A 115,343-nucleotide genomic window follows, 5' to 3' on the forward strand; every position below is an offset into this window, starting at 1 on the left:
TATCAGGTGCTCAACAACACCTCCTTGGTACATCGATACCGTCGGGGGGCGTCCACCCCATCTGTTTCCCGCGATTTTTAATTTTCGCCGCTGTTATGTAGGGTTTTGTCGTCAATTTCCCCAAGCTTTATCAAGATTTTATCGGCAATCCCGCTGTTATTGAAGAACAGCGGGATAACAGCGGGGAACAGCGACGATAACAGCGGCGGAACAGCGGGGATCAGCGGGGAGCAGCGGACCGGTTCGAACGGCGGCGCCGCCCTTTTGAAAAAACGGCCATGTCAAAGAGCGCAGGCGGAACCGGGACAGCGTCCCGCCCGCTCGCGGTCCTGCCGCAATCTTGTCCACTATTGAATCGAACCATTCCCGATCGCTGGATCAGGGTGCACGCATGCCGCTCTAATGGCCTCCCGTGCAGCCCTGGTGGCTACCGGAAAACCGGGTCTTCATGATCGTGGCGAATGCCGCCTGCGCAGGATCTGTTCCGTTCCGCGAGGCAGAGATCAGCTGAGTCCATTGCTCGTCATTCGCGCGGTCCACGAATTCGGCGATCGCGGCGCGAACGAGCTTTGCCGGTTCGACGCCGCTGCCCGATGACTCCTCGAGCAGGTAACGGAATACATCCGGATCGGCAGCCGCGAGCCAGGGCAGTAGCCGCTCGGCCGCGGCCCCGTCCCCGATGAAGTCGCCGAGGCAGCCTGATCCGTCGCGTATGCCGCCTTCCTCGTCCAGCGTGGCGACGACGCCTTTCCCCTGCGTATCCTCGGCCAGCGCGACGACATAGCGCGCCGCAGCGACACTCCAGGCACGGCTTTCGAGGTGGAGGCGGATTCGTTCGGCGGCGATCTCGAACGGCAGGTCGCGACCCTCGATCAGGCGCTCGAGCTTGAGCAGGTGCCAGCCGAATCGCGAGCGGACCGGCTCGGCGGCGACCTGTCCCGGCGCCAGGGCAAGCAGGGCATCCTCGACCTCCGCGACCAGATCGCCGCGCTGCAACTGGCCAAGCGAGCCCCCGGTCGCGGCAGATGGACAATCGGAGTGATCGCGCGCCAGCTCGGCAAAAGTTCGGACACCCTCGGTGAGCATATGCGACAGCCGGTCGGCGGTGGCGCGCGCAAGCGCGACATCCTCGTCGGCGTCGGAGCGCGGCTCGATCAGAATATGCGCGGCCTCATAGAGCGCTGGACTGCGGAATCTGGCGCGCTGCCCGTCATAGACCCGGCGGCATTCGGCATCGGTCGGCGGCGCGACTTGGATTTCCGCCTCGAGCACCGCGCGCACCAAGGCGGCTTCCGCGGTTTCCTCGCGGCCGTCTTCGTCGAGCTCGGGTTCCGCCACCAGGCCAATCTCGCCTGCGCGGCGCAACAGCAGCGCCTTGGTCGCCAGCGCGTGCCCGGCGGCCTTGCGCGATGCCGCGATCGAGGCGCCGGGATGGTTCTGCGCTTCCTGGGCAATCAGGCTTTCCGGAATCTCCACGCCGTGGACGACAATCGCGCGCATCATCTTGCTCCAGTCTCGGGACGAACAGGGCTTGCATTGGTCCGCATGACCGCCGGGTAAACCGGGGCCGCCGCCAGCGGACGCGGCGGGATCGTCCGCCTGGTCCGCACGACCTGCCAGCCGCGGCGGCCGAGATACCAGAGGGGCGCCGAGAGCATGTGAACGAGACGGGTGAACGGAAAGACGAGCAGGATGGTCATGCCGAGCACAAGGTGCATCTTGAAGATCGGATTCACGTCGGCGACCAGGTCGGCGATGCCGGGCTGGAAGGTGAAGACGCCCTGCGCCCAGGTCATGAACTTCAGCATCTCATGGCCGTCGAGATGCTGGGCGGACACGGGAATGGTGGCGAGGCCGAGGCTGAGCTGGAGCATCAACAGGACCAGGATGGCGATGTCGCTGAAGCTCGAGGTCTTGCGGATGCGCGCATCGAACAGGCGCCGGTGCAGCAGCAGCAACCCGCCCGCGAGGCACAACAGGCCGGCGATGCCGCCCGCGCTCATCGCGAGGATCTGCTTGGCGCCGTGCGGTACGCCGAGTGCGTCGAAGACCCAGATCGGGGTCAGCAGCCCGACGAAATGGCCAGCGAAGATGGTCAGCACACCGAGATGGAACATGACCGAGCCGGCGACGAGCTGCTTGCGGCGCAGCAGCTGCGACGAGCCCGACCGCCAGCTATATTGTTCCCGGTCGAAGCGGATGACCGATCCCACCACGAGTACCGTCAACGCGATATAGGGATAGACGCCGAACAGGATCTGATTGATGTCCATGGTGGTTCTCCTCAGGCGGCTGCGCCGGCACCGCGCCGCGCCGGGGTTGGAGGGATGGCCATCGCGCCGACCAGCGCGTCCGCCTTCGGGCACCCGACATCGGCGGGTCCGAAAGTGACCGCGGTCTCGGCCCACAGCCGGTCCATCGCCTCGAGATCGCCCGGATCGTCGTCCGGCTCCTGCATCAGCGCCGCGAGCGCATCGGCATCAGCCGGGTCGCCCGCGAGCGCGCTCAGCGCGCCGAAGATCGCCCGATAGGGGCTGTCGCGCTTGTGCAGGCGCTGGCCGAGCGCGGCGAGCACGTGCGAGGCTTCACCGAGCAGCGACGCCGCTTCGGCGTCGGGCAGGGTCGAGAGGAATTCGAGGAACACCGGCAGATGATCGGGCAGCTCGCTCGCGGAAAGTTCGAGGCCCCTGGCGCGGTATAGTTCGAGCAGCGCGACCATCGCCGGCCCGCGCTCGCGGCTCTCGCCATGGACATGCTCGTACAGGTTGAGCGACAGCGAGCGGGTCCGATCGAACAGCCAGACATAGCGCTCCTGGACGTCGAACAGGTCTCCCGCCGCGAGATCAGCCGCGAAGTGGGCGAGCGCGCGCCGGATCGGCGGCGGCACTAGCGCCTCGGTCTCGATCGCCGCGACGGCGGCGTCGGCAAGCTCCTGCACTTCCCGGGTCGGATAGCGCAGCAACACCGCCAGCGCGCGATAGGTCATGGCCATGATCAGAGCTCCATCGGGGTTTTGGCGTGGACCAGCTTGCCCGGGCGCTTGTTGGGGCCGAACATGCCGACCTTGGTGTGGCCGTCCGAGCACCCGTTGCCGAAGGTGAAGCCGCAGGCGCCGCGCAGGCCATAGGCGTCCTCGGCATTCTCGCGGTGAGTCGTCGGGATGACGAAGCGATCCTCGTAATTGGCGATCGCCATATAGCGGTACATGTCCTCGATCTGCGCCGCGGTCAGCCCGACCTTCTCGGCGATCGGGTGGTCGATCCGCCCGTCAACGGTCTTGGCGCGCATGAAGCTGCGCATCGCCAACATCCGTTCGAGCGCGAGCACCACCGGCGGTTCGTTCCCCGCGGTCAGGAGATTGGCGAGATACCGCACCGGAATCCGCAGCGATTTGACGTCGGGCATGTCGCCATCGACTTCCAGCGCGCCCGACGCCGCCGCATTCTGGATCGGCGACAGCGGCGGGACGTACCAGACCATCGGCAGGGTGCGATATTCGGGGTGGAGCGGGAAGGCGACCTTCCAGTCGATCGCCATCTTGTAGACCGGGCTTCGCCGCGCGGCCTCGAGCCACGCCTCGGGCACGCCATCAGCCCGCGCCTGGGCGATCACCGCCGGATCGAAGGGGTCGAGGAAGACGTCGAGCTGGGCCTGGTACAGATCCTTTTCGTCGGGAGTCGAGGCTGCCGCCTCGATCCGGTCGGCATCGTAGAGCAACACGCCGAGATAGCGGATGCGGCCGACACAGGTTTCCGAACAGACCGTCGGCTGGCCCACCTCGATGCGCGGGAAGCAGAAGGTGCACTTCTCCGACTTTCCCGAACTCCAGTTGTAATAGATCTTCTTGTACGGGCAGGCCGACACGCACATCCGCCAGCCGCGGCACTTGTCCTGGTCGATCAGGACGATGCCGTCCTCCTCGCGCTTGTAGATCGCGCCCGACGGGCAGGCCGCCACGCAGGTCGGGTTGAGGCAATGCTCGCACAGCCTCGGGAGATACATCATGAAGGTGTTCTCGAACTGGCCGTAGATCTCCTTCTCGATGCCTTCGAAATTCTGGTCGGCCGAGCGCTTGGCGAACTCGCCGCCGAGAATCTCGTCCCAGTTCGGGCCCCGCTCGATCTTCTCCATCCGCTCGCCGGTGATCTTGGATCGCGGCCGTGCGGTCGGGAACGCCTTCATCTCGGGCGCGGTCTGCAGGATGCCATAGTCGAAGTCGAACGGCTCGTAATAGTCATCGATCTCGGGCAGGTCGGGATTGGCGAAGATCTTCGACAGGATCCGCCATTTGGCGCCCATGCGCGGCTCGATCTTGCCATTGGCCTTGCGCCGCCAGCCACCGTTCCAGCGCTTCTGATTCTCCCAGTCGCGTGGGAAGCCGGTGCCGGGCTTGGTTTCGACATTGTTGAACCAGGCGTATTCGACGCCTTCGCGATTGGTCCACACGTTCTTGCACGTCACCGAGCAGGTGTGGCAGCCGATGCACTTGTCGAGGTTGAGCACCATGCCGATCTGGGCGCGGATCTTCATTTCGCGAACTCCTTGTCGGCGCGGGTTTCTTCAAGCCAGTCGACCGTCTTCATCTTGCGGACGATGACGAACTCGTCGCGGTTGGAACCGACGGTGCCGTAATAGTTGAAGCCATAGGCAAGCTGGGCATAGCCGCCGATCATGTGGGTCGGCTTGAGGACGGTACGGGTGCAGGAGTTGTGGATCCCGCCCCGCCGGCCGGTGATCTCCGATCCCGGCGTGTTCACCGTCTTTTCCTGGGCATGGTACATGAAGGTGCTGCCTTCGCGGATGCGCTGCGACACCACGGCCCGGGCGGTCAGCGCGCCGTTGACGTTGAACACCTCGATCCAGTCATTGTCGACGATCCCGGCCTTGCGGGCGTCGACCTCGGACAGCCAGACGACAGGCCCGCCGCGGTTGAGCGTCAGCATCAGCAGATTGTCCGAATAGGTCGAATGGATGCCCCATTTCTGGTGCGGGGTGATGAAGTTGAGGACGATCTCGGTCTCGCCATTGGGCTTGCCGCCCTGGATGAAAGTGGTCTTGAGATCGATCGGCGGCCGATAGACGCACAGTGCCTCGCCGAACGCCCGCATCCACAGATGGTCCTGATAGAGCTGCTGGCGCCCGGTGAGCGTCCGCCACGGGATCAGTTCATGGACGTTGGTGTAGCCCGCCGTGTAGCAGACATGCTCGCTCTCGATCCCCGACCAGGTCGGCGAGGTGATGATCTTGCGCGGTTGGGCAACGAGATCGCGGAACCGGATCTTCTCGTCTTCCTTCGGCAAAGCGAGATGCGCGTGCTCGCGGCCGGTCTGCTTCTCGAGCGCGTGCCAGGCCTTGACCGCGACCTCGCCATTGGTTTCCGGCGCGAGCATCAGGATCGTCTCGCAGGCGTCGATATCGGTATCGATCTTCGCCATCCCCTGGGTCTGGCCGGGCTCGAGCACTTCGCCGTTGAGCGCCTTCAGCAGGTCGACCTCCTGCCCCGTCTCCCAGCCGATGCCCTTGCCGCCATTGCCGGCCTTGGCGAGCAGCGGCCCGAGCGCGGTGAAGCGTTTGTAGGTGTTGGGATAGTCGCGCTCGACCACACTGATCTGCGGCATGGTCTTGCCGGGAATCGCCTCGCATTCGCCAAGCGACCAGTCGCGCACGTCGAACGGCTGCGCCAGCTCGGCCGCGCTGTCATGCTGGATCGGGGTCAGGACGACGTCCTGCTCGACGCCGAGCACTTCGGGCGAAACCTCGGAAAAGGCCTTGGCGATCGCCTTGAAGATCTCCCAGTCCGACTTCGCCTCCCAGGCCGGGTCAACCGCGGCCCCCAGCGGGTGGATGAAGGGGTGCATGTCCGACGTGTTGAGGTCGTTCTTCTCGTACCAGGTGGCGGTCGGCAGGACGATGTCCGAATAGACCGCCGTCGTCGACATGCGGAAGTCGAGCGTCACCAGCAGGTCGAGCTTGCCCTCCGCCGCCTCGTCGCGCCAGACGACGTCCTTCGGCTTCTGGCCGCCGGTCTCGCCGAGATCCTTGCCCTGAAGACCGTGGCTTGCGCCAAGCAGGTGCTTGAGGAAATATTCATGGCCCTTGCCCGACGAACCGAGCAGGTTCGAGCGCCAGACGAACATGTTGCGTGGCCAGTTCGCGGGATCGTCCGGGTCCATGCACGACATCTTGACCGCGCCGCTCTTCAGGCCTTCCAGCGTGTGCGCCTTGGGATCGACGCCCGCCGCGGCGGCTTCGCGCGCGAGGTCGAGCGGGTTGCACTGCAGGGCGGGCGCGGAGGGCAGCCATCCCATGCGTTCGGCCTTGGCATTGAAGTCGATCATCGACCCGTCCCACACGCCCGCGGGCGCGGTGGGGGAGAGGATCTCGCTCATCGCGACGGTCTCGTAACGCCATTGGTCGCTATGGGCGTAGAAATAGGAGGTCGCATTCTGCTGCCGCGGCGGGCGGCTCCAGTCGGTGGCGAAGGCAAGCGGCGCCCAGCCGGTCTGCGGCCGCAATTTCTCCTGCCCGACATAATGCGACCAGCCGCCCCCCGACTGGCCGACACAGCCGCACATCACCAGCATGTTGATCGCGGCGCGGTAGTTCATGTCCATATGATACCAGTGGTTCATCGCCGCCCCGATGATCACCATCGACTTGCCATTGGTCTTCTCGGCATTGCCGGCAAAGCCCCGCGCGACCGCGATGATCTGCTCGCGTGGGACCGAGGTGATCGCCTCCGCCCAGGCCGGCGAATAGGGCTCCACCTCGTCATAGGTCGCGGGCATGTGATCGCCGCCAAAGCCCTGGTCGACGCCGTAATTGGCGAGGAACAGGTCGTAGACGCAGGCGACCAGGGTCTCGCCCTCCGGCAGCATCATCCGCTTGACCGGCACGTTGCGGACCAGCACGTCGGGATGGTCGGTCATCGCAAAGCCGTTGGTCGCCGCGCCGCCGAAATAGGGGAAGCGGACGCCGACGACACCGTCATGGACGCCCTTCAGCCCGAGGCGGAGTACCACCTCGCGACCGCTGGATTCCCGCTCCTCCAGGTTCCATTTGCCGTCCTCGCCCCAGCGGAAGCCGATCGACCCGTTTGGCACCACGACCGCGCCGGTCGTGTCGTCGAGTGCGACGGTCTTCCATTCGGGATTGTTGGTCTCGCCGAGCGCTGCCTCGAATTCGGATGCGCGCAACAGCCGCTCTGGCACATAGCCGCCGTCCTGCTTCACCAGCCGGACCAGCATCGGCAGGTCGCTGTATTTGCGCAGATAGTCCCGGAAATAGGGGACCTCGCGGTCGACATGGAATTCCTTGAGGATGACATGGCCGAAAGCGAGCCCGAGGGCCGCATCGGTGCCTTGCTTGACCGCCAGCCACAGGTCCGAGAATTTCGAGGCCTCGGAATAATCGGGGCAGATCACCACCGACTTGGCGCCGCGATAGCGGGCTTCGGTGTAGAAATGCGCGTCGGGGGTGCGGGTCTGCGGAACGTTCGAGCCCCACAGGATCAGGAAGCCCGAATTGAACCAGTCAGCGCTCTCGGCGACGTCGGTCTGCTCGCCCCAGGTCTGGGGTGATGCCGGCGGCAGGTCGCAATACCAGTCGTAGAAGGAGCCGCACACGCCGCCGATCAGCTGCAGGTACCGCGCGCCGGCGGCATAGGAAACCATCGACATGGCCGGGATCGGGGAGAAGCCGAAGATGCGGTCCGGGCCCCAGGCCTTGATCGTATGGGCATTGGCCGCGGCAATGATCTCGGTAACTTCGTCCCAGGTCGCGCGGACGAGTCCGCCCGAGCCGCGCATGCTCGTATAGGAGGCGCGCTGCTCCGGGTTGGCCTGGATCGAGGCCCAGGCGGCGACGGGGGCCATGGTCGCCCGCGCCGCGCGCCATGCCCGGAGCAGGCGGGCGCGGATCAGCGGGTATTTCACGCGGTTGGCGGAATAGAGATACCAGGAATAGCTGGCGCCGCGGGCGCAGCCGCGCGGCTCGTGATTGGGAAGCTCGGGACGGGTGCGCGGATAGTCGGTCTGCTGGGTTTCCCAGGTGACGATGCCGCCCTTCACGTAGATCTTCCAGGAGCACGACCCGGTGCAGTTCACGCCGTGCGTGGAGCGGACGATCTTGTCGTGCTGCCAACGGTCCCGATAGGCCTGTTCCCAGGTCCGGTCGTCATTGTTCATCACGCCGTGGCCATCCGAGAATGTCTCGGTCTTCCGGGTGAAGAAGGTGAGGCGGTCGAGAGTGTTGCTCATCCGGAGATCCTGAATTGCGCAACGTCGGTGCAGCGATGCGAACAGTCAGGGGAGTTAGCTTTGATCCTGATCAAAGCCTCTACGTGATTCTCACAAGAGTAATGCGTGATTCAGATCACTTATGATGACGGCGCCCAGCGTCCGTCCCGAGGAACGACATCAATGCATGAAACCGGCCTGACTCCTGCCCCGACGGTGCCGCCGGCGACCGCGATGGAGGCACTGCGGTCGATTCCCTGGCTCGGCGCCGTCGCCTCGGCGACGATGGAGCGCCTGGCCGGGCACGCGATGGTGATCCGACTGCCCAGGGGCGCGCAGATCTTCGATCAGGCCGAAATCCCGACCTTCGCGCAGTTCCTGCTGGGGGGTTCGATCGAACTGCTCGCCGTGCGCGGCGAGGAGGAGACGCTGGTCGAACTGGTGCGGCCGGTCGATGCCCTGCTGCCTGCCGCGGTGCTCGGTGCGTTACCTTATCTGGTGCGCGCGCGCGTGCGCGAAGACGCCGTGCTGCTGCTGGTGCAGGCCGAGGCTTTTCGCGCCGCTGTCGCCGCTGACCAGGCGCTGTGCCTTGCCATGCTCGCCTGCCAGTCGACCCAGTTCCGGCGCCAGATGAAGCTCGCCAAGGCGATAAGACTGCGCTCGGCGGAGGAGAGGGTCGGCGGTTTCCTGCTGGCGCTCGCTGAGGCTCAGCCTGGAACCGGCGAAATCCGGCTGCCGCTCGAAAAGCGCCAGATTGCGTCGCAGCTGGGCATGACGCGCGAGACCTTGTCGAGAACCCTTCCCGCAATGCCCGACCGCGGGCTGCGCGTTGTGGGCGACAAGCTCTTCGTTGACGACATCGCCACCGCCCGCGCTGCCTTTCCCTATGACCCGCTCATCGACGGGCGGGATCCGATTTCGCCGCTTTCCAGCTCGGGGGATTCGCAATGAGCACCCAGACCGCCCCGACCACGGCGCGTGCGCTCGTCGTGCTGCTCGTCTCCACCCTGGCGTTCGCCATTTCCTTTGCCGCCTGGATGATGTTCGGCGTGACCGGCATTCCGATCCGGCACGAGCTTGGCCTGAACGCCTCGGAGTTCGGCCTGCTGACCGCGACGCCGATCCTGACCGGGGCGCTGCTTCGGCTACCCTTCGGCATCTGGACCGACCGGTTCGGGGGCAGGATCGTCATGGCGCTTCTGCTCGCCGGCAGCGCCGTCCCGCTCTGGCTTTCCTCCTATGCGACCAAGCTCTGGCAATTCCTGGCGATCGGCCTCGCGCTCGGCATGGTGGGGGCGGTCTTCGCGGTCGGCACGCCTTATGTCGCGCGCTTCTTCCCGCGGAATCGGGGTTTTGCGATGGGCGTGTTCGGCGCGGGCGTCAGCGGCGCCGCGATCAACATGTTCGTTGCGCCGCAGCTGGTGAACCATTTCGGCTGGCAGAGCGTGCCGAGGGTCTATGCGATCAGCCTGCTGGTCGTCGCCGGCCTGTTCTGGCTGCTCGCGCTCCCCGATCCCGGCAAGAACGCGAGTGCGCCGTCGATGCGCGCCCAACTCGGTGTCCTGCGCGATCCGCGCGTCTGGAAATATTGCCAATATTACTCGATCGTGTTTGGCGGCTTCACCGCGCTGTCGATCTGGATGCCGCAATATTTCCTCAATCAATATCATTTCCCGATTGCTCAGGCGGGGCTCATGGCCGCCTGTTTCTCGCTGCCCGGCGGCGTGCTCCGCGCGGTCGGCGGCTGGCTGTCAGACCGGTTCGGCGCGCACAGGGTCACTTGGTGGGTGCTGTGGGTCGCGTGGATCTGCCTGTTCCTGCTATCCTATCCGCAGACTGACCTGATCGTTCAGACCGTGCGCGGACCGCTCGCCTTCCATATCGGCCTGCCGGCCTGGGGCTTCGCGGCGCTGCTGTTCATCCTGGGCGTGTGCTTCGCCTGCGGCATGGCGTCGACCTTCAAATATATCGGCGACGACTTCCCCACCAACATGGGCGCCGTCTCCGGGATCGTCGGCATGGCCGGCGGACTCGGCGGCTTCCTGCTGCCGATCATGTTCGGTGCGCTGCTTGATGTCCTTGGCGTGCCGTCGAGCTGCTTCATGCTGCTCTACGGCATCGTCTGGGTGTCGCTGATCCTCTCCTATCTGACCGAGGTGCGCCACTTCGCGGTGATCGGCACGTCGGATAGCGACGAGACGGCCAACCCGCCTTCGGGGTCGCTACGCGCGGCCCGGGGAGGCTGAGGCGAGCGCCATGGCATCGACACAGCCTTCCCTCCCTCGTGACCCTCGGTGTCTCGTCGCGGGCACGCCGCCGTCGGGTGATTGTCCATCCGACCGAACGATGGTGTCGGTCGATCGCGCGCTCCAGCTGCTTCTTGCCGAAGGCGCGACACGCGCACCCGAGCATATCGCCCTGGATCGCGCGGGCGGGCGGATCCTCGCGGCGCCGATTGTGGCACGGCGCGCGGCGCCGGCGCGTGATGCGTCGGCCATGGACGGCTATGCCGTGCGGGATGCCGATCTCGTGGCTGACTGGAACGCGCTGACGGTGATCGGCGAGTCGGTCGCCGGCCATGGCCATACCGGGTCGCTCAAGACCGGGAGCGCGGTACGGATCTTCACCGGCGCGCCGGTCCCCGATGGTGCCGACCGGGTGATCCTCCAGGAGCAGGTGCGACGGATGGGGAGCCAGGTCCTCGTACCGCACCCTTGCGCGCAGAAGCGCCATATCAGGCAGGCGGGCTCGGATTTCATCGCGGGGGACCTGCTGGTGGATGCCGGCGTGCCGCTGACGCCCGCGCGCCTCGTCGCCGCCGCAGCCGCCGATATCGCCGAGGTCGCCGTGTTCGGGCGGCCAAAGGTCATGGTCATCGCGACCGGTGATGAACTGCGCACGCCAGGCTTCGATATGGCAAGGCCGGATTCGATTCCGGAAAGCGTTTCGTTCGGAGTAGCCGAGCTGGCGCGACATTTCGGCGCCGAGGTGGCCATCCACCCGCGCCTGCCCGACGATCTCGACCGGCTTCAGGGCGCGGCGGCGGAGATGCTCGACAAGGCCGACATCTTGGTCGTCATCGGTGGCGCATCGGTCGGCGACCGCGACTTCTCGCGGCGCATGTTCGAGCGGGCCGGGCTGCGCCTCCATTTCTCGAAGGTCCTGATGCGGCCCGGCAAGCCGGTCTGGTTCGGCAAGGCGGGAGGGACGTGCATCCTCGGCCTGCCGGGCAATCCTACCGCGGCAATGATCACGGCGCGGCTGTTCCTTGCTCCGCTCGTCGCGGCGATGGCGGGCCGCGAGGCGCGTACCGCGCTCGACTGGCGCGCCCGCCCGCTGGCCGACGGTCTCGAGGTCAATGGCGACTATGAATGCTTTCTCGGCGCGGGAACGCGCGCGGGCGGAGTCAGCGCGTCCGCCAATCGCGATTCGAGCGCGCAGCGGGCACTTGCCGCGACCGAGGTGCTGATCCGGCGACGTCCGCATGCACCGGCCGCCGCGGCGGGGGATTTTGTCGAGACACTTGAATTCTGAACCGGGGCGCGTGCCCATTTCGAGGTAGTTTTTCCATGACTGGTATCGACGAGTCCCTCCGCTTCCTGCCGCTCCGCATCGCGGTGCTGACGGTGTCGGACACGCGCGACGCGGCGACTGACAGCTCCGGCGCGCTGCTGATCGAGCGCCTGACGGCGGCGGGACACGATCTTGCCGGCCGTGCGATCGTTCGCGACGAGGTCGAGGCGATCCGCGATCGGGTCCTGGCCTGGGTGGCGGATCCGGGCGTCGACATCATCCTCACCACGGGCGGAACGGGATTCACCCGGCGCGACGTGACTCCCGAGGCGGTGCGGCCACTGCTCCGGCGGGAAATGGACGGATTTTCAGTCGTCTTCCATGGTGTCAGCCAGGCAAACGTCGGCGTCTCAACGCTGCAGTCGCGCGCGCTCGCCGGGCAGATCGACGAGACCTTCATCTTCTGCATCCCCGGATCGACCGGCGCCTGCCGGGATGCCTGGGATGGCATCCTCTCGCTCGAACTCGACAGCCGCTACAAGCCCTGCTCACTTGCCGGCCAGGTGCCGCGGCTCGCCGGCCTGTGCGCATGAACGCAATCCAGGCCTTTTCCCAACGCCACGATCCCGGGAGGGCGGTCGACCCGTCCCAGGTCGAACCGCGAACGGGGCGCCTCGTCGACGGGTTCGGGCGCCGCTTCCACTATCTCAGGCTTTCGGTCACCGAAGTCTGCAATTTTCGCTGCGCCTATTGCCTGCCGGACGGCTTCCGCAAGACCGCGCCGCATTCGTTCCTCGGCGTCGAGGAGATCGCGCGGCTGGCCAATGCCTTTGCGCGCCTCGGCGTCGCCAAGATACGCCTGACCGGCGGCGAACCGACGGTGCGCGGTGATATCGGCGAGATCATCGCCCGCGTCGCCGCGACGCCCGGAATCGACAAGGTGGCGATGACCACCAATGGCTGGAACCTCCACCGGCACGTCGCCGCGTGGCATGCGGCGGGGCTCACCAATCTCAATATCAGCATCGACGATCTCGATGCGGCCGGGTTTGCCGCGATCACCGGCCATGATCGACTCGATCAGGTCGTTGCCGGGCTCGATGCAGCGCTCGCGCTCGGCATGCGGGCGGTCAAGATCAACGCGGTCCTGCTCAAGGCATCGGCTCCCGAAAGCTTCGACCGCTTCGCCGCGTTCGTGAAGGCGCGGCCGATCGCGGTTCGTTTCATCGAGCTGATGCGGACGGGCGACAATGCCGACTATTTCGCAGCCAACCATGTGTCCGGTGCGGTTCTGGCAGCCTGGCTTGAAGCGCGGGGCTGGTCGGCGCGCCCCCGCGGCTTCGATGATGGTCCCGCCATGGAATATGAACACCCCGATTATCTCGGCCGGATCGGCCTGATCGCGCCCTATGGCGCCGGCTTCTGCGACAGCTGCAACCGCCTGCGCGTCACCGCGCGCGGCAAGCTTCGACTCTGCCTGTTCGGGGAGGGTGGCGTGGATCTTCGCGATCTGCTCGCCGACGACCGGCCCGACGCGGTCGCGGAGCGCGTGACGGCGGCGCTCGCCGGGAAATCGGCGGGGCACCGCCTGCACGAAGGGCGTCCGGGTGACACGCGTCACCTGGCGCAGCTGGGCGGATAGGCATGGGCGTGATCGAGGGAATATCGGCGATGGAATTCGAGACGGCGCTAGCCCGCGAGATCTGGACCGCCAAATACCGGCATCCCGACGACCGGAGCTATGCCGATACGATCGCCCGGGTCGCGTCGGCCGTGGCTGAAGCCGAACCGCCCGGCGAGCGCCCGCATTGGGAGCGAAAATTTGCCGAGGCGCTCGCCGATTTCAGGCTGATTCCTGCCGGAAGGATCCTGGCCGGGGCAGGGACGGGTCGCAGCGTCACGCTGTTCAACTGCTTCGTCATGGATACGATCGAGGACAGCCTGTCGGACATCTTCGCCCAGTTGCGCGAAGCGGCGCTGACGATGCAGCAGGGCGGCGGCGTGGGCATGGATTTTTCCACCATCCGGCCGAGCGGCAGCCCCGTCAGGGGAGTCGCGGCGGATGCGTCGGGGCCGCTCTCCTTCATGGATTGCTGGGATGCCATGTGCCGCACCATCCTGTCCGCCGGGCAGCGGCGCGGCGCGATGATGGGATGCCTGCGCATCGACCACCCCGATATCGAGGCGTTCATCGATGCGAAGCGCGATCCGCTGCGCTTCCGCAATTTCAACCTGTCGGTGCTGGTGACCGATCCGTTCATGGCGGCACTCGAGGCGGATGCGGAATGGCCGCTGACGTTCGGCGGAAAGCTGGTCCGCAGCGTATCGGCGCGGGCGCTCTGGGAGCGCCTGATGCGCGCCACCTATGATTGTGCCGAACCCGGCGTGATCTTCATCGACCGCGCGAACGCGCGCAACAATCTGGCGCATTGCGAGTGGATCGCGGCGAGCAATCCGTGCGGCGAGCAGATGCTGCCGCCCTACGGAGCATGCCTGCTCGGATCGATCAACCTCGCGCGGCTGGTGCAGCATCCCTTCGAAGAGGGTGCTGCGCTGGATGAGGAGGCGCTTGCCGACCTGACGCGAACGGCGGTCCGGCTGCTCGACGACGTGATCGACATTTCCCGCTATCCGCTTGCCGACCAGGAGGCCGAGGCGAAAGCCAAGCGGCGAATCGGCCTCGGTGTCACGGGCCTCGCTGACGCCCTTCTCTTCTGCGGTGCCGCCTATGGCGGCGCGCGGGCGATCGAGCTGATGCGGGGCTGGCTGGGGATCATCAAGCGCGAAGCCTATCGCGCCTCTGCCGCGCTCGCCGCCGAGAAGGGCCGCTTTCCGCTCTATGACTCGGTCATGCTCGACACCCCGAACCTGCTCGACCTCGACGACGAGACGCGCGCCATGATCGCCGAGCACGGCCTGCGCAACGGCTGCCTGACCTCGATTGCCCCGACCGGAACCACGTCGCTGCTCGCCGGCAATGTTTCGTCGGGGATCGAACCGGTATTCGCCTATTCCTATACGCGGCGGATTCGCGAGCCCGACGGCAGCACGCGCGAGGAAGCCGTGGAGGATTATGCCTTCCGGCTGTGGAAGCAGCTGCGCGGTGACGAGCCTCCGCCACCCGAGCTGTTCGTCAGCGCCCAGACGCTCGGCCCGGCCGATCACCTCGCGATGCAGGCCGCGGCGCAGGCACTGATCGACAGCTCGATCTCGAAGACGATCAACGTTCCCGAGGATATTCCGTTCGAGCGCTTCGCCGACATCTATGCCGAAGGATACCGGCTCGGCTGCAAGGGCATGACGACCTACCGGCCGAATTCGATCACCGGCTCGATCCTTTCGGTGGACGTGGCGAGCGCGTTGCCGGAGCCGCAGGGCGTGACGCTCGATGAAAGCCTGCTGGCGCCACGTGCCGAGGCGCTGCCGGGCACGACCTACAAGCTCAAATGGCCCGACAGCGCCCATGCGATCTATGTGACGATCAACGACATCGAGACCGGCGGCATCCGCCGCCCGTTCGAGATCTTCATCAACTCAAAGAACACCGAGCATTATGCGTGGAGCGTCGGGCTCACGCGGATGATCTCGGCGGTGTTCCGGCGCTCCGTCGACGTTTCGTTCGTCGCGGAGGAACTCAAGGCAGTGTTCGATCCGCGTGGCGGCGCCTGGATGCAGGGGCGTTACGTTCCCTCGCTTCACGCGGCGATCGGCGACATCATCGAGCGCCATATCGGTGCGCGCGAGGCCGAGCTGCCGATCGACCTGCCCGACGCCCCGGCGCTGCAGCGGCCGCCGCGCTGCTGCCCGCGCTGTGGCGCGGCGGCCATGATGCGGTCGGAAGGGTGCGAGACCTGCCTCGAATGCGGATATTCGAAATGCGGATAACCCGCGCGATCCATCAGGAGCCATCATGACCGACGGAGCATCCATTCGCCGCGCCCGCCTCGCCGCCAGTCCGGCGCTGTTCCGCGGCAGCTTCAGGCCCTTTTTCCTCGGCGGCGCGCTCTGGGCGCTCGTGGTGCTCGTGCTTTTCATCTGCGCGCTGAGCGCCACGATCACGCTGCCCACGGCGTTCGACACCATTGCCTGGCATCGCCACGAGATGCTGTTCGGCTATCTCGGCGCGGTCATTGCCGGGTTCCTGCTGACCGCGATCCCCAACTGGACCGGCCGCCTGCCGATCGCCGGCGCGCCGCTCGCTGCATTGGCCGGACTCTGGCTTGCGGGACGAATCGCCATATTGTGCTCGGCGCTGGTCGGCGCGCCCATCGCGGCGGTGCTCGATGTCGGGTTCCTGCTCACGCTGGCGTTCGTCGCCGGCCGCGAAGTGCTGGCCGCGCACAACCGTAACCTCCCCGTCGTCGGCATGGTGTTGCTCCTGGCCGTCGCGAGCGGGCTTGATCACGCCGAGGCGATGGGCGCCCCCCTCCCGCCGGGACTCGGCTATCGCTTTGCGGTCGGCCTGATCGTGATGATGATCGGGTTGATCGGCGGCCGGATCATTCCCTCGTTCACGCGCAACTGGCTGGCCAAGCAAGGCGCCGCCGGCTCGCTGCCCGGCCAGCCGGGGCGGTTCGACGTGGCGGCGCTGGCCATGACCGCGCTGGCGTTGATCGGCTGGGTCGTGATGCCCGACGCTACGACCAGCGGCTATGCGCTGCTCGTCGCCGGGGCCGTGCAGATCGTGCGGCTGGCGCTCTGGCAGGGCGTCCGCACGGTGCGAGAGCCGATCGTGCTGATCCTGCACATCGCCTATCTCTGGATTCCGATCGGCCTGGTGCTGCTTGGCCTGAGCATCGTGAGCGGGGCCTTTCAGGCTTCGGCCGCGCTGCACGCGCTCACGGCCGGTGCCATGGCGGGGATGACGCTGGCGGTCATGACCCGGGCGACCCGCGGCCATACCGGCCGCGATCTTGTCGCCGGTCCCATGACAATCGCCGTCTATATACTCATTACGCTCGCCGCGGCGATTCGGGTCGCGGCACCCATTCTGCCGATCAGCTATATGGCTGCGATTCATCTCGCGGCCACCGCCTGGATCGGAGCGTTCGTGCTGTTCGTCATTGCCTATGGACCGATGCTGGCCATGGCTCGGCCCGACGGCAAGCCCTGAGCGCTCGAACCGGATATTCGTCGGACGCGATCCGTACGACTATGGATCGCTATGGAAGGGCAATGGTGCCCAGGGACGGGATCGAACCGCCGACACTGCGATTTTCAATCGCATGCTCTACCAACTGAGCTACCTGGGCATATCCGGCGCCACAGGATGGAGCGCGGGAAAGGCGGCCTCTTAATCGGGGTCGTTGGCGCTGTCCAGCCCGGGCGGCGGACTGTTTTCCTCGTCATGCTCCGCCGGGCCCGCCGGGATGCGATAGCCTTCGCCAAGCCATTGCAGCAGATCGCGGTCGCGGCAGCCCTGGCTGCAAAAAGGCGTGTGCACCGGGCTGACGGGTTTGCCGCAGATCGGGCAACTGTCTTTCTTCGCCATCTCATATCACCTCGAATAAGGGCTCGACGCCGGTACGCCGCGCCAGCTCGGCGATCAGCGCGGGGCGGGCGGCGAACCACGCATGAACGCGCCGCGAGACGCGGTGGTGCCGCGGCGCGGGCGGGGGCGACCGTTCGATCATCCGCAACAGCGCGCGCGCCTCGCTACCAGCGGGATCGGCACGAAGCATCTCGGGCAGGGAGGGGCGCAATCGGCGACGGACGATCTGCAGGAAGCCAAATCCGTTCATCGCCGTGCGCTCGAAGGGCAAGGGCAGGACGGCATCGATCGCCGCCGCCACCGCCTGCCGCGCCGCCTTGCCCTCGAGCGTCGGAAAATCGATGCCGACCGAGCCGGTGACGTCATGACGCAGCATCGCCTTCGCGACCGCGCCGGCGGCGGCGATGGAGAGGGCCTCGAGCGGCGGCTGGCCGTCGACGTCGAACAGGGTCATCGCGGGCGTGGGGGTCATGCGCAGCGCGCCGCCGGTGAAGCTGATCTCGCCGCTCACCGCTTCGTCGAGCACTTCGGACCAGCCCGCGGCTTCGAGAAGATCGGCCTCATGCGCGCGGATTTGGCGAACCGGAAATCCGGTCGCGCCGATTCGGGCGAGGAGATCGGCGCCGGGCGCTGGCGCTGCGCCGGGCTCGGCCGGAATGGCCCTGGGCAGCTTGGCGCGGCCGGGTTCCGGAATTGCCTCGCGCGTGATCTCGATCGCCAGCGCCGCGCCCTGGGTGATGCCGGCCGGCAGCATCGTCAGCAGCGCCTCGCCACCATTCCATGCCACGCGACCCTCGCGGCCGCGGACAGTGATTTCCACCAGCCGCGCAGGCAGGATCGCACCGACCCGAGGCAATCCATCGTCGCGTTCGATTCGCGCTTCGAGAATGGCGCCATCCTCGACCAGCGCGGCGCGCGCCTCGCCGATCCCGGCCTCATAGAGCCACTCAGCCAAGCGGGATTCCCGCCGCCGCCAGCAGCGCGCGCGTCTCGAACAGCGGCAGGCCGATCACGCCTGAATGGCTGCCCGAGAGAAAGCGCACGAACGCCTCGGCCCTGCCCTGGATCGCATAGCCGCCTGCCTTGCCCAGCCCTTCGCCGCACGCGACATAAGCGTCGATCTCGGCCGCGCTGAGCGCCTTGAACGCGACGATCGTGTCCGACAGCCGGGTCCTGGCCTTGCCGCTCGCATCGATCACGCACACGGCGGTAAGGCAATGATGGCGGCGGCCCGAAAGCAGGCCAAGCAGGTGTCGCTGAATCTCTGGAGTTTCGGCAGGGGGCAGAATCCTCCGGCCGACCGCGATCGCGGTATCGCCGGCGAGCACCACTTCGTCGGAAGCGCGGTCCACCGCCCGCGCCTTGGCCTCGGCGAGACGCAGCGCATAGGCGCGCGGCAGCTCGCGCGGCAGCGGTGCCTCATCGATATCGGGCGCGGCGACGCGGACCGGCACCACGCCGAGTCGCGCGAGCAGGTCGCGGCGGCGTGGGCTGGTCGAGGCGAGGACGAGCCGCACTGGCGGCTCCATTCAGCCTGGATTCCGGCCTTCGCCGGCATGACGCGCGGTGCGCGTCACTTGAAGCGGTAAGTGATGCGACCCTTGGTCAGGTCGTACGGGGTGATCTCGACGAGCACTTCGTCGCCCACCAGCACGCGGATGCGGTTCTTGCGCATCTTGCCGGCGGTATGCCCGAGAACTTCATGGTCGTTCTCGAGCTTCACGCGGAACATGGCATTGGGGAGAAGCTCCACCACCATGCCGCGCATTTCGAGCTGTTCTTCCTTGGCCAAACAAACCTCTAGCGATGTTGGGAAAATTATGAGGGCGCCCCTTAGCTCAGGAGACGCGAAAAGGGAAGCGGGAGCGCGCCCGATCCGGAAGGTTGGTGAATCCCGGCGCCTAAGCCGGGTTGTACTGCGTCAGGAACGCCTCGAGCTCCTTCAGGAACTGGACCCGGTTCGTTTCTTCCGAGAAATGATGGTCGCCGGTGGGTTGCTCGACATAGCGATAGGTCTTGCCCGCCGCTTTGAGCCTCTCGGCCATCTCGCGCGACTGCTTGACCGGAACGCGCTTGTCGACCTTGCCGTGCATGAGCAGTACCGGAATCGAGAAGTCGGCCGCGAAGTTGATCGGCGACACGGCCTTCAGGTCATCGGCTTGGGAACGCCAATAGTCCTTGGTGCGCCCGCCATTCAGGAAGCCGGAATCATAATGGAGGATTCCCGTCATGTCCGACACGCCGGCATAGGAGACAGCGCAGCGATAGACGCCCTTGTCGCGCTGCGCTGCGCGGAGCGCCGCATAGCCGCCATAGGAGCCGCCGACGATGCAGACGCGCTTGTCATCCGCAATGCCCTGGGCTGCCGCCCATTTCACCGCGTCGATCAGATCGTCCTGCATCGCAAGGCCCCATTGGCCCTTGCCCTTGTTGCCGAACTCGGTGCCGAAGCCCGATGAGCCGCGGTAATTGGGCTGGAGCACCGCATAGCCGCGATCGGCGAGGAATTGCGCCTGCCAATCCCAGCTCTCGTCGTCGCGCGCGAATGGGCCGCCATGCGGCATCATGATCAACGGCAGCTTGGTCGCCGACTTGTTGCGCGGCAGCGTCAGCACCGCAGAGATATCGAGCCCGTCGCGCGCCTTGTAGTGGATCGTCTTGACCGGCGCATAATGCGCCGCGACGAGCGTCGAGCTGACATGGGCGAGGAAGCGCATCCGGCCATCGGCCTGGTTGAAGACATAATAGTCGCCGGGCCGGTCCGCGCCGCCGACCCAGACGATCATCACGCCGAAATCGCGACTCCAGGAAACGATATTGGCCCGGCGTTCCCCGACGCTCTTGTCGATCGCGGTCTGGATCTCGGCGAGCGCCGGATCGAACCAATGGGTACGCCGACGGGTATCGGTATATTCAACGCCGATCAGCCGGGTCCCGTCATCGGCAGTGATGAGATCGTCGAGATCATAGCCCGGTACGCCGAACAGCTTGTCGCCGGTTTTGAGCGTGGCGAGATCGAGATTGTACAGCGCGTTGAATCCGTCGTCATCGTCATAGGCGATCGCCTTGCCGGGCTCGGGCAGGAACATCGCCGGGACATTGCCGAGCGAGGATCCGCGGCCACGCGCCCGCGCGATCGTGTGGAATGTCGCGCCCTGCTTGTCACGGTAGAGCAGGCTGGAGCTGCGGCTGTCGTCATTATAGGCGATGCCGGCGCGGACGATGCCGGCGCCGTCGGCATACCAGTCCATCACATTCGGGACCGGGCCCGCGACGCGCTTGCTCCGGCCGTTCGAAACGTCGAAATCGCGGACTTCAGGCCAGAAGCCTTCCTCGTTCGAATAGATCGACGTCTGCAGCGACAACAGGATATGCGGGGTGCCGTCGGAGGCCTTCCAGAGGATCTCGCCAGCGTCCTGCGCCGCCATGTCCTTGCCCAGTATCTGGGATTTCTTGCCATCGGCGCTGATCGCAACGGCGCGGCTCAGAATCCAGGAATCGCCCTCGACGTCACGGGTCGCGGCCACCACCGCGACCAGCCAGTCATTGTTGACCCAGGACCAGCTCCGGAGGTCAACGTCGCCCGGATCAATCAATGCGACATGCGAGGTATCGGCGAGTTCGATGATCGCGAAACGCTGCTTGCCCTTGATCGCGATCTCGCCGGCGACCTTCTTCCCGTCAGGCGACAGGCTCGGTGCTTCGAAGAAGGGCAGCTGAGCGAAATTCTCGAGCGGGATCGGGCCGGCAGTGGCGGGAGCCGGGGTCGCCGCGGGCGCCTGCGCTGCGGCTTGTGCCTGCGCCTGGGGCGCCGCGCTGCTCGGTGCGAAGGGTATGGCGCTCGCGGCGACCAACCCCAGCGACACGGCTGCAATACGCAATATCATTGAAATCCCCCCGGTTTTTCCTCACGCCCAGTATCGCGCCCGTGTCTTCCTCAAGCAATGGCCCTCACGGGACTTTTTCCGCAAAAAAGAACCGCGCCGGAATCACTTCCGACACGGCTCTCGCGTTTCCGATCGGGAATTGTCCCCAATCCGGATCTAAGGGCTTGGACTCCAGCCGACGACCCCGCATGCGCCGCCAGCGCGGTGATCCGCGGCAGGGCGATATGACGGTGCTGAGATCGACTGGGCAGCGAAACGGCTGGTCCCTTCTAGGCAGGATTATGCTGATCCAGAAACTTCTTCGCCTCCTTCAACACTTGAACACGATCGGCCTCGCGCAGCAGATTATGCGTGTTGAGGGGCTGCTCGATATAGACGAAATCCTTGCCCTCGATCTTGCCCGCGTGCTTCAGCCGGGCGACGAGATCGCGAGACTGGGCTGGCGGCACGCGCTTGTCGCGTGCGCCTTGAATGATCAGGATCGGCGTCGAATATTTCTCGGGATGAAGGCCGGGCGAGGCGTCGACAAGGTCGACGCTCGCAGAACCCATTCCGGTCTTTGCCCCATAGCGTCCCAGATAATTCTTGTCGTAGCGGATCATCGCGGTCAGGTCATGGACGCCGGCGCCGCTGATTGCGCAGCGATATTTGTCGCCGTCGCGCTCGGCCGCGCGGCTGGCGGCGTAGCCACCATAGGACCAGCCCATCATGCACACGCGCTTCGGATCGACGGTGCCGCTTCCGGCAAGATAGGTGATCGCATCATTGAGATCGTCCTGCATCCGATAGCCCCACGCCTTTTCCGAGGCTTTCTCCCAGTCTCTCCCATAGCCGGTCGATCCCCGATAATTGGGCTGGATCACGACATAGCCATATTCGGCGAGCGCCTGCGCCCAGCCATACGCGTCCCAATCGGCGCTGTCGCGAGCCCAGGGCCCGCCATGGGGCAATATGACGAGCGGTAGTTTCTTCTCGCCGATGCGGTGCCGCGGCATCGTCAGGACTGCCTCGATCTGCTTGCCGTCGCTTGCCGCATAACGCACGATCGAGACGGGATTGAGCATCGCGTCCTTCAACGTATCATTCGCATAGGCTATCCTCCCAATCCCGCCTTTGAGCGTATCGAAGACATACCAGCTTTCCGCCTGACCCATCGCCGCGACACGAAACACGATGGTCTCGCGCGCTGCGTCGGCAGTGGCGATATAAACATTGCCCTTGCCGTAGCTCTCCTCGAGCAGGCTTTCGATCTCCTTCAGTCGCGGATCGAAATAATGATGGCTGGTTCGCCCTTCGGTTACCGTAACCGATTCGAGCGCCTTGCGATCCGGGGTGAGAGAGGCGTCGTCAATGTCGTACCCGTTGACGCCGAAGACCTTCTTGCCGACCGCCATGGCGGCGAGGTCATATTCATACAGCGCCGCGAAGCCGTCTGCCCGGCTGAAGGTATAGGCCTTGTTCCCGCCGCTGACGAACAGGCTCGGCAGCGCCACGCCGGTATAGCGGTCAGGTACCTGGTTTACGATCGTGTGCATTGGCGTCGACGCATCGGGCCGGTAGAGGATCTGGACCTTGCCGGTTTCGGAATCGCGCATTTCTCCCAGGCGAACGACGCCGTCCGAATCGGCCGTCCAACGGGAAACATTGGGATTCGGCCGCATCACCGTCTTGTATTTGCCGGTATCGAGATCGACATCGATCACTTCGGGATTGCCCGACAGCTCGGTGCCGTAGTCGAGGTTCTGCCGCTGGAGCAGTATATGCGGCATCCCGCTTGACGACGTCCAGAGCGCGGTTGTTTGAGCGAACGCCTTGTCCCAGCCGAGCGGGACGACCTTTTTCGTAACCCGATTATAGGCGGCGTAGCGGATATTATCGAACCACTCGCCCGCGAAATTATCGCGCGAATCGATCCTGATCAGCAAATGATCGCTGTCGACCCACTCATATCCGATAATCTGCTGGTCACCCTGTTTGTCTGTGCTGAAATCGTCGTCGCGGGCGATGATCATCGGCGCGACATTGGCCTGCCGCACTGCGAGAAGGGCGAGAACCTGCGCGCCATTGGCGCGAATCTTGGTGGCGATCCATTTGCCGTCGGGAGTGATCTCGGGATCGGCGATCATCGGAAACTGCGCGAACGTCTCGAGCGGCACGGTCTTGCCCGCCCATTCGGTGCCTGGTTTGGTCTCCGCCAACGCTGCGCCACTGAGTGAGAGTGTGACGATAATCGCAGCCAAGCCAACGAAATTACTCGGTTTCATTGCTCTACGGTGCCCCCGCGTTTTTCTGTTGCCAGCGTAGCATGGATGGATTCGTGGGCAAGGCCGCTTCCGGTGGTGATCAGCGCGGCTTAAAAAAAGGCCCCGTTCAGTTGAACGGGGCCCTTTCGCAAATCTCAACTGTCGAGACGTCCTAGCCGACGACCCCCGCATGCGCCGCCAGTGCGGCGAGCAGCAGCAGGGCGACGATGTTGGTGATCTTGATCATCGGGTTCACCGCCGGGCCGGCTGTGTCCTTGTACGGATCGCCGACGGTGTCGCCGGTGACGGCTGCCTTATGGGCTTCGCTGCCCTTGCCGCCATGATGGCCGTCCTCGATATATTTCTTGGCATTGTCCCAGGCGCCGCCGCCCGAGGTCATCGAGATGGCGACGAACAGGCCGGAGACGATCACGCCGAGCAGCAGCGCGCCGAGCGCGGCGAAGCCGCTTGCCTGGTCGGCGACCGCGGTGATCACGAAATACACCACGATCGGCGCGAGCACCGGCAGCAGCGACGGGATGATCATCTCCTTGATCGCCGCCTTGGTGACGAGATCGACGGTGCGGGCATAGTTTGGGCGAACCGTGCCCTCCATGATGCCGGGGTTGTCGCGGAACTGCGCCCGGACATCCTCGACGACCGAGCCGGCCGCCCGGCCGACCGCTGTCATGCCGAATGCGCCGAAGCTGAACGGCAGCAGCGCGCCGAGCAGCAGGCCGACGATGACGTATGGATTGGAGAGCGTGAAATCGACGTGCAGATCAGGGAAGTAGATGCCCAGATCAGTCGTATAGGCGCCGAACAGCACCAAAGCCGCGAGCGCGGCCGAACCGATCGCATAGCCCTTGGTGACCGCCTTGGTGGTGTTGCCGACTGCGTCCAGCGCATCGGTGCGGTGGCGTACGTCGTCGGGCAGGCCGGCCATTTCGGCAATGCCGCCGGCATTGTCGGTCACCGGGCCATAGGCGTCGAGCGCAACGACCATGCCGGCCAGCGCAAGCATCGCGGTCGCGCCGAAGGCGATGCCGATGATGCCCGCGAGCTGGAAGCAGCCGATCACTGCGATCGAGATGACCAGCGTCGGCAGGGCCGGGCTTTCCAGGCTGACCGCGAGGCCCTGGATGACGTTGGTGCCGTGGCCGGTTTCGGAGGCCTTGGCGATCGAGCGGACCGGGCGGAAGTTGGTGCCGGTATAATATTCAGTGATCCACACCAGCGCGCCGGTAAGCGCGAGGCCGATCATCATGCAGATGAACAGCTTCATGCCGGTAAAGGTCACTGCGCCGGCGCCGGCAACCGCTTCCGGGGTCAGCGAGCCGGCCACGTCGCCGAGCGCGCTCGAGCCGCCGATCGCTGCGTGCATGTCGCCGAGCACATATTGGGTCGCGAAATAGATCGCCGGGATCGACAGGATGACGGTGGTCCAGAAACCCTTGTAGAGCGCGCCCATGATCGAGCCGCTGCCGCCGAGACGGACCATGTAGGTGCCGATGATCGAGGTGATGACGCAGACGCCGCCGACCAGCAGCGGCAGGGTCATCAACTGGAAGAGATGGTCGGCATTGGGCAGGAGCAGCGCGATCGAGGCCATCGTCACGCCGATGGTGACGACATAGGTCTCGAACAGGTCGGCCGCCATGCCGGCGCAATCGCCGACATTGTCGCCGACATTGTCGGCGATGGTGGCAGGATTGCGGGGGTCGTCCTCGGGAATGCCGGCCTCGACCTTGCCGACCAGATCGGCGCCGACATCGGCCGCCTTGGTGAAGATGCCGCCGCCGAGACGCGCGAAGATCGAGATCAGCGAGGCGCCGAATGCAAGGGCGACGAGCGAGTCGACGATGACGCGCCGGTCGGCATGGACCGCGAGATCGAGATGGCGGATCGCGATCATGTACCAGAACAGCAGGGTGATCGCGAGGAGACCGAGGCCAGCCACCAGCATGCCGGTGACGGCGCCCGAGCGGAATGCCATGGTCAGACCGCCCTGCAGCGAGGTGCGTGCTGCTTCGGCTGTGCGGACATTGGCCTTTACCGACACGTTCATGCCGATGAAGCCGGTCACCCCCGACAGGATCGCGCCGACGGCGAAGGCCGCTGCCGAGAGGATGCCGAGGAAATAGCCGACCAGGATGGCGACGACGACGCCGACGATCGCGATGGTACGGTATTGCCGGCCGAGATAGGCTTTGGCGCCTTCCGCAATGGCGGCGGCGATGTCCTGCATCTTCTCGTTGCCCGCGCTGGCCGCGAGAATCTGCCGGCTGGTGATGATTCCATAAAGTACGGCAATCACGCCGCAAATCATGGCCGCATAGACGATCGTCATGTAGCTCTTCCCCTATTATGTCCCGGCGTACTTGGCCAAAGCCTTCGTCGCCAACGGTTTGCGGGGTTGTATAAAGGGGCGTGGCCTGAGCGCAAGCCGCTCAGGCCGTGTGCTCGAAGCCGAGCCGTGCGGGCAGCGGCACTGTCCCGGCCCCATCATGAAGGCTGATCCCGCTACCAGCGGCGAAACTGCCGATCCGGGTGGCGGGCACGGGCGGTTGAAGCCCGGCCGGCGCAGCGAACAGCAGCGCATAGTCGTCGCCCGCGGTTGCCGCGGCGAGGCGGGCGGCGCGGTCCTCGCCGGCATAGGCGCAGTAATCAGTGGAAAGCGGGATGGCGGCGAGGTCGATCGAAACCGCGAGGCCACTGGCCACCGCCATCCGCGCCGCATCGAGCAGCAGCCCGTCGGAGACGTCCATCATCGCATGGGCGATGGGCGCAAGCAGCCGGCCCTCGGCGAGCAGCGGCACTGGCCGGCGATAGGCGGCGAGCAGGCTTGTCGGCCCGAACGCACCTTGCGCGATCGCGAGTCCGGCACCCGCATCGCCGATCATGCCCGCAACCCAGAGCGAGTCGCCGGCCTGCGCGCCGCTCCGCGGCGGCGCGGGGGCATCCTCGCCGATCGCGGTGAGGGTCAGGACATGGGCGCTCCCCGCCGGAAGCGAGAAGGTGTCGCCACCGATCAGCGGGCAGCCGAAGCGCGTCAGGATTTCGCCCAGCCCTTCGATGAAGGCGCGATCCCAGGCATCATCACCCAGCGGATAATTGAGCATCACCCCGACCGGGACTGCGCCCTTGGCGGCCAGATCAGAAAGATTCACCGCGACCAGCTTCCAGGCGACGTCTTCCGCCGGGTCGGTTGCGACATAGTGGACGCCCTCGACCACCGTATCGGTGGTGAGGACGAGCGGGCCGGCGGGAGAGAGCAGGGCGACATCGTCGCGAAGGCCGCGGGCGGCGGCGTGGAGCGGCAGGGTGCGAAGCGCTGCGAGAAAGTCGGATTCGGTCATTCTTCTCCCCTTCCCTTCAGGGGAGGGGCTTTTCGTGACTTAACCCCGAACATCCTTCGCGATCGCATCGAGCAGCCCGTTGACGAACCCGGCCTCGCGCTTGTCGAAAAAGGCGTGCGCGACGTCGACATATTCAGTGATCACCGTTGCCGCGGGCACATCGGCGCGCGCGAGCAGTTCATAGGTGCCGGCGCGCAGGATCGCCCGCATCGAGCGATCGAGCCGCTCGAGCGCCCAGCCCGCGGCGAGCTTGCCGCTGATGGCCGTGTCGATCTCGGCCTGCCGTGCCACCGTGCCCCGCACAATATCGTCGAAGAAGTCGACCTCGGCCTCGGCATATTCGGCATCCTCGATCGTCGCGCCGAGCCGATGCTGGTGGAATTCGTGCAGCAGCGGCGCCACGGCGGTCGCCTTCATTTCGTGCTGATACAGCGCCTGTGTGGCGGCAAGCCGGGCGGCGGCGCGCGCCTTTGAGCGGGCGGAGATCTTGGTCATAACAATGTTTCCGTCTGGTCGCCGGCAAGGCGCGATGCCACCGACTTTGCATGGGCGGGCAGCCCTTCAGCCTCGGCCAGCGCAATCGCCGCCGGGCCGATCGCTGCGAGCGCGCCCTGGTCGAGCTGCAAGAAGCTCGTCCGCTTCATGAAATCGAGCACCGACAGCCCAGACGCGAAACGCGCCCGCCGGCCGGTCGGCAGCACGTGGTTGGGTCCGGCGACATAATCGCCGATCGCCTCGGGCGTGAGCCGCCCCAGAAATACCGAGCCCGCATGCCGCACCCGGTCAAACAGCGGCTGCGGGTCATCGCAGGCGAGCTCGAGATGCTCGGGCGCAAGCCGGTCGACCAGCGGCATCGCTTCCATCAGGTTGGCGGTGACGATGATCGCCCCGTTCGCGTCCCAGCTCGCCCGGGCCACCTGCGCCGTCGCGAGCGTCCCGATCTGCAGGTCGACCGCGTCGGCCACCGCTTTCGCAAAGCCCGCATCGTCAGTGAACAGGATCGACTGGCTGGTCGGGTCGTGCTCGGCCTGGCTGAGCAGGTCGGCGGCGATCCATTCCGGGTCGTTCCTGCCATCAGCGACGACGACGATCTCGCTTGGCCCAGCGACCATGTCGATGCCGACCACGCCGTAGAGCTGGCGCTTGGCCTCGGCGACCCAGGCGTTGCCCGGGCCGGTGATCACGTCGACAGCGCCGATCCGCCCGGTGCCATAAGCCAGCGCCGCGATCGCCTGCGCCCCGCCGATCCGCCAGATCTCGTCGACCCCGGCGATGTGCGCGGCGGCGAGGACAAGCGGGTTGACCTCGCCATTGGGGGTCGGCGTGACCATTACCAGCCGTTCGACGCCGGCAACCTTGGCCGGAATTGCGTTCATCAGCACCGAGGAGGGATAGGCAGCGCGTCCGCCGGGAATATAGATCCCCGCATTCTGGATTGCGTTCCAGCGCGCGCCGAGGCGGACGCCCGCCGAATCCACCGTGTCGCTGTCCTCGGGCTTCTGCTTGAGATGATAGGTCGCGATGCGCTCGGCAGCGAGCTCGAGCGCGTCGCGCAGCTCGGCAGAGAGCGACTGGTGCGCGGCGAGCCACTCGGCCTTCTCGATCCGCCAGCCGGTCTGGTTGAGATCATGATGGTCGAATTTCTTCGTGAATGCCTGCAGCGCGGCATCGCCCTCGTCACGCACGCTCGCGACAATGGTGCGCACGTCGCGCGCGACATCAGCATCGGCCTCGCGGCGCGCGTTGACCAGCGCGGTGAATTCCCGCTCGAAGCCGGGATCGGAGGTGGAAAGGCGAATCACCTTCTTACTCCCCTCCCGCCTGCGGGAGGGGCTGGGGGAGGGCATGTCGAGAAGGTGGCCCGGGATGACAGGCCCTCCCCCGACCCCTCCCGCGAGCGGGAGGGGAGAAGTAGCCCGCTCACGCTGCCTTCTCCATCGCAACCGCCCGCCGGAACGCCTCGACCAGCGGTACCACCTCGGGCCGGGTCTTGAACGCGGCCCGGTTGACGATCAGCCGCGAGGTCACCTCGGCGATCACCTCGACCTCGACCAGGCCATTCTCCTTGAGCGTCTTTCCCGACGACACCAGGTCGACGATCCGCGGCGCAAGCCCCAGGGTCGGCGCCAGCTCCATCGCTCCGTTCAGCTTCACGCATTCCGCCTGTACGCCGCGCGCCTCGAAATGCATCCGCGTCACATGCGGATATTTGGTCGCGATCCGCACATGGCTCCAGCCGCGCGGATCGTCGCTCTCGGCCATGTCGGCCGGTTCGGCGACCGACAACCGGCAATGCCCGATCCCCAGATCGACCGGGGCATAAAGCTCGGAATAATCGAATTCGGCCAGCACGTCGGATCCCACGATCCCCAATTGCGCAGCGCCGTGCGCCACGAAGGTCGCGACGTCGAAGGCGCGGACCCGGATCAGGTCGATTCCGGGGTTGCTGGTCGAGAAGCGCAGCGCGCGGCTTTCCTCGTCGCCAAAGGCCGCTTCGGGGGTGATGCCGGCACGTTCGAGCAGCGGCACGGCCTCGGCGAGGATGCGCCCCTTGGGGACGGCAATGATGATCGGATCGGTCATGAGTGAGCGGGGCTTTACTTGGGGGTGTTCGCGGGCGCAACAGACGCAGCGATCAGCGGGAAGGCGGGCATGTCCAGCGAAGAGAATAATCGCGGCGCATTCATGATCCAGGAATATTATTGCCGGAACATGGACGCGCCTGCCTATGCGCGACTCTGCACCGCGCTCGCCAAAGGCCTCAATCGCGACAGCGCGGTCGGCGCCCGCGTCGTCGACTGGCCGGGCGAGCCGACTCGCGACGCACTGCCGCTTCGCCTCATCGGCGGCCTGCATGCGCTGGTGCTCGCCGGGCGCGATCCGGATTTGTCAGCGGTGTTCGAGGGCAGGGTGACTGATCCGGACGCGATCGAAGCCGTGCTGGCGCGAACCCTGATCGCGCACGATGCCGAACTGATGCCCTGGCTCGACGGGCCACCCCAGACCAACGAGCCGGGCCGCTCGGCCGCGCTGATGACCGGGCTGCTCGAGGTCGCGCGCCGCCATGGCCCGCGCATCGAGATTCTCGAGATCGGCTCGAGCGCCGGGCTGAACCTGATGATCGACCGCTACCGGTTCGACCTCGGTGGTACGCTGGTCGGACCGGCAGACGCGCCGATTCTGATCAGGCCCGAATGGCGCGGCCCGCCCGCGCCTGTCGTCCCGATCGAGATCGTCGCGGTGCGCGGCTGCGACATCCAGCCGATCGATGCGACTGACCCCGTCGCCGAGGCACGGCTCACCGCTTATGTCTGGGCCGAGAAGCCCGATCGGATCGCGCGGCTGAAAACCGCGATCGCCATGTTGCGTGAACGCCCCGTTCAGCTCGACCGCGCGGATGCGGCCGATTGGGTCGAGGCCCGCCTCGCCGAGCCGCAGGCTGACGGCGTCACCCGCGTGCTGATGCATTCGGTCGTCTGGCAATATCTGCCCGAGGCGGTGGCCGAACGGATCAGGGCCGCGATGAAGGCGGCGGGCGAGCGCGCCACACCGGAGCGTCCGCTCGGCTGGGTGATGATGGAGCCCGATCGCGCCCTCGCGCACCAGGTCGTTCGTGTCCGCACCTGGCCGGGCGACGGCGTCGCGCAGATCGTGGCGACTGCCCATGCCCATGCCGCCTGGATCAAGGCCGGCCCGCCGGAGCCGGACGCAACAGGCATCGATCTGCCCGCCGGCGCGACCCTGTCGATCTAGCGGGTCGACCCTAAAATCCGACCCGTATCGAAGGGCAGGCCGCCGGGCAACCAACTGCGGGGCGCGCGGATGACGACATGGGCCCTGAATGCTGTCCAACGATGAGAATGAGCCGCGCCGCCTCGTGACCTCGCCGGTTTATGGCGGTTGGGCGCGATGTTGAATCGGGATGGCGCGCAGCTGTGCGTGTTGGGAATGTCATGAGGGTTGCTGACATTTCCAACGGGGCGAGATTTTCCCGCCGCGGCGGGCGCTCAGCATGACGCATCGCGCCCGGGCGTTGAATCGCGATGCGATCCCGCGCGCTCTTCAAGCCGCCCGTACCTGCCCTGCGCGCCCGTCGTCGCCAGGGTTCGCGCGCTCGTTCCGCTGTGCCTTGACGGCATAGAGCGCTGCGTCGGCGGTTTCGAACAACTCCCGCGATGTCGCGCCGTCGCCCGGCCAGGTGGCGACGCCGATGCTGGCGCCCACCCGGATGACGCGGCCTTCGATCTGATAGGGCGGCACCAGCGCGGCGAGCATATGGTCGGCGACGGCGGCGAGAGCGATCGCTGATCCGCCAGGCACGAGGATCGCGAATTCGTCGCCGCCGAGTCGGGCCGGCAGCGCGTGGATCCCACAGGCCTTGCGCAGGCGGTCGGCCACTTCGCAGAGCAGCAGGTCGCCGCACGCATGGCCATATTGGTCGTTGACCGGCTTGAATCCGTCGAGATCGAGCAAGGCCAGCGCGAAACTGGAGCCGTGACGGGCGAACTGGATCTCCAGTTCGAGCCGCTCGGCGAGCACGCGCCGGTTGGGCAGGCCGGTCAGCGGATCGGTATCGGCGAGCTCGCGCATCTGGCGCTGCAGCAGCAGCAGGTCGACCAGTTGCTCATGCTGCTGGAAGATCATGCGCAGCAGGAAAGCGCTGGCCACCACCAGGCTGGTGCCCGCCGCCAGGTCCATCCGGCTGCCCGAGAAGAGCAGGAGCAGCGAGATCGGCAGCAGGCCGATCAGCAGGTTGATGATCGTCGCGCCGCGGATCGTGGAGAGGCAATAGGCAGTGGCGAGCGACCCCATGGCCATGATCATCGGGTAATAGATGCGAAGCTCGGGGGCGGCGGTGAGAAAGCTCATCACGCACCAGGTGCTGCAGATCACGCCGAGCGTCCCGGAAACCCAGGTCGCGCCGTTGATCATCCGCGCGGCGCCCTGCACGTCGAGCGTCTGCTTGCGCTTCTTCATCCAGGCAATGAAACGAAGCAGGCACGCAGTCCCCATCACCGCCGGCATGCCGACCCGTACCCAGGCCGGCGCGCCCTGGCTCGACCCGTAGATGGTGGTCGGGATGGTCAGCAACAGGGTCAGGTACAGCAACGGGATCTGGCTTTGCAGCCGGGCGGCCCGCAACAGCTTGAAGTCTCCCAGAATCACGTCGGGAATGGGCGGGAACACCGTCCGCCACAGGGTCTGGACCATTATCATGGGTCAAGGGCGTAACGATCAAGAATTACCCGCCGGTTAAGTACATCTCCGGAGCCGCCTGCTCGCGTCACGCGTGGCGGAATGAACCGAAATGGCGCGAATGTAAGGTTTTCTTCACGATCCTGGTTAATATCGCCGTTACCACGCCACCCGCCTTGCAGGAGCAGCGAATGTCGCGCGCAGCCGTCCAGCCCACGCTTCCCCAGAATGACACGCCCGCCGAACAGGCGAAGCGCATCGCCCAGATCGCCGCCGCGCGGGTCACCTATGAATGGACCACCAGCGTGCCCACACTGCCCGGCGTGCCGCTCTCCGCCACGGTGCCGTTGAACGATGAGCCGACGCTCGCCTGGTTCCTCCTGCTGATCGAGGTGGGGCTGAAGATCGTTTTCAACCGGCTCGCCCTTGATCTCTCGAAGCATGGCTCCGGCCTCGACGCCACCGACGTCACCCATGACGTGTCCGACCCGCGCGATCTGTCGGGCCATCTGCATCAGGCGCCGCCCACCGCGCCGCCGCATGCGGCCGCCCGGGTGCGCTGTCACCAGATTGCTGAATCGGTCGCCGGCATCCGCGCTCATTACGCCCGCCAGGCGGGCGGCGGCCTGCTCGGGCGGGTCGGCGCTGAAGTGGAGACCGGGGTCGATTATCTCGAGCATGATGCGCATCGCGCGCTGCTCAGGAGCCATGCCCGCGAAGTGCGCGATATCGTCGCGTCGATCGACCCGACGGGGTCGGTCGGCAACCCGGGAGCAGCGGCGTCGCTCGAGGCCTATATGGCGCTGTTCGACAGCCTGCGCGTGCCCGGCATCGCCTATGGTTTCCAGGAAGACGATGTCTTCGCGCGGCTGCGCGTCGCCGGGCCGAATTCAGTCCTGATCAAGAATATCGATGCGCTGCCCGCGAACTTCCCGCTGACCGAGGCGCAATATGCGGCGGTGGTCGCCGGCGATACCCTGGCCGCGGCGCTCGCCGACGGACGCCTCTATCTGTGCGACTATGTCGAGCTGTCGGCGCTGGTCCCCGGCATGTGGGATGGCCTGCAGAAATATGTCTATCAGCCAATGGCCCTGTTCGCCGTGCCGCCGGGCGGCGCCGCGCTCGTGCCCGTGGCGATCCAGTGCGGGCAGGACAGCAGCGCCAACCCCATCTTCACCCCCTCGGTGATCGCGGCCGAGCAATGGGGCTGGGAAATGGCCAAGCTGGTCGTGCAGGTCGCCGACGGCAATTATCACGAGCTCGTCGCGCATCTGGCGCACACCCATCTGGTGATCGAGGCCTTTGCCGTCGCAACCCGACGCAACCTCGCGACCGTCCATCCGCTCTGGGGGCTGCTGGTACCGCATTTCGAGGGGCTGCTCTTCATCAACAACCAGGCGGCGACCTCGCTGATCGCGGCCAATGGCCCGATCGACCATATCTTCGGCGGCACCATCAGCTCGAGCCAGCTGACCGCTTCGGCCGCGCGGCTGTCGTTCGATTTCTACGCGAAGATGCTGCCCGATGATCTCGCCGCGCGCGGCGTGGCGGACGCGACGAAACTGCCCGATTACCCCTATCGCGACGATGCCCTGCTGGTGTGGCAGGCGATCCACGACTGGGCGACTCAATATGTCGATATCTATTATGTCGACGATGCCGCGGTGACCGGCGACACCGAGCTCGCCGCCTGGACCGCCTCGCTCATGGCCGAGGGCGCGGTCAAGGGCTTCAAGCCGATCACCACGCGCGCGCAGCTTGCGCTGGTCTGCACCATGGTGATGTTCACCGCCAGCGCGCAGCATGCGGCGGTGAACTTCCCGCAAAAGCCGATCATGTCCTTTGCCCCGGCCGTCACCGGCGCCGGCTGGACCGCAGCGCCGACCGTACAGACGGGGCAGAACCGGCAGGAATGGCTTGGCTATATGCCGCCGCTGCCGCTCGCGATCGAACAGCTCGACGTGCTGTACCTGCTCGGATCGGTCTATTATCGCCCGCTCGGCACCTATCTCAGCAACGATTTCCCCTATCCCGCCTGGTTCCGCGATCCAGCGATCATCGGCGCCGATTGCGCACTGCCGCGCTTCCAGGCGGTGTTGCAGCAGGTCGAGGCCAGGATCGTCGCGCGCAACGCCGAACGCCGCAGTGCTTACACCTTCCTCCAGCCGAGCCTGATCCCGACGAGCATCAATATCTAAAGGTTGTGGATCGAGCGCGGCGGCAACGCTCGTCTGGCTTGACTCACTCGCCAGGGACTGAGTCGATCGCGATTGGGTCGATCGCGATCGGGTCGCTCGCGGGAAAGCTCAGCTCGAGCGCTTCGTCGAGCTTTTCGTCAAGCCGCGCCGCTTCGGATCGCCGCATCCTGCGCCCCTCGGCCAGCCATAGCGCGAGATTGGCCACATAGTGCCCGGTTGAGCGTAGCGCCTCGGCATTCTCGATCAGCGTGCGCCCCGGCGCTTCGGTGACGAAGCTCGGCGCGCCGGTGCCCGGGTCCCAATTATAGTCGGCGAAATGGTGGAAGGTCGATTGCGCCACCGCCGGCCCGGCGCCGCCCGGCTGCGGCTCGAACGCCACCGCGATCGCGAAACGCGTCCCGGTCACCTTGCTGGTGCCGGTCGCGATCACCCGTGCGCTCGGGTCGTCGGCGGGCGCCGAGACATCGCCTTCATGGGGATGGGCCGGAAGAAAGCGCAGCACGCCGCCGGGCGCGTCGGGGTCGGCGAGGAGCGGGTGAACAGCGCCGACAGGGGCGATCTCCTGATAATCGCCATTCGCGCCGGAATGGAAATTCGGCCAGAGAATCGCCGTGGTAAAGGGATCGTCGATCGCGCGCCGCGCCGGGTCTGGATCCAGATTGTGCGAATGGAAATGATGCGCCCGCCCGACGCCGCCAAGATCGCAGACCGACGATCCGAGATCCATGTGATCGCGCGTGACCAGCAGCCCGCCGCCGCCATCGCGGAACCGCCCGATCGCTGCGCATTCCTCGGCGTTCAGCCCGTTGCCGATGTCCACCGCGAACAGCCACAGTTCGTCGAAATCGCTTTGGTCGATCGTCGCCAGCACTGGATCGGAAATGCCGGGTGGCGCTTCCCGATCGCGCGCCGTCACGCTGTAGAGCGGCGCCCCGTCCTCCCCGCGCAATCCGGCGAGATGGTCGCTGAGCAGAGAGAAACGGGCGATGTTCCAGTCGTCGGCCACGGGCTCGATCGTGGTCTGGAGAAGGATACGGGTCGTCATGACGAATCTCGCCTCTGGTTGACGGGAGCAAGATAGGGGCGACGTAGGGCCAATTACAGGGAGGTTGCCGCGGGCGGGTGCTCCCCGCCGCCCGACCTGTCGCCTCACTCACGTCAGGGATGGCGAAAGCTGGTTACGGAGCGTTGCGAGGCGAGCACCGGAAACGCACGCACTGGCTGGCGCGCGCAGCTGCCTCCAATTAGACCGGAGGTGGAATGGCGGAACCCAAACCTGGCGGAGTCGCGCCTGAGGGCGACGGAGCACGGCCGAATCCCCGGCCGAACCCGACGCGGCGCGGCCGCTTTTCGGGCCTGTCGCGCGATACCTGGCTGCTTGCGCTCGCGAGCCTGTTCGCTGACGTGTCGACCGAAATGCTCTATCCGGTGCTGCCCGTCTTCCTGACGCAAAGCCTTCACGCGAGCGGCGCGGCGGTCGGCCTGATCGAAGGGATCGCCACCGGCGTCCAGAATATCGTCCCCGGCTTCGCGGGATCGCTGTCGGATCGCCTGCGCCGCCGCAAGCCGCTCGCCTTGATCGGCTATGCGCTGGCCGCGATCGCCAAGCCGCTGATCGGCCTTTCGACCGTCTGGACCGGGGTGCTCGGCGCGCGCTTCCTCGACCGGCTGGGCGCCGGCACGCGCTCGGCGCCGCGCGACGCGCTGCTCGCTGCGTCCGCCGACGACGCGCATCGCGGCAGGGCGTTCGGGCTCGAGGGCGCGGGCGACAATGCCGGCGCCTTTCTCGGGCCGGTCCTGACCGTGATCCTGCTGGCGGCCTGGGGGCTCGACCTGCGCTGGATTTTCTACCTCGCCATCGTCCCGGGGTTTCTGGCGCTCGCGATGATATTCTTCGTCAGCGAAAAAAGGCCCGCCGCCGGCCGGGCCAAGGTGACGTTCGAGACCGACGCGCGCGCGCTGCCGCGCCGGTACCGGGCCTATCTCATCGCCACCGCGGTCGCAGGGCTCGGTAATTCGAGCAATGCCTTCCTCATCTTGCGGACCCGCGAGCTCGGCGTGTCGCTTCAAGCGACGATCCTCATCTATGCGGCGTTCAACCTCGTCGCGGCGCTCGTCTCCTATCCGGCGGGCGCGCTGTCGGACCGGATCGGCAGGCGCAACATCCTCCTCCTCGGGCTTGCCGTTTTCGCCGTCAGCTACCTCGGGTTCGCGCTGATCACGAACCTCATCCTCATCGGTCTGCTGTTCGTCCTTTACGGCGCCTATCAGGGCATCTTTCGCGCCGTCGGCAAGGCGTTCGCGAGCGATATGGTGCCCGAGGCCCGCCGCGCCGGCGGAATCGGCTGGTACAGCGCGACGGTCGGCCTGTCCGGGCTCGTCGCAAGCGCGGTCGCCGGCCTGTTGTGGGATCATGTCGGCCACGCGGCCGCATTTGCCTATGGCGCGAGCCTGGCGGCGCTCGGCGGGCTCGCTCTCGCGATGCTGGTGCCGGCCAAGGGTGGCGGAGACTGACCGTCGCGCCGCGATCTCATCGATCGAAAAGACTCGAAAAGACTCGGGAAGACTCGGGGACACTTTACTTAATTGAGGGCAGTCAGATTGTTATAGTGTCCCCGAATCTCGGAATCTCGTGCCCGCCCCCGACCTTGTGTCATATCACTTCTGCGCCGGGCTGGCCGGGTTATCGGTGTCGATCGGCAGCTCGCATCTCCAGTGCGCGGCGATGGCCCGCACGGCGGCGAGGGATGAGGGTTCGCCAGGCACGGCGCCGGCCGACCCGGACAGGCCGACCAGCCGGGTATTGAGCGTGTCCGGAAGCGGGACGAACTGAAAGTCGCCTCCACCTTGATTGGGGTCGCCGGCGGTCACGTCCGTTCCGCGGTTCGACGCAAAGCGAAGATAGCGCAGGGAGGAGGTGCCGTTTACCTCGACGATATCCTCGTCGAGTGCCAGGTCGAGTGTCTGGGGTGTGCCGTCCTGGCCGCAAACCCGGCCTTGGCCCGCCCCGTCGATGTAAAGCTCGAGGCCGTTCTGGTAGGCGGGATTGTTGCCGCCATCGATCGTCCAGAGGGTAATCCCGGTGATCCGTCCCTGCTCGGTCACCTGGGTGAAATTTTGAACCCCGTACCAATAATATCCAACCGGGCCGCTGATGTAGTCCAGAACCGGCGGCTGTACCGGATCGGTTACGGCCGGGTCGAAATGGGGCCAGAGCTGGCTCGTCGCGATGTTTTCATCCAGCTTCAGGGCCAGCTTGTTCAGAATATTTTCGGCATAATAGCGTCTTGAATCGAGCGTGTCCGGCTCGGCCATGCTCGCGCGACTTCCATAATAGAGATCGATCAGAACATCATCGTCCACATAGATCATCTGGTCTCGACGATCCAGGATCCGGGCCCGCGCTTCGCTCAGAAGCTCCTGGTACAGGGCGATTGAGTCGCGGATTTCCAGGGTCAGTCGATCCACCTCCCCGGGAGACGGCTCGCTGCCATAATAATAAGCGTAATGCTGCAGGTTTTCCCGCAGCGTCGCCAGGCGTAGTGTCGCGAAGGGAACCAGGAAGGAGAACCGTTTCTCCGGCGTCTCTTTGTCGACGAAGAACGATTCGGTGTTGTTCACCAGATTATACAGGTTTTCGAAGGCCTGCTTCTTCATCGCATAATCTTCATCGGAGATAGAGACGAAGTCGGTGGCAGCGCTGAACAGCGATTCAAGCGTATCGTTCAGCGCTCCATATGTCATTTGCCAATATACGCCGGCGATCACCTGGTTCAGATAATTCTGGAAGCTTCCCCAGACCTGATCCCTTTGATCCACATCGGGCCACAGGCCGCCGACCAGCGTGCCGATGGCGCCACCGATGACGGGAATGAGGTTCAGTGCCGCCGAAACCGCGGTGCGGAAGAAGTTGTTGACCGTAGCGGCATCGACCGATCCGCCATCCGTTTCGTAGGCGACCGGGTCGCCCGTCGTCGCTTCGTTGAACCAGCTCGGCCGACTGTCGTAAAGTTCGAAGCTGCTGATATTCCCGCCGACACCAAAGGCGTCGAGATCGTCGATCTTCGTGTTGGGCCCGAACATGACCTTCGTGCCCTCGCAATCATCGTCCTTATAGACGGCCAGCCAGGCGCGCGTTCCTGTTTCGAGCGAGTCTGGCTCGTTGCCCTCCTTGCTGCCGTCCGATTGAGTATAGTCGTCCAGGTCGACTATTTTCAGGGTGCCGCTTGTCGCGTCGAAGCGAAGCGTCGCGCCCGCACAATATTTATCGTCCCAGAACTGAACCCAGCACCCGTCGCTCATGTTTCTCTCCCCACTCCATCAGGACGATAGCGGCTTTGCACCCCGCAGAGTCGCGATCACCTTCCGTCTTCCCCGAACACATCTTAAAACCAATCTACGATCGGCTGAGATCTGACTAAAGATTTATTACGCTACAAAAACGATTATGTGAGTGATCCGCTACACATTTGGATCGCGACACCGTATGATCATCTGTCCGTCAACATGTTGTTCATATTACTATAGTGCCGAATCGATTTTCGACTCTTTGGCGGGGAGTATACCCACTTCAAACGCTCTCGGCATTTAGATGAGGCCGTTTTGAGGGCATCTGTTGGAGGTCGACGGCGTCAATCTGCGGATGACCACAGCCGGCCCGATCGATGCGGCCAGTGGCCGGCCTATCGGCTGCCCTTGCCCTCGGGCGAAGTCCTTGTGCTGTCGCCGATGCATCCAGGGCGGCGCGCGTAAACCTGATCCAGCGATCGTGAACGGGCTGGTTCGATTCAATCCTTGGGGAGATTACGGCAGGAGCGCGAGCGGGCTGGATGCTGTCCCGGTTCCGCCCTGCTCTTTGACATGACCGTTTAATTCAACGGGCGGCCGCCATTCCCCAGGCCCGCTGTTCCTCCGCTGTTCCCCGCTGGTCTGCCGCTGTTATCGTCGCTGTTACCCCGCTGTTATCCCGTTGTTCCCGAATAACAGCGGGATGGGCGATAAAGCGTTGATAACGAACGAGGAAATCGAGCACGAAATCCAACATAACAGCGGCGAAAATAAAAAATCGCGGGAAACAGCGGGGAACAGCGGGAAACCGGCGTCGCGGTTGGACGTATTGGCGGGCCCGCTCAGGCCCAGGAGCGGGCGCTGCGTCTCAGTGCTTGCCCAGCCACTCGAGCATCGCCGCCGTCACTGCCTCGGGCGCTTCCCACGGCACGAAATGCCCGGCATCCACCTTCACCAGCGTCATGTCGGGCACCAGCCTGTCCAGCCCGTCGAGCTGGCTCGGCAAGAGCGCCTTGTCCCCCATGCCCCAGATCACCAGGGTCGGCTGGGTGACGGGCGGGAAGGGCGCGTTCAGGAAGGCGGGCCGCTCAGGCGTTTCGTCCATCGCAGGCACGATCAGCGCGCTGGCGCGGTACCAGTTGAGCATCGCGGTCATCGCGCCGGGCTGGCCCCATTCGTCGAGATAGGCTGCCTTCTCGCCCGCGACCGTGTCGAAATCGGTGTGGCGCAAAAAGCTCCCGTCGAAAAAGGCCGACAGGCCGATCGCTTCGATATGCTTTTCGAGATCAGGGTTGCGGAAGGCGCGGATATACTGGCTCGCCTCGCGCTGCGCGAGATCATCGAACATCGTCTTCTGGAAGATGAAGGGGTGCGGCGCGTTGATGATGATCAGCCGCGCGACCCGGTCGGGCCGCTGCAGCGCCGCCATCCAGGCGATCGCGCCGCCCCAGTCATGGCCGACCAGGGTGAAGGTGCCGATGGTGAAATGATCGGCCAGCGCGACCAGGTCGCCGACCATCTTGTCGGGCGTATAGTCGCTGACCTCGGCGGGCTTGGAAGATCGCGCGAAACCGCGCTGATCGGGGGCGAGGACGAAATAGTGTTTCGCCAGCTCAGGGATTTGGTGGCGCCAGGTGCGATGCGATTCGGGAAAGCCGTGCAGCAGGATGATGGCTGGGTTCGCGGGGTCGCCCGCCACCGCGACGTCGAGCGAGACGCCGGTGGGGAGGGGGATCGTCTGCAGGTTGAAGCCGGTCATTCTTTCTCTCCTTAAGCCCCTCCCCTTCAGGGGAGGGGGTGGGGGACTCTTCCACCGCCACGACGTCGCTTGAGGCACTGCCCCACCCCAACCCCTCCCCTTCAGGGGAGGGGCTCAGTCTGTTACGGATAGCTCACAGTCTTCGGGATCGCGGGAATCGGAATAAACTCCTTGTCGTCCCCGGGCACCTTGGGAAACTCCCCCGCGGTCCAGGCACGCTTCGCCTCCTCGATCCGGTCGCGGCTCGACGAAACGAAATTCCACCACACATGGCGCGGCGTCGCGAACGCCTCGCCCCCGCACAGCATCACGCGCCCGCCCCCCTTCGAGGTGAGCGCCGTCGCGATCCCGGGCTTCAGCACATAGAGCGTCATCGGCTCAAGCGGCACGCCGTCAAGGCTCGCCTCGCCGAGCGCCAGATACACGGCCCGCTCATCGGCCCCGGCATCGATCGGCACCGCGCCGCCGGCATCGAGCACGATGTCGGCATAGATGGTCTCGGCATAGGTCGTGGTCGGCGCGCTGACGCCCCAGAGACTCCCCATGATCACCCGCGCCCGCGCGCCCTTCGTCTCCACTGTCGGCAGCGCCGCCTTTTCGACATGCTCGAACGCCGGGTCCATTTCCTCCTTGGCCTCGGGCAACGCGATCCAGGTCTGGATGCCGGACAGTTGCGGCCCCTGCGCGCGTTCGGCCGAAGGGGAGCGCTCGCTATGAACGATGCCGTGGCCCGCGGTCATCAGATTGACCGCGCCCGGCTCGATCGTCGCAAAGGTGCCAAGCGAATCGCGGTGATCGATCGCGCCCTCGAACAGATAGGTCACTGTCGCGAGGTTGATATGCGGATGCGGCCGCACGTCGATCCCGGTGCCGACATCCAGATGCGCCGGCCCCATCTGGTCGAAGAACAGGAACGGCCCGACCATCGTCCGCGGCCGCGAGGGCAGGGTGCGATGCACCTTGAACCCGCCGAGGTCATGAGTCGTCGGCGTGATCGTCTGGAGAATGAAATCGTCAAGCATCGGCGGTCTCCGTCGCGGCCAGGAGGGCAAGCAGGTCTTCGGGAAAGATCCTCTCGGGATGCGCGGCGATCTCGTCGCGCGCGAACCAGCGCCAGCTTTGCATCACCCGCCGTTCGAGCGGGGTATGGCCGGCGGTATCGATTTCCGACCTGTCGGTGCGCACCAGGAAATAGCGTTCGTCAGCGGTCACCGGCACGCCCTCGATAGTCACGAACTCGACGTGGCGCTGCGCCACTTCGGGCCCGCACTCGAGCTCGAGCCCGGTCTCCTCGCGAAGCTCGCGCCGCGCCGCTTCGGCATAGCTTTCACCCGGATCGACCGCGCCGCCCGGGGTGCACCAGAAAGGCGGCCGGTCGCCGGGGTCGAAGCGAAACAACAGGACGCGCCCCTCGCCATCGACCAGCAGGATGCGCGCGGCGGGCCGCTCGGCGCGCACGCTCACGCTGCGTCGAGCTCGGGATAGTGACGGAAAATGCCGTCCGTGTTGAACGGAATCCGGCGGTCGCTCCCGAGATAGGCGCGAACCCCCGGCAGCGCCGCGACCAGATCATGGTTGCCGATCAGATTGGGATAGTCGCCCTCGATCGCCGCCATCCGCTTCGGGAACATATAGCGCAGGCCCTCGACGATCTGGAACAGCGACGTGTCGACACAGGTCCAGCGATGGTCGATCAGCCACGCGCCCTCCTTCGCGGTCAGCGCCGCTTCGAAATAGTCCAGGAATTTGGGGATCCGCTCGGCGCGAAAATGCTTCGCCGCCTGCAGCGCCGCGTCCTTCTGGTCCTCGTAATAGAGCGAGCCGCTGATCGGGTGATGGACATTGTGCACCTCGGCGACGAGGTCGGCGATGGTGAGCTGGAGCTGGTTGAGCCACAGCCGGTCGGCCATGCCGGGCGGCGCCAGCTCGTGCCGCTCGCCGAGAACCATCAGGATATTGGCGACCTGCGCGATCGCCATCGTGTCGAACTCGAGATAGGGCGGCGCGAAGGGCCCGTGCCGTTCGTGGCGCGCCATGTTCGCCATCATCGCCCCGACGCCGTCCTCCCGTGCGCCGTCGCGGTACGCGATCCCTGCCGCTTCGAGCGGCAGCCGGATGAACTCGCCGCGCCCCTGGACCGAGGGCCAGTACCACAGCGTGTAGCTCACGCCGCTTCGCCCGGCGCCCGCGCGCGGATGGCAAGGGCGTGGATCCGGTCGCGCAGCAGATCGGCGAGCGCCGTGTTGACCAGCCGCTGCCGCGCGACCCGCGAGAGACCCTCAAAGGCCGCGCTCTCGACGATCACGGTGAAGTGCGATTCGCCCGTCCCGTCATCGCCCATATGGCCGGCATGCTTGCCGCTGTCGTTGATCACCTCGAGATGCGCCGGATCGAGCGCGGCGGCGAGACGGGACGCGATATCGGACGCGACGGAGCCGGTGGCGAGACTGGTCATCGCGCCTATATAGGCGGCTTTGTCGGATTCGGGGAGCCGCGTGGCGCGGGAAACGGAAAAGAAGGATCGGCCCAACACGCGCTTCCACGGCCGCGTCGAGGGAACGGGCAGGGACTGTGCTGAACCGGGGTGCGATGCGCCCGGGGAATTTCGCGCGCCCCCGGAAGAGGGCATCACCAATGGCCATGAGGGGCCGCGCCCCTATCGCTGGTTTTGCCTCGACCATGTCCGCGAATTCAACGCGCGCTACAATTTCTTCAACGGGATGAGCGCGGACGAGATTCACGACGCGCAGCGCCCCTTTTCCGGCTGGGAACGCGAGACCCGCGCCTTCGCGACCGCGGGCGGCGCTGATCGCCCGCCGAAATGGGCCGACTTCACCGATCCGCTCGATGCGATCGGCGCCCGCTTCCAGCGCCGCGCCGAGCCCGAGCGCAAGGATGGCCGGCCCTTGTCGGAGAACGACCGCAAGTCGCTACGCGTGCTTGGCCTTTCGACCGATGTCGATCGTCGCGGCTTGCGCCAGCGCTATGCCGAGCTGGTGCGCCGCTACCATCCGGACCGCAACGGCGGCGACCGCAGCCACGAAAAGGCGCTGCAGGACGTCATCGTCGCCTATACCCAGCTCAAGGGCGCGCCCGCCTTCGCCTGATCTCAGGCGTCTACCCTGGCCTCGGCCTCGGCAATCGCGGCAAGCTGTTCGGCGACCTTGCCCCAGCCCTCGGTGAAGCCCATCGCTTCATGCCGGGCCTTGGCCTCGGCGGTCCAATGCCGGGCGCCGGCGGTGTAGCGCGTCTTCCCGCCCTCGTCGGCGAACTCGAAAAAGCCGACCATGAACGCGGTCTGCGGAATCCAACCCGCCTTCAGCGCGTCAGTGAAGACGAAGCGCGTGTTCGGCGTCACTTCCAGGACAATGCCCTCGGTTGGATGCTCCTCGCCATTGGGGCCGCGCATGATCATCGCCGTGCGCGCGCCGGGCCGCCATTCATGATCGACGATCTCCGTCGTCCAGGGCTTTGGGCACCACCATTCAGTGAGGCGCTCGGTGGCGATCTTCCATACCAGCTCCACCGGCGCGTCGATCAGCCGGGTGACGGACAGTTCGAGATCGTTGCTCATGCCACCGCCTCCCCGGCCACCGCGCGCTCGATGGCGGCGATGTCGATCTTCCGCATCGTCATCATTGCTTCCATGCCGCGCTTCGCGGCCGCCTTGTCGGGGCTGGACATCGCCTTCATCAGGGCGCGCGGCGTGATCTGCCAGGACAGGCCCCATTTGTCCCTGCACCACCCGCACATGCTTTCCTCGCCGCCATGGCCGACGATCGCGTTCCAGTAGCGGTCGGTCTCTTCCTGGTCGTCGGTATAGACCTGGAACGAAACCGCTTCGTCGAACTTGAACCTCGGCCCGCCATTGAGCCCGAGGAAGCGCATGCCGAGCACGGTGAACTCAACCGTCAGCACGTCGCCCTGATGCCCGTCGGGGAAATCGGTCGGCGCGCGGTGGACCGCCTCGATCCGCGAATCGGGGAAAGTGGCGGCATAGAAGGCAGCGGCTTCCTCAGCGGCACCGTCATACCAGAGACAGGGTGCAATCTTCGTCATGATTCATGCTCCTTGGTTGCCGGGGCCGACCACCCCGAACATCACGCCATGCGGATCGCTGGCGACGATGATTCGATCGCCGCCCGGCACTTCCATCGGGCCGGCATGGACCGTGCCGCCATTTTTCGTCACCTTGGCCGCGGCTTGCTCGATATCGGGCGCACGGAAATAGAAACGCCATGCCGGCGGCGGGCCGTCGCCCGGATGGTTCATCGTCGCGCCGATCACCTGGTCGCCGACATGGACGAAGATATAATCGCCCATCGCGCCCATCGGCATCTTGTCGGGATAGGTCCAGCCGAACACGGTCGCGTAGAAGGCGTTGGCGCCGGCCTGGTCGGGCGTCGAAAGCTCGTTCCAGTTGCATTTGCCCATCCCCATCCGGTCGAAGGCAGTGCTGCTCTCCTCCGACGCGCCGCGCATGATGTAGAAGGGGATGCCCTGCGGATCGGCGACCATCGCGATCCGGCCGATTCCGGGAATGTCCCAGGCCGGCATCAGCACGCTGCCACCCGCCGCCTTGATCTTCTCGACCGAGGCGTCGACGTCATTGACGCCGATATAGAAGAGCCAGGTCGGCTTCGCGCCGCCGGCCTGCATTGCCTCGGTCAGGCGCATCACGCCGCCGACCGAGCCGCCGCCGCTGCCGCTATCGATCATGCGGTAATCCATCTCGCCGGATGGCTGTGCTTCGATCGTCCAGCCGATCACGTCGTCATAGAATGCCTTGGACGCATCCGGATCGGCGGTCATCAGTTCGTACCAGATCGGCGTGCCTTCGGGATTTGCCATCTTCTCTCTCCTGCGATCGTCGGTTTTACTGGTCGAGCATCGGCGCGAAGCCGCCATAGATCATGCGCTTCCCGTCGAACGGCATTTCGCCGTCCGGGTGCATGCGCGTGTCGGCCATCACCTTCGCCATGCCGGCGTCGCGGACTTCCTTCGAAGGCCATTCGATCCAGGAGAAGACGACATTCTCAGCCTCAGTGGCTTTCACGGCGCCCTTGAAATCAGTGACCTTGCCGTCGGGCACATTGTCGCCCCAGCATTCGACGACTCGCGTCGCGCCATATTCGTGGAAGATCGGTGCGGCTTTGGCTGCCATGTCGAGATAGGCCTGCTTGCCGTTCGCAGGCACGGGAATGACGAAACCGTCCACATAGCTCATGATCGCTCTCCTGACGTATCGCCGGCTTCAGCCGTGCGGTTTGAAGTTCGGGTCGACCCACATCACTTCCCAGATATGGCCGTCGGGGTCATCGAAGCTGCGGCCATACATTACCCCGTGATCCTGAGTCGGAGTCGGGTCGAGGCCGCCGCCCGCCTTGCCCGCGCTTCCGACCATCGCATCGACGGCGTCGCGGCTGTCGGCGGAAACGCAGAGCAACACCTGCGATACCTTGTGCGCATCGGGGATGGCGCGCGGGCTGAACTGGCGGAACTTGTCATGGGTCAGCAGCATCACGTTGATGCTATCCGAAAACACCATGCAGGCCGCTGTCTCGTCAGTGAAGGCCGGATTGTTCACCGCGCCGACCGCTTCGTAGAACGCCTTCGACCTGGGCAGGTCGGTCACCGGCAGATTGACGAAGATCATCTTGGGCATCGCAAATCCTTTCCATGTGGGCTTCCGCGAATCGCTGTTTGACCCTGATGCCCGTTTAAGTTATTAAAAGCAACAATGGAGTTAGAAAAAATAACTAATTTAGAAAAAAAGACGGAAAAGCGCTGGTATGACGATGCCTGCGGCACGGCGCTCGCGATGGAGCTGGTCGGCGAACGCTGGTCGCTGCTGATCGTGCGCGAGCTGATGTTCGGGCCGCGCCGCTTCGGCGAACTGCGCAAGGCGCTCACCGGGATCAGCGCCAATGTGCTGACCCAGCGACTCGAAGGCCTCGAGACGGCCGGCATCCTGACTCGCGAGAAATTGCCGCCGCCTGCCTCGGTCCAGGTCTATGCGCTCACCCCCTGGGGCTATCGGAGCGAGGTGGCGATCCAGGAGCTGGGCCGCTGGGCGGTGCAATCGCCGCGCCACGATACGACGCTCCCGCTCAGCGCCGCCTCGCTGATGCTGTCCTTTCGCACGATGATCGATCGCTCGCGATCGGGCGCCGTGAATCGCACGATCGGCTTCCAGCTCGGCGACGAGGGCTTTGTCGCCCGGGTCGATGCGGAAGGAATCGCGATTCGCCGCGGCGATCCGGGCGAGGCCGATTCATGCTTCGTCAGCGATCCGGTAACGATGGCCTCGATCATCTATGGCGGGCGGCCGATCGCGGATGCGGAAAGCTCCGGGATGCTGACGCTGAAGGGCGACAGGGCGCTCGCCACGCACTTCGTGACGCTATTTCCTTTGCCGCCGAAGATCGGTTCGGCTTGACGCGATCGAATTCCGTTCGCAGTGAAACAAGCCAACCTATCGAAGCACCGTTCTTCCTTCTCGACCGTTGAAGAAGGGCAGGGCTTCGGCAACCCCGGATCACGTCCGGGGCCGCACGGAATTTGGAACCTCTCATGACCGATATCCCGAATACCCAGCCCGACAGTCGCGAGACGACGATCATGGATGCGCCCGACAAGGTGCTGAAGGTCCGCGAGGCCTTCGGCATCGATTCGGACATGGAAGTCCCCGCCTTCAGCGAGGCCGACGAGCGCGTGCCCGATCTCGATCCTGCCTATGTGTTCGATGCCGATACCACGCTCGCGATCTGCGCCGGCTTTGCCTATAATCGCCGGGTGATGGTCCAGGGCTATCACGGCACCGGCAAGTCGACTCATATCGAGCAGGTCGCGGCCCGTCTGAAATGGCCGTGCATCCGCATCAATCTCGATGCGCATATCAGTCGGATCGATCTGGTCGGCCGCGACGCGATCGTCCTCAAGGACGGCCAGCAGGTAACCGAGTTCCGCGAGGGCCTCCTGCCCTGGGCGCTCCAGACCCCGACCGCGCTCGTGTTCGACGAATATGATGCCGGCCGTCCGGACGTGATGTTCGTCATCCAGCGCGTGCTCGAGACCGAGGGCAAGCTGACCCTGCTTGACCAGAACCGCGTGATCCGGCCGAATCCCTGGTTCCGCCTGTTCGCGACCGCCAACACGGTCGGCCTCGGCGATACCAGCGGGCTCTATCACGGCACCCAGCAGATCAACCAGGGCCAGATGGACCGCTGGAACATCGTCGTCACGCTCAACTATCTGCCGGCGGCCGTCGAAGCGCAGATCGTGCTCGCCAAGTCCGGCGAATATGACAAGCCCGAGGGCAAGCAGGTCGTCGACAACATGGTCCGCGTCGCCGACCTGACCCGGCGCGGCTTCATGAATGGCGACATCTCGACGGTGATGAGCCCGCGCACAGTGATCACCTGGGCGCAGAACGCGCTGATCTTCGGCGATGTCGGCTTCGCCTTCCGGCTCTCCTTCCTCAACAAATGCGACGAGGCGGAACGGGCGCTGGTCGCCGAATATTATCAGCGCGTGTTCGGCAAGGATCTGCCGGAGAGCGTTGTCGGCAAGGCTTGATCGCCGCCGGCTTGCGCCGACAGGCATAGGCGGTGCCAATATTCTTCTTCCCCGGCCTTCGCCGGGGAAGCATTAGTTATCGCGGGAGGCGATCTTGGCGAGTGTCGTCGGCATCAGAGAGGCGAAGAGCAATCTGTCCCAACTCCTCGACCGCGTGCGAGCAGGCGAAGAAATCACCGTGACGAAAAGAGGGAAGCCACACGCCCGGCTTCTGCCGCTGGATACGTCCAGGCGATGATCTCACGATCTCGCGCCAACCGAATCACGACCAAGTCGGCGAGAATCGCGGCCGTCCTTGTCGCCATGCTCACCCTCACCGCCGCGAAAACAGCCGACTACAAGATCGAGCCCGCCTCGGTACCCTTGCTCGCCGGCCGCACGCTCAGGGGCGAGCAGATCGCCGTGCCCGGTACCGTGATCGCCGAGAGCCCGCTCGGCCGGCCCGAGACGGCGCTGCTGGTCGATCCGATCACGCTCGACCGGCTCGGCCAGAAGCGCACCTTCACTCGCGAGACGGTGCTCGAATCGGCCCGGGTCGCCGGCATACCGGGCGATCCACCAGTGGTGTTCTGCGAGACCGAGCAGGATCCCTCGCTGGCCAAGGCGATGGTCGGCTCCATGGCGTTCGGCCTGGTCGGCATGTTGCGGCCGACCCGATTGGTCACCCGCTATTGCGTGTACGACAGCGACAATGACGAGAAGCTCGACCACGCGATCCTGATCGGCGCGAAGGGCGATTCGGGCCACGCACCTTTCGCGATCACGCCGGCACGCTACGGGCTGATCAGCGGGATGCTGCTCGGCGGGGACAGCGAATTGCGGCTGCGCTATGCCGGCACCGCGGGCGAGAAGGACAGCCTGTCTTTTGATGCCGAACTCGTCCTGTTCGGCATGAACCGCCCGCTGCCGGGCGCACGGCACCAGATATCGATCGCGAGGCTGCCGGCGTACGGCGTGATCGAAGGAGCGGTGGTGACCGTGCTCGAGTTCGATCCCGAAACCAAGATCGCCCGCATCAGGATCGACCGCGATCTTGCGCCCGGGCGTTTGGTGGTGCCAGAGCGGAAGCCATGACCACTGAAACGCCTCTCGATCGCTTCAAGGCAGTACTTGGCGGCGCGGCGCGCGCCATTGCGCACGAGCCCGAGATCGAGCTTGCCTTCACCGCCGACGCGCCGGCCCAGAGCGGCAAGCACATCAAGGTCCCGATGCCAGCGCGGACTCTCCCCGCCGAGCAGGTGGCCGAAGCGCGCGGTTTCGCCGACGGCTTCGCGCTGCGGCTGCGCCATCACGACAGCAAGGTCCATGCCCGGCTCGCTCCGGGCGATGCCGTCGCCCGATCGGTGTTCGACGCCATCGAGGGGGCGCGGGTAGAGGCGCTCGGCGCGCGCGGCTATGCAGGGATCGCCGCCAATCTCGCCACGGCGCTCGACCTCAAGCTGCGCGCCGATCCGATCACCCGCGCCCGCAACCGCGACGAAGTACCGCTTTCGACCGCGCTCTCGCTGATGGTGCGCGAGCGGCTGACCGGAGCCGCGGCGCCGGCGCTCGCCGCGCCGGGCCTTGCGCTGGTCCGTGACTGGATCGAGGAGAAGGCTGGCGGCGATCTGGATGCGCTTGGCCTCGCGATCGACGATCAGCGCGCCTTTGCCAGCCTCGCGACCAAGCTGCTCGAGGATCTCGACCTGATCGAAGGCGACATGATCCCCGATGAGGCGGATGAAGGCGGTTCGGAGGATGAAGGAACTGACGAGCAGGAATCCGACGAAGGCGAGGAAGGCGACAGCGAGGGCGAGCAGGGCCAGGGCGAGATCGAGGCGCGCGGCTCGGATCGCGATGCCGAATCGCAGGACGGCGAGGGCGCCGAGCAGAGCGATGACGATGTCGAGGACATGGACGGCGAGCCCGGCGACGAGGGCGAGGACGGCATGCTCCCGGTCCGGCCCAACCGGCCTTTCTCCGATTTCGCGCCCCAGTTCGAATACAAGGCCTGGACGACACGCTTCGACGAGGTGATCGCGGCGACTGATCTGTGCGATGCCGACGAGCTCGCCAGGCTGCGCTCCTATCTCGACCAGCAGCTCGTCCATCTCCAGGGTGCCGTGACGAAGCTCGCCAACCGGCTGCAGCGCCGGCTGATGGCGCAGCAGAACCGGAGCTGGGATTTCGACCAGGAGGAAGGGCTGCTCGATGCCGCCCGGCTGGCGCGCGTCGTCGTCAACCCGACTCAGTCCTTGAGCTACAAGATCGAGCGCGAGACCGATTTCCGCGACACGGTCGTCACCTTGCTGATCGACAATTCGGGCTCGATGCGCGGCCGGCCGATCTCGATCGCCGCGATCAGCGCCGACATCCTCGCCCGCACGCTCGAACGCTGCGGGGTCAAGACCGAGATCCTCGGCTTCACCACCCGCGCCTGGAAGGGCGGGCAGGCGCGCGAGACCTGGCTCGCCGCCGGCCGGCCTCCCCAGCCCGGGCGGCTCAACGACGTGCGTCACATCGTCTATAAAAAGGCCGACGAGCCGTGGCGGCGTGCCCGCACCTCGCTCGGGCTGATGATGCGCGAGGGGCTGCTCAAGGAGAATATCGACGGCGAGGCACTGCTCTGGGCGCATGCCCGGCTGATCGCCCGGCCGGAGGAGCGCAAGATCCTGATGGTCATCTCGGACGGCGCCCCGGTCGACGATTCGACCCTCAGCGTGAATTCCGGGAGCTATCTCGAACGCCATCTGCGCCAGGTGATCGGCTGGATCGAAACCAAGTCGCCGGTCGAGCTGGCGGCGATCGGCATCGGTCACGACGTGACGCGCTATTATGCCCGCGCGGTGACGATCATGGATGCCGACCAGCTTGGCGGCACGATCATCGAGCAGCTCGCGGCGCTGTTCGACACGGAGTGATGGCAGTTCCGCCAGCGGAACCGAGCGAATGATGGCGACGCCGTTGGAGCGCCGGGCGTGATCGCGTCGCCGCCCGGCGGCTTTCACGGCCCGGTCAAGAGATCGGTGACGATTGCCGGGCATCAGACCTCAATCAGCCTCGAGCCCCTGTTCTGGCGCGCGCTCGAGGAATCGGCAGACGCGCTCGGATTACCGCTGAATGCGCTGATCGCTGAAGTGGATGCGGTACGGATTCTCGCTGATGATCCGCCCAACCTAGCGAGTGCGCTCAGAACGTGGCTCCTGCACCATCGCCAGGCTGATGAGAATTATTCGCAATAGCGTTGACAATGCGAGTGACTCGCAATAGCCGGTTCCCAACGAGAAGGGGAACCAGAACTTGCGTACCACCAATGTCGCTCGTGCCGCCGCGGCACCAGCCTTCCTTGCCCTGTCCTGTGTCGGCGCCTTCGCCACCGCCCCGGCCTTTGCCAAGGATGGCCCCGAGCCCGTGCCCGCCAATGACGATGACAGCCAGCACCGCGACGATGTCATCGTCACCGGCCTCAAGGATGCGCCGAAGAGCCCCAAGGAGGTCGCTCCGCTGGTCAACACGCCAAAGTCGATCGTCGTGCTCGACAAGGGTGTGATCGAGCGAACCGGCTCGAACAGCCTGCAGGATGCGCTGCGCACCGTCCCCGGCATCACCTTCGGCGCGGCCGAGGGCGGCAACCCGATCGGCGACCGCCCTTTCATCCGCGGCTTCGACAGCCAGGGGAGCATCTATGTCGATGGCGTGCGCGATCTCGCCTCGCAGAACCGCGAGGTCTTCGCGGTGGATTCAGTGCAGATCGTGCGCGGCTCGGATTCGACGCTGGGCGGTCGCGGCAGTGCCGGCGGCACGATCAACATCCTCTCCAAGCTGCCGGTGGCGGACACTTTCGTGTCTGCCAACGCCAGCTACGGCAATGGCGATTACAAGCGCATCACCGGCGATGTGAACACCAAGATCACCGACACCATCGCGGTGCGGATCGAGGGTCTGTGGCACGATCAGTCAGTGGTCGATCGCGATGCGATCTGGTCGAAGCGCTGGGGCTTCGCGCCGAGCGTCACCATCGGCCTCGGCACGCCGACCCGGCTGACCGCCAGCTATTACCAGATGGTGAGCCATGAGCTGCCGGATAGCGGCATACCTTATCTCTATGTCTGCTCGGCAACGATCTGCAACGCGCCGGCCGGCAATGTCTTCACGACCCCGGCGCAGGGCAATATCACCCTGTACAATGGCACCACCGGCTATGTGGCGCGCTCGACCTTTTACGGGCTGAAGGATCGCGACTTCCGCGATACCAAAACCCAGCAGGCAATGATCCGGGTCGAGCATGATTTCGGCCATGTCACGCTGCGCAACACAGCGCGCTATTCCTACAGCAACCAGGCTTACAGCTTCCTGCTGCCCGACGATTCGAACGGCGATGTGTTCGGCTTTGCGCTGACCGGTCCCGCGATCAACCCGGTGACCGGCGGGACCAAGCTGACTGGCGGCGGCTATGTCTGGCGCCGCGCCAACACCCGCTACAGCTATGATCAAAGCCTGATCGACCAGACCGATCTCGGCGGCACCTTCGAAACCGGCAGCATCAAGCACAGCTTCGCGATCGGCACTGAATTCTCCTGGGAGAAGTCGCGGCGTGGCGCCTTCGTGCTGGCGACCGGTTCGACGATCAGCCCGCGCTGCGACACCGTCACCCTCGCACGCTATTATTGCACCAGCCTGTTCAATCCGAACCCCAATGATCCCTGGACCAATTACGCCAGCGACACCTCGACGGTGCAGACGCCGATCGTGAAGGGCGCACCGAACACCGAAACGCAGAATGATGCCGATACCCAGGCTGCCTATGCCTTCGACTCGATCACGCTGACGCCGTCGCTGATCCTGAACCTCGGTCTGCGCTACGACCGCTTCCATCAGGTGGTGACGCCGCCTTTCGTCGCCGGCGGCACCTCGATCCAGCTGTCGCGCACCGACAGCCTGTTCAACTGGCAGGCCGGCCTCGTCTTCAAGCCGACCAAGGAGACCAGCCTCTATGCAAGCTATGCGACCGCGGCGACGCCGCCGAACAGCCTGCTCGGCGAAGGCCGAGAGGACAATGCGGTCCCGGTGCTCCTCACCAATACCCAGGCAATCAACCAGGCGCTGCTCGATGCACTGAAGGTGCAAAAGACAAAGACCTATGAGGTCGGCGCCAAAGCCAGTCTGTTCCACGAAAAGCTGGCGCTCGGCCTGGCGCTATTCCAGACCGACATCGACAATGCCCGGGTGACCAGCGACCAGAACACGGTCAGCTTTATCGGTCAGACCCGCATCCGCGGTGTCGAATTCACCGCGAGCGGCCAGATCACGGACAAATGGTCGGTCTTTGGCGGCTATACCTTCCTCGACGCAAAGATCGTCAATGGTGGCTCCACGGCGCTCGCCGTGGCCGCCAATGGCGCTGCCGCAGCGACCACCGTGCAGGTGGTTTCGGTCACGACCGGCAAGCAGGTGCCGCAGACCGCGCGCAACAGCTTCACCGCCACGAGCAATTACCAGCTTACGAAACGCTTCTCGTTCGGCGGCAGCGCGATCTTCATGGACCGCCAGATCGGCGGCTATGCCGACAACCGCAAGGCGTCACAGACCAGCGCGGGCGTCATCACCGTCACCCCGGCGACCACCGTACTGACCCGCGGCGTGCCGAGCTATTGGCGCTTCGATGCCCAGGCCAAGTATCAGATCACGGACAATGTCTCGCTCGGCATCAACGCGCAGAACCTGACCAACAAGATCTATTACTCCCAGGCCTATGCCTCGCATTACGCAACGATCGCGCCCGGCCGTACCGTGTTCGGCACGCTCGGCGTGAAGTTCTGATCACGACGATGGCAACACTGGAGCTTGACGAGCTCAATGCCCTTTCGCCGGACGATATCGCCGCGCGCCTTTCGGGTTCCCCCGAAGAGCGCGCGGCGTTCGTTCGCGCCGCCGCCGAGGCCGGCGTGGCCGAGGCGCAGGCGGCGTTCGGGCAGATGCTGCTCGATGGCGCCGGGGTGGCGCAGGACGAAGCGGCAGCACTCGACTGGTTCGTCCGGGCGGCGGCGCAGCATCATCTGATGGCGATCAACATGGTCGGGCGCTGTTACGATCTGGGCTGGGGCACCGCCCCCGACAAGGCGCGGGCAGCCGAATGCTATCGGATCGCTGCCGAGCGCGGGCTCGACTGGGGCATGTACAATTACGCGACCCTGCTCGCGCTGGGCGACGGAGTCGCGGAGGACAAGGTCGCGGCGCTCGACTGGTTCGGCAAGGCGGCGAAGCTCGGCAATGCCAAGGCGATCAACTTCGTCGGCAGCTTCCACGAAGATGGCTGGGTGGTGGCGCGCGACATGAAGAAGGCGGCGCGCCTCTACGCCCGCGCGGCCGAGGGCGGCGATTTCCGCGGCGCCTTCAACCATGCCCGGATGCTCGGCGCGGCGGGCAGGGTCGAAGAGGCGATCGGCTGGCTGAAACGCGCCGGCGCGACCGCGACTCCGGCCTTTGTCGACAGGGCAAGCGCGTGGCTGGAAGCGGCCGATCTGCCCGCCTTCCGCGTGCGCGGCGTGCAGGCATTGAAGATGGGGGCGGGACGATGCTGATCGCGATCCCCGATCTCCTCTCGTCCGACCAGCTCGGCGAGGTGCGCGGCATCATCGACGCCGCCGACTGGATCGACGGCAACGCCACCTCGGGCGCGCAATCGGCGCTCGCCAAGCGCAACGAGCAATTGCCCGAAACATCGGACGCGGCACAGCGCGCGGGGAGCATCGTCCTCGATGCGCTTGCCGCCTCGCCCCTGTTCGTCGCGGCGGCGCTGCCGCTCAAGGTCTTCCCGCCCTTGTTCAACCGCTATGGGGAGGGGCAGGGGTTCGGCACTCATGTCGACAATGCGATCCGCATCCGCCGTGGCAGCGATTTCCGGATCAGGAGCGACCTGTCAGCGACGCTCTTCCTTGCAGACCCCGACAGCTATGACGGCGGCGACTTGGTGATCGAGGGGCAATTCGGCGAACAGCAAGTGAAGCTGCCGGCCGGCCATATGATCCTGTACCCCGCCTCGAGCCTCCACCATGTAACGCCCGTCACGCGCGGCACGCGGGTCGCGTCCTTCTTCTGGATCCAGTCGATGGTCCGCGACGATGGCGCGCGGCGAATCCTGTTCGATCTCGATTCAGCCGTGCAATCGGTCGCGGGCGACCGGGGGCAGGGGGATGCTGCGGTCGTGCAGCTCACCGGGGTCTATCACAATCTGCTCCGCCGCTGGGCGGATGCCTGACCAACAAGGAAAGATATGAGCAAGCTGGCGTGGCGGCGCACCTGGTTCCAGGTGCACAAATGGATTGGCCTGATCCTCGCGATCCTGATCATCCCGCTCTCGCTGACCGGCTCGGCCTTGGTGTGGGATGAGGCGCTCGACCACGGCCTCAACCCGCAGCGCTACCAGGTGAGCGGTGGGATGCTGATCGACCCCGATCGCTATGTCGCCGCTGCCCGCGGCGCGCTGAAGCCAGAGGATGCAATCGTCTCGATCGCCCTGCCGGCCGGCGACGGGCCAGTCATCGTCACCGCGAGCAGCCCGGGCAAGTCGATCAGCGGCCCGCCGCGGACGATGGTCTATCTCGATCCGCCGACAGCGCGCGTGCTCGATATCGCGAGCAACCGCGCCGGCGTGTTGCGCGTCTTCCACATGATCCATGGCAGCCTCATGCTGCCGGGCGTGGGCAGGGCGATCGTCGGCTGGATCGGCGTCGCGATGATGCTTTCCTGCTTCACCGGGCTTTGGCTGTGGTGGCCGACGATCGGCACATGGGTGCGGGGCCTGCGCTGGCGCCGGCACAATAATCTCGACACCAATCTCCATCATCTGCTTGGCTTCTGGATCGCCCTGCCGCTGTTCGTCCTGTCGCTGACGGGGACGTGGATCGCCTTCCCGCAATTCTTCGGCATGGTCACGGGTGGCGCCCCGCAACGCGGCGGCGGCATGGACCGGGCGGCGATGGCGCGGGCCAGGCCGCTCGCGGCGCCGCATCTCTCGATCGACGCCGCAATCGCTGGCGCGCGGGCGAAGCTGCCGGGCGACCTGCGCCAGGTGACCTGGCCGACTGACCTCAAGCCCGAATGGAAGATCGCGCTTGCCGGCGATCCGCAGCCATTGGTGACGGTCGACGACGCGACCGGCGTCGCCAAGGCCGGGCGCATCATGCCGGAGGACACGGCGCGACTGGTGCGCCGCATCCATGACGGCACGCGGATGGGGCTGTTGTGGCAGGTCATCATCTTCATCGGCGGCATCCTGCCTGCGGTGCTGGCGGTGACCGGGGTCATCATGTGGTGGCGCGCCCGCAAATGGCGCGGCGAGCTGAAGGCACGCCGAGCGTAGCGCCTCTTCGATCACGCTCCGGGAGGATTGAAGCGCTACCGCCCGAGCAACACCCGCGCCTGCCCCGCGATCTGCGCCAGCATCGCCGCGTTGGGCGCCGGCGCCAGCCGGGCGCGATCGACCACTGCCTTGAACTGCGCGACCCGTCCCGCATTGGCTTCAAGCCACGCCTCGACCTGCTGCTGCGGATCGCCGCCGCCACGGCCGAGGAACTCGAGCCGTAGCTGCTGGAAATCGCGCGCGAGGCCCGCGATCAGCAGCCGCTCCCACGGGTCGCTCGAGACGATCCGCGCCGCGTTCGCCTGCGCCCAGTCGAGCCCGAGCGCCTGGCCGAGATGGGTGAAGGCGCGGGTCAGCACCGCCTCGTCGATGCCGAGCCGCTCGCCGAGATCGGCAAGGCCGACCGCGCCGTCGAGCTCGAACAGCCGCACCACCTTCTGGACCAGCTTCTTCGGCGCGCCTTCGGCCTCGAGCGTCGCCGCGATCCGGGCGCTCTGCGCGCTCGCTTCCTCGAGGAGCAGCGCCTTGGTCTGCTTGTCGAGCTGCGCGACGCCGCGCCCCAGCCGCGCCAGCGCGGCGCCCGGGCCGGCGCCCGATCGGGTGACGCGCAGCAGGTCGGCGATCTGCGAGCGGGTCGCGACCGAGACTTCGTCGAACAGCGCGATCCGCGCGGCCTCGGGCATCGCCGCCGTCTCGATCTCGGCCCAGAGTGCGGGCAGGTCGAACAGCCGCTCGACGACGACGAACATCGCCGCGATGTCGGTCATCGCGGCGCCTTCCTCCTCGGCGAGTTCGAAGGGGTGGAGCACGCCCAGCCGGTTGATGATCCGGTTGGCGAGCTTGGTCGCGACGATCTCGCCGCGCAGCCGATGCTGGTCGATCGCGGCGGCGAACTTCTTGCGCATCGCCGGCGGGAAGGCGGCGCGCAGGTCAGGCGCCAGATCGGGATCGAGCCCGAGGCCGCCATGTTCGATCGCTGCCTGCAGCGCGAGCTTGGCGGTCGCGAGCAGCACCGCGAGCTCGGGCCGGGTGAGGCCATGCCCTTCCTGCGCGCGGCGCAGCAGATCGTCGTTCGAGGCAAGGCCCTCGACCGCGCGATCGAGATTGCCCGACGCCTCGAAAATCTCGATCAGCCGGACGTAACTCGGCACCGCCGCGGCGCCGTCCTTCTCCATGATCGACAGGCCGAGCGTCTGCAGCCGGTTGTCCTCGAGCACGAGATGCGCGACGTCGTCGGTCATGCTCGCGAGGAAGGCGTTGCGCTTCTCGTACGCGAGGCGCCCCTCGATCATCTCGCGGTTGAGCGCGATCTTGATGTTGACCTCATTGTCCGAACAATCGACGCCCGCCGAATTGTCGATGAAGTCGGTGTTGATCCGCCCGCCGCGCGCGGCAAAAGCGATCCGCCCCGCCTGGGTGACGCCGAGATTGGCGCCCTCGCCGATCGCGGTCGCGCGGATATCCTCGGCGTCGACGCGCAGCCGGTCGTTGGCCGGATCGCCGACCTGGATGTTGTTCTCCGCCGCCGCCTTCACATAGGTGCCGATGCCGCCGAACCAGATCAGGTCGACCGGGCTTTTCAGGATCGCCGAGATCAGCGCGCCGGGCTCCATCTCGCTCGCCTCGATGCCGAGCGCCTTCGCCACCTGCTTGGAGATCCTGATCTTCTTGTCGGTGCGCGGATAGACGCCGCCGCCCTTCGAGATCAGCGACGGGTTGTAATCGGCCCAACTCGAGCGCGGCAGCGCGAACATCCGCGCGCGCTCCTCCCAACTCGCAGCGGGGTCGGGATCGGGATCGAGGAAGATATGGCGATGGTCGAACGCGGCCACGATCTTCAGTGCCTTCGACAGCAGCATGCCGTTGCCGAACACATCGCCCGACATGTCGCCGCAGCCGACCACCCGGATCGGCTGGCTCTGCACGTCCACCCCGCGCTCGGCGAAATGGCGCTGGACCGAGACCCAGGCGCCGCGCGCGGTGATCGCCATCGCCTTGTGGTCATAGCCGACCGAGCCGCCGCTGGCGAAGGCATCGCCGAGCCAGAAGCGGTTCTCGAGCGCGATCGCATTGGCGACGTCCGAGAAGGTCGCGGTGCCCTTGTCGGCGGCGACGACGAAATAGGGGTCGTCGCCGTCATGGACGACCACGCCAGCGGGGTGCACCACCGCGCCCTCGACGATATTGTCGGTGACCGATAGCAGCGCGCGGATGAAGATGCGGTAACTCTCGGTGCCTTCGGCCAGCCACGCGTCGCGGTTCGAGACCGGCGGCAGCTGCTTGGGATAGAATCCGCCCTTGGCGCCGGTCGGGACGATGACGGCGTTCTTCACACGCTGCGCCTTCATCAGGCCGAGGATCTCGGTGCGGAAGTCGTCGCGCCGGTCCGACCAGCGCAGGCCGCCGCGCGCGACCGGGCCGGCGCGGAGATGGATGCCCTCGATCCGCGGCGAATAGACCCAGATCTCGCGCCACGGCACCGGCGCGGGGAGGCCGGGGATCAGGTGGCTGTCCAGTTTGAACGCGAGCGCCGCAGCGCCCGCCGGGGCGAAGGCATTGGTGCGGAGTGTCGCTGCGATCACGTTGCGCAGCGCGCGCAGGATGCGGTCGTCGTCGATCGCCGACACCGCGTCGAGCCCGAGGTCGATCGCCGCGTCAGCCGTGGCCGTGATGGCGCCGTTCTTCGCCTTGCGCGACGGATCATGCGCCGCCGCGAACCGCTCGATCAGCGCCGCCGCCACTTTCGGCGCGCGCCGCAGTGCATCGACCACGGTCACCAGCGAATAGGGCAGCCCCGCCTGGCGCAGATAGCGGAACCAGGCGCGGAACAGCACCACTGACGCCGGCGCCAACCCGGCATCGACGATCAGCCGGTTGAACGCGTCATTCTCGGACCCGCCTTCGAGCACCGCCGCGATCGCATCCTCGAGGATCGCGGTGTCGCCCGACACCGGGCCGGCGCTCTCGACCAGGAACTCGTGCACGAACCCCTTCTCGTCATCGGCGAGCGCGGTCGGCACTTCCTCGATGACGCGGAACCCGAAATTCTCGAGCACCGGCACTGCGTCCGACAGCGCCAGCGCGCCGCCGAGGCGGTAGATCTTGAGCCGCGCCGCGCCATTGGCATCGCGGTAGATCCGCACCGACCGGTCGGCGGGCGTACCCAGCCGGCACAGCCGCAGGATGTCGCGCGCCGCCTCGTCGGCGCTGTTGCCGGTGCGGTAGGCCGGCGGAAAGGTCGCCGCATGGCGCAGCGCGAGCCGCGCCGCCCGCGCCGGCTCGAGCCCCTCGGCCAGCGCCGCCTCGACCGCGGGCACCCAGCCGCGCACCATCCGCGCGATCCGCGCGTCGAGCGCCGCCGCATCGGGCATCGTGCCCGCGCCGCGCAGGTCGATCGTGTAGCGGATCTGCGCCACCACGCCGTCTTCCATCGCGATCGACCAGTTGAGCACCGTGCCGTTCGCCGCCTCGGCCAGCATGTCGCCGATCGCGATCCGCCGCGCCGTGCTGAGGTCATCGCGCGGCAGCCAGACGAAGGCGAACAGATGCCGCCCGAGGATCGAGCGCACCAGGACCAGTTTGGGCCGCGGCCGGTCGGCCAGCGACATTGCGGTCAGCGCGACCTCTTCGAGCGCTTCGGCCGCGAACGCAGTGACGAGATCATGCGGCAAGGCGGTCAGCGCATGGGTGAGCGCCTTGCCCGCATGGCTCGCCGGATCGAAGCCGAACTTCGCCTCGAGCGCCGCCAGCCGCGCGCGCAGCACCGGCACATCCTCGGGCGGCGAACTCAGCGCGGCGCTGGTCCACAAGCCGGCATGGATCGAGAGCCCGGTGATCTTCTTCGAGCCCTTCTCTCTTGGGCGGATCGGCACCAGCGCGAGATCGAGCGGCACCTGCCGGTGAACGCCCGAAATCTGGTTCGACTTGAGCAGCAGCGGCGCCTCGCCGCCCTTTTCGAACCAGGCAATCGCGAGCGCCCGCGACGCCTCGGCCAGGATCGGCACGGCATGGGCATGGCGCGCAATGCCGAGCGGCGCCTCGCTCTTGCCCTCGCGCCAGGTCTCATGGCCGAGCAGGGTGAAGTTGCGATCGAGGAACCAGCGCAGCAGCGCGGCGCCCTCGGTCGTGCCGAGCGCCCCGGCATCGGCCGCCATCACATCCTGCAGCGCCTGCCAGTCGGAGACCGCCGAGCGGACATCGGCGAGATTGCGCTCGATCGCCGCGACCAGCTCCTTGCGCTCGCGGGCATCGGCGCGCTCCATCTCGATATAGATCATCGATTCGGGCGCGCCCGCTTCCCCGACCGCGGTGAGCGCCCCGTCCGGCCCGCGGGTGACGCACAGCACCGGGTGGATGATCCGATCGACGCTGATGCCATGTGCACCAATTGTCGCTGCGATTGAATCGACCAGGAAGGGCATGTCGTCATTGACGATCGCGAGCCGCATCCGCCGCCTCGGGTCGGTCGCGGGCATCGGCTCGAGCGCCAGCACCGGCGCGCCCGCCGGCCGCGTTCCCGCGGTGGCGGCCATGAAGGCGGCTGCCTCCGCCTGTTCCTTCTTGCCGAAGCCCTGCAATTCCCCCGGAAGTGCGCCCTTGGTCAGTCGGGCGGCGAGCGCATCCGACAGCGATTTCAACGTCGTTCTAGCCATGCCCGCCCTATGCGCCGGGGGATTGCCGAGCTCAAGGCTTGTGGCGGGTGCGAAGGCTTTTGCTGCGGCGCACAACGCTTCCCGCGCCGGCTATTCCTTCTCCCCTATTCCCTCTCCCAGCGGGAGAGGGTGGCCGAGCGCAGCGAGGTCGGGTGAGGGTGACCAGTATAATCGTCTCGCACTCAACCTCACCCCGCGCTGCTTCGCAGCTTGCCCCTCTCCTAAAAGGAGAGGGGAAGAAGGGCGCCGCACAATGTGTGGATGCGTCCCTCTCACAAGGGGAGAAGGAGAGTAGCCGCTCACCCCCGCCGCGGGCCCTGGTCCTCGCCGAAGACCGCCGCGCCCTCGATCAGCATCGCCATGCCGCACATCCCCGCGAGCACCGCCACCAGCGCGAGCAGCAGCTCGACCGGCGTCGCCTGGTGGCGCAGCGGCGCCGCCGCCAGCATCGCCTGCAACAGCCCGATCGCCACCACGCTCACCGCGACCAGCCCAGCGCCGGCCGTCCGAACCCGTTTCATCACCCGTCCTTTCGCCGCAACCCGGCAAAGGACGAACATGGCCGTAGCGCCCGTTTCGGATCGAGAGCGAAACCCGGCGATCGGCATAGGAATCGCATATGGTTGGCGGGTTTTCCCTCCCTCCCGCCCGCTCGTTCAGCCCCTCACATCTCCACCCCGAGATCCTTGTAGGTCTCGTACCATTCCTCGCGCGCCGTCAGCTTGCGCACGCTCGGCTGGGGCTGCCAGTCGGCCGGCCAGCCATTCACCCTGGGCATCACCGGCTCGGCGAAGGTCAGCGCCAGCGCATCGCCCCAATCGGGCGAGGCGAGGCCGCGCCGCTTCATATGCTCCTTCTTCTCGAGCAGGATCGAGACCTGGTCGGCCGCATAGCCATATTCGACGCCGGTCAGGTCAGCCGCCAGCACATCCGAATCCGGGATGGTCGCGCCCGGCAGCCAGCCGCGCAGATGAGTCCACATCTCGGAGCGCTTGTTGGCCGTCTTCACCCGCACATCGCCGGCCCACAGCGCATCCTGCCCGGTGCTGCCGAACCACACTTCATGCACATTCCCGACGCCCAGTTGCCGCAGCCGATCGACCACGCCGGCGCCGATATTCCCGGCATCGACGAAGATCGCATCGGGCCGCCACTTCTGCGCCGCGAGCGCGACATCGCCCGCCAGGGTCATCGAATCGAGATGATGCCAGCTCTGCCACGGCCGCGAGCGCGCATCCCGCCCGCGGCGGATCGCCAGCACTGAGCGATCGTCGCCGAAGCGCGCGCAATCGAGCCCGAAGATCACCGGCTCGTCCGGCAGCGCATTGGCCGGCCGCGCCCGCGCCGCCTCGACCAGCGAGCTCTCGATGAACTGCATCGACGAGGCGCTGGGGAATTGCCCGCGCACCCGCACGCGGACGATGTCGCTGTCTTCGCCATAGGTCGCGACCAGCTCGTCGAGATAGGCGCTGTTCACCCCCTCGACCCGCCGGCTGTCGATCTGCCCCGCATTCCACAAATGCCGGTGCCGCCCGAAACATTCGCGGAAAGGCCCCGTATTATGCGTGGGGTTGCCGAAGGCGAGGAAGATGATCTCGGTCTCGGCATCAGTGAGCGCGCCCAGCGCCACCTCCCACACTTTCGCCGCGATGCCCGATGCCTCGTCGAACACCAGGATGATTCGCTTGCCCTGGTTGTGCAGGCCGGCGAACGCCTCGGTATTGGCGACGCTCCAGGTGACGAGATCGGCGCGCCAGCCGCGATCATGCCCGGGCTCGGTGGAGACGAGCGAGGTCGCGGTCGCGCGGAACCAGTCCCTGGTCAGCGAGAGATTGTGCCATTTCGCGATCTCGGGCGCTGTCTTGGTGAGCAGCTGGCTCTCGGTATTGGCGGTGATGACGATTCGGGTGTCGACGCCGGTATCGAGCCCCCATTTCACCAGCATCGCGATCAGCGCCGATTTGCCGATGCCGTGGCCCGAAGCGCGGGCGATGCGGCAGGGAGTGAAGCGCGTGGCGGGGTCGGAGAGATGGGCGCCGATCGTTTTCATCACCTCGCGCTGCCAGGCGCGCGGGCCGGCGACACCCCGCAGCACGCCATCGCCCCAGGGGAAGACGAGGCCGGTGTAGCGAAGCGGATCATGCGCGCAGCCCAGCAGGAGATTGACCCAGTGCTCGGGGAAGGACCCCTCACCCATGGCGCGGCGCGCGCAGATGCGCCTTGACGTAGACGGGGGCGGGCACCGGGGCGGGGACGGGGGCGCTATCATTGCCGGGCGGCGCGCCGGCGGGGCGGGACCGCGCGAAGGGCGAGTTGGGATCGGAGACGCGGGCGATCGCCTTTTCGAACATCGCGATGACGCCGGGATCGTCCTTCTCCTCCTCGGTGGCGCGCCACTTCTTCGGCTGGCGGACGCGGAGCCATTGCAGCGCGGCATTGGCATCGGGCGGGAGATGGAGGCGATAGGGCGCATAGACCGGATCGGGATCGCCGGCATGCTTGAAGATCTTCACGCGCTCGACGCTGCAGCCGACGGCGCGGGAATAGAGAGCGCGTTCGACGCGGGAATCCGCGTGCTCCTTGCCGGCGACGACTGCCTCGGCGAATTCCTCATGGGTGTTGCGCCAGCGATAAATGGTGCGGACGCAGACCTCGAAATGCTCGGCGAGTTCCTCGTCAGTGGCGCCGAGGCGGCAGAGGTGGCGGGCCTGATCGGCAAAGGCGGGTTCGTAGATCATGGCGCTGCGGATAGCGCGGGTTGGGTTGCGGTTGAATCGACGGTTGGGGTGGGGAGCGGAACGGGGTGGGTGTTGGGAATGTCATGAGGGTTGCTGACATTTTGGGCGGGGCGATGGATTAGAAAATATCATTATAAATAAGTATATTAGCGCTTCTTCACTCGGGCCATCGGGCCCCTACCGTGCCTTTAGTGGTGGCATCATACAAGCCGACAGTGCGGCACGATGTATTGACAATGTAATTACCTCAACCTATTTTTCTCCAGAGGAGTAGAGCAATGGCCAGCGCCGCCGACCGCCCCAAGTCGGATACCACCATCACCATGCGTCTGCCCGCCCGCACGCGCGACCTGATCGATTCGGCCGCGGCGTCGCAAGGCAAGTCGCGCACCGAATTCATGGTGGAGAGCGCGCGTCTCCATGCCGTCGACGTGCTGCTCGATCAGCGGGTGTTCACCCTCGATCCCGAGCAGAGCCGGGCCCTGGCCGAAGCGCTGGCGAAGCCGCCCAGGCCGAATGCGGCGCTGCGCGCGCTGATGGCGAGCAAGGCGCCGTGGGAATAGGGAAAGCCGAAGCGATAGCGCGCGCGTGACGTCCCGCGCCTCGCAACCCCGCTATGCAGAGCCGGCGCCGATCGCGGCCGAACACCGGCTGGACGGCTTCAACAGCGGGAAGCCGCCACTCGATACCTGGCTTCGCACCCGCGCGCTCGACAATGAGGGGCGGGCTTCGCGTACCTATGTCGTCGTCGCCAAGAGCGGGCCTCAGGCCGGCGCGGTGGTCGCTTATTATTCGCTCGCGACGGGCGGCGTGGCGCTGAGCGAGATACGCGGCAAATATCGCCACAACCTGCCGAATCCAGTGCCGGTGATGGTGCTTGGGCGGCTGGCGGTGGATCGCCGCCACGCAGGCGTGGGCCTCGGCACTGCTCTGCTGCGTCAGGCGTTGCAGCGCACGTTGGATATCGCGCAATCCGTCGGTGTCCGCATGTTGATGGTGCATGCAATCGATGACGACGCCGTTGCCTTTTATCTGCGCTTTGGCTTCCACCTGTTTCCCGCAGGGAGCCGGACACTGTATTTGCCGGTGGAGGAGATCGCGGGCTCGCTCGGCTGACGATCTTCATAGTATGCGGCCTCGCTTGCGATACCTGCCGTCACTGGATGCGCTGCCGCTGCAACGCAGTCTGCGGGTCGCCGAGTACACGCCACGTGAAGCGCGCGATCACCGGGTCATCGCTCAAGCCAAACAGTCTGCCAACCCTTGCATGAGCCGCGCTTGGAGATCAGACCCGACGCGGCGGAAACCGAGCAATCGCGCCGCAGAACGCACTAAATCAGCGTCGGCCCCGCCGGCGTTATCGCCGCGAGCGATCGCCAAAGCAGCTCGAATTTCCAGCATTGAGATCGCATCAGCTTTGATTGTCGCGCCATATTCATCGCTGCGGTCGCGCACCGGGGGATCGGCTTTTTGCGAGGAGGTGAACCAGAAATCGCCGTCGTTGTGCAAGTCGGATATAAGGCGGGCCTGACCGATTAAGGCGTGACGAGCAGCTGCCAGAATACGCCGGCCAGCCTTTTCCCGGCCGAAACAAGCAGCAATACGGCGCGCAACTTCGTCTGTACAAATTGGGCCTTCGATCTCGACGATTCGCAGCGCCAACGGGCCCAATGTCGACATCGACACTTCATGCGGTTCCAGATGGCTGCTCACCGGAAAATATGCACGGAGATAGACCGGCATTTTTCGCTCGATTGTTGGCGGCACAACAAAGGCTTCGACGGCTGGGGCAGCGGCATCATCCTGGATCACACGCGCCGTATTCGCTCCTGAAATCCGAACGCCAGCCTTGTCGCTATGCGCTTCGACGAGAGCTGCTCGCAATCGTTCGATTTCCGTCCGACGGTTATAAAACCAATCGGTGCTCCAGATGCGATGGAAGCGCCAACCAAGATGTTCAAGCACGTCCTGACGTAGCCGGTCACGCTCGCGAGCCCACAAAGCGGAGTGATAGGTGGCACCGTCGCATTCGACGGCTAGCAGGTAGGTTCCTAGTTTGTCGGGGTGACGTACGCCGAGATCTATACGAAAGCCAGCTGACCCGACCTGAGGATCCGCAAGGAAGCCGAACGACCGAATAACATCGGCAACATCCTCCTCGAACGGCGTATCTGCCGGTTCGCCAGTGATGACCGCGTCGTCCAGCTTGCCAGATTTGGCGAACTCCAGGAATCGCCGAAGGATACGAGGCCCCTCCCGCGAGACTCGGCTGGCATCGATATCGCCGGGATCGAAGGAAGCGAACACTTCGCACCTGATCCGGGCGCGAGTGAAAAGCACGTTCAGTCGCCGCTCTCCACCCTCACCGTTGACCGGCCCAAACGTCATGCTGGTCAACCGCCCGCCGGCGATCGTCGGACCGTACCCGACACTTACGAGGATGACGTCCCGCTCGTCACCTTGCACGTTCTCGATATTCTTCACGAACAGGTCTTCCGACTGCCCTTCGCGAAGAAATGTATCGAGCGCGCTGTCGGTGCGCCGCGCCAGTTCAAGCAACTCCGTAATCGTGTTTTTCTGCGCGGAGGAGAAGGTCACAACACCCAATGACAGATCGGGGTGTAAACGAGCATGCTCGGCAATGCGGCTGACAATGGCCTCGCCCTCCTTCCGATTGTCCCGCTTGCCTCCCTTGTCATACACACCATCGACTTTGGTGAAGATCAGCCCGTAAGCGGGATCTTCCTGCAATGGCGAGGGCGGTAGGATCAGCCCATCCTCATAAAATTCGCGATTGGAGACCCGGATCAGCGAAGGATCGCGCGATCGATAGTGCCACTGCAGCATACGGGAGGAGAGGCCGCGCGCCTCACATAGCGACAGGATGCTCTCGAGTGTTCCCAAGGCGGCGGCCCCGCCTAGCAGATTCTCTTCGCCCTCCTCTGCCTCGTCCTCACTCTCACCGTCGTCGGCGATCAGCCGGTCGAAGAACGATGAGGGAGGCAATTGCTTCTGGTCACCTACGACAACGATCTGTCGGGCCCGTGCGATGGCGCCGAGGGCATCTTCTGGACGCACCTGGCTCGCCTCATCAATAACCAAAAGGTCGAAACTGAGCCGTCCCGGCGTCAGATATTGCGCTACCGAAATCGGGCTCATTAGCATTACCGGCTTGATTCTCTGAAGAGCCGCAGGCGCTTGTTCGAACAACCGCCTTAACGCAATGTGCGCACGCTTTTTGCCGATTTCTCCCCGGACGACTTTCATTTCGCCTAGCGCACCCTGTGGCACTTGCGACAAATGCCCCGCAAGAATCGTTGTCACATTCTCCTTCAGTCGCGAACGCTCAAGGTTAGCAAATTCCCGTGACAGCGCGTGTCGATCTAATGTGCTGATCTCTCTGAGTTCCGGCCATGTCGCGATGGCCTCCTTCCATAACCGTTCGGCGCGTGCGAACTTCATCTCGATGACGGCGGCACTACCGTCCAGCGCGCCGCTGGCAACTCTCGTGGCTAGTGCTTCCAGACCGCCGACTGCCAGTCGCTTCTCCAACCTGCGCAACTGTGCCCATTCGGCATAGCGATCCACGGAATCCGCCATTGCCGAGAAACGCGCGATAATATCTACCAGATCTACGCCATCCGTGCCGCCGTCAAACACTTCGGGATCAAGCTGTAAAACATCGGACACACGATCGATGGAACTTCGGGCCGGTGGTGCTTGGCGCCTCAGCTCATCGATCATCACCTGAAGCCTCGGCTCATCCGAACCTAATGCGAGAGCAAGTTCGCTATCGATCTTCAGCGGAACGTCGCGTGCGCTGGATACCCACCGGGCCGTTCTAGCGACACGCGCGAAATCAGTCCTCTCGCCGCGCCAAATCTCACCAAGCGCCGCGTTCATAAATGCCTCATCATCGCCCCACCGGGCACGCAGGCGCTTCACTTCGAGGAGGCGATCAACCATGCCGACCCGATCCGCCGCCGCCTTGGGCACGGCGCCGCGCAGCATGCCGCCGAGCTGGCGCGAAGCACGGCGATATGCGGGTCCCCATCGCGCGAACAAGGATCCGCTTCCGGCAGCCAGTGGTGCGCGTATCGAAATGACATCGTCGTCGAACGCGGATTCCACAAACGCGGCATTTTCGACATCACGTGCTTGGCGCCAAGCGAGAGCGGTATCCAGCGCTTCACTAAGCCGAGCAGGATCGGAGACGTGGAAAATCGCGTTTGCAAGAGCTTCTTCACCTCTGGGAAGGTCCGTTAGATCCCGCATCGTATCGGCAACCGCCGGAACGGCGGATAGCGATCGCGCCAACGGCAACCGCATCCCTTTCAGTGGAGCGTCCAGGGCGTTTCGCAGAACTCGCGCCGTTTCTGTTGCCGTCGCTAGGTCGCCCTTCAGCCGCGAAAGTTCGACCGGCTGCAGCTCAAGCGCGCCAACGCCCCAGAACGGGTGCGATCGCAGTGCACCAAGACTCTTCAGTAGGCTGCCGAACTCCATAAGATCATCGGCAAGAGATCGCTCTTGCGCCTGCGTCATGGTCATCAGCACGTCAGCGTCAAGCATCGGAGCAGGCGCATCCATCCCAATGTACCGGGCCTGGCGCGCAAGGACAGAGAAAGGTGTCTCGCCCGTAGCCGCGATCGGCGTGTGCAGGGCATCTGCGATCCGATTTAGGCGGTCCCTTGTCTCGGTAAGCGCGACGGGAGCGTGAGGCATGGCCGGCACTGCCTGGGCGGCGCCGAGTGTGCGTGCAACCTCCGCCAGCACTATCTTTTTGTTGGCTGATTTTGAATGCAATTCGAGACAAACGTCGCGCAGTCCGACCTTAACCAGACGATCGTGGACCACTGACAGTGCCGCCATTTTCTCAGCAACGAACAGGACGGTCTTTCCCTCCTTTGCGGCCGCGGCGACGATATTAGTGATCGTTTGACTCTTGCCAGTCCCCGGCGGCCCTTGAACTACCAGATTCCGCCCCGCACGCACCTCCTCGATTACGCGGGCCTGACTGGAATCGGCATCGACTACATGAAACATTTTGTCGGGGGGCAGAATGTCATCAAGGCGGTCATCAGGCCCGAACAATGGCTGCTCGGTGCCGAAGCCCTCATAAAGCAGCCCGCGTGTCAGCGCATGTCCTTCAAGCGCGTCGTTCGGCCAGGCATCGAGCGCGAGATCGAGATACATCAGCAGTTTGGAGAAGGAAAAGAATCCTAGCTGCATCGCGTCACGGTCGATTTTCCACCGTGCACGATCCGCGATGATGGCTTCGACATCTGCATAATAATCGGATGGACTCCAACTCTCCCCGACATCTACCGGCGGAAGCTTGAGTCCGAAGTCCTCGACCAACCGCTGCTGAAGCGGCAGATTGGTTATTAGATCCTCATCCCGTAGTCGCAGATCATAAGTTGACGTGCGAGCGTTACGCACCAGTTCGACCGGGAGCAATATGAGAGGAGCCTCTCTTGCGACGGCTGATGTGGAGTCTTCGAACCAAGTAAGGAAGCCCAGCGCCAGATAGAGAATGTTGACGCCTTGCTCTTCCTCCGCCGTCTTGGCTTCCCGTGCGATTTTGAGCAGCTTTTTGGCAAGTCCATCCGGCCCTAGCCGCGTTTCCAGCTGATTGTCGGTGTAACGGTCGATTTCAACATCCTCGTCCGCCTCGTTCGCCAAGACAATTTCAGATGCTTCATCGCCCCTGCGCACGTCACGACCGAGCGCGCGAAAACGCATGGCTTTACCCGATGACAGGATCGTCCAGACATCATCTGATCGCTCATTGACGATATTGACGACGTTGCCGCGTGTGTTGGCCCGGTTGACATGCACAAGTCGATTGCGCGTGCCAGTTTCAACCAATCGCTTGCGCGTGTCATCGAACAGCTTCTGGATTGAGCGAGCCGAACCTGGTTGTGCGCTGTCGTTCCTGTACTCGCCACCGTCCACAGGCGGCTCTTCTTCATGCACGGGGTAAGACCCTTTCGATACTTCTCTGTGGCGCCGAATGCGCCTGATATGATTCTTGCAGAGGCAGGATTCAGGCGCTGACCAGCCTTCAGGTGGCCTTTTTGCTCTCAAGCTCTTTGATACGGGCTTCCAATTGCGGAGCAAATTTATAGATATCGGTCAGGTCGCTGATCAGATTGCGTGTCTCGACCTGCCCATCGAATGTGCCAACATATTTCGTTGTCAGGCCATTGAAGTGCAGTCGTGCCAACGACTTGCGGTTGTTGTCATCCAACAGGACTGCGCAATAGGATTTCGCATCGCGCATCGCGATGCGTTTGGGATCGACCAGCTTGGACGCAATGGCTTGGACGATCCGGAAGCCGCTAACCTCCTCCTCGGTTGTGATGACCTCTTCCGCCGAGGGTGCTGAGCCCTCGTCATGCTCGGGAACGGCCGAGGCATTCAGGGCAGAGGTCAGCCGATCGTTCACATGATCGCGAACGATCGCTGAAAACGAATTGGCGATCAGGCGCATAAAATTGTCTTTGACCTGGGACGTGACCTGCCCCGAATAAACCCGTTTAGCGACTAACCTTGCAAACTCTTCCGACGCGGTCGCCATCTCGCGTTCTAGTTCTTTCCTGACCAGCGATTCCAGTTTCAGGTTGGATGCCTCGCGCACGATCGCGTCGATGTCAAAACCAGCCTTGGTGAAGCTTTCGAGAATGCGCACGTCGGACTTGCGAACGGCATCTAAGCTCAGTGTGAAAAATGGCTGCGTGTCCATCTTGTTCGGTTGGTCTAAGTCGGAAAAGAACTTGTAGACTACGCCGTTGGTTAGGATCGCAAGCCTGGCATCCGTCACACTGAAATAGCGAAATAATTGCGAGGCATGGTTGATCGTAAGATCTCCCGTGGATGGCTTGCACTCAATCAAGATGGACAATTTGCCTTCTATACAAATGGCGTAATCGACCTTTTCACCCTTCTTCGTTCCGACGTCGGCTATGTATTCCGGTATCACCTCGGACGGGTTAAATACGTCGTAGCCCAGAAGGTTTATGAACGGCATGACAAGGGCCGTTTTGGCGGCCTGTTCAGTTAGCAGTACCTCCCGATGCTGCTGCGTTTTCGCGGCGAGCTCAGTAAGACGTGTCGCCAAGTCCATGTTATTTTCCCCCCTGCATATTTATGAGCGGGAACTTGCATGCGAATCGGACTAAAGGCAAATCGAGCAACATCTTGAAATTGGACGGCTGGAACATTGAGGGGAGAGGTTGGGGACGAAACACCCTTAAGCCCCCCTCAACGCACCCCATAAACGACTCCACGCCCATTCCCCGCTATCACCCCGCCTCCGCGAGGTGTCCGATGCCCACACTCCCCGACCTCATCGCCGCGACCCACTCCCCCGAAGCCGCAACCGCCTTCGCTGCCTGCACCCTGTCGCCCGCCGGCCGCGCGGCCCTTGCCGAGACCGGCATCGCGCTGATGGAGCGCTTCCCCCCGGTCCCGCGCGCCTGTTGCGCGATGAGCGCCGTCTATGCGGTCGCGCTCCGCTCGGCGGTCGAGGCGCCGGCCTATCTGATCGCCGGCACGCTCTATGCCGATACTGTCCGGGTGTTCGGGACGGCACGGTCCTTCCCTGAAACGCATATGCCGTTCCTGCGGACCGATCTCGACTGGGATGGCCATATGTGGGTCGCGATCGGGGAGTATATCGCCGATATCTCGCTGCTGCCGACCGGCCGGTCGCCCGGGGCGGCCGCGGCGCTGAGCGCGCTGGTGGCGCGCGCATTCGGGCCCGGCGACCGGCTGGTGATCGGGAAAGCGGCCGATCTCCAGCGGATCGGGCTGGCCTATGTTCCGGACTATGCGCTGACGCCCGAAGAGGTGGATGCGCTGGCGCGGGGGGCCGAGGCTGATCTGCCGCAGCGGGGGTGAGGGGGTGGGGTGATCTCGCGATCAGGATGGAACAGGATTGGATCCTATCGAAGGACAGGTTGTCGCTCGGGGCCTGTCCTTCGATACGCCCTCTCGATACGCCGCTACGCGGCTACTCGATGGCTACTCAGGACGAACGGATCAGATTTAACGCTCGTGGCCTAACCATGCGGCACTGGATCGTTTGTGCGCCGGAAGCTGCACACGATCTTGGCGACGAGTCCTGTTGAGCGCGTAGACGCGCGCCCCCACCCCCCAAACCCCGCACCTGGTGAAGAGCGCGCGCGCTCACGCCGCGCGCAAGTCGCCGATCACCCGGCGGAGCGCGCTGTCGACCATCTCGGCATCGGCGCCGAGCCGGGTCGCCTCGGCCTCGAGCGCGCCGGCGACCACGCCGGTGCTCTCGGCCGTCTCGCCCAGGTTGAGCATATGGGTGCCGACCGTGGCGAGCTGATCGAGCGCGAGCGCCATGCCCTTGCGGATCGCATCGCTCGCGCCGCCCTGCTGCTCGACCGCGCTCGCGACCAGGCCGGCATGGCGCTCGATCTGGCCGATCGCCTCGTCGATCGAGGCAAGCGCGGTGCCGGCGTCGACCGCGGCCGAGCGGATGCTCTCGACCTGGCCGTCCACCTCGACCGTCGCCGCCGAGGTCTGCTTCGCGAGGTTCTTCATCTCCGAGGCGACCACCGCGAAGCCCGAGCCGGCATCGCCGACCCGCGCCGCCTCGATCGTCGCGTTGAGCGCGAGCAGGGTGGTCTTCTGGGCGACGCTGCGGATCAGCTCGGCCATCGCGGCGACCTGATCGGCCTTTTCCGCGAGCATCGCGACCTGCGCCGCCGCCGCGCGCGAGCGGGTCGCCGCGGTGCGGATCGCCTCGGCCGCGACCTGGGTCTCGCCGCGCAGGCCGTCGACCACTTCGGCCAGCTCGCCGCCATTGGAAAAGACCGCCTCCAGATCCCGCGTCACCTTTTCCGCGGCGCCGGTGGTGAGGCTTGCCTTGCGCCCGGCATCGACCGCGTGGCGCGCCACCTCGTCGGCCGAGCGGGTGAGGCGCTCGACCGAGGCGCGCAGCTTCTCGTTGACCGCCGACATGCTGGTGTCGATCTTGGCGGCGAGATCATGGAGCAGGTGCCGGCGCTGCGTGTCGAGCGCGGCGCGCTGGGCGTCGGCCGCCTCGGCCTCGCGGCGGCGCTTCTCGGCGCGCCGCTCCTGCTCGGCGATCGCGGCATGGGCCTCTGCGCCCTGGCGGAGCAGCGCGTCGCGCTCGCGCGCGGCGCCGCGGAAGATCTCGATCGAGCGGGCCATCACGCCGATCGCGTCGGCGCGGCCGGCATGGGGCACGGCGAGATCGGCATCGCCGGCCGCGAGCTTCTCCATCGCGGCGCGGATCTCGTTCAGCGGCTGGAGCACGGTGCGGAAGGTGATGTAGAGCGCGATGGCGAGCGCGGCGATCGAGAGCAGGGCCGAGACCTGGAGAACCTGGCGGTCCGACAGGGTCTCGAGCGCCTGGACCTCGTCGTGCAGCGTGGCGATGCGGGCCTGGTCGGCCTTGATCAGCGCGTCGGCGATGGCCGAGCCGCGGCGCTCGGCGGGGCGGACCTGCTTGCGGAACAGGAGCAGGGCATGGGCGCGGTCAGTCGCGGCGGCGTCGCGGACGGCGGCGAGCTGCTTCAGCACCTCGCGCTGGGTTTCGAAATAATCGGGGCCGGGGCGGCCCGGGAGTTTCGCCAGCGCGGCCATCTCGTCAATGAACGCGCGGTGGCGGCGGTTGAAGCGGTCGCCGATCTCCTCGAGCGCGGGGCCGCCGGGCTCAGTGGCGAGGTTGAGCGCGTCGCGCTGCAGGGCGCGGCTGGTCGAGCGGAGCTCGGCGAGCATCAGCATGCGGGTGACCTGCGCCTCGACGCCGTCCTGCGCGGCGGCGATCCGGTAGCGCGCGCTGCGCTCGAGCCAGGCGGTGCCGATCACCAGCGCCATCATCAGGACGAGCGGGAGCATCAAGCGGAGGACGAGGCTTCGGCCGAACATTCAAGGCTCCCATGGGTCTGGCCTCTCCTTTTTTTGCTTTGGCCAAGCCCTTCGGGCCGCGATGTTACAGCCGGGTTACCCGGCCCGCGGAATTCGGGAAAAAACGCGCCGGGGGCATTCAGCCGCGGCCCCCGCGCTCACCCCATCAGCTTCGCCGTCAGCGCGAGCATCGGCGCGGTGAAGGCGAGGGGGCGGATCAGCGCGATCGCCAGGGTGATCGTGCCGAAGCCCCAGAAATAGGCCGGGTGCACCCGGCCGCGCGTCGCCACGTCATAGATCATCGCGGCGCTCACATAGACGAGCATCACCGCCCAGATCGTCCAGATGATCCAGGTGCCGAGCAGCGGCAGCGGCAGCAGCCGGCCGACGCCCGGCGTCATCACGATGATCGCGCCGCACAGCATCAGCCGGCGGTGCCAGTCGGTCCGGTTGCGGTTGCGCACGCCGGCCCAGGTCAGCCCGGCGAAGGTCAGCACCGTCATCCAGTCCATCACGAGGAAGACGTTCGGCTCGAACACCGGCGGGATGCGGTGGTTGATCGCGGAAAGCGTGTTCACGCTCAGCCCGACCAGCACCATCCAGCCGACATAAAAGGCGGCGAACCGGCCGAGCCTGCGGTGCGCCGCCACGTCGCCGCGCCACACCAGGAGGTTCTGCGCGAGATAGATCAGCAGCCAGCCCATGAAGGTGAGGCCATGGACATGCACCCACCAGGGCGAGGCGAGGCTCGATCGGCCGGCGACGAACTGAAGCGTGAAGCCGCTCACCACCGTCGCCGCGATCACGAGCGCCATGATCAGGAAGAAACTGCGGTCGCGCCCGGCCGAGCTGGTCAGCCCGCCATTCGCGCCGCCGCCGATATTGCCGCCAAATGCTGTCGCCATGTCGCTTGCCCCCCTCCCGGAAAACGGTGGGGGGAGGATATCAGGCCGGGCGTTGCCCCGCCAGAATTTGTTACGGAGGCGGATCGGGGCGGGTGGCGCCGCCTCAGTCGGCGGCCAGCTTCATCGCCCGCTGGGTCAGCGCCTGGTCGCCGGCGACGGCGGCAACCACGTCGAGCATGCCATGGCCGTCGGCGCGCGCGAGCAGCACGACATAGTCGCCGGCGGGCAGGCCGGTATCGATCTCGAGGCTCGCCAGCGCCGGCCGCGCATCGAGGATCGCGTGCGCGTCGGCCGGGGGCGTTGCCGCGGCCGGCCGCTTCGCGTCGCGCTCGGCCTTGACGATGCCCTTGATGCCGCCGTCATAGCCTTCGAGGAAATCATGCAGGCCCCCCGCCGCCACGCCGATCCGGCGGGCATGCGAGAGCACGGCGGCATATTCGGTGAGCCGGGTCTTGTCGTAATCGGCGCCGAACACGAGCTTCACGATCGGCGTCATCGGCGCGCGCAGCTGGAGCGTGATGCCGGCATGCTCGAGCAGCGCCTCATAGCCGTGCGGATCGGCATCGGCCGCGGCGGCGAAATCATGGGCGCGGGCAAGCGCGCGGTAGAGCGTCGTGCGGGTCCGCGTATCGGCCGCGCGCACCGCGGCGGCGGTCTGCTGCGCGAGCATCAGCTGGTCGGTCAGGCTGCCGGTGGGCAGCGGATCGCGCGCGGCGACGATCTCGCCTTCTGCCTCGAGCTCGGCCAGCGCGTCGAGCTCGTAGATTTCCTCCCCGGCATCGCCCGCGCCGAGATCATGGCCGGGGCCGTCAGCCCAGGCGGGCGCGGTCGCGATGGCCGGCTGGGGCGCGGTGCGGACGCTCGCATCGACTTCGGCATCGAGCGTCGCCTGGATCGCCGGGTCGACCAGCTCCTTCCAGTTGATCACGCCGTAGATGAAGTCGATCTGGTCGTCGTCGGAGGAGAAGGGCATCAGGATGCCGCGGTAGAGCGTGTTGGTGCCGCCCGAGGCGACGAACTCGGCCTCGAAGCCGATCGGCGCGCGGTTGGCGATGATCTGGAGATAATGGTCGGTCAGCCGCGACAGCAGCGACCGGCCCGGCACCTGCGAGATGAGCGAGACCGAATGGTCGAGCCCGCATTCCTCGCGCAGCGCCCTGCCGAGAAAGGCGATCGCCGGATCCTCGATCCCTTCCGAGAAATCGAGCAGCACGCTGTACGGCCCGAAATCGGTGATGTTGGCCGGATCGAGATCCTCGATCGAGGGATAGGCGCGGCCGTGCAGCAGCGAGACCCAGTAATTATAGGCGCGGGCGTGCATACGCCGCTCATCGGCGCCGATATCGACCCGTGCCTCGTCGACGCCGCTTTCGGCGGTGCCAAGATCGCCGTCGATTCGTTCGTCCTCGAAACCGCGAACGTTATCCATTACACCACCTTCGATGGGCCGGGGGGACCCGTTACGGGCCTGTTCTGCACCGCGTGTGGTAAACGATGCGTAAAGAGTTTGGCGGTTGATGCCCGTGCTTGTCAGGCGCCGCATTGCCTGATAATCGCCGCGCCTTCGCGAACGCCCGGTCCGGGCGATTGCGGATATGCCGCTTTAGCTCAGTTGGTAGAGCATCGCATTCGTAATGCGGGGGTCACAGGTTCGAGTCCTGTAAGCGGCACCAGTCCATAACAAGAACGCCCCTAGAAAACCGCAGAAATCTGCGGTAAACTGCCTCTCGCTGGTCCCAAGAAATCTCATTTTGTTCCGCTGTGGCCCACTCAAAAGGGACCACGAAACCGGGGGCCACGAGCAGTCCGGGAGGTGTGGCCCCATGCTTACGGTTGTGGAGATTCGGGCGCTGAAACCAGCGAAGCGTCCATTCAAGGTTGCAGATTCCGACGGCCTCTTTCTGCTGGTTCAGCCGTCCGGGGCGCTGCTCTGGCGTTTTCGGTACCGAATCTTGGGCATCGAGCGGAAATTGTCACTCGGCAGCTTTCCGGATGTCACCTTGCAACAGGCCCGTAAGAAACGCGACATCGCTCGCGCCGAGTTGATTGACGGGATCGACCCCGTTGAAGAGAAGCGCCAACGCAAATTGAAAGCCGAACTCGCGGCGCAGACGACCTTCAAGCTGGTGGCTGAGGAGTTCATCCAGAAGATGGAGCGCGAGGGAAAGTCTCCGGCGACGATCAAGAAGGCACGGTGGTTCCTCGAACTGCTCAAGGGGATTGCGGACCGCCCGATTGCCTCGATCACGCCGCATGAGTTGCTCGACGCTTTGAAGCGCATCGAGCGCCGCGGCGGCAGCATTGGTGGGAGCGGCGGCAACCGCGCTGAGGCCGCTACACCCTCGGCAACCACAGCTTCCGCCTGTCGGTGACCGACATGGGCGCGAGCGCGGCGCCTGGCGGCGCGCTTGAGGCGCAATCCGGCAAGCATACCGCAACCGGCTATGAGAAGTCCGAAATGGTCGGCGGCTCATTGGTAACCGAGAAGTGGAGCAACCAGTCCAGCACCGGCAGCTACCAGATGATGGTGGCGGGGCGTTTCATGATCTCGGCCGAGGGTGGCGCGCCGAGCACAGACACGCTGAGGCAGGCGGTGGCGACAGTGGATAAGGGCGCATTGGCGGGTATGGTACGACACGAATAACGTTTCGCGGTCAGATCCCCATCTGCTCTGAGAACCGACGTTCATAGGCGAAAAACGTCATCCGAAAGATTAGGTCTCGAAACGTTCTCCGTTGGGTTCCCTAACCGACGCAGCACGACTTCGCGGACAGCTCCGGCCATTTTTGCCCGATGAATGACCAGTTTTCGAATCGCTAACCGATTCCCGAAAGGCCCCGCGTGGCTTTCCCGCCTAAAGCCGTCTCAGCACGGATATAATCATGCCATCGGGTCTCAAGTGAAATGTGGGAACATTTGTGGTGTCGGATAGGCCGATTTTACACTTTATCGTGTACAATCAATGCGATAAGTCGCTTGACTGGTGACCCCTACGTCCACCATCCTTCGCCGCCCGGGGCTTCCGGCACTATCTTGCCACCGACGCTATCGTCTCCATCGGCGGTGACTTTCTGCGCACCGCCTTCGGGGCAGAAGCCAAGGCCTTCATTGTGCCGGCTGGCAAACGCCTCTTCGGCTTGCTGGCCCAGGCGGCCCCGGTTGGCGACAGTCGCGAATTGCGCCGATCCGAAACCGGGTCGAAGTCCATGGCGTAGAGATCAGACACGATCACCTCATGCCCGGCTGCTTCGAGTGCAGCCGCACCGGCACGTGCCATGGCCCCGTTCAAACTGGTGGGCGGCATGAGCCGGGACCAGCAGGACACGCATCGATGATCCCACTTCTTGCCTGTCAGGCCAGCGCCGCCAGCCGCAGGACGGCCGTCATATCAGATCCGACGACGGCCGGCTCGGGGCCGAGGTGCTCGAACGGCACGCCGGGGCGATTGACCCATGCCGTGCGATACCCGAACCAGGCGGCGCCCGCCGCGTCCCAACCGCCGAACGCGGCGAAGCCGATGCGCGATTTCGGCAACCCGAATGCTTCCGGCGCCATCGCATAGGCGGCCGGGGACGGCTTGAACGCGCGCACGCGATCAGTGCTGAGGACATGATCGAACAGCGCGTCCAGCCCATTGCGGGCCATGTTGGCGCGAAGCGCCGCCTCTCCGAGATTGGAGAGAAAGGCGAGCCGGATGCCGGCACCGCGCAACCGCACCAGGGCGGGCCTGACGTCCGGCCAGGCCTCGAGACTGGAGTAGGCCGCGACCAGCATCTTCCGATCCGATGCGGACAGGTCCAACCCGAGCGATTCCGCAGCATAGCGCAAGGCATTATCGGCGACATCGTCGAAGGTGGCGTACTGTCCGGCCGCCGCATACAGCCAGCTATTGCCGAACAATTTGGTCGACCATGCCTGCGCGAGCTGAAGGCCGTGGTCGGGCACCAGAGCCACCACTTTCTGCGCGACCGAGCGCGGATCGAAGATCGGGAAGGCGTCGAACGCGATCGCGTCAATTGGTCCGCGTGCCAGCGAATTGCCCGCCCCGGGAAGGAGCGCGGTGCCGACCGCGATCGCGCCGATCGCGCTTCGCCGGGAAGGGAGCGCCGCGGGCGAGATAGCCTTGATCGGGCGCGATGGCGTGTCGCTGTTCATACCGCGCGCGATGGTCATACGCTTCATCTTTCAGCCCTACAGCCGCTTCGTCATGAAGATTTCGGCGTGCTCCGCCGGGTACCCCTCCACCGTCGCGATAGGCGAGAAACCGTGGCGTTCATAAAAGCCGGGTGCCTGGAAACTGTGGGTCGCAAGCAGGATCAGCCTGCATCCGCGCCGGATCGCTTCGACCTCCGCCGACCGCAACAGCTGTGAGCCGAGGCCTTTTCCGCGGTGCTCATCCGCAATCCACAACAGCTTGATTTCACAGCATCCGCCCCAGCTATGGCCGTGCAGGCCGGCATAGAGTTCGCCGTCATCGGATCGCAGCATGATGCTCAGATAACGGGCGTCGCGAATTCCCGTCCGGCCGGTATTGTAATCGTTGATGCGGTCGTCGAGCTCGGACAGGTCGGCGGCAGCCGGCTCGTCAGTGACCGGGAAGCGATGATCACGCTCCATTTCCCACCTCCTTGTCGTTCGGGGCCAGGATCAGGCGCATCGCGCATCGCCGCCGGGCCGGTAGCCCGGCCTCCGCCTCGCTGCGGAGGATCGCGCTTAGCCGGCCACCCATGTTTCGGCGGGGCAGGCGGCGAAATCCCAGGCGCTCGTAGAATGGCGCGTTCCAGGCGACGTCGCTGAAGGTCGTCAGCGTGACCGCTTCGACGCGGCGGCGCGTCGCTGCCCGGATGGTCACTGTCATGAGGTGACGCCCGATGCCGAGACGCTGGCAGTCGAGGCGCACCGCGAGCTCGCATATGTGCAGCTCGGCGCCGTGCCGCTCGGCGCACAGGAAACCGCACAGATCACCACGACTGTCATCGGCGACCCGGCACCAGCCGCCGGCGACCAGTGCTCGATAGCATTATCCGGTGCCACGTCGCAGCAGCCCGTCAATTGACCAGGCGCCGCCACCGCGGAAGATCAGGGGGAGCTGGATCGCAACCCAGCTCAGATGCGTGGGCCAGGCGTCGGGATAGACGAAAATCTCGATCGTGAGCGTCATCATGAACAGGGCGAGCGCCGAGAAGCGCGTGAACAGGCCGAGGACGAGCAGGATCGAGAAGACATGTTCGGACCAGGTCGCGGCAACGGCGGCGATCTCGGGCGGAACCAGCGGCAGGGCATATTCAGTACGGAACAGCTCATAGGTGCCGTCAGTGATATGGATGATGCCGTCGACCTTGGTCCGGCCGGACATGAAGAACACAGCAGCGATGCCGAGACGCGCGACGAGCAGCAGCAGGGCGTCGGGCACCAGCGCCGAGGCGCGGCCGACGAGGCGCGTGTAAAGCGCGATCAACGGGGTCATGCGATTCCTTCTCCTGGGTTCGTCGGCCGGGGCATTGGGGGTGCCCCGGCCGAAGGCGGTCAGGCCCTGGGGGTCAGCGAGCCATTGCCCTTGGGCGTCTTGATCGATGCGCAGGTGCCGGCCTTGACCAGCTTCCAGGCATCGCCCTGATAGTTGACCTTGGACGTGCCGGCGCAGCTGGTGCCGGCACCGGCCTTGCAGTCGTTCTTGCCGGCGAGCGCAACGCCATAGCATTTCTCCATCGCGGGCTTTGCCTGCGCGGCAGCAGGCGATGCGATGGCAGCGCCGGCGACGGCGAGGGCGAGGGTGGCGGCGAGGGTGGCGTGAGTCGAACGCATGAGTCTTCCTTCGAGTATCGGTACCTCCGGGGTCGCGCGGCCCGCCTGGGGGCGAAAGCGGTGCCGCGCGGTGACCGGGAAGGAGGCGGGTGCCCTGGCCACATCGAGCAATTCGCAGGGACCGAGCGACGGGTTACAGCATGGGTGCGAAAATATTCAGCGCGGCCGACGCAGCTTCCTGTAACCTTTATGGCGTCTGCCACGAACATCCTTGCAGGGAGCGCGAATGCGGGCGAGCGAGGAACAATTGCGCGGATTGATGATCAGTGGGCTCGACGGCGATGCCGGCGACCACGCTGCGCTATTGCGTCTGCTCGCGCCGCTATTGCGCGGATTCTATCGCCGTCGGGCGAATGGTTGCGAGGACGATATCGAGGATCTTGTTCAGGAAACGCTGATCGCCGTGCACACGCGCCGCGCGACTTATGATCGCGACCGCGTCTTCACGGCATGGCTGTTCGCGATCGCGCGGTACAAGATGATCGACCATTTCCGCCGCTCGCGCCGGCTTCAGCCGATCGAGGATTTCGAGGACGTGCTGATTGCCGAAGGCTTCGAGGATGCATCAGGTGCGCGGATGGACATCGACGATCTTCTGGAGACGTTGCCCGACAAGCAGGCGCGGATGATCCGCGCGACCCGCATCGAGGGCCTGAGCGTCGCCGAAGCCGCCCAGGCAGACGGGATCGGCGAGTCCGACGTGAAGGTGTCAGTGCATCGCGGCCTGAAATCACTGATGATGCGCATTCAGGGAGGCGGCCGATGAACACCGACGACCTGATCGCCCGGCTTGCAACGGACATCGCGCCGGTCCGCCGCAACGCGGTGGGGCGGCGCCTCGCGACCGGCATCGCCCTCGGGGTGCTGGTATCGATTTTCCTGGTCGTGGTGACGCTGGGCGTGCGGCCCGATATCGGCCCTGCGATGCGCGGCTTCCCGTTCTGGATGAAATGGGGGTACACGATCTCGCTTTCGATTGCCGCCATCGTCATGACAGCGCAGCTTGCGCGCCCGGACAGCCGCAGCCTGCGGTGGCTGTGGCTGATCGCGATACCGGTGCTGCTGCTCGCCGGCGTCGGCGTGCTGGAGCTGGCCCGCACCCCGCCGGGCGAATGGCTGGCGATGTGGCTCGGGCACAGCTGGATGGTCTGCCCGTGGCTCGTACTGACGTTGGCAATGCCGATCTTCGTCGGGCTTCTCTGGTCGTTTCGCCGGCTCGCGCCGACGCGGCTTCGCGCGGCGGGCGCCGCGGCCGGGCTTGCCTCGGGCGCGTTTGCCGCAGCCATATACTGCCTGCACTGCCCCGAAGTCTCGGCGATCTTCGTGCTGACCTGGTATTCGCTCGGGATCCTGTTGGCGGCCTCTGTCGGCGCGCTGCTCGGACCGCGCCTGCTGCGCTGGTAATTTTTCGGCAGGCTGTAACCGCCGGGCGGGAACTCACGAACTGGAGAGGCCAATCAGGCAGAACCCCTATTCTCGGGAGACTCTCCATGACCATCCTTCGTACCGGCGTCAGCATCGCCGCCGCCGCCGCCGTCGTCGCCATCACCGCCGCTGCTCCGACCGTGGCGGTCGCCAAGGGCGGCACGACGGTACATTGCTACGGCGTCAACACCTGCAAGGGCACGTCGGACTGCAAGTCCGGCACGCATGATTGCAAGGGCTTGAACGACTGCAAGGGCCAGGGCTTCAAGGAGCTGAGCACAGGCGCCTGCAAGAAGGCCGGCGGCAGCACGACCGCCCCCAACTGACCGCGCATCGGCCCGGCCGCCGCGGCGGCCGGGCCGAACTTTTCGAGAGACCCGCCATGATCACTCCCTTCGCCGGATACGGCCTCGGCCTGCGCAAGCAGCATTATGCCGATTTCCTCGACCGTCGCGTCGCGGTCGATTTCGTCGAGGTGATCTCGGAGAATTTCATGGTCGATGGCGGCAGGCCTCGCCGGATTCTCCGCGATATCCGTGATCGCTACCCGGTTGCGCTGCACGGCGTGTCGATGTCGGTCGGTTCGGCCGACGGGCTCGATGGTGCCTATCTCGCCCGGCTGCGCCTGCTGGTCGACGAGATCGACCCCCTGTTCGTATCCGACCATCTCAGCTGGTCGCGGATCGAAGGGTTCAATTCGCACGATCTTCTGCCGTTGCCCTATACGAGCGAGGCGCTCGATCTGGTTTGCGCCAATATCGGTCGCGCGCAGGATGCGCTGGGCCGCCCCATGCTGATCGAGAACCCGTCGACCTATATCGACTTCACCCCTGCCGACATGACCGAGTGGCAGTTCCTCGATCGCGTCTGCGCCCGGACCGGATGCGGGTTGCTGCTGGACGTCAACAATGTGTTCGTCAGCGCGACCAATCACGGCTTCGATCCGATCGAATATCTCGATGGCGTGCCGCACCAGCGGGTCCGCCAGATCCATCTCGCCGGACATAGCCGGGGGAAGGACCTGCTGATCGACACGCATGATCGACCCGTGCCCGGATCGGTATGGGATCTCTATGCTCATGTCCTGCCGCGGCTGGGGCCGGTCGCGACGATGATCGAGCGCGACGACGACATTCCGCCACTGGCCGACCTGCTCGCCGAACTGGCGATAGCGCGCCGCACCGGCGGCGCGCGCGAGCGGCGGGCGGCATGAGCTTGATCGCGCTGCAGCGCGACATGCGCGCCTGGCTGACTCGCGAGGATGACGGCGCGGCGGAACGGTTCGGCGACTGCGCGGTGCCGGGGCTCCGCATCTATCAGAATAATTACCGGGCGCAGCTTGCGGCCTGCCTCGAGGAGAGTTTCGCGCGTACCCGCGACTGGATCGGGGGCAAGGCGTTCCATGAGCTCGTCGTCGCGCATGTCGAGCGGGTGCCGCCGAGCAGCTGGACGCTCGATGCCTATCCGCGCGATTTTCCGGAGACGATCGCCCTTCTGTATCCCGCCGATCCCGAAATAGCCGAACTGGCCTGGCTCGACCGGGCGCTGGGTGAAGCATTTGTGGGCCCGGACGCAGCGGCGCTGCTTCCGGGGGATCTTGCCGGGATCGATTGGGACCGGGCGGTTCTGCATCTGACGCCGACGGTCGATATGGGCGACCTGACGACCAATGCGACCGCGATCTGGTCTGCGCTCGCCGCCGGAGAGGCGCCGCCCGGGGTGGCATTCCTTCCCGAGCCGGGCGCGATCCTGGTCTGGCGCGAGGACCAGGTCTCGCGTTTCCGCGCCATCGACCCATATGAGCGGCAGGCATTGCTGTCGATGCGCGCGGGCCTGCCATTTGCCACCCTGTGTGCAACCATGGTTGACATGCTGGGCGAGGAGAAGGGGATCGATTGTGCCGGGCAGTTGCTCGGCCAATGGCTCCGTGACGGAATCATCGTCGCCATCGAGGAGAAGACAGGATGAGCATCAAGCATTGCGCCGTCGCGCTGTTGACCCTGAGCGCAGCATGCGCGCCGCAGCCATCGATGGCGGGGGACGCCGACCGGCCCGCGGTGGTCGAACTCTATCAGAGCCAGGGCTGCTCGTCCTGCCCGCCAGCCGACGCGGTGCTCAACAGGCTGGCCGACCGGCGCGACGTCCTCGCGCTCAGCTTCGCGGTAACCTATTGGGACCAGCTCGGCTGGAAGGACATCTTCGCCAGCCCCGACTTCACCCAGCGCCAATGGGACTATGCGAAAGCGGCAGGACGCGGCAGCGTTGCGACCCCGCAAATGGTGATCAACGGCCGCGGTGTGGTCAATGGCGGCAATCCGGCCGAGGTCGATGCTGCAATCCGCCGCTTCGTCCGTCCCGCGGGCGAACCCATGATCACCGCTGACGCGCGCTCGGCGGCGATCGCCGCGGGCAAGGGCAAGGCGGTGCTCTGGCTGGTCCGCTACGACCCGCGGACTATCGCGGTGCCGATCCGGGCCGGTGAGAATAGCGGACGGACGATCGCCCATCGCAACATCGTTCGGCAGCTGATCAAACTGGGCGCCTGGACCGGCGCGCCGGCCAGCTTTCGCCTGCCACCATCGCCACCCGGCCTTGCCGGCGCCATCATCGCGCAGGCATCGGTCGGCGGCCCCATCATCGCCGCGCATCGGATCTGATCTTCGCGGGAGCGAGGATGACGTTCGATCCCATTCCGCCGGCCCTGCCGGCCCTGGTAGGTTGTGCGCCGATCCCGTTGCGCCTCGATCGAGCGGGTTTCCGCCCTCATCGATTCGAACAGCAGCTGCGCCTGGTGGGCGAGCCCGGGCGCGACATAGGGGACTCCGGGCCGGGCGACACCGCCGTGGCCAGAGGCACGACGACCGCCGCATAGCCTTCCTTGACGTTGAACGCGCTGGTGAACGGCTGCGCATTGACTGAGCGCCAGCATGGTGAACCCTACGGGAGACCTTCCTGCGCGTGGCGGCGGGTTGATTTATTCGTTAATCTCCCGCTTCAGCGAGAGCCACGATGCCGGTCTTGCCACGTCCATGGCATGGGCGATGCCGCGTTCGAGCCCGCGTAGTTCGGCCAGGCCGCGCATCCGGCCGAGCAACGAATAGCCCGGGTTGGTATTCTTGTTGAGGTCGTCGAGCATCTGGTGTCCATGATCGGGCCGCATCGGGATGCTGCGCCCCTCGGCGACGGACAGCCTGTGCACTGCCGTGACGATCGCCGCCATGCCCGCATCGCTTTCCACGGGCTGGAAACCGGGACCGCAATTCCATCCGGGTCCCGCACCCGGGGCTCCCGGCGGCTATTCTGTCGGTGGAATGCCGTCGCTAATATGGCCGATTGAGCTCGGGGGCGCGGTGATGGCGGCCGCCGCGGGATAATGTTCGATCACCGAGCTACCGTCATCACCGGGCTGGTAGGTCAGCAATCGGCGGCTGAGCCGCGGTCCGACCCATCGTTCGATGCCCACGGCGAGGCTGAAGCTCGCCGGCACGATCAGCAGCGTCAGCAAGGTCGAGAGCGACAGTCCGCCGATCACTGTGATGCCCATCGGCACGCGTGACGAGCCGTCGCCATTGAGCGCAAGGGCGGTCGGCAGCATGCCGGCGACCATCGCCACGGTTGTCATCACAATCGGTTGGGCGCGTTTGTGGCCGGCATCGACGATCGCCTCGAACAGCGGCACTCCCTTGTTCATCTCCTCGAGCGCGAAATCGATCAGCAGGATCGAGTTCTTGGCGACGATGCCGAACAGCATGATCGTACCGATATAGACCGGCATCGAGATCGGCGTATTCGTGATCAGCAGACCGAACAGGCCGCCGAGCGGCGCAAGCAGCAGCGAGCCCATGTTGACCAGCGGGGGCAGCACGCGCCGATAGAGCAGCACCAGCACTGCAAAGACCAGAAAGCAGCCCGATGCCAGCGCGATGATGAAATTGGTGATCATCTCCTTCTGATATTTGTCGGTGCCGACAATCAGCTCCTCCACGCCGATCGGCAGGGTCTTCATGATCGGCAGGCTGTGAATCTCGTCCTCGGCGGTACCACTGACAAGGCCGGGCGCGAGGTCCGTGCCGATCGTCAGCTGGCGCTTCTGCGCGACGCGCTCGATTTCGGTCGGCCCGGCGCCGAACCCGATTTCGGCAACCAGGCTCAACGGCACCGAGCCGCCCGCCTGGGTTGCCACGGGAAGATTCCGGATCGTCGCCAGGCGCTGGCGCGAGCCCTGTTCAAGGGCGACGCGGATCGGGACCTGCCGGTCCGTCAGGGAGAATTTCGCGCTGTTCTGGTCAATGTCCCCAAGCGTCGCGATCCGGATCGCCGACGACAGGGCCTGGGTCGTCACGCCGAGATTGGCGGCCAGGTCGAGCCGCGGCGTGATCACGATTTCGGGGCGCAGCAAATTGCCCTCGATGCGCGGTGCGATCAGGTTCGGCAGGCTGCTCATCTGGTGGACCAGCTCGATCGCCGTCTGAGACAATTGCGCCGGGTCGTCGCCGCCGAGCACGATCGAGAGCTGCCGCGCGCTGCCGCCCCAGCCGCTCTGTGACCGGAAAGCGACGCGCGCGTCAGCGAAGGTCGCCAGTCGCGGCGAGAGCTGGCGTTCGAATTGAGTACTCTTCAACACCCTTTTGGGGCGGAAGATCGCCGTCACCCGGCCACTGCCGACTGACGCCCGGGCATAGACATGGGCTACGTCGGGCTGTGCCTGGAACAAGGCGGAGACCTCGCTCACCACTTTCTGCGTCTCGGCCAGCGTCGTCCCCGGCACCATTGTCACCAGCGCAGTGGAGGAATCGAGGTTGCGCTCCGGGTTGAAGGTTTTCGGCAGATACGCCATCAGGCCCACGGTCATCGCCAGGGCGACGGCGCCGGCGACCACCGCTGCCCAGCGGTGCCTGAGCGTCCATCTGAGGACGCTCATGTAGAGGTCCATCACCGGGCCCTCGCCGTGCGATGCGTGGCCCTTGGCCTTCAGGAAATAGGCGGCGATCATCGGCGTGATCAGGCGGGCGACGGCGAGGCTGATGAGCACCGACACGACCACGGTGAGGCCGAAATTCTTGAAGAATTGCCCCGCAAAGCCAGGCATCAGGCCGACCGGCAGGAACACCGCGACGATCGCCATGGTGGTGGCGAGCACGGCGAGGCCGATCTCGTCGGCAGCGTCGATCGACGCCTGATAGGCCGATTTGCCCATCCGCATGTGGCGCACGATATTCTCGATCTCGACGATCGCGTCATCGACCAGCACGCCCGCGACCAGGCTCAACGCCATCAGAGTCATGTTGTTCAGGGTGAAGCCGAGCAGATCCATGAACCAGAAGGTCGGGATCGCCGACAACGGGATCGCCAGCGCAGCGATGATCGTCGAGCGCCAGTCGCGCAGGAAGATGAACACCACGATGATCGCGAGCACTGCGCCTTCGACCATCGCTTCCATGGCCGCCGCATATTGGGCTTCGGTATATTTGACGCTGTTCGAGATCAGCTCGAAATGAACCTTAGGGTTGCGCTTCTCGAGCGCCGCGAGCTTTTCCTTCGCTTGTCTGAAGACGGTGACGTCCGAGCCGCCCTTGGCGCGCTGGAAATCGAAGCTCAGCACTTGCCGGCCGTCGAATTGCGACGATGAGCGCTGCTCGGCGTACAGGTCGCGCACCGCGCCGAGATCGGCCAGCCTTACCGTCCGTCCACCGGAAACATTGATCTGGGTCTGGCCGAGTGCATAGGCAGTGCGGGCATTGCCGAGCACGCGCACCGATTGCTCGGAGCCAGCAATCTCGGCGCGCCCGCCGGCTGCGTTGAGGTTGACCTGGCGGAGCTGCTGGTTGACCTGGTTCGCGGTCATCCCTTGGGCCTGCAGCTTGAGCGGATCGAGGATCACGCGGATCTCGCGACTGACGCCCCCATTGCGGTCGACCTGCGCCATGCCGGGGACCGAGAGCAACTCCTTCGAGACGGTGTTGTCGATATACCAGGAGAGCTGCTCGATCGTCATGTCGGTGGAGATCGCGGCATAGCTTGCCAGATCCTGGCCGGTCGTGTTGGCGCGGTTGACCTGCGGCTCGAGAATGCCGTCCGGAAGATCGGCGCGGATCTGCTGGATCGCCGAGCGCACGTCCTCGACCGCACGATCGATCGGCGTGCCGAGCGCAAGCGTGATGACGGTAGTCGAAGCGCCTTCCTCGACCGTTGAGTCGATCTCGTCGATTCCCTGCAGGCTGCGCACCGCCGCCTCGATCTTGGTCGTCACCTGGTTTTCGAGTTCGGTCGGCGCTGCGCCGGGTTGGCTCACCGTGACGATGATGATCGGAAATTCGATGTCGGGCTGGTTGTTGACGTCCATTTGCAGGAAGCTGACGATCCCGGCGATCGTCAGCATGAAGAACAGAACAAGCGAGGGAACCGGATTCCGGATCGACCAGGCGGAGATATTGCGGAAGCTCATCGAGTCAGCCTTGTCATCTGCGCCATTGGTCTGACCTCATGCCCCGGATTCAAACACGCTGCCTGATGCGCGCGGTGCAGGCCATAGTTGGTAAGGAGGATGGAGAGCGGCGCAAGATTATTCGCCCGGGCGATGGCCGGGGCCCAATGCGCGGCGCGGATCCGGGCGTCGAGCCTCCCCGCCGCCGATCTCAGACGGCCATGCCGAGATTCACAATGTCCAGGGGGCCAAGATCGTGGCTGGAAGCGTCAGCGGATCAGCAGGATGATCAACAGGCCAATGCCGGCAAGCGCGAAACTCACCAGGTGCATGACAAGGCCATAGCTACATTTCGAGCGCAAAGCGTGAAAGCCGTGCATGGCATTCTCCTCGTGCCGTCGCTCTCGGGCGGCTGGCTCGGCATCATAGGCTCAATTGCGCGGTTTTTTCAACCATTCCGGGCGCCCGTCCGGCCAGGGTGGCAGTTCGAAACGCGCTTGCCCCTAAGCTTTTGGTAACCTGTTGGATCGACGGTCAGCAGCTCACCCCGGACGGGACAGAGTGATGGCCCTGATAGCGCGCGTATACCGATCGGATCCCGACGAGAGGCGCGCCGCGATCCGCTATCCGGTCGAGGTCGGCGCGACCTTGCGCGGATTGGACGGCGAGCCGCTCGACGTGCTGGTCTATGATCTTTCGATGACCGGCTTCCGGATGGAAACGGCCGAGCCGCTCGATCTCGATGCGCCGATCTGGATCGGGATCGCCGGCACGCGAGTCAATGCTGCCGTGGTCTCCCGGCGCGGCCCCAACGGCTATGGCTGCGAGTTCGTCACGCCGATCACTTTTTACCAACTTACCGAAGCACTCAACCCTGAGCCGGTTATCCACGAAATGGCTTGGCCCGAGGAGGACGCCAGGATCGGCGACGGAGAATGGCCGGGCTGGGTGCTGCCTGCCCTTGTTGCGGCGGCAGGGGCGTTGGCCCTGGGCTTCGCGTTGCTCTGGTTTCGGTAGGGGGGCCTGCAATCGGCAGCAGCCGGGGCGGTCACTGACTGCGTTGCGGTCGCTCGCCGGAGCCCACCCTGGATCGCTTTTCCTCTATTCGCTTCGTGCGTCCACGACCTGGCAGAAGCCCTCGGCGGGAAGGTGGTCAGCTGGCCCAGTGCAGTTGCTCGATCAGCCATTCGTTCGCGATACAGTCAATCACGAGATGAACGCGGTCGGTCGTCCCCCGGTTGGCGACGCTATGGGCATCGGAGAGGCGCAGATACCAGGCGCTCCCCGGCTCCATCACGATCCGGCGCTGGTTCAGGAGGAATTCCACCTGCGGGTTGGTGGTGATCGGAATGTGAATGCGCGCCGTGCCCCATTCGGCGGCAAGGTCGAGGTCGAAATGCTCCTTGATCACCGAACCCGGGGTCAGCCGCATCAGGCGCACCGATTGCAGTGGGCATTGGAACCGGGCGAGGATCTCGCGGAAACAGGGGGTGCGATCGAGCGCGGGTCCGTCCTCGAACGCAGTGGCGGTCGGGTCGGCATAGATCTGCATCACCGGATGAGTTGCGCCCGCGGTGAAACGGAGCGGCAGCACGTCCCAATCGCCTTCATAATTCTGCCGGACGAGATGCTCGACCCAGTTGCCTTCCGTCACTGCTTCCAGGTCAGCGCGCATCCGCGCCACGTCGAACGCGAAGGGCAAGCGGACCCGGTCGGCGAAGCTGAATGGCGATTGTTGCGGCAAGTCGAGCATGTTAGGCGGGCGTCCATTGCCGGTGCTCAGGCCCGGTATCGCCAAAGCCTATCGACCGCCGGGGCGGTTGGAAAGACATCGTCGCGCGTCTCATGACAGATACCAGCCCATCCGGCGCCATTGCCCCGCTCGACCGCGCTCGCAAGGTCGTGATGGCCGACCCGGAGCTGCAGCAACGCCTCAGCGTCATCCAGAACCCGGAAGTCTTTGCGACAGCCATGATCGACGTCGCGGCTTCCGCCGGTTTCGAGCTGGGACGCGAGGCAGTGCTGAGAGCGATCGAGCCCGATCCGCTCGGTCTTGATCGCTTCAGGCCGGCGCAGTTGACCGGTCACGATCTGCCTGATCGGCAATGGCTCCCGATCGCCATCATTCCGGCTGACGGCCAGCTTGCGGTCGAATGGGCTCATTTCGGCGGAGCGCCGCTCACCGCGCCCTTTTTCGAGGATCAGTTGCGCTGGGCGCGAGCGCAACCGTTCAATCGCCTGTTCCGTCAGCGCACTCCGCTGGCAGGATTGGCCCAGGCTCGACCCGAGGATGGCCTTGCGGCACCTGACGGGTTCATTTTCCATCTGTCGCGGTGCGGCTCGACATTGGTGTCGCAGATGCTGGGAGCGCTGCCCGGCACCATCGTCGTCTCGGAGCCGGCCCCGCTCGATTCGGTCGTTCAATTGGTGAACGCGAACCTCGGCGTGCCGATCGAGGAACGAGCCCGTCTCCTGCGCGCGATGGTGGGTGCGCTGGGCCGCGACCGCACCGGCGATGCGCGCCACTATGTCGTCAAGCTCGACAGCTGGCACGCGCTTGCCCTGCCGCTTTTCCGGCATGCATTTCCCGAGACGCCCTGGATATTCCTCTATCGCGATCCAGCCGAGATTCTCGTCTCGCAAATGCGCATTCGCGGGATGCAGGCGACGCCCGGCACGATGCCGCAGGATCTTTACGGCATTGTCGGCGGTGAAGACATGCCGGCCGAAGAATATTGCGCGCGCGCCTTCGCCTGTATCTGTGCAGCCGTGCTCGACCATGCCGAGCTCGGGGGCTGCCTGTTGGTCAACTATGCGTCGCTGCCAGGTGCGGCCGAGGACGAAATCCTGTCCTATTTCGGTATCGACGCTGACGCGGCCGGACTCGCTGCCATGAAGGTGGCGGCAGGACGCGACGCCAAGGCCCCGGCGATGCCCTTCATCGCCGATACCGACGCCAAGCAGAAAGAGGCGAGCGACGCTATTCGAGCCGCGGTCGAGGCACATCTCGCCGAGCCGTATCGCCGGCTGGAAGCCATGCGCCTCGCTCCGGGAAAATGAGCGGGATCTTCGGCATCCTGCGCTTTGACGGGCAGCCGGTCTCGGCGCGCGAGCTCGATCGCATGGGCAACATGCTTGCGTTTCGCGGCCCCGATGGGCGGCAGACCGTCGTCGCCGGTTGTGTCGGCCTCGGCCATTGTCTGCTGCGGGTGAACGCTGAAGACTGGAACGAGGCGCAGCCGATCCATGATGGCGACGTGACCCTGGTCGCCGATCTCCGGCTCGACAATCGCGAGGCGCTCGCCGCTGAAATGGGCATCGCGGCGTCCGACCTCAACGACATGCCGGACAGTGCCCTGTTGCTTGCTGCATACCGGCATTGGGGCGAAACCTGCGCCGAGCATCTGCTCGGCGATTTCACCTTCGCGATCTGGGACGCGCCGGCCCGTGCGCTGCTGATCGGCCGCGATCATATGGGCCAGCGCGGGCTGTTCTATCATCACGGAGAGGGCCTGTTCGTTTTCGCGACCGAGGTGAAGGCGCTCTGGGCGGTCGAGGGTGTGCCGCGCCGCCTGTCGGAAGACGCGATCGGCAGGAGGTTGTTGCTCGCGGTCGACCGCGCGCCCGGTGAAACCTTTTTCGAGCGGATCACCGCGCTGCCCAACGCGACCCTGCTGCGAGTCTCGAGCAGCGGCATCGCGACGCGCCGCATCTATTGGGAGCCGCGCGCCGCGCGCGAGCATCTCGGTCGCGACGAAGCCTATTATCTCCAGGCCTATCGCCGCATCGTCGAGGAAGCGGTCGCGTGCCGCGTCCGCCGGCTCATACGTCCACCCGCACTTTGCTTCAGCGGCGGATTCGACAGCGGCAGTATCGCTGCGCTGGCGGGGCCGATCGCCGCCGCACAGGGCCGTAAGATCATCGCCATTGCCTCGGTGCTGGAGGAAGGGGGTCAGCGCCCGGCCGTTCGTGACGCCCGCGCTGCGGTCGAGGCGTTCAGGGCGTCGCCGTTCCTCGATCTGCATTATTATGTCCGCGGCGAGGACGAGACGGTCTTCGATGATCTCGAAACCTCCTTCGACACCACCCACAATACTGTCGGCACGCTATATGTCAGGCGCGGGCTGTACAGGATCGCTGCCGCCGTCGGTGCCCGGCTGGTAATGGACGGGCATGGCGGCGATTACACCGTCAACGTACGGCCGGGCTCGCCGCTGGGGCGGATGTTGCGGCGCGGCCAGTTTCGACGTTTCGTTCGCGAATTCAGGATGAGAATGCAGGTGACGGGAGACCCGGCGTTGCGCCTGTTGCGCAACGACGTCCTGCCGGCGCTGGTCCCGTTGCGCGCGATCGCGGCGGTCCTCACCCTCCGACACGGCTTCGTCCCGACCTGGCGGCGTAGCGCGATCGCGGCCCCTTTCGCCAGCGCGCTCTTCGCAAGCGGTGCGGTCGATCCGTCGCGGCTCCGTGGTGCATATCCGGTGCATAACCGCTGGCGCGCGCGTTGGCTGCATCTGTTGCGCAAATCGGCCGCGGCGCCGCCGGTTCAGCAGACGCTCGCCGCCGCCCATGGCCTTGAGTTCACACGCCCATTTCACGACAAGCGGGTCGTCGAACTCGGCCTCGCGCTACCGGAGTCAGTCCAGTTCCGCGACGGTCTCGAGCGCTATCTCGCGCGCCACGCCCTCGCCGACATATTACCGGAGCAACTGCTGGCACGAGGGCCGGGAAATGACGCCGAGGATCCCGATCTGTTCCGAATGGCGAAAAGCAGCGCGCCTGCCGCGCTTGCCGAAGCAAAACGCCTCGACCGCGATGGTCGGTTATCCCGCTATGTTGACCTTGACAGGCTGGAAGCGATGATCGCGAACGCAGACGAAGCCAGTCGGCCTGATCATCACCGCCTGATGGTCGCAAATCTGACGATCACGCTTGCGCGATTCGTTGCCTGGTTCGATCGGGCCAACGACTGACGGCGGCCGCGCGTTCGTGACAGCCGGCCTATCGCCGATCAGGAACCATAGGGAACGCCGAGGCTGGTGCCATCGGTAAAGCGCGTGTTGCCGCCCTCGGTAGCCTGCGATTCGGCGGCGACGATCACGCGCGGCGTTGACCACGGCTTGCGCGCCGATGAAGTGGCATCCGCCGTGGACTCGACCATCGCCGCGTTCGACATTTCGGTCTGGGACTTGAGTGAGGTCATGGCGAAAGGATCTCCAAGGCGCAACGCGCCAAATTAACAGCCTCGCCAATATGCCAGAAGGCCATCCATCGCGCAACCGGGCATGCGGGCAACCGGCCGAAAGTCCAGCCATTTCCGATCTAGTCTGCGCAGATTTGCTATTGTGTCTTTCTCTGGGGCAGGTACATTTGATGTGATAACACCTGGGGGCGGAGTGTTACGGCGTTGCCTCCTGACCATGAGTTTGAGAGGCTGGCATGTCGAATTTCTTCCTCGGTCAAATCGGTATCTACGGCTTCAATTTCGCGCCGCGCGGCTGGGCGTTCTGCGCTGGCCAGATCTTGCCGATTCAGCAGAATACCGCGCTTTTTTCGCTGCTGGGAACAACCTATGGCGGCAACGGCACGAGCACGTTCCAGCTGCCCGACCTGCGGGGCCGGACCCCGATTCACTTCGACGGCAATTATCCCCAGGGCGAAGTCGCCGGCGAAGAAACGGTGACCCTGCTCCAGACCGAGATGCCGGCCCATACCCATACGTTGACCGGCACGACGAACACCGCCGACAAGCGTCCGGTGGCCGCCCATATGTTCGCGACCGATACGTCGACGACCGACGATTTCTATGCACGCGGCCATACCCTGGTGCCGCTCAATCCACAGGCGGTCGGCCTGTATGGCGGCAATCAGCCGCACAACAATATGCAGCCCTATCTTGCGGTGAATTTCTGCATCGCGCTGACGGGTGTCTTCCCCTCACGCAACTAACCGACAACCATTTCGGCCGACGGCACGGAGAACAACATGTCTCAACCTTATCTCGGTGAAATCCGGATGTTTGGCGGGAATTTCGCGCCGCGCAGCAACGCGCTCTGCGCGGGCCAGCTCATGTCGATTCAGCAGAATGCCGCGTTGTTTTCGCTGCTCGGCACTTTCTATGGCGGCAATGGCGTCCAGACTTTCGCGCTGCCCGATCTGCGCGGGCGCCTCCCGATCAACCAGGGCAACGGCCCCGGCCTGACCCCGCGGGTCATTGGCGAGCAGGCCGGTTCGGAAACCGTGACGCTGCTTCAGACCGAAACGCCCATGCACAATCACATCGTCAACGCGACGACCGATGCGGGGAATCTGCCTGGCCCGAGCAACAAGGCGATCCCGGCGTCGCCCACGGACGGAACCAATCCCGGCTCGCTCTATGTGGTCCCGCCAGGCACCATTACGCCGGTGGCGATGGCAGCGCAGAGCCTGCCGGTCGCGGGGGGAAGCCAGCCGCACCAGAACATGATGCCGAGCCTCTGCATCACCTTCATCATTGCCTTGAACGGCATCTTCCCCAGCCGCAACTAGCATTCGGAGATAGACGGTGACGCAACCCTTCATCGGCCAGATCATGATCTTCGGATTCACGTTTGCGCCAAGAAACTACGCCTTCTGCAACGGTCAGCTGCAGTCGATCTCGCAAAACACCGCGCTGTTCTCGATCCTGGGCACCACTTACGGCGGCGACGGCATCCAGACCTTTGCCCTGCCGAACATCCAGGAGCGGGGGGTTATGAACTGGGGCCAGGGGCCCGGGCTGACCAACCGGGTTATCGGCGAAGTTGATGGCGCGGCGAATGTCACGCTGAATACCACCCAGATCCCGCAGCACACGCACGTGCTGTACGGTGCGACAGGCGGAACTGCATCCGGCGTGCCGACTACCCAGGCTTATTTCGGCGCTTCCGGTCCGGGCCAGGCCTATAGTGATGTCCTCACCAATCCCGTGGCGATGGAGCCGCGCACGGTGACGTCAACCGGCGGTAGCCAGCCGCATGACAATATGCAGCCCTATCTCGTGTTGAATTTCTGCATTGCCTTGTTCGGGATCTTCCCGTCGCGCAACTGACGCAGTTCGAGGGTTAGCGTGTGACAATTTCCTATACGCCGCCGGCATTTGCATTGCCGGCGGCGCTGGTTTGCGAGGGCTATGCGCTTCGTCCCGAAACGGACGACGATATCCCGTTCCTGACCCGTCTGTACGGGACGACGCGCGAGCAGGAACTGGCGACAGTCGACTGGACTCCGGAACAGAAGGACGCTTTCGTCGAGCATCAGTTCAACGCGCAGCGCATTCATTATCGTGGCCAGATCGCCGGGTGCGCCTTCGACGTGATCGAAAAGCACGGCGTCCCCGTCGGCAGGCTCTATCTGCAGGAGCGGGAAAGCCGGCTCCATATCGTCGATATCGCGCTGATGCCCGAATGGTGCGGCAAGGGCCTCGGCTCGGCCATTCTTCACGGCCTGATCGAGGCCGCGGGCAGCAAGGGCAAGGGCGTCGGCATCTTCGTCGAGAAGTATAATCCGGCGCTCCGGCTCTATCGCCGGCTCGGCTTCACCGAGATACAGGACACCGACATCTATCTCGAGATGGAGTGGGTGCCCGAAGGATATGACGCCCCGCTCGCCACGACGCCGATCAGTTGAAGATCGCTTCGTAGCGAAAGCCGTTTTCGGTTTTCGCGATGGGAACGATGAAGATTTCCGGCTGGCCCATCGCGCCGTGCTCGAAACGATAAATGCGCTGCGGCAGCAGTGGTGCCGGGCCTTCGAAAAGCAGCGCGAAGGGCACGCGCAATCCATCGTCCAGCGGCTGGGTTTTCAATGTCTTGGCTTCGGTCAGGGTCAGCGACATTTCAGGCACGCCTTCAGTAACCATCTTGAAATCCGAACCGACATGAGGCTCGAAATCCTCGCAGGAAAGCTTCTCGTCGATCACTTCCGTCCCCCTTGATGGTAACAAACGCCGGCGCACCAGTTGCGGGAAACAACTGCCCGATCCGTCGGCCGGTTTCAAGATTGCCGGGCCGGTCCGACGCTGCTTTCGCGCGAAAGCGTCGGGACAAAACAACCGATTTCGCTGAGGTTGGACGCAACCGGATACCCAGTTACCTTCACGCCCGCTGCGTCGAGCCAGGCATGGGCATCGATCGGCTTCTCGGCGCTTTTGCCCGCGCCGAAATGCATCACGCTGGCAACGCCTCGCCGCTTCAGCATCGCATGTGCTGCCATTGCCTGTTGCAGGCAGACCGATCTGAACGGCATCCACGGTGCTGCCGTGCGCACTGCCCAGCCGATCTCCCTGGCAGCGCGCGCATGGTCGTCGGCCGCATTCGCCGCGCTGGCGAGCACGCGTGGATCGTTCGGTGGAACGAACGCGCCAAAGCCCTTTGCGAGCCTGCGGAACGGATAGATCGCCAGCGAAATCCGCGCGACCGCCATCCGCGCGCTTGCCTCTGCGACGAGCAACTGCCGCCGCGGTCCCATCGTCACCGCGGTGCGGACCTTATGGGCGAGAGACTGAGACTGCGCCATGCTTCTCCATTTCGGCCAGGAAGCTGTCGACCTCGGCCTGGCAGTCCTCGGGCGACACATCGAATTCGCGCTGCAGTTCGGCGTAGACGGTGGCGGCATCGCTCGGTGTTTCGATCAGCTCCCAGATGCGCGCGCCGACCTCGTTGACGCCGATATATTTGCCGTGCTCGGGGCTCATCATCATGATCTCGTCGCCCACCCGGGCACTGAGCCAATCTCCCTTACGCTCGATCAACGTGCGATCCTTTCACCGTGTCTGTCGGACAGCGGATAGCCCAAACGCGCCATCATGTCAGCGTGATCAACCTCGATTTTGGCGATCTGTTCAGCACTGAGCTCGTCATGCCACGCCCCCGACACGCCGCGTCTGAAGAAACCGCCGCCCGGGGTCGTCCGCGGCGCTTCGCGAAAGCCGCGCTCGGTCTCTTGCTGTTTGAGCTCGGCGAAATTGGCGAAGCGGGCTGCCCGCTCGGCTTCGTCCGGACTAATCTCGATCCCGGCAAACGCCATGGCGCGGCGAAAAACGCCGGCAGCATCGGACTGCATATCCTCGTAGCGGACAAGATGGACGGGAATGTCGGCCTGGTCGAGCCAGCTCGAATTATAGCCGCTCCACCGCGGCAGTTGCTGGCGAAGCTGATTCGCCTGGCGGTCGCGTTGCCCGCAGAACGCCGCGTCTGCCTCGCCCATGAAGGCGATCGACTGGTCAATCGTCTGATTGCCGTGATTGGCGAGGCTCGGTGCCACGTCCCGCGGATCGCGCACGATCAGGATCGCGCCATCGGCGCCCTTGAGTCCGCCGAGCAGCGGCTCGCCGTCGCTCGTATAGGTCCAGGCGTCATGAGTCTTGACGAAGCGGACATCGCCGATCCTTGTCTCGGGTGCTTCCGGGTCATCCTGCTCGGCGTTTCGCGCGACTTCCTCATAGACACGGGGGCGCAGGCGATCGCACTCCTCGTGCGTCAGCAGCCCGGACGGAAACAACATGACATTGTCGAACAGGCCGCGCGCGCTTGCGATCCCGCTCCGCTCCGGCATGTCGTTGATATCGATTGGCGCGTCCTGGCGCAGGTTCGCCACCAGCATCCGGAACCAGGTGTTGCCCGATTTCGGATAGGAGGCGAGCCAGAAAGTCCGCCTCAAGCAGCGCGCTCCAGCAGGCCGAGCTCGCGCCAATGCGCCTCGAGCCACCCGATTACCGCCGGAAATTGCTTGAAGTTGAAGTCGCGGGTCAGCGTGAACACGCCGGCGCGCTGCGAGATGATCGCGGCGGCCTGGAAATACAGCTCCATCTGCGCCATTCGTCGTACCATGGCCGGGCGATAGGCGTTGTTGCGTACCATCAGCCCGCCATCGACGATATTGGGCCGTGCGATTCCGGGCGCATGGGGCGGCCGAGCCTCGCGCAGCACATAGACAGCGGCGAGCGGCAGCGCTGCTTCGGTCGCAGCGCGCGGCTCGACATAATATTTCTCGATTCTCGGGCGCACCGCAGCGGTGCGGCGGTCGGCAAGCGAGAGGCGCTCGATCGAATTCTGCCACAGCTTCAATTGCCGTCCGTCCGGCTCTACCCAGGGCGTGCCGTCGGCATGAATCGAGATGCCGCAGAAATCATCGGTGACGAGATCGTAACCCGCGTCGACCAAGGCCGCGGCAAGCGTCGATTTGCCGGCACCCGAAGGGCCGCAGAACAGGACGGCGCTGTCCTGTACCCGCACCGCGCTCGCATGCAGCACGATCCGACCGCGCTGGTGGAGCAGGATGCCGAAGCCTGTGCTGCTGAGGAAGATCGCTGCTTCCTCGGCTGAAACACCGCTCTCGGTCGCGAAGCGGATTTCGCTTCCACCGATCAGCACCATGCGGATCACGCCGGGGATGATCAACAGGAACCGGTCGCCGGCAAGCTGCCAGCTCGGCCCCCGCGCAATCGCACCCTCGAGTTCGGTTGGCACGTCACCGCTGCGGATCACCACGTCCGCATCGCCGCTCTGGCCCTGTTCAGCGGGAATCAGCCCGGGAAGGGCCAGTTCGCTGGCAACGCCAAGTCCCGAAACGCAATAGGAAAACAAACGCTCATCCCCGAGATGCTGCGACCGGGCGACTTCATTGTTGCAGCGCCCCATTCCGCCTTCTGGTCAAACTCTGCAGCGGGCGCAACCATCGACCTGATCGAGAGCCAAGGCTGGCGAAGCGCCACGCGCTGCGGCATGGTCGCGCGATGAACCCGGTTTACGCATCACTCGGCACCACGATCTTCGAGGCGATGTCGGCCCGCGCCCGCGCCACCGGCGCGATCAACCTGGGGCAGGGCTTCCCCGACGGGCGCGGCCCCGAGGATGTGCTGGCCGAGGCAGCGCGCGCGTTGATCGAGGAGTCGAACCAATATCCGCCGATGCCTGGCACGGCGGCGCTGCGCCAGGCGGTGGCCGATCATTACCGCGTGCATCAGGGGATCGACCTCGCGTTCGAGGAGGTGATCGTCACATCGGGCGCGACCGAGGCGCTGGCCGCCGCCATCTTCGCGCTCGTCTCGCCGGGCGACGAGGTACTGATGTTCCAGCCGATGTACGATGCCTATCTGCCGCTGGTCGAACGCGCCGGCGGTATCGCGAAGCTGGTCAGGTTGGAGCCGCCGGAGTGGCGAATCACCGCCGAAGGACTCGCCGCGGCGGCCGGCCCGCGCACACGGCTTGTCATCCTCAACAACCCGCTCAACCCCACGGGCACGATGACAAGCCCGCAAGAGTTGGCACTGCTTGCCGATTTCTGCGTCAGCCATGATGCGATCGCGATCTGCGACGAAGTATGGGAACATGTCGTGTTCGACGGCGCGGTCCACCGCCCGCTGATCGGCCTGCCCGGCATGCGTGAGCGCACGGTCAAGATCGGCTCGGCTGGCAAGATCTTCTCGCTCACCGGCTGGAAAGTCGGCTGGATGTGCGCCGCCCCGCCGATCGCGCAGATCCTCGCCAAGGCGCACCAGTTCCTGACCTTCACCACCCCGCCCAATCTCCAGGCGGGCGCTGCCTATGGCCTCGGCAAGGACGTCGCTTATTTCACCGAGATGCGCGCCGGCTATCAGCGCTCGCGCGACCGGCTCGCGGCCGGACTGACCCGGCTCGGCTATGCGGTCCTGCCGAGCGCGGCGACCTATTTTCTGTCGATCGACCTGCCCCGCTCGGGGGTGAATATGGACGATGTCGCCTTCAGCGAATGGCTGGTCGAGGAAGCAGGCGTTGCTTCAGTGCCGGTATCCGCCTTCTACGCGCGGGATCCGGTTACCAGTGTCGTCCGGCTGTGCTTCGCCAAGCAGGATTCGACGCTCGATGCGGCGCTCGAGCGGATGGTGCGGCGGCCCTGACCTTGACCCCCCCGAAGGGGAGGGAGTTAGACCCGATCCACCAACCCGCGTTCGGTGAGATACCCGGTCACCAGCCGGGCCGGCGTCACATCGAAGGCCGGGTTCGCTGCCCCGGATGCGGTCACCCGGATCGACCCGCCTTCCCCTGCCACATGAGTCACCTCGTCTGGAGAGCGCTCCTCGATGGGCACATCGGCCCCGGTCGCCGTCCCGGCATCAAAGGTCGTGTACGGCAGCGCCACATAGAAGGGGACATCATTGTCCCTCGCCGCGAGCGCCTTCAGATAAGTCCCGATCTTGTTGCAGACATCGCCATTGGCGGTAACCCGGTCGGTGCCGACGATCACTGCATCGACCTGGCCCTGCATCATCAGATGCCCGCCGGCATTGTCGGCGATCACGGTGTGCGGTACGCCGTGGCCCGCCAGCTCGAAGGCGGTGAGCAGGGCGCCCTGATTGCGCGGGCGGGTCTCGTCGACCCAGACATGGACCGGAATGCCTGCGTCATGGGCGAGATAGATCGGTGCGGTGGCCGTGCCGTAATCGACCGTGGCCAGCCAGCCGGCGTTGCAATGGGTGAGGATATTGAGCGGGCGGTCGGGGTGTTTCGCGTGCAGCGTGCGGAACAGCGCGAGGCCATGCTCGCCGATCGCGCGGTTGAGCTCGACATCCTCGTCGCAGATTGCATCGGCCCGGGCGAAGGCGGCGGCTGCGCGCTCGGCCTGCGGCAGGGGGCGGACTGCCTCCGCGACCTTGTCGAGCGCCCAGCGCAGATTGACCGCGGTCGGCCGCGCCGCGAGCAGTGTCGCATGGGCAGCGTCGAGTGCCGCGTCGGAACCGTCTTCGGCCATCGCCATCGCCAGGCCATAGGCTGCCGTCGCGCCGATCAGCGGCGCGCCGCGCGTCCACATCTCGCGGATCGCCCGTTCGGCTTCGGCCATGCTGCGCAATTCGACCCAGACGATCTTCCAGGGCAACTCGCGCTGATCGAGGATACAGGCGCCTCGCCCATCGGCCGCGCGCCTGATCGAGCGCTGATGAGTGCCTTCGAGCTTCATGTGTCGATATCCTCGAACGTCGCGATATCGCCGGCCCCATGCTCGCGATCGATCAGCAGCGCCGATAGCCCAGCCTCGCGCGCGGCGGCGATTTCCTGCGGCGTGTCCGACAGGAACAGGATTTCGTCCGCCACTAGGCCGATCGCAGCGGCGATCGCGCGATAGGATTCGGCCTCGCGCTTCGGCCCGGTGGCCGTGTCGAAATAGCCCGAGAAGAGCGGCGTCAGGTCGCCGGCATCGCTGTGCCCGAACAGGAGTTTCTGCGCGGCCACCGACCCGGACGAGAAGACATAAAGCGCGATCCCCGCGTCATGCCAGCGCCGGAGCGCCGCGGCGGCGTCCGCATAGATGTGGCCGGTGAAGGCGCGCTCGCGATAGCCGTCAGCCCAGATCATTCCCTGCAGTGTCTTGAGCGGCGTCGCCTTGCGATCCTCGTCGATCCAGCGCGTCAGCGTCGCGACCGGATCGCCTGGCTCAATCGCCGCCACCTCGGCGAGGATCGGCGCGGTCTTGTCCGGATGGGCGGCGACGAAAGCCGGTAGCCGTGCCCGCGCATAGGGAAACAGCGTCTCGGCCACGAAAGCGATGCTCGAGGTCGTGCCCTCGATATCGGTCAGGATCGCGCGCGGCATTCAGGCAAGTGCCGGCTCGTGGCGCGGAAAGCGATCGGCGATCGTGTCGCCGGTGAAGCGGGCAACCCAGCCATCGGGGTTCACGAACAGCCGGATCGCGGTAAAGCGCGGGGCAGGGCCCATGTCGAACCAGTGGCGCATGCCGGCGGGCACCGAGATCAGGTCGCCCCTGGTGCACAGCATGTTGAACACCCGGCCCTGTTCATGGAGCGTGAACAGGCCCTCGCCATCGACGAAGAAGCGCACCTCATCCTCGCCATGTGTATGCTCGGACAGGAATTTGCCGCGCAGCGCCGCGCGCTCGGGATGGTCGGGCGCGAGCGCCACGACATCGACTGATTGATATCCGGCCTCAGCCTTCAACGCAGCGATCTCGGGCGCATAAACCTCCAGGATCGCCGCTGCATCGGGCAGATCGCGGGTCGGCCAGCGCTCGAAACGCACGCCGATCGCGGCCAGCTCAGCGGCGATCGCGTCGCCATCGGCGGTATCGAGCAATGGCGCGGTGCCGTCGCGTTCGTCGAAGACCTGCAAATGGCTCATCGCCCGCTCCCTTCCCGGAAACCCATCTCGGCCAGCTCCGCGGCGATCATCCACTCGATCGCCTCGATCACCCGCTCGGCCTCGACCATGTCGCGACCCCAGCCGTACAGGCCGTGGCCCCGGATAAGATAGGCGGGCGGCGCGCCCGCCGCCAGCAGCCGGGGCGTGATCGCTGCCTCGATCTCGGCCATATCCTGGCTGTTGTCGACGATCGGTATCGTCACCTCGGTCTCATGCGTGGTCACGCCGGGCAGCGCCTTCAGCATCTCATGCCCGGCCAGCAGATACCCATAAGCGCCGGGAAAAGCGCGGGTCAGCCCCACCGCAGCGGGCGAATGGCTGTGCAGCACAGCGCCCACATCCGGAAAGCTGCTGTACAGAGCGAGATGAAGCGCTGTCTCGGCCGACGGCTTCTTGCCGTCGAGCGACCGCCCGTCGGCATCGACTGACATGATATCGTTTTCGGTCAGCCGCCCCTTGTGTCGGCCCGACACCGTCACTGCGAAATTGCCGTTGTCGAGGCGCATCGAATAATTGCCCGAGGTCGCCGGCGCCCAACCCTTGCCATCGAGCCACCGCCCGACCGTGACGATCGCGGCCCTCGCGTCAAGCATGCTGACGGCCATCAGGTGCACATCCTCGCGCGGAAATCTGGAGCGGGTAGCGGGAATCGAACCCGCGTATTCAGCTTGGAAGGCTGCTGCACTACCATTGTGCTATACCCGCGATCTCAAAGACTTGGACGCCGTCAGCTATTGCATCTGGCTCTTTTCAGGCTCCGAAACCTTGCCGCCCGTCATATCGGCTTGCTCTCGCGTATCAAGTCATTTCGCGCCGGGCTGTCCGTCGTTCCACGGTCGGATGGGAGAGCCAACGGCCGGGCGCGGAAATCGTGGTGAGGTTCATACCCTGGCGACCGCATCTCTGGGACAGCAATATTTATTGGAGCAGTTCGGCGCCATAGGGCGGCAGATCGATCTTGCCTGAATAGTCCTTCTTCGTGAGGATGCCCTTCTTCGTGCCGGTAAAGGTCACCGTCGCCGGCGCGTTGTTCGTATTGACGTAAAGCGTACGTCCATCGACGACTCTCGCTACGACGCCCTCGGGGGTTTCGGGCCCGCGGGCGATCCCGAGCCTTGCATAGAGCGAGCGAATCAGGGGCTCGATAAAGGCGGGTTGCGCGGCGGTGGCGAGATAGATGGCCTGGCCCTTGCCGAATGTGTTGATCGTGATGGCCGGGCTCCGCTGCGGCGTGTTCTCGAAACGCGCCAAAGGCTTGGCCGTGCCCAGCTCGAGCACTTCGTAATAAGGGTCCGTGCCCGTGCGCATCTGTCCGTCGAACCGGAATTTGAGGGGCTGCTCCGCCCGATAGAATTCGTTGGTGCGGAGGCCGAAGACGTCGGTCAGGCGCCCGGGCAGCGGTGTCCCGAACCATTTTCCGGTTTCGTCGACCTTGGCCGAATAGCCGGTCATGATCACGGTGCCGCCGTTCGCCACATAGCGGCGGACTGCGTCGGCGATCTGCTGGTCGAGCAGATAGGCGCTCGACAGTATCACGAGCTTGTACCGGTCGAGCGGATCATGCCCGATATCGATCACCGATGCATCGACATTGTCGCGGAACAGCGGCGCGAAAGCCGCCTTCACCTGATCCCCGTAATTGCCCTTGAAATACTCCTTCATCGTATTCGGGCCGGGCGGTGGATTGGTCAGCCAGTCGGTTTCGAAGGAATAATGGATGGCGACCTCGGGCTGGTGATAGCGGGGGAAGCCCAGGGTACGCAGCTGTTTGAACTCGCTGGCGATCTGCCCGAACTCGGCGACCTTCCAGGACGGGCGATCGTCATGGTCGATCAGCCCGAACAACGCCTGTTCCTCGCCGCCGAGATGCGAATTGAAGGTCCAGGCAAGGACGGATTGCGCATAATAGACCAATCCGAAATACGCCCACATGCGCGAGCGGCCCGGCGTGCCGTAATAGCCGCCGCCGCCGGCGGTGAACTCGTTGAACCAGACCGGCGTATCGTGGCCCGCCTTGTTCATCATCACTTCGAATGCGGCACCCATCGGATCGCCGGGATAGAAGCCCTGCGCGCCATAAGTGGAGACCGAATCCCAGGAGCGCAGATAGTTGAAGCCCTTCGACCAGGCGGTGGGCCAGAAATTGGATGCTACGGGGAGGTTGGGGGCGACCCTCTTTCGTACCGCCTCCAGATCCGTAAGCGCGCCGATCGTATCGTCCGACCAGTAGCGGCGCAGGTCGAGATAGCGCTCATTGGGGCCGGGGCCGCGCATATAGGGAAGGTCGACCTGATCCCAGCTGTTGATCCGCCGCGACCAGCGCTGCGTCGCCCAGGCGCGGTTGAGCGCGTCGACCGAGCCGTATTTCTTCTTCAGCCAATCGACGAACCGCACACGGTCCGCGGCCGAATAGGATATATTGCCGTTGCCGATCTCGTTGTCGTACCCAAGCGCGATCACCGCCGGGTTACGGGCATAGCGCTGCATCATCTTTTCGGCGAGGCGCTTGGCGAGGCGGCGATAGTCGGGATCGCTGATATTGTCCCAATAGCGCGTCGCCGCGTTGAGCCGGACGTCGTCCTGGTTGACGATTTCGACGCCGGGATAGGTCTTGTGCAGCCAGATCGGCGCCGGTTCGCCGGGGATGTCGACGATCACCCGGATGCCCGCGGCGTGCATCTGCTCGATCACCTTGTCGAACCAGTCGAAGGTGAAGTGGCCTTCCTCCGGCTCGAACGAATCCCAGGAGAGGTCGCCCATCCGCACGATGTTGAATCCCGCCGCCTTCATCACCGCGATGTCCTGCCGGATCTGCTCGGGGGTGCGGTCGATCGGCTGATAACAGGTGCCGACAAAGAGCTCCCCCTTGCCGGGCCATTCGGGATGCCCGCCCGCGCTCTGCGCCCGGGCCTGGGGCGGCGCGAGGAACGAGCCCGTTGCGACGGCAAGCGCCAGCGTCAGGACGATGCCTGCCCTGCGGGCGAAATCCTGTTTCATGTTTGTGTCGATCCCCATCCTTCGAACACTTCGAGCAAGTACATCAGCCCTGTTGTGCATGCGCGAACGCCACTCTGCGGAAACATCAGGCAAAATCGATCTCGAACACGCTGGCGTGGCGTGTGGGCAGCCTCTCGGGAAGGTCGATGACGAGCGCCTGGTCAGCCTGGTGGAAGCGTATCGTCCCGGGGTGCCCGAGCAGCCGAACCCGGCGCACCCGACGGCGTTCATGCGGATTGCCCAGGGCAAGCGCGCGTATCTCGGTCGCTACGGACGGTTCGCCGAGCGTGAGCGCGTAGAGGGTCTCCCCGCGGGTCGTGAAGCGGATGTCCCTCGAGGTATAAGCAGTGTCTTCCCTGAACATCCCGGCGGCGGTCTCGGTCGGTCCCTCGCCGTGGATTTTCCACGGCCGGGTGCCGTGGATCGCCTGGGAATTCACCTTCATCCACGCAGCGAGTTCGGCCAGCAGCTGCTCCGATTGCGGGGGCAGGCTGCCATCGGGATACATGACCACGTTCAGGAGCAGGTTGCCGTTCTTGCTGACGATGTCGGCCAGCATGGAAATGACGTCACCGGTCGACTTGAAGCCATAATGTTCGTTGAAGAACCAGTCGCTGTTCGACGTGTCGGTCTGCCAGGGCAGGGGGTTGATGCCCTTGAGCACGCCGCGCTCGACATCCTGCACGGCCGCCCCCTGGTGGAATTCGCCCGAGCCGGAGTCCTTGCAGGTATAAACCGCTTCGAGCTTCCCGCCGCGCGCAATGCTGTTGTTGTAGAGGCGGGCGACCAGGGCCCGGCCTATTTCGCCGAAGGGCAGGCCGCCGTCGGAATAGAGCAGGTCGGGCTGATAGGTGTCGACGAGATCGGAAATACGGTCGAACCAATGACGATGGAATTTCGGATTGGTCGTGTACCAGGTGCCGGGCTTGTTCAGGAACGGCTCGTCGCGATTGTCGTGGTAGAGGTCGGCGTAGCGCGGGTTCGCGCCGTCATAATCGACCCCGAGCTTCGGCCAGAACTGATCATAGAGGTGGTTGGGATACCACCAGCAATAGCTGGCGCCCAGATGCTCAGATACGCCGAAGCGCAGGCCACGACGCTTCGCCGCTGCCTTCCAGGCGCCGACGATATCCCGTTTCGGCCCCATCGTGGCTGCGTTCCAGCGGTGGTGCTTCGAATTCCACAAATCGAAATTGTCGTGGTGCACGCCCATCGACACGAAATATTTGGCGCCTGCATCGGCATATTTGGCCATCAGTGCGTCGGGATCGAACTTCTCGGCCTTCCAGAGCGGGATGATGTCCTTGTACCCGACTTCGGACGGATGGCCGTAGGTCTTCACATGATGGTCGTAGTGCGGATGGCCCGGCACATAGAGGAAGCGCGCATACCAGTCGCCCTGGCGTGGCACTGACTGTACTCCCCAATGCGCCCAGATCCCGAACTTCGCGTCGCGGAACCAGTCGGGTGCACGGTAGGTCTTGAGCGATTCGACACTCGAAGTGAAGGGGCCGGCGGCCAGGTCATGCTCCTTACGAACTGGGGAGGTCGGGACCTGCGCACGCGCGACGGAGGGCAGACCGAGCGCGGCGACCACCGGCGCGACCAGTATCTCGCGCTTGCTGAAATTGACCATTTTCCTCTCCGTCCGATTTCTATCTGGCTTCCCTCAGCGCCCGATCCGTTCGAGCCGCATGAGCAGGATATCGTTGGTCCGCATGGGCATCTCGATTTTCAGGGCTCCGCTCTTCGGGACGGTTACGACCTCGTTGCGTTCGGGCAAGTCCCGGGTCAGCCCCTGCAGTTGTTCCAACTGGGCGGCCGAAAGCGTCCGAGGCAGCTTCATATCGATATAGGCTGAATAGGCGTCGTTGTGCCGATAGCCGGTACGATAGGTGCGCAGGCGATATCGCCCGGGCTGGACATGCACGAAGTGAGCGCTGACCGGCGCGGCGGCGGGCGCCTCCACCAATTGTCGGTAGAAGGGGCGGTTGCTCAGCTTCTGCTCGGGCTGGTGCCAGTCCCACACCAGCAGCGCGAGGCTGGATCGGTCGATCGCGGCCAAGCCTTGGGCATCGTCGACGTGTATCTCCTTGCCCCGGAGCGCATGCAGATATTTGTAGGCGAACCATGCAGGCTTGCGGACGCCTTGCGGGTTCATCAGCCCGAAGCCGCCCTGGAACGGGGCCGTGGGCGGGCCCGGCTCCTCGAACAGGTCGCTATAGGTCCAGTAGCTCATGCCCTGGACGGACCCTGCCACTCCCTTCAGCTTGGTGAGAATATAGGGCGCGCTCACATAGCTGTCGTGCACGGCGTCGCGTGGCGTGTAGCTGGTGCTCCACTCGGTGAAATAGAGCGGCAGATTAGGGAATTTGGACGCCTGGATTTGCGCCCGCACCCTGAGCACGTCACCGATGATCGCGTCGGGCGAAGGCGAGAGCTTGGTGTCGCCCTTGCCTTCCTCGTCGAGGAAGCCGCCATCGACACCATAGGTATGGGTGGTGACGAAATCGACCGGCACGCCGTACGTCGCGACATGATCGAGGAATTCGGGCACCCATGCCGCGCCGGCCGTCGATGGGCCGCCTACGCGCAGCGCCGGATCCACTGCCTTCAGCGCTCGTGCGGTTACGTCGTAGAGCGCGAAATAGGCGCCCCGATCGGCCTTTTCCCAGAAGCCGTCGAGATTGGGCTCGTTCCAGACTTCGAAATACCAGTTTCGGACTTCCTCGACGCCGTAGCGCTGCCGGACGTGCCGCGCGAAGGCGTCGATCAGCTTCGCCCATTCGTCGAGCTTCGGATGTGATGTGTTGCCCTTCCAATAGAATATCGAGCTGTTGGAAGTCTTGAGCGCCTCCGGCGTGAAGCCGAGTTCGACGAAGGGCTTGATGTTGCGCGCGCGCATCTTGTCATAGAGCTCGTCGATCCTGGTCCAGTCATAAACGATCCGGCCGTCTTTCACCTGCACCGTCTTGAGCACATCGTGAAAGATCGCGTGGAAGCGGATGTAGCGGAATCCCAGCTCGCTCGTCGCTGTCCTGAGCTGGGCCATGCTGTCGTCACGGATCAGCGTGCCGGGATAATCCGATCCCACCGAGAGATCGAAGAAGCGGTCGACCGGCATTGTGGCTGCCGCCGCATCCACCTGCACCACGCGCGGCGGCGGCGCGGACCCGGCGAGCGCACTCGAAGGTATGAGACTCGCAAGGACCAGTCCCCGAAAGAGAAGGGTGGGGAAACGGCATTTCTTCACGGCATTCTCTCCCGATTTTATTTTTCTTTGCCTGGCGCGTCTTGTCGCAGCGATCTGAGCCCTGCCCGGGCTTCCCCGCACCGAACCGGAGCTACCGGGCCCGCCTCCCCATATTTTATAGGCTCGACCTACGGCTACCGCCGCGAAAGACAAAAGAGAGCCGGGGGCATCGCCCCCGGCCCAAGGGGGGGCTCGTCGGAACTGGTAATATCTGCGCCCATAAGGTCGGCTTCAGCATGATTTAATTGAAATTACGCCACTGGCTCTGGATATACTAACAAAATCACTGTATTTTGACAGTATATTGGAGAATATTGGAAGTGACGTTTATCATGATTCGTTAGGTGTAATTTGATGTAATCTTTGACCTGTGGTCAGTATGGCTGCTTGTTGTTCGGCTACTATAGCGACGTGATTGCGGGTGTGTAAAAATTGTTCCGGACCGGGAAATGGGACTGTGAGACGGTTGGGGCGGCGGCGAGCCGGTATGCGTGTCGACGGACTCACGGCGAATCGCGATTTTCGGGCCGCTCTCTCGGCCGGCATCGGTTCCGACGCAGCGGAAAATCCGCTGGTCTTAAAGCGACTGCCCCAGCATCGTTTCGACTTCTTCCCGATAGCTCCTGCTGAGCATAAGGCGCGTGCCGTCTTTCAGCGCGACCTCGAACTCGCCGTGGGAACGACGCTCGAGGAACGCGATTGACTTGAGGTTCACGACGCTGGAGCGATGGATGCGGACGAACCCGAACGGGTCGAGCCGGCTCGCCACGGTGGCCAGTCCGGCACGGTACAGGAGTTCCTCACCCCCCACATGCAGCGTAACATACACGCCGGCCGCTTCGATCCAGTCGATGTCCTGCGTCATCACGAGATGGGTAGCGTCCTTTTTCTTGACGACGATCCAGTTCCAGATTTCGCCGGGCTTGGCACGACGCGCAGCGAGCTTGAGCAGTTCGGGGCCGAAAGAATTAACGTCGCTCGCACTGTCGGCACGGATCTCGTTCAGTCGCTTTTTGACTCGCTCCATCGTCTTTTCGTAACGCGAGTCGCCGAACGGCTTGAGCAGATAGTCGACCGCCTCTGCCTCGAATGCCTGGAGCGCGAACTGGTCATAAGCGGTGACGAACACCGTCAAAGGCATATTTTCCGCGCCCAGGGCATCGATGACGCCAAAGCCGTCCACGCCCGGCATCTGCACGTCGAGGAACACGACGTCCGGATGCGCATCCTGGATCAGCGCAACTGCATCGACGCCGTTTTTCGCTTCGAGGATCCGGCCGACATCGCGGTCCTTGGCGAGCAGATCCAGCAGGCGCTTGCGAGCTGGAGCCTCGTCATCGACCACCAGCACCCGGATCGATTCAGACGACGCTCTCATGCTCCATCACTTCCGGTCCTGGACACCGGTACGCTTATTGCCACTTCCGTGCCTCCGCCGTTGCGGCGACGGATCGCGAAGCCACGCTCGCCCCGATCGGGATAGAGCGCCGCCAGGCGTTCGCGCGCGACACGCACTCCAAGTCCGGTTGAAGCCTCCATTCGCCAATTGGGCGGCAGACCGACACCGTCGTCAAGCACACGGATCTGCAATTCGTTTCCGTCCCGCCACGCAGAAATGAGGACCTTGCCACCCGACAACCGCCCTTCGATTCCATGGCGGATAGCATTTTCCACCAGTGGCTGGAGCAACATGGAAGGCACCATAATCGAAAGCGTCTCAGGTTCGACCTCGATCGCGATCTCGATCCTGTCCCCGAAGCGAACACGTTGAATGGAAAGATAATGTTCGAGAAGCGACAGCTCCCGCACCAGCGTTATTTCGGCGCTGTCCTTGCAGTCGAGCGACTGCCGAAGCAAGGCGCCCAGATCGCCGATCATATCCCGAGCCAAATTGGGGTTGGTGGCAACTTCTGATGAAATTGTGTTGAGTGCGTTGAACAGGAAATGTGGTTCCAGCTGGAGGCGCAGCGCGTTGAGCCGGGACTCAAGGAGCCTTTTTTCCACGCGCTCGAGCTGAAGCCGGCTGGTCAGGAATCGGTGGTAGTATTTGAACGCGTAGACCCCCCCGACCAGCGCTGAATATGTCTGCCAGCTTCCGAGGAAGAAATAGATGGTAAAATCAGGCCTGAGCAGCGGATTCCACCATACATCTGGGATCGCATAAAGCAGCAACCCGGAAAGATAGGTGTGGGCGAGGCTGAAGGGGATGCTCAGAAGGAGGAACAGGAGCGCCAGGCGAACGATGTTCTGCTCGATTGAAGCGAGCTTGCGGTCAATCAGAAAAAGGGCGGGAGTCAGCAAAGCCCATGCCCAGGCATCCACGATCTTCGCCATGAAGACCGGCCAATGGAAGCCCATGAGCGTGTCCGGCACTGCCAGGAATACGCCGAGGCAGGTCCAGGCCAGGAAGGTGAGAACCGCCGATCGGAATCGGGCGAACCACACGCGCCCGCGCCCAGAATGGTCGCTTGCATCGGTGACCTCGGCGCGCGCGCGTGTATCGCCCGCAAAAATCATGGAATCGGAACTCATGGCCGGCTGCCGTCTATATCCGATTCCCGGCTAGAACGCTTGCTCCTTCCGATCAGGAGCGCTCGCGTCCCGAGACTATGGGCAAGGCCCGAGCCGACGGTTGCCACAGTCGAACGACGGACGAGGGTCATGGCCTCTCCTGCAATTCCCGCTTCCTGAACAGAAGGATCGGCTGGCTACCCCCGGGACAACAAGCGGGAGCTCGGGGGGCGACTCGGGGCCAGCCTACCCCATGGGCGGCTTCTCCACCCTAGTTATGGTCAAGCAGCGGGTTCGGCCAAGCCTGGCAGGCTGGCATTTGTCAAAAATGTTCCGAAACGGACTCCTGCTTGGCTTTTCCGGATTCCCAATTCGCAGCGCGGATTTTCCTAACAATATTACCTCCGCTTTTTGATGGTTTTCGCGAGCTCAACACATGCATTCCGTGGACGTGATCTTTCATTTGTGTGATTAACAAGATCTACCGTTGAAGTAGCCCCGGCGATTTTGAGTCGGTGAGAAAATAGACTTCAGGGAGAGATCGTGCCGGCGACGGCAAATGCCCTCCTTTTGCTTTGAAATGGAGGGTTTGCCATGGTTATTGGTCATGACATGCTTGGCGCAGGCGTTGATCTATTGCGGGAAGTGATTTCGGAGTCGGCTCGCGTCAGTCCGTCTCGATAGTCAGCAAGCCATTTCACGCAAAATGACAACGATGGCACGATCGGCTCCGTGGTCGTCCACGGGTGAGACGCAAGGGGCGGTCGCCCGCGCTCCATCGCGTGTGTCGCGACCCGGCGGGGATGGCAGATCGCCGCAGTTGATATCGACGGGCGATCGCGACCGAGCCAGCGGGCCCGCCGAAATCAAATTCAGGCAGGCCAGTCCGTCGCCGCTTGTCCGATGAAGATAATAAATGGGAGGGGTATAAATGAAGACTCGCGATTTGATGTTGGGTGCCAGTGCTTCAGCGCTCATCCTTGCAAGCCTGAGCATGGCGACGCCGGCATGGGCGCAGGATGCCGGAGCGACGAGCTCCGACGATGCCACAGCTGACAAGCCCGCCAAGGCGAAAAACAAGAGCGACGACGTCGCGACCGACATCATCGTCACCGCCCGGCGCAAGGCGCTGGCGGATGCCATTTCCATCAAGAAGAACTCGGACACGATCGTCGACTCGGTGACCGCCGACGAGGCAGGCAAACTGCCGGACAATTCGATCACCGAAGTTCTTCAGCGCGTGCCGGGTGTGTCGATCTCGCGTTTCGTTCAGGGTAACGGCGGCAACACCGCGTTCCAGATCGAAGGTACGGGCATTACCGTGCGCGGTCTTCCCTTCAATTCGAGCATGCTCAACGGGCAGCAGTTGTTCAGCGCCAATGGCGCCAGCGCCATCAGCTGGAACGAAGTCACGCCCGAGCTGATGGCCGGGGTCGATGTTTACAAAGCGACCCGCGCCGACATCATCGAAGGGGGCGCGTCCTCGATCGATCTTCGCACGCATCTGCCCTTCGATTTCCACGATACCCAGTTCAACGTCACTGCGGGCGGCAGCTACGGCACCATGGCGAAAAAGGCTTCGCCCCGCATTTCTGCCATGTTCTCCAAGCGTTTCGATACCGGCATCGGCGAAATTGGTGTGTTGTGGGATTTTGCCTTCAGCCGTCTGTATCAGCAGAGCAGCGACCTGGCGGTGGGCGCCATGTTCGCCCAATATGTGCCGACCGCCAAGCGGGCCGATCATCTGGCCTTTGTTCCCAGCTCGTTCAACTGGAGCACAAACCAGAACAAGCGCGACAGGTACGGTGCCTATCAGGCCATTCAGTGGAAGCCGGCTTCGAACCTGACGCTGACCAACACCATATTCTACTCGCAATATCGCGAGAATAGCCAGGGAACCAGCGGCTCCCTGGGGGCTAACCCATCCGCGATTGGTGAGGTTATGCCCAAGGTCGGGACTCCGGTCGTATATGATCCCAATGGCGGCTTCCAGAAGGGGACGCTCACAATCGGATCTACCGGCAATGCGGTGCTGTATTCGAATACCTCCGTCGGTCTTCATGATAGCACCGGCTGGTTCCCCCTCTCGGCTGAGATCGATTGTGGCGCCACCTATGGCGGTCCGGTGTCGTCGATTCAGTGGGACTGGTCGTTTTCGGGTCCGCAGACATGCACCCCTCCGAACTCCGCGCTGAACCCCAGCGGCGGGTCGTCGATATCGCACAGCAAGAATTCCACGCTGGATATTTCGCAGAGCTTCGTCTGGACCCCCGGGGACCGGGTGTCGCTACGCGGCGGTGTGCAATATGTCAGTTCCAGTTCGACCGGGCAGTCCATGTCTGCCGGCCTCGTTCAGAACAGCCCGCTGGTCAGTTCGATGGATGTCGACCTGACTGGGTCGCTGCCGGCAGTGTCTGGCATACCCACTGCCGGCTTGCTCGATAAGAGTACGTCGTACCTGGCCTATTTTGGCTATCATGAACCCAAAAATAAGGGGACGATGCTGGCCGGTCATATCGACCTTGAATATAGAGTCAGCGACGGCGGATTCCTGCGCAGCATCGCTGTTGGCGCTCGTGCCGCCAAGCGCACCGAGAAGGACAATTTCGTCGGGACGTACTGGGCACCCCTGAGTCAGTCGTGGCTGGGGAAACCGTCGGGGCCGGAATGGGCCGCGGCGGGGCCGGGGAATATCCAATATCTCAACAACCCCAATGTCTGGCCGGCGGATTATCAAGTTTCTACCTTCTCGAATTTCTTCGGCGGCCAGGTGGCTGTGCCGGCCCAGCTTTTCGTCCCCAGCCAACATCTCATGGAGAGCTACGACTGGTACCATTTGCTCAAGACCTATAACGGGCAGATCCCCAACGGGACCCCGGCTCAGTATTGGGCGGCTAATATCGATCAGGGCCTGAACAAGACCGATAGCCGCATCACCAACTGGGCTGCCTATGTCGAGACCAGGTTCGCGCATGATCGCATCGGATTCATTCCGGCGTTTTCGGGCAATATCGGCGTTCGTGTATTCCACGATTCTCTGCAGGCGGAAGCTCTGGAGTCGACACCAAACGCTTCGAACCTCGCTCTGACCGCAGAGGACAGTTATGCATACTATCTGAAGCAGAATAACCTGCCGAATGCGCCGGCGGTGTACCCGACGCTCTACGGGTTTACTCAAGCTTACTTCTCGCAGAGCCGCGACTATCAATATACGCGCGTTCTACCTTCGTTCAACATTAAGTTCGACGCGTCCGACAAGTTCAAGATTCGTGGCGCGGCGTCGCTTTCGTCTGCTCCGCCCAATCTCAATGATATCCGCCCGGGCGGCTCGATCGGCACCAGGTCTGTCGCTAACCCCCTCAATAGCAACGCTAACCAGATTCTCACGGGTGTCGTTGTCAACGGCGGCGGCGCTGACCTGAAGCCGACCATGATCACCAGCGAAGACGTGAGTTTTGAATATTATCCGTCCTCGTCCAGCTTCTTCTATCTCGATCTGTTCGCCAAGCAGATCAAGAATGAGCCGCTGTTCTATTCGTTCATCAAGGGCATTCTTCCCACGCCGTTGAAGGCCTACGCCAATGGTGCAACCCCACCGCCCGCGGGGACGACGACTTCGAATCCGGACATCACGGATGTAACCCTGAATCTTCCATGGCTCTATCTGCAGAACAAGTCGTCGACGGAAACCGCCCGCATCAAGGGCTTTGAGATCGGTGGCCGCAAGTTCTTCGACAAGTTGCCAGGAGTGCTTCGCGGGCTCGGCATCGACGCCAACCTGACCTATATCGACAGCAAGAACCCTGCCCAGCAGGCCAACAACGTGTTGACCCCGCCCCCGGCCGGCGGCCAGTTGCCGGGCCTCAATCCGGACGGCACGGTGCCGCAGACCTACCCGAACCTTCCCTATGCGGGATTGTCGAAATGGGCCTATAACGTCCAGTTGCTGTACAGCCGCGGCAAGGTCAATTTCCGTCTGGCGTACAACTGGCGCGACAAGGCGTTGCTGTCGACCAACGTCAATCCGCTCTCCTATGCGACGAGCGGCGGCAACCCTTACACGCTCAACACCAGCCCGACCAACTTTGACTCGGCCCATTCCTGGCCCGTGTACAACATGGTTCCGGCTTACATGGCGGCGGCTGGTTACCTGGATTTGGGTTTCGACTACAAGGTGAGCGAGAGGGTTTCCGTCTCGTTCAACGCGAACAACCTTCTCAACACGATTTCGCGAACCCTTCAGGAGCCAGTGCCTGGCGTGTTTGAGCCGTATGACTATAACGTCAGCGATCGGCGCTTCGAGCTCACCATGCGGATGCGCTTCTGACGGTCTGAATGAGGAAGGGCGCTTCATCGAGAAGCGCCCTTCTCCTTTTCGGATATTGGTATGTAAACTATTGCGGCCGGTTCATGTCCGGCCGCATGTCGCGGGTGCAGCGCCAGCTATGTTCATTGCGAGGCACGTTAATGAATAGCGGTTATCAACAG

Annotated in this window: 105 protein-coding genes and 3 tRNA genes (1 of these 108 running past the window's edge); 44 read left to right on the forward strand and 64 right to left on the reverse strand. The window is 64.8% G+C overall.

From position 1 onward, the window contains the following. Positions 1–399: 399 nt before the first annotated feature. From ABD050_RS21395 to ABD050_RS21415, 5 genes are read right to left on the reverse strand one after another with little or no spacing between them, the layout of a single operon-like run. Positions 400–1,500 carry a peptidylprolyl isomerase gene (locus ABD050_RS21395; RefSeq protein ID WP_343891547.1) on the reverse strand — a complete coding sequence of 367 codons (1,101 nt, stop codon included), beginning with the start codon at positions 1,498–1,500 and terminating at the stop codon, positions 400–402. Continuing rightward, on the reverse strand, positions 1,500–2,273 hold the full coding sequence (gene narI, locus ABD050_RS21400) for a respiratory nitrate reductase subunit gamma (RefSeq protein WP_343891548.1): 774 nt from the start codon (positions 2,271–2,273) through the stop codon (positions 1,500–1,502). Before narI ends, ABD050_RS21395 begins: the two co-directional genes overlap by 1 nt. Positions 2,274–2,284: 11 nt before the next feature. After that, a complete protein-coding gene (narJ, locus tag ABD050_RS21405) occupies positions 2,285–2,992 on the reverse strand; it encodes a nitrate reductase molybdenum cofactor assembly chaperone (RefSeq protein ID WP_343891549.1) in 708 nt (235 codons plus the stop codon). Positions 2,993–2,994: 2 nt separating this feature from the next. Next, complete coding sequence (narH, locus tag ABD050_RS21410) at positions 2,995–4,530, reverse strand: nitrate reductase subunit beta (protein WP_343891550.1); 1,536 nt, start codon at positions 4,528–4,530, stop codon at positions 2,995–2,997. Continuing rightward, a complete protein-coding gene (locus tag ABD050_RS21415) occupies positions 4,527–8,258 on the reverse strand; it encodes a nitrate reductase subunit alpha (RefSeq protein WP_343891551.1) in 3,732 nt (1,243 codons plus the stop codon). Before ABD050_RS21415 ends, narH begins: the two co-directional genes overlap by 4 nt. A gap of 162 nt (positions 8,259–8,420) precedes the next feature. On the opposite strand from ABD050_RS21415, the gene ABD050_RS21420 reads away from it, so the two are divergent. From ABD050_RS21420 to ABD050_RS21450, 7 genes are all read left to right on the forward strand, one after another. Then, positions 8,421–9,188, forward strand: a complete 768-nt coding sequence (locus tag ABD050_RS21420) for a helix-turn-helix domain-containing protein (protein ID WP_343891552.1) — start codon at positions 8,421–8,423, stop codon at positions 9,186–9,188. Next, positions 9,185–10,483 carry an MFS transporter gene (locus ABD050_RS21425; RefSeq protein WP_343891553.1) on the forward strand — a complete coding sequence of 433 codons (1,299 nt, stop codon included), beginning with the start codon at positions 9,185–9,187 and terminating at the stop codon, positions 10,481–10,483. The genes ABD050_RS21420 and ABD050_RS21425 overlap by 4 nt, the downstream gene beginning before the upstream one ends. 100 nt (positions 10,484–10,583) lie before the next feature. After that, entirely contained in the window at positions 10,584–11,771 is a 1,188-nt protein-coding gene (locus tag ABD050_RS21430; protein WP_343891554.1) for a molybdopterin molybdotransferase MoeA, read from the forward strand. Between the two features lie 35 nt (positions 11,772–11,806). Then, positions 11,807–12,343, forward strand: coding sequence for a molybdenum cofactor biosynthesis protein B (gene moaB, locus ABD050_RS21435; RefSeq protein WP_343891555.1), 537 nt, complete (start codon positions 11,807–11,809; stop codon positions 12,341–12,343). Continuing rightward, the gene (moaA, locus tag ABD050_RS21440) at positions 12,340–13,392 is read left to right on the forward strand and encodes a GTP 3',8-cyclase MoaA (RefSeq protein WP_343891556.1); all 1,053 of its coding nucleotides are present in this window, start codon (positions 12,340–12,342) and stop codon (positions 13,390–13,392) included. The genes moaB and moaA overlap by 4 nt, the downstream gene beginning before the upstream one ends. Before the next feature lie 2 nt (positions 13,393–13,394). After that, on the forward strand, positions 13,395–15,635 hold the full coding sequence (locus ABD050_RS21445; protein WP_343891557.1) for an adenosylcobalamin-dependent ribonucleoside-diphosphate reductase: 2,241 nt from the start codon (positions 13,395–13,397) through the stop codon (positions 15,633–15,635). 25 nt (positions 15,636–15,660) lie between these two features. Further along, positions 15,661–16,863, forward strand: a complete 1,203-nt coding sequence (locus ABD050_RS21450) for an NnrS family protein (protein ID WP_343891558.1) — start codon at positions 15,661–15,663, stop codon at positions 16,861–16,863. A 63-nt stretch (positions 16,864–16,926) separates the two neighbouring features. On the opposite strand, the gene ABD050_RS21455 is transcribed toward ABD050_RS21450, so the two are convergent. The 12 genes from ABD050_RS21455 to hisG all read right to left on the reverse strand — a co-directional run bounded on the left by ABD050_RS21455 (position 16,927) and on the right by hisG (position 29,313). Next, a tRNA-Phe gene (locus ABD050_RS21455) sits at positions 16,927–17,002 on the reverse strand. A 41-nt stretch (positions 17,003–17,043) separates the two neighbouring features. Next, entirely contained in the window at positions 17,044–17,241 is a 198-nt protein-coding gene (locus ABD050_RS21460) for a DNA gyrase inhibitor YacG (RefSeq protein WP_343891559.1), read from the reverse strand. Position 17,242: 1 nt separating this feature from the next. Continuing rightward, positions 17,243–18,196 (reverse strand): ribonuclease, encoded by a 954-nt coding sequence (locus tag ABD050_RS21465; protein ID WP_343891560.1) that lies wholly within the window; start codon positions 18,194–18,196, stop codon positions 17,243–17,245. Next, on the reverse strand, positions 18,189–18,758 hold the full coding sequence (locus tag ABD050_RS21470; RefSeq protein ID WP_343891561.1) for a Maf family protein: 570 nt from the start codon (positions 18,756–18,758) through the stop codon (positions 18,189–18,191). Before ABD050_RS21470 ends, ABD050_RS21465 begins: the two co-directional genes overlap by 8 nt. A 56-nt stretch (positions 18,759–18,814) precedes the next feature. Beyond that, positions 18,815–19,033 (reverse strand): translation initiation factor IF-1, encoded by a 219-nt coding sequence (infA, locus tag ABD050_RS21475; RefSeq protein WP_343891562.1) that lies wholly within the window; start codon positions 19,031–19,033, stop codon positions 18,815–18,817. 109 nt (positions 19,034–19,142) lie between these two features. Further along, entirely contained in the window at positions 19,143–21,128 is a 1,986-nt protein-coding gene (locus tag ABD050_RS21480) for an alpha/beta hydrolase family protein (RefSeq protein ID WP_343891563.1), read from the reverse strand. 269 nt (positions 21,129–21,397) lie between these two features. Next, the gene (locus ABD050_RS21485; RefSeq protein WP_343891564.1) at positions 21,398–23,368 is read right to left on the reverse strand and encodes a S9 family peptidase; all 1,971 of its coding nucleotides are present in this window, start codon (positions 23,366–23,368) and stop codon (positions 21,398–21,400) included. Positions 23,369–23,543: 175 nt separating this feature from the next. Continuing rightward, the gene (locus ABD050_RS21490; RefSeq protein ID WP_343891565.1) at positions 23,544–25,721 is read right to left on the reverse strand and encodes a sodium-translocating pyrophosphatase; all 2,178 of its coding nucleotides are present in this window, start codon (positions 25,719–25,721) and stop codon (positions 23,544–23,546) included. 100 nt (positions 25,722–25,821) lie between these two features. Further along, positions 25,822–26,730, reverse strand: a complete 909-nt coding sequence (gene thiL / locus ABD050_RS21495) for a thiamine-phosphate kinase (protein ID WP_343891566.1) — start codon at positions 26,728–26,730, stop codon at positions 25,822–25,824. Positions 26,731–26,769: 39 nt separating this feature from the next. Continuing rightward, positions 26,770–27,225 (reverse strand): transcription antitermination factor NusB, encoded by a 456-nt coding sequence (nusB, locus tag ABD050_RS21500; RefSeq protein ID WP_343891567.1) that lies wholly within the window; start codon positions 27,223–27,225, stop codon positions 26,770–26,772. After that, positions 27,222–28,532, reverse strand: a complete 1,311-nt coding sequence (gene hisD / locus ABD050_RS21505) for a histidinol dehydrogenase (RefSeq protein WP_343891568.1) — start codon at positions 28,530–28,532, stop codon at positions 27,222–27,224. Before hisD ends, nusB begins: the two co-directional genes overlap by 4 nt. A 118-nt stretch (positions 28,533–28,650) precedes the next feature. Continuing rightward, entirely contained in the window at positions 28,651–29,313 is a 663-nt protein-coding gene (gene hisG, locus ABD050_RS21510; protein ID WP_343891569.1) for an ATP phosphoribosyltransferase, read from the reverse strand. 69 nt (positions 29,314–29,382) lie between these two features. On the opposite strand from hisG, the gene ABD050_RS21515 reads away from it, so the two are divergent. After that, complete coding sequence (locus ABD050_RS21515; RefSeq protein WP_343891570.1) at positions 29,383–30,483, forward strand: DUF2332 domain-containing protein; 1,101 nt, start codon at positions 29,383–29,385, stop codon at positions 30,481–30,483. Positions 30,484–30,792: 309 nt separating this feature from the next. Here ABD050_RS21515 and ABD050_RS21520 read toward each other — a convergent pair whose 3' ends face one another. Then, positions 30,793–31,941 carry a diguanylate cyclase domain-containing protein gene (locus ABD050_RS21520; protein WP_343891572.1) on the reverse strand — a complete coding sequence of 383 codons (1,149 nt, stop codon included), beginning with the start codon at positions 31,939–31,941 and terminating at the stop codon, positions 30,793–30,795. A gap of 176 nt (positions 31,942–32,117) precedes the next feature. Here ABD050_RS21520 and ABD050_RS21525 point away from each other — a divergent pair, with 176 nt between their 5' ends. After that, positions 32,118–34,124 carry a lipoxygenase family protein gene (locus ABD050_RS21525; RefSeq protein ID WP_343891573.1) on the forward strand — a complete coding sequence of 669 codons (2,007 nt, stop codon included), beginning with the start codon at positions 32,118–32,120 and terminating at the stop codon, positions 34,122–34,124. A gap of 43 nt (positions 34,125–34,167) precedes the next feature. Here ABD050_RS21525 and ABD050_RS21530 read toward each other — a convergent pair whose 3' ends face one another. After that, positions 34,168–35,169: a hypothetical protein gene (locus tag ABD050_RS21530; protein WP_343891574.1), complete on the reverse strand. Its 1,002-nt coding sequence runs from the start codon at positions 35,167–35,169 to the stop codon at positions 34,168–34,170. Positions 35,170–35,384: 215 nt separating this feature from the next. On the opposite strand from ABD050_RS21530, the gene ABD050_RS21535 reads away from it, so the two are divergent. After that, on the forward strand, positions 35,385–36,638 hold the full coding sequence (locus tag ABD050_RS21535; RefSeq protein ID WP_343891575.1) for an MFS transporter: 1,254 nt from the start codon (positions 35,385–35,387) through the stop codon (positions 36,636–36,638). A 144-nt stretch (positions 36,639–36,782) separates the two neighbouring features. On the opposite strand, the gene ABD050_RS21540 is transcribed toward ABD050_RS21535, so the two are convergent. From ABD050_RS21540 to ABD050_RS21570, 7 genes are all read right to left on the reverse strand, one after another. Then, positions 36,783–38,426: a hypothetical protein gene (locus ABD050_RS21540; RefSeq protein WP_343891576.1), complete on the reverse strand. Its 1,644-nt coding sequence runs from the start codon at positions 38,424–38,426 to the stop codon at positions 36,783–36,785. A gap of 571 nt (positions 38,427–38,997) precedes the next feature. After that, positions 38,998–39,168, reverse strand: a complete 171-nt coding sequence (locus ABD050_RS21545; RefSeq protein WP_343891577.1) for a hypothetical protein — start codon at positions 39,166–39,168, stop codon at positions 38,998–39,000. A gap of 111 nt (positions 39,169–39,279) precedes the next feature. After that, positions 39,280–40,170 carry an alpha/beta fold hydrolase gene (locus ABD050_RS21550; protein ID WP_343891578.1) on the reverse strand — a complete coding sequence of 297 codons (891 nt, stop codon included), beginning with the start codon at positions 40,168–40,170 and terminating at the stop codon, positions 39,280–39,282. A 122-nt stretch (positions 40,171–40,292) separates the two neighbouring features. Further along, on the reverse strand, positions 40,293–41,192 hold the full coding sequence (locus ABD050_RS21555; protein ID WP_343891579.1) for a pirin family protein: 900 nt from the start codon (positions 41,190–41,192) through the stop codon (positions 40,293–40,295). After that, complete coding sequence (locus tag ABD050_RS21560; RefSeq protein WP_343891580.1) at positions 41,185–41,634, reverse strand: NUDIX hydrolase; 450 nt, start codon at positions 41,632–41,634, stop codon at positions 41,185–41,187. Before ABD050_RS21560 ends, ABD050_RS21555 begins: the two co-directional genes overlap by 8 nt. Further along, entirely contained in the window at positions 41,631–42,338 is a 708-nt protein-coding gene (locus ABD050_RS21565) for a glutathione S-transferase (RefSeq protein WP_343891581.1), read from the reverse strand. The genes ABD050_RS21560 and ABD050_RS21565 overlap by 4 nt, the downstream gene beginning before the upstream one ends. After that, complete coding sequence (locus ABD050_RS21570; RefSeq protein ID WP_343891582.1) at positions 42,335–42,625, reverse strand: BolA family protein; 291 nt, start codon at positions 42,623–42,625, stop codon at positions 42,335–42,337. Before ABD050_RS21570 ends, ABD050_RS21565 begins: the two co-directional genes overlap by 4 nt. Positions 42,626–42,665: 40 nt before the next feature. Between ABD050_RS21570 and ABD050_RS21575 the strand changes: the two genes are divergently transcribed. Next, positions 42,666–43,277 carry a J domain-containing protein gene (locus ABD050_RS21575; protein WP_343891583.1) on the forward strand — a complete coding sequence of 204 codons (612 nt, stop codon included), beginning with the start codon at positions 42,666–42,668 and terminating at the stop codon, positions 43,275–43,277. 2 nt (positions 43,278–43,279) lie between these two features. Here the strand turns inward: ABD050_RS21575 and ABD050_RS21580 are convergent, their stop codons facing one another. Genes ABD050_RS21580 through ABD050_RS21600 form a run of 5 tightly spaced genes read right to left on the reverse strand, consistent with a single transcriptional unit; the run spans position 43,280 to position 45,835 of the window. Continuing rightward, positions 43,280–43,744, reverse strand: a complete 465-nt coding sequence (locus ABD050_RS21580; RefSeq protein ID WP_343891584.1) for an SRPBCC family protein — start codon at positions 43,742–43,744, stop codon at positions 43,280–43,282. Further along, positions 43,741–44,229: a VOC family protein gene (locus ABD050_RS21585; protein ID WP_343891585.1), complete on the reverse strand. Its 489-nt coding sequence runs from the start codon at positions 44,227–44,229 to the stop codon at positions 43,741–43,743. The genes ABD050_RS21580 and ABD050_RS21585 overlap by 4 nt, the downstream gene beginning before the upstream one ends. A 3-nt stretch (positions 44,230–44,232) precedes the next feature. After that, a complete protein-coding gene (locus tag ABD050_RS21590; RefSeq protein WP_343891586.1) occupies positions 44,233–45,021 on the reverse strand; it encodes a VOC family protein in 789 nt (262 codons plus the stop codon). A 25-nt stretch (positions 45,022–45,046) separates the two neighbouring features. After that, on the reverse strand, positions 45,047–45,397 hold the full coding sequence (locus ABD050_RS21595; RefSeq protein ID WP_343891587.1) for a DUF1428 domain-containing protein: 351 nt from the start codon (positions 45,395–45,397) through the stop codon (positions 45,047–45,049). A 27-nt stretch (positions 45,398–45,424) separates the two neighbouring features. After that, complete coding sequence (locus ABD050_RS21600; RefSeq protein WP_343891588.1) at positions 45,425–45,835, reverse strand: VOC family protein; 411 nt, start codon at positions 45,833–45,835, stop codon at positions 45,425–45,427. A gap of 75 nt (positions 45,836–45,910) precedes the next feature. On the opposite strand from ABD050_RS21600, the gene ABD050_RS21605 reads away from it, so the two are divergent. The 10 genes from ABD050_RS21605 to ABD050_RS21645 all read left to right on the forward strand — a co-directional run bounded on the left by ABD050_RS21605 (position 45,911) and on the right by ABD050_RS21645 (position 56,089). Continuing rightward, the gene (locus ABD050_RS21605) at positions 45,911–46,609 is read left to right on the forward strand and encodes a winged helix-turn-helix transcriptional regulator (RefSeq protein WP_343891589.1); all 699 of its coding nucleotides are present in this window, start codon (positions 45,911–45,913) and stop codon (positions 46,607–46,609) included. Between the two features lie 134 nt (positions 46,610–46,743). Beyond that, the gene (gene cobS, locus ABD050_RS21610; RefSeq protein WP_343891590.1) at positions 46,744–47,748 is read left to right on the forward strand and encodes a cobaltochelatase subunit CobS; all 1,005 of its coding nucleotides are present in this window, start codon (positions 46,744–46,746) and stop codon (positions 47,746–47,748) included. A gap of 94 nt (positions 47,749–47,842) precedes the next feature. Next, positions 47,843–47,986, forward strand: a complete 144-nt coding sequence (locus ABD050_RS29090; RefSeq protein WP_425542503.1) for a type II toxin-antitoxin system Phd/YefM family antitoxin — start codon at positions 47,843–47,845, stop codon at positions 47,984–47,986. Beyond that, the gene (locus tag ABD050_RS21615) at positions 47,983–48,822 is read left to right on the forward strand and encodes a hypothetical protein (RefSeq protein WP_343891591.1); all 840 of its coding nucleotides are present in this window, start codon (positions 47,983–47,985) and stop codon (positions 48,820–48,822) included. The genes ABD050_RS29090 and ABD050_RS21615 overlap by 4 nt, the downstream gene beginning before the upstream one ends. Beyond that, positions 48,819–50,648 (forward strand): cobaltochelatase subunit CobT, encoded by a 1,830-nt coding sequence (gene cobT / locus ABD050_RS21620; protein ID WP_343891592.1) that lies wholly within the window; start codon positions 48,819–48,821, stop codon positions 50,646–50,648. The genes ABD050_RS21615 and cobT overlap by 4 nt, the downstream gene beginning before the upstream one ends. A 57-nt stretch (positions 50,649–50,705) precedes the next feature. After that, a complete protein-coding gene (locus tag ABD050_RS21625; RefSeq protein WP_343891593.1) occupies positions 50,706–50,969 on the forward strand; it encodes a ribbon-helix-helix domain-containing protein in 264 nt (87 codons plus the stop codon). A 58-nt stretch (positions 50,970–51,027) separates the two neighbouring features. Then, positions 51,028–53,547 carry a TonB-dependent receptor gene (locus ABD050_RS21630; protein ID WP_343891594.1) on the forward strand — a complete coding sequence of 840 codons (2,520 nt, stop codon included), beginning with the start codon at positions 51,028–51,030 and terminating at the stop codon, positions 53,545–53,547. 8 nt (positions 53,548–53,555) lie between these two features. After that, positions 53,556–54,308, forward strand: coding sequence for a tetratricopeptide repeat protein (locus ABD050_RS21635; protein WP_343891595.1), 753 nt, complete (start codon positions 53,556–53,558; stop codon positions 54,306–54,308). Next, positions 54,302–54,985, forward strand: coding sequence for a Fe2+-dependent dioxygenase (locus ABD050_RS21640; protein WP_343891596.1), 684 nt, complete (start codon positions 54,302–54,304; stop codon positions 54,983–54,985). The genes ABD050_RS21635 and ABD050_RS21640 overlap by 7 nt, the downstream gene beginning before the upstream one ends. 15 nt (positions 54,986–55,000) lie before the next feature. Further along, positions 55,001–56,089 carry a PepSY-associated TM helix domain-containing protein gene (locus ABD050_RS21645; protein ID WP_343891597.1) on the forward strand — a complete coding sequence of 363 codons (1,089 nt, stop codon included), beginning with the start codon at positions 55,001–55,003 and terminating at the stop codon, positions 56,087–56,089. Between the two features lie 35 nt (positions 56,090–56,124). Here ABD050_RS21645 and ABD050_RS21650 read toward each other — a convergent pair whose 3' ends face one another. The 4 genes from ABD050_RS21650 to ABD050_RS21665 all read right to left on the reverse strand — a co-directional run bounded on the left by ABD050_RS21650 (position 56,125) and on the right by ABD050_RS21665 (position 63,479). Next, positions 56,125–60,741, reverse strand: a complete 4,617-nt coding sequence (locus ABD050_RS21650; RefSeq protein ID WP_343891598.1) for an NAD-glutamate dehydrogenase — start codon at positions 60,739–60,741, stop codon at positions 56,125–56,127. Positions 60,742–61,040: 299 nt separating this feature from the next. After that, positions 61,041–61,262 carry a hypothetical protein gene (locus ABD050_RS21655; protein ID WP_343891599.1) on the reverse strand — a complete coding sequence of 74 codons (222 nt, stop codon included), beginning with the start codon at positions 61,260–61,262 and terminating at the stop codon, positions 61,041–61,043. Between the two features lie 143 nt (positions 61,263–61,405). Continuing rightward, positions 61,406–62,938: a terminase gene (locus ABD050_RS21660; RefSeq protein WP_343891600.1), complete on the reverse strand. Its 1,533-nt coding sequence runs from the start codon at positions 62,936–62,938 to the stop codon at positions 61,406–61,408. Next, positions 62,931–63,479, reverse strand: coding sequence for a helix-turn-helix domain-containing protein (locus ABD050_RS21665; RefSeq protein ID WP_343891601.1), 549 nt, complete (start codon positions 63,477–63,479; stop codon positions 62,931–62,933). The genes ABD050_RS21660 and ABD050_RS21665 overlap by 8 nt, the downstream gene beginning before the upstream one ends. A 278-nt stretch (positions 63,480–63,757) precedes the next feature. Between ABD050_RS21665 and ABD050_RS21670 the strand changes: the two genes are divergently transcribed. Continuing rightward, on the forward strand, positions 63,758–64,042 hold the full coding sequence (locus tag ABD050_RS21670) for a type II toxin-antitoxin system TacA family antitoxin (protein ID WP_343891602.1): 285 nt from the start codon (positions 63,758–63,760) through the stop codon (positions 64,040–64,042). 25 nt (positions 64,043–64,067) lie between these two features. Continuing rightward, a complete protein-coding gene (locus ABD050_RS21675; RefSeq protein WP_343891604.1) occupies positions 64,068–64,595 on the forward strand; it encodes a GNAT family N-acetyltransferase in 528 nt (175 codons plus the stop codon). Between the two features lie 123 nt (positions 64,596–64,718). On the opposite strand, the gene ABD050_RS21680 is transcribed toward ABD050_RS21675, so the two are convergent. Continuing rightward, positions 64,719–69,455, reverse strand: a complete 4,737-nt coding sequence (locus ABD050_RS21680) for a DUF3320 domain-containing protein (protein WP_343891605.1) — start codon at positions 69,453–69,455, stop codon at positions 64,719–64,721. Positions 69,456–69,543: 88 nt separating this feature from the next. Next, complete coding sequence (locus ABD050_RS21685) at positions 69,544–70,605, reverse strand: type I restriction endonuclease (RefSeq protein ID WP_343891606.1); 1,062 nt, start codon at positions 70,603–70,605, stop codon at positions 69,544–69,546. A gap of 203 nt (positions 70,606–70,808) precedes the next feature. Between ABD050_RS21685 and ABD050_RS21690 the strand changes: the two genes are divergently transcribed. Then, positions 70,809–71,381 carry a hypothetical protein gene (locus ABD050_RS21690; RefSeq protein ID WP_343891607.1) on the forward strand — a complete coding sequence of 191 codons (573 nt, stop codon included), beginning with the start codon at positions 70,809–70,811 and terminating at the stop codon, positions 71,379–71,381. Positions 71,382–71,669: 288 nt separating this feature from the next. On the opposite strand, the gene ABD050_RS21695 is transcribed toward ABD050_RS21690, so the two are convergent. From ABD050_RS21695 to ABD050_RS21705, 3 genes are all read right to left on the reverse strand, one after another. Then, on the reverse strand, positions 71,670–73,406 hold the full coding sequence (locus ABD050_RS21695) for a methyl-accepting chemotaxis protein (RefSeq protein ID WP_343891608.1): 1,737 nt from the start codon (positions 73,404–73,406) through the stop codon (positions 71,670–71,672). A gap of 137 nt (positions 73,407–73,543) precedes the next feature. After that, positions 73,544–74,290 (reverse strand): hypothetical protein, encoded by a 747-nt coding sequence (locus ABD050_RS21700; protein ID WP_343891609.1) that lies wholly within the window; start codon positions 74,288–74,290, stop codon positions 73,544–73,546. Between the two features lie 103 nt (positions 74,291–74,393). Next, a complete protein-coding gene (locus ABD050_RS21705) occupies positions 74,394–75,719 on the reverse strand; it encodes a PAS domain-containing protein (protein ID WP_343891610.1) in 1,326 nt (441 codons plus the stop codon). Between the two features lie 168 nt (positions 75,720–75,887). Between ABD050_RS21705 and ABD050_RS21710 the strand changes: the two genes are divergently transcribed. The 3 genes from ABD050_RS21710 to ABD050_RS21720 all read left to right on the forward strand — a co-directional run bounded on the left by ABD050_RS21710 (position 75,888) and on the right by ABD050_RS21720 (position 76,934). Next, positions 75,888–75,963, forward strand: a tRNA-Thr gene (locus tag ABD050_RS21710). Between the two features lie 150 nt (positions 75,964–76,113). Next, entirely contained in the window at positions 76,114–76,662 is a 549-nt protein-coding gene (locus tag ABD050_RS21715; protein WP_343891611.1) for a tyrosine-type recombinase/integrase, read from the forward strand. Then, a complete protein-coding gene (locus ABD050_RS21720) occupies positions 76,659–76,934 on the forward strand; it encodes a hypothetical protein (RefSeq protein WP_343891612.1) in 276 nt (91 codons plus the stop codon). Before ABD050_RS21715 ends, ABD050_RS21720 begins: the two co-directional genes overlap by 4 nt. Positions 76,935–77,641: 707 nt before the next feature. Here the strand turns inward: ABD050_RS21720 and ABD050_RS21725 are convergent. Genes ABD050_RS21725 through ABD050_RS21735 form a run of 3 tightly spaced genes read right to left on the reverse strand, consistent with a single transcriptional unit; the run spans position 77,642 to position 79,238 of the window. Then, positions 77,642–78,472, reverse strand: coding sequence for a haloacid dehalogenase type II (locus tag ABD050_RS21725; RefSeq protein WP_343891613.1), 831 nt, complete (start codon positions 78,470–78,472; stop codon positions 77,642–77,644). 9 nt (positions 78,473–78,481) lie between these two features. Beyond that, a complete protein-coding gene (locus ABD050_RS21730; protein ID WP_343891614.1) occupies positions 78,482–78,907 on the reverse strand; it encodes a GNAT family N-acetyltransferase in 426 nt (141 codons plus the stop codon). After that, positions 78,897–79,238: a GNAT family N-acetyltransferase gene (locus ABD050_RS21735; protein WP_343891938.1), complete on the reverse strand. Its 342-nt coding sequence runs from the start codon at positions 79,236–79,238 to the stop codon at positions 78,897–78,899. Before ABD050_RS21735 ends, ABD050_RS21730 begins: the two co-directional genes overlap by 11 nt. On the opposite strand from ABD050_RS21735, the gene ABD050_RS21740 reads away from it, so the two are divergent. Continuing rightward, the gene (locus ABD050_RS21740) at positions 79,152–79,346 is read left to right on the forward strand and encodes a hypothetical protein (RefSeq protein WP_343891615.1); all 195 of its coding nucleotides are present in this window, start codon (positions 79,152–79,154) and stop codon (positions 79,344–79,346) included. The two genes, ABD050_RS21735 and ABD050_RS21740, sit on opposite strands and share 87 nt — an antisense overlap. Here ABD050_RS21740 and ABD050_RS21745 read toward each other — a convergent pair. Both ABD050_RS21745 and ABD050_RS21750 read right to left on the reverse strand, forming a co-directional pair. After that, entirely contained in the window at positions 79,311–79,757 is a 447-nt protein-coding gene (locus ABD050_RS21745; protein ID WP_343891616.1) for a DoxX family protein, read from the reverse strand. The two genes, ABD050_RS21740 and ABD050_RS21745, sit on opposite strands and share 36 nt — an antisense overlap. A gap of 59 nt (positions 79,758–79,816) precedes the next feature. After that, on the reverse strand, positions 79,817–80,095 hold the full coding sequence (locus ABD050_RS21750) for a BufA1 family periplasmic bufferin-type metallophore (RefSeq protein ID WP_343891617.1): 279 nt from the start codon (positions 80,093–80,095) through the stop codon (positions 79,817–79,819). A gap of 226 nt (positions 80,096–80,321) precedes the next feature. On the opposite strand from ABD050_RS21750, the gene ABD050_RS21755 reads away from it, so the two are divergent. The 6 genes from ABD050_RS21755 (at position 80,322) to ABD050_RS21780 (ending at position 84,177) form a co-directional block, all read left to right on the forward strand. Continuing rightward, a complete protein-coding gene (locus tag ABD050_RS21755; RefSeq protein WP_343891618.1) occupies positions 80,322–80,861 on the forward strand; it encodes a sigma-70 family RNA polymerase sigma factor in 540 nt (179 codons plus the stop codon). Continuing rightward, entirely contained in the window at positions 80,858–81,499 is a 642-nt protein-coding gene (locus ABD050_RS21760; protein WP_343891619.1) for a DUF1109 domain-containing protein, read from the forward strand. The genes ABD050_RS21755 and ABD050_RS21760 overlap by 4 nt, the downstream gene beginning before the upstream one ends. An 86-nt stretch (positions 81,500–81,585) precedes the next feature. Beyond that, positions 81,586–81,846: a BufA2 family periplasmic bufferin-type metallophore gene (gene bufA2, locus ABD050_RS21765; RefSeq protein ID WP_343891620.1), complete on the forward strand. Its 261-nt coding sequence runs from the start codon at positions 81,586–81,588 to the stop codon at positions 81,844–81,846. Positions 81,847–81,902: 56 nt separating this feature from the next. Next, positions 81,903–82,733 (forward strand): MNIO family bufferin maturase, encoded by an 831-nt coding sequence (bufB, locus tag ABD050_RS21770; RefSeq protein WP_343891621.1) that lies wholly within the window; start codon positions 81,903–81,905, stop codon positions 82,731–82,733. After that, on the forward strand, positions 82,730–83,488 hold the full coding sequence (locus tag ABD050_RS21775) for an HvfC/BufC family peptide modification chaperone (protein WP_343891622.1): 759 nt from the start codon (positions 82,730–82,732) through the stop codon (positions 83,486–83,488). The genes bufB and ABD050_RS21775 overlap by 4 nt, the downstream gene beginning before the upstream one ends. Continuing rightward, positions 83,485–84,177, forward strand: a complete 693-nt coding sequence (locus ABD050_RS21780; protein WP_343891624.1) for a DUF1223 domain-containing protein — start codon at positions 83,485–83,487, stop codon at positions 84,175–84,177. The genes ABD050_RS21775 and ABD050_RS21780 overlap by 4 nt, the downstream gene beginning before the upstream one ends. A gap of 317 nt (positions 84,178–84,494) precedes the next feature. Here ABD050_RS21780 and ABD050_RS21785 read toward each other — a convergent pair whose 3' ends face one another. Together ABD050_RS21785 and ABD050_RS21790 are read right to left on the reverse strand one after the other, a co-directional pair. Continuing rightward, positions 84,495–84,758 (reverse strand): mannonate dehydratase, encoded by a 264-nt coding sequence (locus tag ABD050_RS21785; protein WP_343891626.1) that lies wholly within the window; start codon positions 84,756–84,758, stop codon positions 84,495–84,497. A gap of 57 nt (positions 84,759–84,815) precedes the next feature. Further along, the gene (locus ABD050_RS21790) at positions 84,816–87,965 is read right to left on the reverse strand and encodes an efflux RND transporter permease subunit (protein ID WP_343891627.1); all 3,150 of its coding nucleotides are present in this window, start codon (positions 87,963–87,965) and stop codon (positions 84,816–84,818) included. A gap of 543 nt (positions 87,966–88,508) precedes the next feature. On the opposite strand from ABD050_RS21790, the gene ABD050_RS21795 reads away from it, so the two are divergent. Next, the gene (locus ABD050_RS21795) at positions 88,509–88,961 is read left to right on the forward strand and encodes a PilZ domain-containing protein (RefSeq protein WP_343891628.1); all 453 of its coding nucleotides are present in this window, start codon (positions 88,509–88,511) and stop codon (positions 88,959–88,961) included. 136 nt (positions 88,962–89,097) lie between these two features. On the opposite strand, the gene ABD050_RS21800 is transcribed toward ABD050_RS21795, so the two are convergent. Then, on the reverse strand, positions 89,098–89,697 hold the full coding sequence (locus ABD050_RS21800; RefSeq protein ID WP_343891629.1) for an aspartyl/asparaginyl beta-hydroxylase domain-containing protein: 600 nt from the start codon (positions 89,695–89,697) through the stop codon (positions 89,098–89,100). Positions 89,698–89,789: 92 nt separating this feature from the next. Between ABD050_RS21800 and ABD050_RS21805 the strand changes: the two genes are divergently transcribed. After that, on the forward strand, positions 89,790–91,004 hold the full coding sequence (locus ABD050_RS21805) for a hypothetical protein (protein ID WP_343891630.1): 1,215 nt from the start codon (positions 89,790–89,792) through the stop codon (positions 91,002–91,004). Beyond that, positions 91,001–92,917, forward strand: coding sequence for an asparagine synthase-related protein (locus ABD050_RS21810; RefSeq protein ID WP_343891631.1), 1,917 nt, complete (start codon positions 91,001–91,003; stop codon positions 92,915–92,917). The genes ABD050_RS21805 and ABD050_RS21810 overlap by 4 nt, the downstream gene beginning before the upstream one ends. A gap of 38 nt (positions 92,918–92,955) precedes the next feature. On the opposite strand, the gene ABD050_RS21815 is transcribed toward ABD050_RS21810, so the two are convergent. Then, a complete protein-coding gene (locus tag ABD050_RS21815; protein WP_343891632.1) occupies positions 92,956–93,147 on the reverse strand; it encodes a hypothetical protein in 192 nt (63 codons plus the stop codon). 236 nt (positions 93,148–93,383) lie between these two features. Here ABD050_RS21815 and ABD050_RS21820 point away from each other — a divergent pair, with 236 nt between their 5' ends. From ABD050_RS21820 to ABD050_RS21835, 4 genes are read left to right on the forward strand one after another with little or no spacing between them, the layout of a single operon-like run. Next, complete coding sequence (locus ABD050_RS21820) at positions 93,384–93,893, forward strand: phage tail protein (RefSeq protein WP_343891633.1); 510 nt, start codon at positions 93,384–93,386, stop codon at positions 93,891–93,893. A gap of 36 nt (positions 93,894–93,929) precedes the next feature. Next, positions 93,930–94,472 carry a phage tail protein gene (locus tag ABD050_RS21825; protein ID WP_343891634.1) on the forward strand — a complete coding sequence of 181 codons (543 nt, stop codon included), beginning with the start codon at positions 93,930–93,932 and terminating at the stop codon, positions 94,470–94,472. A gap of 16 nt (positions 94,473–94,488) precedes the next feature. Continuing rightward, positions 94,489–95,013 (forward strand): phage tail protein, encoded by a 525-nt coding sequence (locus ABD050_RS21830; protein ID WP_343891635.1) that lies wholly within the window; start codon positions 94,489–94,491, stop codon positions 95,011–95,013. A gap of 20 nt (positions 95,014–95,033) precedes the next feature. Continuing rightward, entirely contained in the window at positions 95,034–95,591 is a 558-nt protein-coding gene (locus tag ABD050_RS21835) for a GNAT family N-acetyltransferase (protein ID WP_343891636.1), read from the forward strand. On the opposite strand, the gene ABD050_RS21840 is transcribed toward ABD050_RS21835, so the two are convergent. From ABD050_RS21840 to ABD050_RS21860, 5 genes are all read right to left on the reverse strand, one after another. Next, on the reverse strand, positions 95,584–95,883 hold the full coding sequence (locus tag ABD050_RS21840; protein WP_343891637.1) for a DUF6916 family protein: 300 nt from the start codon (positions 95,881–95,883) through the stop codon (positions 95,584–95,586). The genes ABD050_RS21835 and ABD050_RS21840 overlap by 8 nt on opposite strands. Before the next feature lie 74 nt (positions 95,884–95,957). Beyond that, positions 95,958–96,479: a lasso peptide biosynthesis B2 protein gene (locus tag ABD050_RS21845; protein WP_343891638.1), complete on the reverse strand. Its 522-nt coding sequence runs from the start codon at positions 96,477–96,479 to the stop codon at positions 95,958–95,960. Further along, complete coding sequence (locus ABD050_RS21850; RefSeq protein ID WP_343891639.1) at positions 96,451–96,714, reverse strand: PqqD family protein; 264 nt, start codon at positions 96,712–96,714, stop codon at positions 96,451–96,453. The genes ABD050_RS21845 and ABD050_RS21850 overlap by 29 nt, the downstream gene beginning before the upstream one ends. Continuing rightward, positions 96,711–97,622 carry a sulfotransferase domain-containing protein gene (locus ABD050_RS21855; protein ID WP_343891640.1) on the reverse strand — a complete coding sequence of 304 codons (912 nt, stop codon included), beginning with the start codon at positions 97,620–97,622 and terminating at the stop codon, positions 96,711–96,713. Before ABD050_RS21855 ends, ABD050_RS21850 begins: the two co-directional genes overlap by 4 nt. Further along, on the reverse strand, positions 97,619–98,602 hold the full coding sequence (locus ABD050_RS21860) for an HPr kinase/phosphorylase (RefSeq protein WP_343891641.1): 984 nt from the start codon (positions 98,600–98,602) through the stop codon (positions 97,619–97,621). Before ABD050_RS21860 ends, ABD050_RS21855 begins: the two co-directional genes overlap by 4 nt. 95 nt (positions 98,603–98,697) lie before the next feature. On the opposite strand from ABD050_RS21860, the gene ABD050_RS21865 reads away from it, so the two are divergent. Then, positions 98,698–99,840, forward strand: coding sequence for an aminotransferase (locus ABD050_RS21865; protein ID WP_343891642.1), 1,143 nt, complete (start codon positions 98,698–98,700; stop codon positions 99,838–99,840). 26 nt (positions 99,841–99,866) lie between these two features. Here ABD050_RS21865 and mtnA read toward each other — a convergent pair whose 3' ends face one another. The 10 genes from mtnA to ABD050_RS21915 all read right to left on the reverse strand — a co-directional run bounded on the left by mtnA (position 99,867) and on the right by ABD050_RS21915 (position 110,876). After that, on the reverse strand, positions 99,867–100,898 hold the full coding sequence (gene mtnA / locus ABD050_RS21870; RefSeq protein ID WP_343891643.1) for an S-methyl-5-thioribose-1-phosphate isomerase: 1,032 nt from the start codon (positions 100,896–100,898) through the stop codon (positions 99,867–99,869). Next, a complete protein-coding gene (gene mtnC / locus ABD050_RS21875) occupies positions 100,895–101,530 on the reverse strand; it encodes an acireductone synthase (RefSeq protein ID WP_343891644.1) in 636 nt (211 codons plus the stop codon). The genes mtnA and mtnC overlap by 4 nt, the downstream gene beginning before the upstream one ends. Next, positions 101,531–102,073, reverse strand: a complete 543-nt coding sequence (locus tag ABD050_RS21880) for a 1,2-dihydroxy-3-keto-5-methylthiopentene dioxygenase (protein ID WP_343891645.1) — start codon at positions 102,071–102,073, stop codon at positions 101,531–101,533. Then, the gene (locus ABD050_RS21885) at positions 102,070–102,687 is read right to left on the reverse strand and encodes a methylthioribulose 1-phosphate dehydratase (RefSeq protein ID WP_343891646.1); all 618 of its coding nucleotides are present in this window, start codon (positions 102,685–102,687) and stop codon (positions 102,070–102,072) included. The genes ABD050_RS21880 and ABD050_RS21885 overlap by 4 nt, the downstream gene beginning before the upstream one ends. 38 nt (positions 102,688–102,725) lie before the next feature. Beyond that, positions 102,726–102,799 (reverse strand) — tRNA-Gly (locus tag ABD050_RS21890). Between the two features lie 213 nt (positions 102,800–103,012). After that, positions 103,013–105,091 (reverse strand): beta-galactosidase, encoded by a 2,079-nt coding sequence (locus ABD050_RS21895; protein WP_343891647.1) that lies wholly within the window; start codon positions 105,089–105,091, stop codon positions 103,013–103,015. Positions 105,092–105,176: 85 nt separating this feature from the next. Next, positions 105,177–106,727: an alpha-L-fucosidase gene (locus ABD050_RS21900; RefSeq protein ID WP_343891648.1), complete on the reverse strand. Its 1,551-nt coding sequence runs from the start codon at positions 106,725–106,727 to the stop codon at positions 105,177–105,179. A 33-nt stretch (positions 106,728–106,760) separates the two neighbouring features. Continuing rightward, positions 106,761–108,344 carry a GH39 family glycosyl hydrolase gene (locus ABD050_RS21905; RefSeq protein WP_425542504.1) on the reverse strand — a complete coding sequence of 528 codons (1,584 nt, stop codon included), beginning with the start codon at positions 108,342–108,344 and terminating at the stop codon, positions 106,761–106,763. 577 nt (positions 108,345–108,921) lie between these two features. Then, the gene (locus ABD050_RS21910; RefSeq protein WP_343891649.1) at positions 108,922–109,695 is read right to left on the reverse strand and encodes a LytR/AlgR family response regulator transcription factor; all 774 of its coding nucleotides are present in this window, start codon (positions 109,693–109,695) and stop codon (positions 108,922–108,924) included. A gap of 23 nt (positions 109,696–109,718) precedes the next feature. Continuing rightward, positions 109,719–110,876, reverse strand: a complete 1,158-nt coding sequence (locus tag ABD050_RS21915) for a sensor histidine kinase (protein ID WP_343891650.1) — start codon at positions 110,874–110,876, stop codon at positions 109,719–109,721. Positions 110,877–111,786: 910 nt separating this feature from the next. On the opposite strand from ABD050_RS21915, the gene ABD050_RS21920 reads away from it, so the two are divergent. Beyond that, positions 111,787–115,182, forward strand: coding sequence for a TonB-dependent receptor (locus tag ABD050_RS21920; RefSeq protein ID WP_343891651.1), 3,396 nt, complete (start codon positions 111,787–111,789; stop codon positions 115,180–115,182). Between the two features lie 83 nt (positions 115,183–115,265). After that, positions 115,266–115,343, forward strand: partial view of a tryptophan halogenase family protein gene (locus ABD050_RS21925; RefSeq protein ID WP_343891652.1) — the 5' end (the start) only. 1,488 nt of this gene lie beyond the right edge of the window; only the first 78 of its 1,566 coding nucleotides appear in the window; it begins with the start codon at positions 115,266–115,268; its stop codon lies beyond the right edge, outside the window.

The sequence above is a fragment of the Sphingomonas oligophenolica genome (genome assembly GCF_039522915.1).
Taxonomy (GTDB): Bacteria; Pseudomonadota; Alphaproteobacteria; order Sphingomonadales; family Sphingomonadaceae; genus Sphingomonas; species Sphingomonas oligophenolica.

Bases quoted from the DNA above. Each gene is read 5' to 3' on its own strand.
- ABD050_RS21395 (WP_343891547.1), bottom strand. From the start codon at position 1,500: ATGCGCGCGATTGTCGTCCACGGCGTGGAGATTCCGGAAAGCCTGATT.
- narI (WP_343891548.1), bottom strand. From the start codon at position 2,273: ATGGACATCAATCAGATCCTGTTCGGCGTCTATCCCTATATCGCGTTG.
- narJ (WP_343891549.1), bottom strand. From the start codon at position 2,992: ATGGCCATGACCTATCGCGCGCTGGCGGTGTTGCTGCGCTATCCGACC.
- narH (WP_343891550.1), bottom strand. From the start codon at position 4,530: ATGAAGATCCGCGCCCAGATCGGCATGGTGCTCAACCTCGACAAGTGC.
- ABD050_RS21415 (WP_343891551.1), bottom strand. From the start codon at position 8,258: ATGAGCAACACTCTCGACCGCCTCACCTTCTTCACCCGGAAGACCGAG.
- ABD050_RS21420 (WP_343891552.1), top strand. From the start codon at position 8,421: ATGCATGAAACCGGCCTGACTCCTGCCCCGACGGTGCCGCCGGCGACC.
- ABD050_RS21425 (WP_343891553.1), top strand. From the start codon at position 9,185: ATGAGCACCCAGACCGCCCCGACCACGGCGCGTGCGCTCGTCGTGCTG.
- ABD050_RS21430 (WP_343891554.1), top strand. From the start codon at position 10,584: ATGGTGTCGGTCGATCGCGCGCTCCAGCTGCTTCTTGCCGAAGGCGCG.
- moaB (WP_343891555.1), top strand. From the start codon at position 11,807: ATGACTGGTATCGACGAGTCCCTCCGCTTCCTGCCGCTCCGCATCGCG.
- moaA (WP_343891556.1), top strand. From the start codon at position 12,340: ATGAACGCAATCCAGGCCTTTTCCCAACGCCACGATCCCGGGAGGGCG.
- ABD050_RS21445 (WP_343891557.1), top strand. From the start codon at position 13,395: ATGGGCGTGATCGAGGGAATATCGGCGATGGAATTCGAGACGGCGCTA.
- ABD050_RS21450 (WP_343891558.1), top strand. From the start codon at position 15,661: ATGACCGACGGAGCATCCATTCGCCGCGCCCGCCTCGCCGCCAGTCCG.
- ABD050_RS21460 (WP_343891559.1), bottom strand. From the start codon at position 17,241: ATGGCGAAGAAAGACAGTTGCCCGATCTGCGGCAAACCCGTCAGCCCG.
- ABD050_RS21480 (WP_343891563.1), bottom strand. From the start codon at position 21,128: ATGATATTGCGTATTGCAGCCGTGTCGCTGGGGTTGGTCGCCGCGAGC.
- ABD050_RS21490 (WP_343891565.1), bottom strand. From the start codon at position 25,721: ATGACGATCGTCTATGCGGCCATGATTTGCGGCGTGATTGCCGTACTT.
- thiL (WP_343891566.1), bottom strand. From the start codon at position 26,730: ATGACCGAATCCGACTTTCTCGCAGCGCTTCGCACCCTGCCGCTCCAC.
- nusB (WP_343891567.1), bottom strand. From the start codon at position 27,225: ATGACCAAGATCTCCGCCCGCTCAAAGGCGCGCGCCGCCGCCCGGCTT.
- hisG (WP_343891569.1), bottom strand. From the start codon at position 29,313: ATGACCGATCCGATCATCATTGCCGTCCCCAAGGGGCGCATCCTCGCC.
- ABD050_RS21515 (WP_343891570.1), top strand. From the start codon at position 29,383: ATGTCCAGCGAAGAGAATAATCGCGGCGCATTCATGATCCAGGAATAT.
- ABD050_RS21520 (WP_343891572.1), bottom strand. From the start codon at position 31,941: ATGGTCCAGACCCTGTGGCGGACGGTGTTCCCGCCCATTCCCGACGTG.
- ABD050_RS21525 (WP_343891573.1), top strand. From the start codon at position 32,118: ATGTCGCGCGCAGCCGTCCAGCCCACGCTTCCCCAGAATGACACGCCC.
- ABD050_RS21530 (WP_343891574.1), bottom strand. From the start codon at position 35,169: ATGACGACCCGTATCCTTCTCCAGACCACGATCGAGCCCGTGGCCGAC.
- ABD050_RS21535 (WP_343891575.1), top strand. From the start codon at position 35,385: ATGGCGGAACCCAAACCTGGCGGAGTCGCGCCTGAGGGCGACGGAGCA.
- ABD050_RS21540 (WP_343891576.1), bottom strand. From the start codon at position 38,426: ATGAGCGACGGGTGCTGGGTTCAGTTCTGGGACGATAAATATTGTGCG.
- ABD050_RS21545 (WP_343891577.1), bottom strand. From the start codon at position 39,168: ATGTTGGATTTCGTGCTCGATTTCCTCGTTCGTTATCAACGCTTTATC.
- ABD050_RS21550 (WP_343891578.1), bottom strand. From the start codon at position 40,170: ATGACCGGCTTCAACCTGCAGACGATCCCCCTCCCCACCGGCGTCTCG.
- ABD050_RS21555 (WP_343891579.1), bottom strand. From the start codon at position 41,192: ATGCTTGACGATTTCATTCTCCAGACGATCACGCCGACGACTCATGAC.
- ABD050_RS21570 (WP_343891582.1), bottom strand. From the start codon at position 42,625: ATGACCAGTCTCGCCACCGGCTCCGTCGCGTCCGATATCGCGTCCCGT.
- ABD050_RS21580 (WP_343891584.1), bottom strand. From the start codon at position 43,744: ATGAGCAACGATCTCGAACTGTCCGTCACCCGGCTGATCGACGCGCCG.
- ABD050_RS21585 (WP_343891585.1), bottom strand. From the start codon at position 44,229: ATGACGAAGATTGCACCCTGTCTCTGGTATGACGGTGCCGCTGAGGAA.
- ABD050_RS21590 (WP_343891586.1), bottom strand. From the start codon at position 45,021: ATGGCAAATCCCGAAGGCACGCCGATCTGGTACGAACTGATGACCGCC.
- ABD050_RS21595 (WP_343891587.1), bottom strand. From the start codon at position 45,397: ATGAGCTATGTGGACGGTTTCGTCATTCCCGTGCCTGCGAACGGCAAG.
- ABD050_RS21600 (WP_343891588.1), bottom strand. From the start codon at position 45,835: ATGCCCAAGATGATCTTCGTCAATCTGCCGGTGACCGACCTGCCCAGG.
- ABD050_RS21605 (WP_343891589.1), top strand. From the start codon at position 45,911: ATGGAGTTAGAAAAAATAACTAATTTAGAAAAAAAGACGGAAAAGCGC.
- cobS (WP_343891590.1), top strand. From the start codon at position 46,744: ATGACCGATATCCCGAATACCCAGCCCGACAGTCGCGAGACGACGATC.
- ABD050_RS21615 (WP_343891591.1), top strand. From the start codon at position 47,983: ATGATCTCACGATCTCGCGCCAACCGAATCACGACCAAGTCGGCGAGA.
- cobT (WP_343891592.1), top strand. From the start codon at position 48,819: ATGACCACTGAAACGCCTCTCGATCGCTTCAAGGCAGTACTTGGCGGC.
- ABD050_RS21635 (WP_343891595.1), top strand. From the start codon at position 53,556: ATGGCAACACTGGAGCTTGACGAGCTCAATGCCCTTTCGCCGGACGAT.
- ABD050_RS21640 (WP_343891596.1), top strand. From the start codon at position 54,302: ATGCTGATCGCGATCCCCGATCTCCTCTCGTCCGACCAGCTCGGCGAG.
- ABD050_RS21645 (WP_343891597.1), top strand. From the start codon at position 55,001: ATGAGCAAGCTGGCGTGGCGGCGCACCTGGTTCCAGGTGCACAAATGG.
- ABD050_RS21650 (WP_343891598.1), bottom strand. From the start codon at position 60,741: ATGGCTAGAACGACGTTGAAATCGCTGTCGGATGCGCTCGCCGCCCGA.
- ABD050_RS21655 (WP_343891599.1), bottom strand. From the start codon at position 61,262: ATGAAACGGGTTCGGACGGCCGGCGCTGGGCTGGTCGCGGTGAGCGTG.
- ABD050_RS21660 (WP_343891600.1), bottom strand. From the start codon at position 62,938: ATGGGTGAGGGGTCCTTCCCCGAGCACTGGGTCAATCTCCTGCTGGGC.
- ABD050_RS21665 (WP_343891601.1), bottom strand. From the start codon at position 63,479: ATGATCTACGAACCCGCCTTTGCCGATCAGGCCCGCCACCTCTGCCGC.
- ABD050_RS21670 (WP_343891602.1), top strand. From the start codon at position 63,758: ATGGCCAGCGCCGCCGACCGCCCCAAGTCGGATACCACCATCACCATG.
- ABD050_RS21685 (WP_343891606.1), bottom strand. From the start codon at position 70,605: ATGGACTTGGCGACACGTCTTACTGAGCTCGCCGCGAAAACGCAGCAG.
- ABD050_RS21690 (WP_343891607.1), top strand. From the start codon at position 70,809: ATGCCCACACTCCCCGACCTCATCGCCGCGACCCACTCCCCCGAAGCC.
- ABD050_RS21695 (WP_343891608.1), bottom strand. From the start codon at position 73,406: ATGTTCGGCCGAAGCCTCGTCCTCCGCTTGATGCTCCCGCTCGTCCTG.
- ABD050_RS21700 (WP_343891609.1), bottom strand. From the start codon at position 74,290: ATGGCGACAGCATTTGGCGGCAATATCGGCGGCGGCGCGAATGGCGGG.
- ABD050_RS21705 (WP_343891610.1), bottom strand. From the start codon at position 75,719: ATGGATAACGTTCGCGGTTTCGAGGACGAACGAATCGACGGCGATCTT.
- ABD050_RS21715 (WP_343891611.1), top strand. From the start codon at position 76,114: ATGCTTACGGTTGTGGAGATTCGGGCGCTGAAACCAGCGAAGCGTCCA.
- ABD050_RS21725 (WP_343891613.1), bottom strand. From the start codon at position 78,472: ATGAAGCGTATGACCATCGCGCGCGGTATGAACAGCGACACGCCATCG.
- ABD050_RS21730 (WP_343891614.1), bottom strand. From the start codon at position 78,907: ATGGAGCGTGATCATCGCTTCCCGGTCACTGACGAGCCGGCTGCCGCC.
- ABD050_RS21745 (WP_343891616.1), bottom strand. From the start codon at position 79,757: ATGACCCCGTTGATCGCGCTTTACACGCGCCTCGTCGGCCGCGCCTCG.
- ABD050_RS21750 (WP_343891617.1), bottom strand. From the start codon at position 80,095: ATGCGTTCGACTCACGCCACCCTCGCCGCCACCCTCGCCCTCGCCGTC.
- ABD050_RS21755 (WP_343891618.1), top strand. From the start codon at position 80,322: ATGCGGGCGAGCGAGGAACAATTGCGCGGATTGATGATCAGTGGGCTC.
- ABD050_RS21760 (WP_343891619.1), top strand. From the start codon at position 80,858: ATGAACACCGACGACCTGATCGCCCGGCTTGCAACGGACATCGCGCCG.
- bufA2 (WP_343891620.1), top strand. From the start codon at position 81,586: ATGACCATCCTTCGTACCGGCGTCAGCATCGCCGCCGCCGCCGCCGTC.
- bufB (WP_343891621.1), top strand. From the start codon at position 81,903: ATGATCACTCCCTTCGCCGGATACGGCCTCGGCCTGCGCAAGCAGCAT.
- ABD050_RS21775 (WP_343891622.1), top strand. From the start codon at position 82,730: ATGAGCTTGATCGCGCTGCAGCGCGACATGCGCGCCTGGCTGACTCGC.
- ABD050_RS21780 (WP_343891624.1), top strand. From the start codon at position 83,485: ATGAGCATCAAGCATTGCGCCGTCGCGCTGTTGACCCTGAGCGCAGCA.
- ABD050_RS21790 (WP_343891627.1), bottom strand. From the start codon at position 87,965: ATGAGCTTCCGCAATATCTCCGCCTGGTCGATCCGGAATCCGGTTCCC.
- ABD050_RS21795 (WP_343891628.1), top strand. From the start codon at position 88,509: ATGGCCCTGATAGCGCGCGTATACCGATCGGATCCCGACGAGAGGCGC.
- ABD050_RS21800 (WP_343891629.1), bottom strand. From the start codon at position 89,697: ATGCTCGACTTGCCGCAACAATCGCCATTCAGCTTCGCCGACCGGGTC.
- ABD050_RS21805 (WP_343891630.1), top strand. From the start codon at position 89,790: ATGACAGATACCAGCCCATCCGGCGCCATTGCCCCGCTCGACCGCGCT.
- ABD050_RS21810 (WP_343891631.1), top strand. From the start codon at position 91,001: ATGAGCGGGATCTTCGGCATCCTGCGCTTTGACGGGCAGCCGGTCTCG.
- ABD050_RS21815 (WP_343891632.1), bottom strand. From the start codon at position 93,147: ATGACCTCACTCAAGTCCCAGACCGAAATGTCGAACGCGGCGATGGTC.
- ABD050_RS21820 (WP_343891633.1), top strand. From the start codon at position 93,384: ATGTCGAATTTCTTCCTCGGTCAAATCGGTATCTACGGCTTCAATTTC.
- ABD050_RS21825 (WP_343891634.1), top strand. From the start codon at position 93,930: ATGTCTCAACCTTATCTCGGTGAAATCCGGATGTTTGGCGGGAATTTC.
- ABD050_RS21845 (WP_343891638.1), bottom strand. From the start codon at position 96,479: ATGGCGCAGTCTCAGTCTCTCGCCCATAAGGTCCGCACCGCGGTGACG.
- ABD050_RS21860 (WP_343891641.1), bottom strand. From the start codon at position 98,602: ATGGGGCGCTGCAACAATGAAGTCGCCCGGTCGCAGCATCTCGGGGAT.
- ABD050_RS21865 (WP_343891642.1), top strand. From the start codon at position 98,698: ATGAACCCGGTTTACGCATCACTCGGCACCACGATCTTCGAGGCGATG.
- mtnA (WP_343891643.1), bottom strand. From the start codon at position 100,898: ATGAAGCTCGAAGGCACTCATCAGCGCTCGATCAGGCGCGCGGCCGAT.
- mtnC (WP_343891644.1), bottom strand. From the start codon at position 101,530: ATGCCGCGCGCGATCCTGACCGATATCGAGGGCACGACCTCGAGCATC.
- ABD050_RS21880 (WP_343891645.1), bottom strand. From the start codon at position 102,073: ATGAGCCATTTGCAGGTCTTCGACGAACGCGACGGCACCGCGCCATTG.
- ABD050_RS21885 (WP_343891646.1), bottom strand. From the start codon at position 102,687: ATGCTTGACGCGAGGGCCGCGATCGTCACGGTCGGGCGGTGGCTCGAT.
- ABD050_RS21895 (WP_343891647.1), bottom strand. From the start codon at position 105,091: ATGAAACAGGATTTCGCCCGCAGGGCAGGCATCGTCCTGACGCTGGCG.
- ABD050_RS21900 (WP_343891648.1), bottom strand. From the start codon at position 106,727: ATGGTCAATTTCAGCAAGCGCGAGATACTGGTCGCGCCGGTGGTCGCC.
- ABD050_RS21915 (WP_343891650.1), bottom strand. From the start codon at position 110,876: ATGAGTTCCGATTCCATGATTTTTGCGGGCGATACACGCGCGCGCGCC.
- ABD050_RS21920 (WP_343891651.1), top strand. From the start codon at position 111,787: ATGAAGACTCGCGATTTGATGTTGGGTGCCAGTGCTTCAGCGCTCATC.